Origin of the sequence: Flavobacterium cellulosilyticum (assembly GCF_004349355.1) — a bacterium.
Lineage (GTDB): Bacteria > Bacteroidota > Bacteroidia > Flavobacteriales > Flavobacteriaceae > Flavobacterium > Flavobacterium cellulosilyticum.
The window spans coordinates 346,029-461,371 of sequence record NZ_SMFK01000001.1; the positions used below are offsets into that span (position 1 = coordinate 346,029).

The window sequence follows — 115,343 nt, forward strand, 5'->3', positions numbered from 1 at the left end:
GATTGGATTTAGTCCAATCAATTAGCCAAGGGTAGGTATCTATTTTAAAAATTTCCTTCTCGAGTGTTTTTGAAAACCGTTGATTCCATCTTTCATTTAAAGACTGAATCTTACCTTGCTTATCATCATTATTGTCAAATTCCATATCTTTATTAAACCAAGTAGAAATTACAAATAATGGAGATACAGGTGATTTAAAGTTTTCACGTTCCGCAGAAGTTTTACCAATCATATTTCCAATCCAACTATTCAATTTTTCTGGCATAACACTCTGCCCTGATTGAGAATGTTTTTGGCAAAACAATAGTGTATTGATTCGCTCATAGCTTGAATATTTATTAAATAAATAATCAACTCTTCCTCTTCGTAACAAAGTAGTTAACGAAAGGTCAGTTATTTTATCTTCACTAGTATTTTCTGAACGGCGAAGCCCGGGAAAATCCAATAAATCTGTTTGAGCAAGAAACGGTTTATTCGTTTTTATTGTTTCGGGTAATACAAAAATGAGTTCTGCGGTTAATGCACATAAATAGGGTTTTGAAAATTCAGTCATTTGTTCATTACCATCTCTATCTTTGTAAAAAACATTAGATTTTGCAGAATACTCTGTCTCTTGTCCTTTAAAGGAATCGTAGATTTCATCAAGACGACTAACATCAAGTAAAGTTCCTTTACTTCTCAAAACAGCATCAATTGGAAGATAAATTGTATCTGCAAAATTCAATTGCTTGTACTGTTTTATTAAATCATCAAACAGTTTTGTTAGTTGAGGATTAAAATTCCAAAATAAAGAAAAGACATCTTTCCATTCATCAGGAGATATTTTAGTAACTAAAACAGATATTTTTTCGAAAAAGTTAGCATCTTTTATGTTGTTATAAACCAATTTTGAGAAATTGTTATTGAAATAATCTTCAATATCTAAAATATCATCCTCAATGATTAAGTTTTGACAGTCCTGTTTATTCTTATAAATACTTTCAAATGAACTTATTTTTTCTTTAAGTTCTTCGAAACTTAAAGGCTTATTCACTTTTAAATTGTTGTAATAAGCCTCACATATTACCAAAATTATATCCGTTGGTGAGAGTAATTTTGCTATAATAGGAAAATCTGGATTAATCCATTTGTATTTAGTAGAAAATCTTGTAACAACTGAAGTTGATTCCATTTCATTGCCTCTAGGATTGATTTGATTTTTGAAGTCAAATTCATTGCCTAAACCGTCAAGAACCATAAATGGTTTACCCGCTTCTGATAACAATGCGCTGACAAGATATGATTTGCCTGCTTGACTTTCTCCATACATAGCTGCTGCTGGATTTCCTTCTAAAGCGAATTTCTTTTTATTCAACTTACGACGGCAATCTACCATATTTCGGTAAGCATTTTTCTGCTTTTCTCCATCCAACGAATTTTTAATCCAAGCGTTAGATTTTTTTATTAGTTCGAGTTGAGTTTGTATCTTTTGTTCCATTATTTTGTCTCCTTAACTTAATTGTGTGCAGTATTAATATTCAATGAAAAAATCCCGGAATCAAGCCAGAAATTTTCAACTTCACTCATACTTTGAACCTGTAAAGTGAAAAAATTCGTGGGTTTAGAATTACCATCTTTATCTAAAACTTCTTCAAGACGTAATAATTCTATGTCTTCATTTATATCTCGAACTATAGTTATTTTTAGAGGCATACTCTTTAGAATCTTTGCCTTTTCATCGTCAATTCCAGTTTGAACTGCATTTCTATCGTTCTCGTTTTCTAATCTCCCTTTAATGCGGTCTTCAAGTTTAAATTCATCGAAATCAAAGATGTAAAATGGTCGCGAAGGGTATGAGGAAATATCTAATTGCCGGACACCAATTCTTAATGGCAAAGTGGAAATTTCTATTGTTGCTCTATTGTTATCAGGAGAAATAATAGTTTCATAAAATTCAAATTGTTCATTGAGTTTACCAAAGAAATTGGTTTTAGGAAGCAATTTTTCTTTCAGCTCCTTCAGGTTTAACGAAAAGCCATTCAAACCTCCATTTTCGGCAAGATATCCTATCATAGCACCCGTAGTGATAATTGATTTAGGATTTATAAATTTTCCATTCCCATCAATAAATTTATAGCGTTTATCTTGGGGATACCAACGACCAACTCTATAGTCGTTCATCGATTTCAGACGATTAGGGGAAATTGCATAATACTTCAAAAACAAATCAGTTAATGGCTTAAGCGATGTTGGTCGCCCCGAAAGCAGTACAATGTCACAATCATAATAGGAAAACAGTGCAGAAATTTTACCTATTAATGAATCAAAAGTCTTTTCTATAATAGCTGAAATAACTTTTCTTTCAAATTGCCATTGTAACGATTCTAATTCAAAACCAAAATGTTGTTTGAAATGATTCAGTACATTTTGTGTTGGTAGATTATTGCCAAAAATTTCATTGAACGACAAGATTTTACTTTCCAAATTATTTTGGTTTATCAATTCAAGATAATAAGATACAATAGGAACAGAAACCTGTAAATTAAAATCAGCACGCAATTGTTTATTGCGAAACGACATTCCAGTGTTGCCTCCAAAAAAATCGTTGTTTTTCTCAATAATTACGTTAGGCAATATATTTAATGATTTCATTTTCTTTTCTATTGGCGAATATTTACCTTCAACAATAAGTTGGTGGATAAGTTCTTTAAGTAAATCATCGCCAGCCTTATAAAAACTTTCCCAAAATAATGGAATTGGTGTTAAATTACATTGTTTTGCAGTGTCATCGTATTTATAAGAAGCAATCATTACATCCGTTGTTCCTGCACCAATATCTACTGATCCAATTGTGAGTGTTTTTTTATTATAATCTCCCAAATCCTTCCTTAATTTTCCATAGAAATCAAAATAATCTTTTACATTATTTAGATAACGTTCGCTAATTTCTGCATACAGAAAAACAAATTGCGCAGCAGTAGCTTCATCGTAAATCCATTCGGTTGGTACATCTGATGCCAAATGTTTTTTTGCTGAAGGAATTACTTTAATATCTGCACGGGCTTGTTTTTCATCAATTTCAGAATGATATGTATCCCCGTAGAAACGGTCAAGCATAATAGCTGCATCTTCAGCGCATTTACGCAAGGCAGTCTGCTCAACACGCGACATTGCAGTTGGGCAGGTGACAATTATTCTACCTATTTTTCGGGGAAGAGATTCATTACCCCAATGACTGCGTTGCTCAAAACTATTGATTTGCATATTTGCTTGTGCTACTATTTCCAGAAAAGCAAAAGTCATTAAAGCTTTTCGAGAATAATGCATTACAATACCACCGTTGCCTTCAGTATTTAAGGAACCATCTGAATTTAATTGTTCAGATATACCTTTAATGTAAATTGGTTTAGCTCTTTCGCCATCAAACTGCACAAAATCCCATTCCTGTTTCTGAGGTTTCGTATCCCATAAAAAACGTTTAGGGCTTGAAAAAGTACTTGTTTTTTCCGCACCAGTATTCATATTGACTGACTTATGTACGAGTTGATTTGCTTCTTTACCTAAACGAATCATACTAGGAAATACAAACTGCTGGCTATTTTCCAGTCCTAAATTACCTCCAAAATCAGCTTCACGGAAAGCCAATCGCATATCAAAAGATTCATTGCATTTGTTGAGTTTATTATTTGAGACTGGTTCGGTAAAATCTTGTAATTCTAGCGGGCTTGTTTTTGTAAAATCACTATTGTCAAATAATACGGCACAAGTGCGTGAATTACCTATATCTACCACCAAATCGACATTGCCATAAGCTACGTTTTTATTGGAAAACAAAGTGATTTTTGGTAAATTATTGAGTTGTTGAATATATCTGATTAAATATATGTATTGTGCCAGATAATCTAATTTTGGTTTTTGACCTCGAAAATCATTTATGTTTTCAACATTGTGAAAGTGCTTGAGTAAAAATTTATCTACCCAATCGCAGTTAAATGCTTCCGAACAATAGCCAACTAATTTGTACTCATTATTACATAAAGCATACTCTTTGGATGAGTCGTAATTACTAGTAAATACTGGAGTTTCATTCAAATCTTCCTCTTCAAATCCATCTTTTTCAAATGCACTTCTTGTATCGAAAGCCAGCAAAAGATTGTACTTTTTTAATTTTCCGGTTGATTCAACTGGTATTAGTTTGCACCGACACCAATTATTTGGGCCAGATTCTGACTTGTTGCCGTTAAGTAAAAAAAATGGTAAAGGCAACCAAGTGTTTTCAAATTTTTCCCAGTTTACCCTGCTGATGGATACCTGAAAACAACCTGAGTCTTTATCGTCATTTGTATCAATTGGAATTGGGCTTTTGCCTTCTGTAATAAAATCATCCTTTATATTTTCCCAGCTTTCGGTTACTTTTCCGTTCATTGCATAACCGAGTTCCGACAAGTCAGCTTTTTTTACCCATACTTCTTGGTCTGAAAATAAATGAGCTATTTCCAATTTTAATTGATTATCTTCAATATCGAACCATTCGTGAAAGTACATCTTAAAATTATCATTTGTGTCAATTTCGATTGGGAACGTCAAATATTGAATACCAGAATTAGCTATCAAATTCATATTTATTATTTTAAAGTAAAGTAATGGTGTAGGTTGTTTCTAGAAAAATCCAAATTTATTCTGAATCAAATTTATGATATTGAATACTTGAATTACAGATAAGTGAGATTCTTTTCATTAAACTTAAATTTATTGATAACTATAAAAACGTAAATTTAACATTTTCTTATAAATAACCTATTCAAATTTTAAACTGGCTATTTTTTTACAAAACTAACGATATTAAAAATATTCATTTTACGGGTTTCCACATTTGATAAAAAAATTTAATCACTTTGAATTCTGTGTGTCTATTACCATTTGAAGATCGTATAAGTAAATCATATCCGTATTGTTATCCGGCATTTGTGCCAGATGAATTAAATTGATATTTTGGCACAATGATTTTTCTCCTAAGAGATCTTGAAGAATGATAAAAACGGCTTGTTTTAATGTTTTGGTGTTACACTGTAAAGTATAGTTTTTCAGGAAAATTATAATATCCCATTTTTTAGTGTTTTCATCGAAATCTAAAGATTTAAACTTTAATTCACTGATTTTTAATGTTATTTCTTGGAACACGTAAGGAGTGTCTAGTCCAGCAATTATTTCATTTATTCGTTCGGTTGGCTGGATGAAAGCGGTGAATTTCCAGCTCTTCAATTGTGGTGCATTATCGACCAAAGTAATTACCTGTTTAAAGTATTTCGGGTTGCCGTTGGCGGTTATTATGAGTTCGGTTTTGCCAATGTCATTTTTTGGAAAGACAATTATAAAGTCAATTTCTCTGCAATAGTAGTTGAGGTTTTTGTTTATCCAAAAGCTTATGTTTTTTTGATTTTTAGGGGTTTCGTTTATAAGGTTTTTGATGGTTTGATTGTTGTCTTGGAACCAGTTCCAGAAGGTGTTGATTTTTTTCATTTGTTTTTTGTTTCAGGTTTAAAGTTTCAGGTTGCTTCTAGATACAATTTTTAAGTGAAAAACTTAAAAATCACTCGAAGTGACGAACTTGTTTCGTTCCTCACAATGACCCTTCGCCAAGCTCAGGGCAGGCAATTATCGTTTGTCTTTTGATGATGAGGTAAAGGCAATGAGGTTGAACATGTTTCTCATTCTCGAACGAACCCGGTTTCCGTATAGATCTTCGAGTTCGGAGGCAGATAGGTTTGTGGTGATGTGAGTAAAAGTGTTGTTATCCACAAACTGGTCGTAACGGCTGAGGATGATTTCGGCCATTACGTTACAATCGTTTCCGAAGTGTTTGATTTGTTTTTCACTTCCTAAGTCGTCAAAACAATAAGGATTTAGTCGCTTTTGCAAAGGAGACTTATTGGTGTATGGATTTAAACTTTCATAGCCATTGGCTCCAAATTCAAAGGCAATTTCCCGACAGGGTTTTATTTTAAATTCATATCCTTTACGGGAAAATAAATTACATAGATTCATCAATGTCGTTTTTCCGCAACCAACTGGACCAGAAATCAAAAGTCCTTTATTGAGATTGAGGTTTAGTTTTTTGGCATTTTCTTCATCTCTAATGCAATAAATTATCAATTTGTATATAATTTCCATGTCTTCCGGAAAAGTCCTGAAATTGACTCCGTAAAGCAATTGTCCTTGTGCTTCCAGAAATTGCACGCATTTCTTGAAATCATAGATTTTTACGTTTTTTTGTATTTGAAATGTTGACCGGATATCGTTACAATGGTTCTGCATAGTTTTTGTGAATTGTGGTTTGAAGATTGCCTGGCGTTGGGGTGCTGTTGTTTTGCATTTGTTTTGTTATGGGATTGAACTTTTGTGCATTGAGAATCCAATTACGCGCTGCCGCTTTCCAGTCTTTCATTTTCGATTTCCCTCCCACTAACCAACCGTTGCTTTGAAAATGATTGAAGAATTTTTCGGCTTCGATCTCGGAATTATTTTGCTCTTTGAAAAAAACTAAAACATCATTCCAATCTGGCGGGATTGTGTCTTTCGGGATTGTGTCTTTTTTTTCGCGCAACTTTTTTTTATTTTCTCCTTTTGGAATTAATTCTAATTCCTCCGTTTTTAAATTTTGTGTTTGTTCTCCCAAGTTTAAAATGTTTATACTGTTTGTATTGTTTATACTGTTTATAGAAGATACCAGCGCATGTTCAGTGCCTGTATCACTACTTGTCTGTTGCTTGTTTAGTGCTTGTTCAATCGTTTGTTCATTTTTTAACCCTTTGCGGTCTTTTTTTTGAACTGGTTTTAAGTCATCTGAAAAATTGATGAGGTGTACCAAACTACCTCGAAATGGATTGTAGGACGGCTCATATTTCAAATATCCTTTGTCGTGCATTTCCCTCATGCATTTATGGTAGGTTGCTTTAGAACATATTTTACTGATTCGCATTACCTCATCGCGGGTAATGCTAATTGGATTCTGAAATCGGTTGAGGTTCCAAAACTGGAAAATGGAAATATACAGACTGATATGTGTAGGATTGAGAGAGTTGTCCAGGACAACTTTATCAAAAAATCCCGTGAGGTGTTTGATGTAGTTCATTTTTGAGAAGTATTAAGATTAGAGTATTAAGAATTAAGATCCATAGTCTGGATTATGGGTTGAGTACTTTTAAGATGTCCTCATACTTGTAATAAATAATGCTGCCAATTTTGGTGAAGTGTAGGGTTCCGTTGATACGTAGATTCTGTAATGTACCGGGAGAGATTTTTAGCAGTTTTCGGACTTCGGATGATTTTAACCATTGAGCTGGCTGTTCTTGTTTACCGACTATTTCTTTGATTTCTGCAAGCATCACATTGCTAAAATTTAGGAGGTCTCTTTTCGTGATGGGTTGATGATTGAGTAGTTCTAAATTGTCTACTCCAGGGAATAATTTTTTGGGATGTAAGTTCATAATCAAAATCGTTTAATTGTTATGAGACAAATTAATTTCATTTGTTTGACATTTAAACCCAAGGTGAACCCAAGTTGGGTGTTATTTTGCCTCAAATTGCATTAAATCCCTTTGTTTATACGGGTATTTTTTTTTCAAAACATGAAAAACTCCGTTTTGGCAAAATTGGCAAATTGGACTGTTTTAGGTCAAAAATGGCGTTTTTGGGGTAAAAACCCAATACAACCCAAGGTTGGGTAATAAATTCTTACAAAATCAATGTTTGACCAAAAAAAAACCTAGCAATTGCTAGGTTTAATCAAATTCATCGTTGATATTTTCATCTAAATTTTCAGAAAGTCCGTTTAGAAACTTACCTTTTGGATCGGGTCTGTTTTTAATGTCGGTAAAGCATCGATAGATGCTATTGTCTAATTGTATATTGAACGCTCTACTAAACTCCTCTGCAATTTCTTTAATCCCGGTGTTCCCACCGTTAAACATTTTTTGGTAGTAGAGCGAATAAATCAACTCTACCATTTCAATTTTGGTACCCGTCCAAGTGAGTTTTGATTTTACGACAGGATGTTTTGTATTGCAGCTGTTCTTGATTTGCTCAATTTTTTCTTCCAAGTAAATTTCTAAAATATCATTTGCAATGATACTGGCCAATTTCAAATCATGGGAAGTACACAGTTTTTTATCGAAATTTATTAAAATTATATCCGAGTTGATTATCTCTTTATCTGAGTTTCTAATAAAATATAAATGATCATTGTAACTACTGCCAGAACGGAAGTATTTGTAAAACTCCTTGTCTTTTTTGGAAAATTGATAACAAATATCAAGTGCTTTTTCGTAATGCTTTATTTTAAGTTTTTTGCTATTGGAAGGGGATTTCAACTCGATTTCCAATATCTTCTTATATAAAATATACTTTGAGGTAATCTTAATTTTTAATTCTTTAAAAAAGTGTATCTCATCTTCAACAGAATTGAATATATACTTTTTCAACCATTTGAAAAGCTCTTTAAGTTTTATTTGAATATACTGAAGTACTAGTTTTGCCTGACTAATAGGATCGATGGTTGCCTTTTTAATTTTTTCAATTTCCAATTCAAATTCACAAAAGAAAGCCGAGCAATATATTTGCATAGATGAGTTTTAGTTTACAAAATATCAAACTAAAGTATGCTATTATTACAAAGTTAAATCTTACGTAAAAGTTAATTATTTTAAAATGACTTGCCAAATTTTTATTAATGTCTTGATTTAATTGGTCTTGTCAAGCTTCATTTGATTCGTGTTTTTAAACTTTTCTTTTAGTATCATCATATCATTGCTAATTTTTTTGTCTAAAATCTTAGCATAGTGTTGGGTTGTTTTTAAGTTGGTGTGCCCTAACATTTTACTTACGGTTTCAATTGGCACACCATTGGAAAGTGTTACGGTCGTCGCAAAAGTATGTCGAGCAATGTGAAACGTTAATTCCTTATTGATTTCACACAAATCAGCAATTTCTTTTAAGTACGCGTTCATTTTTTGATTGCTCAAGATAGGTAAGAGACGATTTTCATTAATACAGGTTGGATGATTTTTGTATTTATCGACAATTTCCATTGCCATGGGTAACAACGGAATTTTGGAAGTGGTATCCGTTTTTTGACGGTTCTTAAAAATCCATTTGTCACCATCTATACCCAAACTAATATGGTTTTTTGTTAGCTGTTTTACGTCAACATACGCCAACCCGGTAAAGCAGCTGAAAATAAAAATATCACGAACCATCGCTATTCTTTCTATTCTGAAATCCTTATTGATAATGTTTTGAATTTCTTCTTCTGTCAAATATACCCTCTCCACTTCTTTGACTTTAGATTTGTAATTAAAAAATGGATCCTTGTTCAACCATCCATTGGCCAAACATTGGTTGACTATTTTGTGGAAGTTTTTGATGTATTTTACTGCCGTATTATTCGCGCAATTCCGGACGCTTCGCAAATAGAATTCGTATTCTGTAATGAAGGCATGATCTATTTTGGAAATTTCGATATCAGACACGTTGTATTTCCATTGCAGAAAATCTTTAGTGTGACTGAGGGAGGTTTTGTATCGTTCTAGTGTGCCAGGTGCATATTCGATCCCAACAAGTTCTTCCATTTTTCGGTTGTGTTCTACAAATATAGGAATGAGCATTCGTCCACGTTCTTGGATTCCGAGAAGTTTATTTTTGAAGACTTCAATTGTTAGAATTTCATTTTGGTGTATCAATTCCATTTGGATGTTGAATATTTTCGCTTTCAGCAAATTTAGATATTCATTTAATGAACGAGCATCTTCTGAATTGCCCTTCATTTTAGACATTTCTGGAGACCATTTACTGGAATCAATAAATTTTTTGGTGCTGAACTCCATTCTCTTTCCGTCAACAGTTAATCTTACATAGATTGGTAATTGACCCGCTGCATTAGGTTTTGTGCTCTTCGCATAAAAGTGCAAGGTGATTTTTGTTTTCATAGTTGGTAACCTTTTAATTAGTATTCAATTTAAATTTCTAAGAGAAACCAAACAAGATGTTCAAAAGGAGAACGCATCAATAAACATGTTGCTGAACCCTTTGTTTACAAGACTTAAGGCGATTTAGCGAGACCCTAGATTTGAGATTTTCTAGGGTCTCGATTTTAACTCTTAAAAGATGAGATTTGATGACTAATTTGACTATGTAGTAAAAGTAAAAACCCCGTAAATCCTAAGATTTACGGGGTTTTGATACCATTTGTTTTTATACTGGCAGAGAGGATGGGATTCGAACCCACGATGCAGTTACCCACATACTAGCTTTCCAGGCTAGCTCCTTCAACCACTCGGACACCTCTCTATTTTATTGGTTTGCAAAGAACACGAAAAAAATTGATTTAATAAAATTATAAATCAATTTTTATGATAATTCTCCCCTTAATGAAGTTTCAAACATCGATTTAAAAATAGCTTGGGGAACATTTTGCCCTAATAGCCACATTAATTTAGTGATTGCAGCTTCGGTAGTGATGTCTTTACCAGAAATAATACCGATTTCTTTCATTTCGGAACTGGTTTCATATTTACCCATGATAACACTCCCAATGGAGCATTGCGTCACATTTACAACTTGAATTCCTCTAGCAACTGCCTTTTTTAAAAGTGCTAAAAACCAATCTTCTGTAGGTGCATTTCCAGCTCCATACGTTTCTAAAATAACTCCTTTGAGTTCAGGAATAGTAAAAATGGCCGCTAATACTGTTTCACTCATCCCCGGGAATATTTTGACAATGGCCACATTGTTTTCGAATTGTTTATGAATTTTTAAATTCTTTACTTCTCTCTTTGGTAAAAATAATTCGGGAAAAGTCTTCAAATTAACCCCCGATTCGATTAGCGTGGGATAATTAGGGGATATAAATGCATTGAAATTTTCGGAATTTATTTTTGTTGTTCTATTGCCTCGATATAATTTGTTCTCAAAATAGAGACATACTTCTGTTATTGCTGGGGAATTATCCATTTGCAAAGCAGCAATTTGAATAGCGGTAATTAGATTCTCTTTGGCATCCGTTCTTAAATCACCAATTGGCAATTGTGAGCCAGTAAAAACTACGGCTTTAGACAAATTTTCGAGCATAAAACTCAATGCTGAAGCCGAATATGACATCGTATCTGACCCATGTAAGACTACAAATCCATCAAATTGTACGTAATTATCGTCAATAATAGTTGCCATTTTTGTCCATTGCTCTGGACTCATATTCGAAGAATCAATCGGGGTTTCAAAAGAAATAGTTTCGATTGCACAATCCAATTGCTTTAATTCGGGTATTTTTTTAAGTAGCCTACTAAAATTAAATGCTTTCAAAGCACCAGTGTCAGAATCTTTCATCATACCTATGGTTCCACCAGTATAGATTAAAAGAATTTTGACTTTATTCGGCATTTCCGTATTTTAATTTATTGACCACTGGATTAGCATACATATCTAAAAAGCCTTGCTTAGCTACTTCATGCTCATGATCGATGCGCATTTCGAGTCTACGTTCAAATAGCAATTTTTCGTTTCCAGTGTACAAATGAGAATAAGTAGTGGAATTATTGACAATATCATAAGCGATATAATTTGTTGTCCACAATTTATAATTACTTAAAATAGAATTATCAATTACTTGTGCCAAAGCTTGTATTTGCTTGTTTGATGTGTCAAAATTAGATTTAATTTCATCGATTTCAGTATCGAGAACATCACCTATATGGATATGAATTCTTTTCTTTTGTCCAATTATTCCACTAAGTAAAGTCATGAAATCTTCATTTTTCTCTTTAATGTAAGTTTCATTATTTGCTTCGGCGATCAATTGAGGCATTTTTAATGCATCTGTTGGGTCATATTCATACGAAATTGAAACCGGAACGACTTTTATTTTCTTAAAATAATCCATTAAATTCGGTTCGTCAGATCCCATTCCAATCATTTTCAAAACCCCAGAATTGGTTTCATCATTACCATCTTTTGTGCGTCCTTCTCGTTGCGCAATCCAAACGGAACGGTTCTCATGCAATAACATTTGAGCCATATATTCTGCCAATAATTTAGAACTTAGCAGCATTTCTCTGGGAGTCAAACCGCGTTGCACCAAAAAATTCCTGTTTAGTTTAGCTAATATCTTTAAAAAAGGTTTCTTTACTAAATTATCTCCAATAGCAGAAGATGTCATATTTAAACCATGCTCAAACAAGCTGGCATTTAATAACGTAGTATCTAAAACAATATCTCTGTGATTTGAAATATAAAGATAAGCAGTGTTTTTTTCTAACTTTTCAAAACCAGAAGTAGTCAAGCCATCAGAACTTTTTCCTAAGACTTGCTTCACACCATAATAAATAAAGTTGCATTGAAAATCCCTTACGGAATACGTTTTTTTAAGCTGTGCTTTCCAAATTGCATCCTCTACCCCAGGAAAACAAAAACACATTAAAGCTTTCATCATTGGATGATCAATAACTTTTAAAATCCCTTCGTTTATCTCGGAATCATAAAAGGGACGAATAGCGTCAAATTTTTCCATTATAATTTTCAATTTAATACGACAAATGAACAAAAAAAATACTAAAGAATTGAAATATCAGCTTTAAATACCAAAAATATGTTTCGAATTTTCAGTTGTAACCTCCGCAATTTCTTGGGTTGTAGTAGTATAAATTTTGGATAGCTTATCAACAACATTCACTAAATAACTACTTTCATTGCGTTTCCCTCTATATGGAACCGGTGCCAAATAAGGCGAATCGGTTTCTAGAACGATATGTTTTAAATCGATTTGATTCAAGAATTGATCAATTTTTCCGTTTTTGAAAGTTACAACTCCTCCAATACCTAGCTTCATATTATACGAAATCGCTTGTATCGCCTGCTCGTAAGTCCCCGAAAAACAATGAAAAATTCCGAATAAATCCGCTGATTTTTCGGTTTCCAGAACTTCAAAAATTTCATCAAAAGCTTCACGACAATGGATTACAATTGGTAATTTGTATTGTTTTGCTAATTGTATTTGTTTTCTAAAAGCCTTTTTCTGTTCTTCTAAATGGGTTTTGTCCCAATACAAATCGATACCTATTTCACCAATAGCATAAAACTTTCGTTTCAATAATTCTTCTTCTACATGCTGCAATTCTTCCAGATAATTCTCCTTTACGTGAGTAGGATGCAATCCCATCATCAGGAAAATGTTTTCAGGGTATGCTTTCTCTAAATCGTACATCGATTGTGTATAGGCAGAATCTATGGCTGGTATAAAAAACCGAGAAACACCAACATCAATTGCACGTTGGATCATTTCATTGCGGTCTTCGTCGAATTCGTCGGAATATAAATGGGTGTGAGTATCTGTAATTATCATTATAAACTTTTAAGTTGCAAAGATACAATGTTCATTAAAAAACAAACCATATAAGGAATTTAAGGTCAGATAAGAATTTAGGGGGGTTCTTAAATAAAATTATTACCTTATATGGATCTAATTATATTAATCCAATTCATTCAGCAATTGCTGCACTTGATCGTAATCCTCAAAATCATCAGGAATAGTCAATAATATTTCTTTACATGATTTGTATTCTTTTTGTTTTAATTTTGAAAGTGCCAAATACCAATTCGCTTTGTTTTTATATACAGAAGTTCCTGATTTTATTTCCGCCAAATTAGTTTCTGCTTTTTGATATTGATTGTTTTCCAAAAGGGAAACCGCATAGAAATATTGAATTTCAGGCGATTTATTTTCCTTTAAAATAGTTTCAAAATAAGGAATGGCTTCTTTGTATTTCTTAGCGTTAAAGGCGACTTCGGCTAATTTTAAATTTTCGTTAACGGAACTTCTTTCGGTAAAATAAGCGTTTTCAGGATTGTTATAATCATCGAATGATGGATTTATATTTTGAAAAAAGAACATTCCCATCAGAATTGCCACCGAAGCCGCAATAGCATACTGCCAAGGTTTAAATGAAATTACTTTAGATTTTTTAACTTTGAAATGTTTCTTAGAAATTGATTTTATATTTTTCTTAAACGCATTTAATTCCTCTTTGTTTCCAAATTTATTTTCCAAATGCAAATTCAACTCTTTGAAAATCGCAAAAGAAGCAGCAAATTCTTGGTCTTGGGATAATTGTTTTTCAAAGTTAGCTTTTTCCTCGGCAGACAATTCGTTTGCAAGATACTGGTCGAATACGATGTAGTTTTCTTCGCTCATGGCTAAGTGATTTTTAATGATTTATAGCGATTTGTTTCTTGAATCCACTGGGTTAATTGACCCACACACAACGATTTTTTCTTTCGAACATAACCATAAGTTACATTAAGTTTTTCGGCAACTTCCTCCATCGATTTGATGGCGAAACTTAATTTCAATAACTCTTGGCATTTGTCACCCAATTTTTCGAACATCAAATCAAAAAGTTGTTGCTTTTCGTTGAACATTTCGGTTTCCGCAACCATTTGCTCAGTAGATTCATCTATAGATAGCTTTTCCTCATCAATTGTTACCCCTTTATTCGAAGATTTTTTAATCTCATTGAGCCATTTTCTTTTACACAATAAAAAAAAGTAAGCATCAAACGGACAAGTGAGTTGCAAGGTATTGGCTTTAGCCTGATTAAAAAGCAAAATCATAATTTCCTGAATCACATCTTGTGCCCTGTTTTCGTCTCCTGAATTGTTCTTTACATAATGAACCACTTTAGGCACAAACTTCTTATAAATAGTTTGAATTATCGCCGAATCATTTTTGGCAAGTCCATTTATATAAATCTGGTCGGGATGAATTTTAGTACTCATAAAAAAACTTTTTCCGAAAATAATAAAAAAAGGGGTAACAATTTTAAAACCGAGTTGATATATAGTCGTAATCGTTCTTTTAGCATTTTAAATTGAAACAAAGGGTAACAAAATATATCAGAAGTTGTTCTAAACTTGAGACTCGATTTATAGTAAATAAAAAAAACGAAAACAAGGGTAACAATATCAAACCCGAATTGATATAACAATATAAACTAAATAATAAATAACAATTAAACACTAGAAATTATGAAATCAACGATTCACGCACACCAAAAAAACAATTTTAAACATGTAAGTAAAAATCAAATTAAAAAAATCGGACTATTCGCTTTAGCAACAATCGTATTTGCAAGTTGTACTAACAATGACGAAACCACTCCAACGCCTCCAGCGGCAGCAGCTTTCAAAGGAATCAACGAAGCGGGAATCAAGAAAAACACCCAAAGTTTTACCGCCACAGCTGGAACAGGAACGATCACTTTGACATCTGCCAAAGGAGTAGTAATCTCACTAAACGGAAACGTACTTACCAAAAACGGAAACCCAGTAACTGGCGCAATCGACATTACTTTTATTGAATTATTCGACAAAGGAAATATGCTTATCACCAACAAACCTACCATGGGTATGATGCCCGACGGTAAAAAAAGTATGCTGAAATCTGGTGGAGAATTTTTTATAAAAGCTTCACAAGGCGGAGTTGATTTAGCAACAACAGGCGGAATCCAACTTCACGTTCCTGTAAATTTAACTGGAACACTCGATACTGGAATGACATTTTGGGCCGGTGACACCATAGACGCCGATAATCTAGCATGGGTACGACCTGGAACTGCAGGAGCAGCAGGAGGGCAAAAAGACGGAAATGTTGATTTTAAACAAAACAGTTACAATGTGTCTTTTGGTAACTTTGGATGGACAAATGTCGATAAATTCTATAGCGACCCACGACCAAGAACTACAATTCTAGCCGCCGTTCCAACTGGATACGACAATACCAACAGTGCCGTTTATTTGTCGTATGATGGCGAAGGTCAAAATGCTTTAGCCAAATTAGATACTTACAATTCTACTACAAAACAATTTAGCGAACATTATGGTCAAATTCCAATTGGATTAGCCTGTCACGTGATTTTTGCTACCGCAGATAACGGAAATTGGAGATACGCCATCAAAGCGGTTACCGTAGCAGCAGCAGACGTTTACACTTTTACATTGGCTGAAACAAAGGTAGTAACCGAAGCCCAAATGGTAGCCGCCATCAACGCAATACAATAGCACAAAAAACATAATATTTAACTAAAGTGGTGATTTGCTCACCACTTTTTTCTATTTTTAAAAATTATTAATGCATTTATCCAGCATGTCATTGCTTAAAGGAATCGAGGTGAGAATCAGGAGCTTTTTCCTGCTGTACGCTATATCTTTTCCTGGCTAAAGAAGCCAGAAAAAGGATGCCGCTTCCATCAGGGCTAAAACCGAATCGACTATGAAAAACCTATTATCTCTATTCGCTTTACTATTCTATTTTTGTCTTCCTCAGTTTGCCGAAGGACAAACCAAAGTAAAAGACACTGTTACAAGACGTGCTACGATTACCTACAATCAAAAAGGAAATGCAGTAACTTTCAAACCTGAAACTCCTCCATTAATACCCATTGCTGGCGCACCAAAACCATCCTATACTTATTTATGGGAATTGGGCGATGGCCATTACAGCAAAGAAGCCGAACCCAAACACGTCTACAAAAACAAAGGAACGTATAACGCACGACTTGCCGTAACCAACAATTATGATAACGGAAAACCACCCGCAACTCGACCAAAAGTTATCGCTGTAACAGACATTTCCAATGAAGTGTATACCGATATTGCTTCAATCGAAAACCAAAACGGACTGGCGATTCAAAAAAATTGCGACCCCATTCCTGACCAACAGATGGAAGTGATTGTTAGCTATCAGAATATGGATAATTATGTGACTGACGGAAAATTGTATCTCTTTTTTAACGAAACGCAATTCAAAAACAACAATTTTTATTTGGTCGATTTTAGGACGTATGCTGGCGAACGCGAAGTCAAAGAAAATCTTGTCGCTACTGTTGATGATGTAGACAATTCAGGTTCCTATTTGGCTTCCGATAATGCATTGGCTACACCCAAAAAATATCAAATCACCACAACCCAAGAAGACGTAGACTTTAGTTTAAAAGAGGCAAAAAACTCCTATAAAAACGCCACCCTTTTTGAATTCGACGGTGTCAATCCGGGAGAAACCAGAAACATCTTCCTTACTTTCAAAACAACTCCCGAAATGATTAAGGACACCAGCGCAACGGTGACTATGCGCAGCATTTTTGTTCCCAATCGAAGTTATAAAAACCATAAAGTCAAAAACCTCGAAATGGAAATCGTCACTTCTCACGATCCCAACAAAATGGGCTCCAACGGAAGTTTTATGAACTACAGATTGGTCCGATTCAAAAGAGTCAACTTCAAAACACGTTTCCAAAATAATGGCGTAGGTCCAGCTAGAATGATTCGGTTAGAAACAGACATTCCGGATATGTTCGACAAAAAAACATTCCAAATCGAGGACTTGTATCCCAAATGTCCTATTTGTCCAAAAGGCGAAGAACCTACAACGAGTTGTTTGGACACCATCATCAAGCAAAATCAAATTTTCTTTACGTTCAAAAACATCTATTTACCAGGAAGTTCTCAAAAAAATGTCAAAGAAATTGACAGCACAAAAGGCTTTGTAAAGTATTCCATGAAATTCAACAAAGACTTTCATAAAGTAAATACCAAAAGTAGAACCGCCATTATTTTTGACAAAAACGAACCTATCATAACTAATTATGCCACTACCCGATTCACTCCAGGAATATCAATTGGTGCAAAAGTCGGATACAATTACTATCCCGACCTAGAAAAATCCCGAAGTTATTTTGTGGGCGCCACAATTTCTCCTTTTAAATCGTATCGTTATTATTGGCAAGCAGAATTTGTGAATAGCTTGAATTCTTATAACAGCGCTACTACTACTGAAGATGCATTTGTCCAAAACTCAAATGGAGTTCGTCAATTGCAACGTACCACTACTACGTCAGAAATCAAAAATATCAATTGGGAAATACCCGTTTTGATGCAGTATAACATCAACAACTATATTGGAATAGGAGCAGGATTACAAGCTAATATCGATGTTGCTGCAAAACAAAATCAACAACAAACCATTGCTACCTATGAAGGAATAAGCGATAAATTAATAATAAACTCAACTGAAAAAACGAATACCATTTCCAATTCATTTACCAATATAAAAACTGGCATTTTATTCGATTTAACCCTTGGCGCCGCTAGAATTGGACCAAGTTTTGGAGCGCGTTACGTGATGAATTTCAAGGAGAATTTTAATTATGTGCAGTTGTATGGTATTTGGAAGTTTTAAATTAAACACAAAAGACACAAAAGAAAAAAAATCACAAAAGAAAAATTATGCTACTAACGAAAACTTATTTAAAGGATTTAACTTATAAAATAAATGGAGCTGCAATAGAAGTTCATAAAGAATTAGGACCTGGATTACTAGAAAGTGTTTATCATAAATGCATGAAAACTGAATTAACTCTAAGAGGAATTTCATTCAAATCTGAATTGAAAGTAAAAATTAATTTCAAAGGAAATGAACTTGAAACGGATTATAGATGTGATCTATTAGTTGAAGATTGCATAGTATTAGAATTAAAAGCACAAGACAATCTCCCTCCGATTCATCAAGCACAAATATTGACTTATATGAAATTATTAAAGAAACCAAAAGGAATATTATTTAATTTTCATTGTATTAACTTATACAATGAAGGTCAAAAAACGTTCGTAAACGAATACTTTAGCCTTTTAGATGACTAATGATTTTGTAGATTGCAGAAACCAATTCCCTTTTGTGACTTTTGTATTCAATCCTCTCGTCTTTTGTGCCTTTTGTGTTTTTAAATAAAGTAATGATAAAAATAGCGCATTGTTTTCTACTACTTTCAACTCTAATTATTTTTGGACAAAATCCACTTACCCAAGAAGATAAAATTTATAATGCTGTTGATGCCTTTACAGCAAAACCAACTATCGATGGTCTACAAAAACTTGACGCTACTGAAAAAGATTTTTGGAAAAATCCAAAACCAAAAACCAAAAACGAACTTCTGGCAATTGTAGTTTTAAATTGCAACAAAGCCTATTATGAAAATCAAATTGGGCAAACCAGTCAAGCGATTTCAACCTACGAAAAAGCATTGCAAGTATATCAAAAGAACACCCTTTCCAATTACGACATTAGCGAATATTGCCTGAAACCTTTAGGCAATCTTTACACCATTATTGGCGATTATGACAATGCCGAAAACACCATAAAACACTATTATTACCTTGCCACTATAGAGAAAAACCAACCTCAAAAAATTGCCGCCATTCTCAATTTATCGAATGTGTATCAAAATACAGGTCGAATAAATCAAGCCATCGATTTACTCGAAAAAACAATTGAAAACGAAAAATTAACTGCCGTTCAAAAAGGAACTTTATTGAACAACTTGGGCAATAATTATATGATAAGCGCCAAAGGGTTTCTAATAAATCCAGAACCATTTGCTAAAGCTGAAACATCCTTTAAAAATGCAATTGTCTTACTGAAAACCGAAAAAAATCAGTCACAAACAGTAGCAAATTGTTATCTTAATTTAGCTGCTTTCAACAGTCATTGGGAAAATTTCGACAAAGCCAATGCGTACTTTGCAATGGCAAAAAAACTCGTTTTAGAATCGAAAAACCAACCCTCAAGAAAATTAGCAAAACTGTATTATGAAGAAGCTAATTTGTTATTTCTACAAAAAAGATATTCCGAAGCGAGTCTGTTAATTACAACAGTATTCAAGACATTAATTCCAAATTATTCCAATGTAACGCAACAACTTCCAAATCAAAAATCACTTTATGCCGAAACGGTTTTACTTGACGCTTTAGATTTACAAGCAGCGCTATATTGGGAACAAAACCAACCCAAAAAAGCATTGAAAGCCTATGCCCTTTCCTTTCAAATTGAAGCGTTGTTCTCCAATTTATTGGTTTATGAAAATTCCAAAATCATCAATCAAATCCGTATTAGAAATCGTACCGAAAAATGCATTGCCATCTATGATGATCTCTATAAAATAGAAAATAAAATCACGTATTTAGAACTTGCTTTTCAACTTCAAGAACGAACCAAATCAGGGGTTTTGAAAAGTTATCTTTCGAATAGAAAAACAGCTTCCATTGAAGAAAAACAATACCTGAACCAACTTCAAAATTGGAATACTGAAATTATAAAAGAACAACAAAAAGGAAATTTAGCCAACATTTCAAAAATAAACGAAGCCATAAAAAAGCAAAATGAATTGATGCTTTCATTAAAGAAAACAAGGACTAAGAATCCAATTTTGATTGAAGAAAACATAGACTTAAAAGCCTTGTATGCTAAACTAGAAAAAGACAAAGCAATGATGGTGGCCTATTTTTCTGGATTTGATAAAATGTATATTTTCACCTTGGAAAATAAAAGTATCAAACTAGACTATTATTGGGACAATCATACCGCTACTCCACGAATAATTTCTTTTTTAAATTATTTTAGTGATGCCAATAAAATCACCGATAACATTTCAGGTTACAATCATAACGGAAATAATGTCTATAAAATGTTGAAATTACCAACGAATTCAACATACAAAAACCTCATAATTGTACCTGATGGATTATTGAATTTTCTTCCTTTTGAAGCTTTGATTACTCAAGAATCTACTACTACAAATTTTGCTAACATGCATTATTTGCTGAATGATTTTAACATTGCTTACAATAATTCGGCTAGCATTTATTTGAATGCAAAAACCCATACAAATCATAAGAAAACAGTGCTAGGAATTTTTCCTGTTTTCGAAAAGACAGCTTATGAATTGACTTTTTCAAAAGCCGAAATGCAATCTATAAAAAGTAATTTCGGAGGAAAGTTTTTTGACAATTCGAGTGCTACTTTGAATAATTTCAAGACCAACGCTGCCAATTATTCCATTTTACATTTGAGCACACACGCAGATTCTGGCGATACTGAAACTCCAGCAAGCCTCAAATTTTATGACCAAGAAATCCTGTATTCTGAATTGTACAATCTCAATATCAATCCCGATTTAGTGGTATTGAGTGCGTGCGAAACCGGAATAGGCAAACTCTACAAATCAGAAGGCGCGATGAGTGTAGCTAGAGGTTTTCAGTATGCTGGAGCTCAAAATTTATTGTTTTCGTTATGGAAAGTAAACGATTATACGACCTCGGTTTTTATGGATTATTTTTATAAAAATATCAAAAAAGGCTTACCCTATTTTGAAGCCAATGCTAAAGCGAAAAGAGATTTTCTAAACGACAAAACCATTTCAAATGCCAAGAAATCACCATATTATTGGAGTGCATTTGTTTATTATGGTGAAATAGAAACAGCTAATCCACCTAGCAATTATTATTTTTATATTCTAGCTTTATTAATTCTAATTGGATTATTTTTGGTTTTTAAACGCTACCAAAAATGAAAACCCTACCCGAAATTCTTAAAAAAGAACGTTACAAGAAAATTAAATTCAAAGTTACTAAAACCCAGCATTTACTACTAAAAGCGAGTATTAATGGGGTGAAAGGAAATTTTATTTTAGACACGGGCGCTTCCAGTAGTTGTGTAGGTTTTGAAAGTGTTGAATTATTTTTATTAGAAGCAAAAACATCAAAAACTATGGCTTCTGGTGCAGGAGCTAACGGAATGCGTACTCAAATGGCAGTTGGAAACAAACTCCAATTAGGCAGTTGGAAACATGCTGATTTTGATCTCGTCATCTTTGATTTATCCCATGTAAACGAGGCTTTGATTGAACACAAATCCAAACCAGTGCACGGAATTATTGGAGCAGATATTTTAATGAAAGGCAAAGCCATTGTAGACTATTATAATAATTACTTATATTTACAAGAATAAAGGCTACCTAAAAACAAACAAAAAATGAAAAATAGTTCCAAAATAGTACTATTAGTTTTAGGACTGTTATTGTTTTCCTGTACTGACGAAATTCTTATTGACAATGGGACGGCAACTAATCCTGACACTGACGTAATGAGATCTTCAAAGGCTAATGTGTCAAAATATACTCCTCCTCTATTTTGGGATTTTAATGATTTGACAGGCTGGGTAGATGCTACACAAGTAGGTGTTCCAAATTACTTTATTGATAACGGATATTTAAATATCTCCACTAATGCGAATACTTGGGATAGAACAAAAATAAAAACCGTTTCCACGTTCACTACCGGTACCTACAGTTGGAGAGTTTATGTTCCTGCAATGGGAATTGGCGATATGGCAAGCATAGGTGCTTTTTTATACAATGACGACACCCACGAACTTGATTTTGAAATTGGTTATGGCAATCAAGCCAGTAGACAAGAGTTAAATGCAGCTTCAGATGATCTAGTTGTTTATATGACATCGCAAGCGAATCCTTTTCAATCTATTAAAAATAAAATCAAAAGAGAACAATGGCATACCTTATCCATCATATTGACATTGGATTCGAAAAATAAATATATCGCCACTTGGAAAATTGATGGAGCTACTCAAGCCACAAGATCTTTAACTTATGGCACAAAATCTAAATTTAATATCTTTTGCAGCCTCGAAAATTTAACTTTTATAGGTGACCACATTCCTAATTCCAAAAATTACGCCTTGTTTGATTTTGTTGAATTTAGTAGTAACTAATACTAAAAAACCTGTTTAGAAGTTACTCTAAACAGGTTTTTAATATTTATGAAGATTGTTTTTCTTACTAATAAAGGCTACAATTCAAATGCTTTTTTAGGATTTCCATCACAAAGTAATTCAACTGGATTTTCAAGTGCTTCTTTAACCGCTACGAGGAAACCAACAGATTCACGTCCGTCAACAATTCTGTGGTCATAAGAAAGTGCCACATACATCATTGGGTGAATTTCAACTTTACCATTTACCGCAATTGGACGCTCGATAATATTGTGCATTCCAAGAATTCCAGATTGTGGAGGATTGATAATTGGAGTTGATAACATAGAACCAAAAACACCACCATTTGTAATAGTAAATGTTCCACCAGTCATATCGTCAACAGTAATTTGTCCGTCACGTGCTTTAATAGCTAATCTCTTAATGTCAGATTCCACTCCACGGAAAGTCAAGTTTTCAGCATTACGAACTACAGGCACCATTAATCCTTTTGGTCCAGAAACGGCAATAGAAATATCGCAGAAATCGTACGCTATTTTATAATCTCCGTCCATCATGGAGTTCACATCAGGATATAATGCTAAAGCTCTTGTAACTGCTTTGGTAAAGAAAGACATATATCCCAATCCAATTCCGCCATGTTTCGCTTTGAAAGCATCTTTGAATTCATTACGAAGTGTATTGATAGGTGTCATATTCACTTCGTTGAACGTCGTCAACATCGCTGTTTCGTTTTTAGCCGCAACTAATCTTTCAGCCACTTTACGACGCAACATGGATAATTTTGTACGTTCAGAACCACGGCTTCCACCTGTAGGAGTTCCCATTGAAGGTGTTGCATTTACAGCATCATCTTTAGTTATCCTTCCACCTTTACCCGTTCCTGAAACTGTAGCTGGAGTGATATTTTTTTCGTCTAATATTTTTTTAGCTGCTGGAGAAGGTGTTCCTGTTGCATACGTCGCTGCTGGTGCCGCTGCTACTGGAACAGGTGCTGCTTTTGGTGCTTCAACAACTGGCGCTGCTGCTGGTGCAGGAGTTGAACCAGATGGTTTAGCTGCAGAAGTATCGATAAGACAAACAACAGCTCCAACTGCTACTGCATCTCCTTCTTCCGCTTTTAGAGTAATTATTCCGCTAGCTTCAGCTGGTAATTCCAGTGTCGCTTTGTCAGAATCAACCTCAGCAATTGCTTGATCTTTTTCAACATAATCACCATCTTGAACTAACCAAGTTGCGATTTCTACTTCTTTGATAGATTCCCCTGGTGATGGGACTTTCATTTCTAAAATCATAATTTCTAATTTAAAGGTTCAGGTTTAAAGGGTTAAACCTGATATTGTGTGAATCGTTTTATCTGTATAAATTTTTATCAAATACCATTGCAATTGCATCTGCATGACGGCGTTTTGCTCTAGTATAACTTCCAGCAGCTGGTGCTGAATACGCTTTAAGTGAAGCTAATCTCCATTTTACTAAATCAAAATTCATTAACATAAAGCTATAAGCTCCCATGTTTTTTGGTTCTTCTTGTGCCCAAACATAATCATCGGCATTTGGATATTGTGCTATAATTGCTTTCAATTGCTCGACTGGCAAAGGAAATAATTGCTCTATTCTCACTACAGCTACATCCTTACGTCCGTTGTTCTCTCTTTCGGCAGTAATGTCATAATAGAATTTACCGGTACAGAAAACCAAAGTTTTAACATCCTTCTTGTTTACTGTAGTATCATCTATCGTTTCTTGGAAACTTCCATCTGTAAAATCTTCAATTGGCGAAGTACATCTAGGATCACGTAACAAACTCTTTGGTGTAAACACTACAAGTGGTTTACGGAAAGTAGTTTTCATCTGTCTTCTTAATAAGTGAAAGAAGTTAGCTGGCGTTGTACAATCAGCAACATACATATTATGTCTGGCACAAAGTTGCAAATAACGCTCCATTCTTGCCGAAGAATGTTCAGCACCTTGTCCTTCGTAACCGTGAGGCAATAACAAAACAATTCCATTTTGATTGTTCCATTTATCCTCTCCACAAGAGATGTATTGATCAATCATAATCTGGGCACCATTAGAGAAATCTCCAAATTGTGCTTCCCAGATAGTTAATGTATTTGGGTTGGCCAAGGCATATCCATAATCAAAACCTAAAACCCCATATTCAGATAAAAAAGAGTTGAAAGCATTAAATTTTCCTTTTGCATTTGGCACAGAATTTAACAAAACTACTTCTTCCTCAGAGTCTTCGACTTTCACTACAGCATGACGGTGAGAGAAAGTTCCACGTTCTACATCTTGTCCCGAAAGACGAACATTAAACCCTTCTTGTAGTAACGACCCATAAGCTAAATGCTCACCCATTGCCCAATCAAGGCTATTGTTCTCGAAAAACATTGTTTTTCTGTCGTTAATTAATTTTTGTATTTTATTGATGAATTTTTTATCCTCAGGTAAATTACAAACGGCATTCGCCACTTCGGTAAGTCCTTCTTTTGAATAAGAAGTATCATATTTTAGAAGCATCTTATCGTTCGAAACTTGCTCAAATCCTTTCCATTCATTTTGCATAAATGGAGTGATAATGGTTAAATTCTTTTTACGAGAAGCCTCTAAATTGTGATCTAAATCGTCTTTGTATTCTTTCTCTAGTGTTTTTACTAGATTAGCATCAATAATTCCTTCTGCAATTAATTTTTCTGCATAAATATCTCTAGGATTTTTATGCTTCGCAATAATTTTATACAAAAGTGGTTGAGTGAATCTTGGTTCATCCCCTTCATTATGTCCGTATTTTCTATAGCCTAATAAATCGATAAAAACATCACGACCAAAATGCATTCTAAAATCCAAAGCAAATGACATGGCATGTACTACAGCTTCGGCATCATCAGCATTCACGTGTAATACTGGTGATAAGGTTACCTTAGCAACATCGGTGCAATACGTAGAGGAACGTGCATCAAGATAGTTGGTTGTAAAACCTACCTGATTGTTGATTACTACGTGAATGGTTCCTCCAGTTTTATAACCGTCCAATTGTGCCATCTGGATGATTTCATACAATATCCCTTGACCAGCGATTGCGGCATCACCGTGAACAGCGATTGGCAATACTTTTGAAAAATCATTAGGAAAATACATGTCTTGTTTCGCTCTGGTAATCCCTTCAATTACTGCTCCTACCGTTTCAAGGTGAGAAGGGTTTGGCGCTAAATTGATATTTATTTTTTTTCCTGAGCTAGTTACTTTATCAGCGGTAAGACCTAAATGGTATTTTACGTCTCCATCAAAATATTCTTTGTCGTAATCTTTACCGTCAAATTCGCTAAAAATATCTTGAGTACATTTACCAAAGATGTTAGCCAGTACATTTAATCGACCACGGTGAGCCATTCCCATAACGAAATGCTCCACTCCTTTTTCAGCCGCCTGTTCAATTAAGGCGTCAAGTGCTGGAATAATTGTTTCTCCACCTTCTAGTGAAAAACGTTTTTGACCTACATATTTGGTATGCAAGAAATTTTCAAAAGAAACGGCTTCATTCAATTTACTCAAAATTTCTTTTTTCTGGTCAACAGAAAAATTAGGCTGATTATCGTTGTGGCCTATTTTATTTTGAATCCATTCAATATCATGAGGATTTCTAATATACATATATTCAACCCCAATTGATTGACAGTAAATTTTATCTAAATGTCCTAGAATCTCAGCAAGAGTACAAGGTTCTATTCCTAAAATTTTTGCTGCATCATATACAGTAGGCAAATCTGATTTTGAAAGTCCAAAATTTTCAAGGTCTAAAGTTGGCGAATAGGTTCTTCTTTTATGAACAGGGTTTGTTCTAGTAAACAAATGGCCTCTGTTTCTATAGGCATCTATTAATTTAACAACTTTAAATTCTTTGTGAATTTTTTCAGACATAGCTTCAGAATCACTGGAACTAACTGGAACATTAGTTATTTGCGATACTGGAGCTGCTGATAATTCTCCGTTATAAGTTTCCATTCCAAAGTCAAAACCTTGAAAAAAACTTCTCCAACTTGGTTCTACGCTATCTGGATTTTCTAGATATTGATCGTATAATTGTGCAAAAAATTCAGAATGCGCTGCGTTTAAAAATGAAAACCTATCCATAATTATAATAATCTTCTTTTGTTAAAATAGTTCGGCAAAAGTACAATAATACTAATAGTTTCTGAATTTTTTTAAATACTTTTATACCATAATTTGTTAAAAAATTAAACACTTATGAAAAAGCACAACTTCTTAATTGTTTCAAAATCAAATTTAATTGTCATTATCCTACTTTTTTCAGGAACTTTATTGGCCCAAAGCCAAGCAATGACTTCAAATCAACCCGATAATTTTTGGAGAAATGTTCAATTTGGTGGTGGAGTTGGTTTGAGTATTGGTAGTGGTTATACCGATATTTCAGTATCACCAAGCGCCATTTACAATATCAACCCAATTGTTGCTGTTGGGACTGCGTTTCAATTTGGATATGTTTCTTCAAAAAATTATTACACTTCCAATATTTATGGTGCAAGCTTAATAGGTTTAATTAATCCGATTCCTGAGATTCAACTTTCGACTGAGTTAGAAGAAATCAATGTCAATACGGATTACAAATCAATTGACGGTAATAATTCTAGTAGCTTCTGGAATACTTCCTTATATTTAGGAGCTGGATATCGATCTGGAAATGTTACAATTGGAGTTCGTTACAATGTATTATTCGACAAAAACAAAAGTTATTATAACGACCCATTTATGCCCTTTGTTAGGGTTTATTTTTAATATTTATTTCTGAACCACACTTTTTGCCATTCTCTTTTCAGAATCAAAAAGGAAACATTTTCAGCTAGAAGGACTAAATCTGAGCCATCCAGTTTTTTTATTTCGGCTTCAGAAACGTCAATGATATAAAGGAGATTCAGATATTCTGCAAATTTATATTGAATCAATCGGTATATTTTTTCGTGTAATTGAATTTTCAATTCCTCAGGCAAAATGCTCTTTGGAAAATCAATTCCTTCGTTGGCCAAATTAAAATCTTTATTTATTTGCTCAATTAAATTAAGATACAAAGATTCCTTCGCTGCTTCTTCAAATAATAAATCGGTATTTAAGGGACTGATGTACAAGGTGATTTTAGATTTTAGATTGACGGTTTTAGATTGCTGATATTTAGAGCAAAAAAGCGACTAATTGTTAAATAAACATTGCTATTGACATTGCTATTGACATTGCTATTGACATTGTAATTGATTTTTTTACACTTTTCTTTTCATTAAATTTTTTCCAAACTCCTTTAATATTACTTTTTTATCATCCGAAATATTTATTTTTTTTAAGGTTTTAAATGCTTTCAAAGTGTATTTTTTTATTGCTTCTTGAGTCGCTAGTGACGCACCTGTTGCATTAAAAATTTCCTTAACGGCATCTATTTTAATCGAATTTTCTTTTGATGAAGTCGAAAACCATTTTGTCAATTCTTCTTTTTGTTCAATAGATGAAAATTCAATTGCTTTGATATATAAATACGTTTTTTTATTTTCAATTATGTCTCCGCCCACTTGTTTTCCAAATTTTATTGGGTCTCCAAAAGCATCTAAATAATCATCCTGCAACTGGAAAGCCAACCCTAAGTTAAGCCCAAATTCATATATTAATTTTGCATTTTCTTTCGAAGTTTTAGCGACAATTGCACCCATTTTCATAGCAGCAGCAACGAGAACAGCCGTTTTGTATTCAATCATTTTAAGGTACTCCGGAATAGTAACGTCTACGCGAGTTTCAAAATCCACATCGTATTGTTGTCCTTCGCATACTTCTAGCGCCGTTTTACTAAATAATTTCGCTAATTTCCGAAAGGTAATAGGTTCGTATTTTTCAAAATATTGGTATGCCAAAATCAACATGGCATCACCAGAAAGAATCCCCGCATTTACATTCCATTTTTCATGAACAGTAGGTTTTCCTCTTCGTAGCGGAGCATCATCCATAATGTCATCGTGAATAAGTGAGAAATTATGAAAAACCTCAATTGCCAATGCAGCAGGCAATGCTTTTGAATATTCAGCATCAAAAATTTCAGCAGTCATTAATGTCAAGATGGGACGTATTCTTTTCCCACCTACTTGTAATATATAATCAATTGGTTGGTACAGATTTTTGGGTTCTTTTTCAATTTTGTTTTTTTCTAAATAGAGTAAGAAGTGTTCTTGATATTGATTTATAGAAAGCATTTTTTTTAGTTTTTTTAAGTTTAGAAAAGCTATAAGTTGACCCAAACAACCAATAACAGCTTTCAAACACAAAAATAGATTTTTTTATTCAGTACTCCTAAACTTATAAACGCCTAAACTTTTCGGTTTTTTTATTTTTATTTTTTTTAAAAATACTTTGGAAACTATTTTGGTATTCAAAGTTTCCGTTTTATATTTGCATCGAAATTTAACACCATAATTTCTTGACCCTAAAAATAACTTACTATGATAACAAAATGGAATATTAACGAGGAACAATCTGATGTTTTAATAAAATTGAAAGATGCTACAATTACCTATTTAGGAGGCACAACTAATCATTTTAAAGGGTTTGTGAATCTTGATGAAGATGAAATTGAAGATGCTTCAGTAGAATTTACTATTGACAACAATTCTGCAACATCGCAAAATAGAGGCAAATCATCGCATCAAAAAAACGAAATTGGAACAAATAAAAAACCTTTAATTCGGTTTAAATCAACTTCATTCCAGAAAATAAAAAATAACATTAATTTCTTTAAAGGCAGTTTGACTATAAAAGATATTACTCGAATAGTTGAACTCGATGCAGAATTTATTGGAATAAACAATTACAACGGCACTAAAAAAGCAGCTTTTGAAATTAAGGGCAATATTAATAGACAAGATTTTGGAATTGACGCCAATTTTTACAATTCAAACGAAAGCTATCATTTTGGAAAAGAATTAAAATTGATTGCCAATCTAGAATTTTCAATTTAAACAATATCCATCGCTAATCTAATTTAAAACGATTTATACTGTATACGCTATTTATTAAGGCATAAAAAATTAAAATGAAAGAAAAAATAATATCAAAAGCGGCAGAACTCTTCTTAAAACTAGGTTTTAAGAGTGTCACTATGGATGATATTGCTTGTGAAATGTGTATATCAAAAAAAACTATTTACAAATATTTTTGCAATAAAGAAGTCCTAATTGAGCAAGCAACCGTGATTGTTCATGAAAATCTCCATCAAATAATTAATACCATAATTTCAAAAAAGTACAATGCAATTGCTGAAAACTTTGAAATAAGAAAAATGTTTAAAGAGATGTTTCAATCCACGGACACTTCCCCACTTTACCAATTAAAAAAACATTATCCTGAAATTTATGAAAAAGTAATGTTGAGAGAGTTAAATGAATGCCATACAGTTTTCAAACTCAATGTCGAAAAAGGCGTTGAGGAAGGTCTTTATAGAAAAGAAATTAATATTGAAAATTGCATCAAATTTTATTACATTTTAATTTTTAGTATCAACGAAAATACTATGGAGAAAAATGTTGCAGTACAATTAGAAATACAAGCATTAGAATACCACACTAGAGCAATAGCAACAGCCAAAGGAATTATGGAACTCGAAAAACAATTAGAAATTTTTTCAAATAATTAAAAAATGAAACAAACCTTTTACCTCTTTCTTGCACTTTTAGCTTTTACTATAAATGCACAAGAAACCAAACAGCAGTATAGTTTTAGCTTAGAACAAGCTATAGATTACGCATTAAAATACAATCGAACAGTATTAAATTCTGGTCGTAATATTGAATCTGCTTTTCAAAAAAAATGGGAAACAACTGCCGCAGGTTTACCTCAAATAGCTGGAAACATCAGTTACCAAAACAATTTTTCATTTATGCAACAAGGAGTTACTGGTGGAGGTCCTTTTGGTGGTAGTGAAAATGAAATACAAACATTTGCTTTTGGGACGAAACACAACATGAATGCCGCGCTAACATTAAGTCAATTGCTTTTTGATGGTTCCTATATTGTAGCCTTACAAGCTTCAAAAACGTATTTGAAATATTATGAAAACGCCAAAATAAAAACAGATCTTGATGTCAAAGAAATGACAATCAATGCGTATGGAAATGTTTTGTTAGCGCAAGAAAGTATTGCTATACTCAATAAAAATAAAGTTGTTTTAGACAAAACTTTGGCTGATACTAAAGAAATTTTGAAAAACGGTTTAATCGAAGAGGAAAATGTAGAACAATTACAAATTACATTATCTTCTGTAAATAGTCAATTAAATAACACTACAAGATTACTGGATGTGACCTATAAAATGTTGAAAATAACTTTAGGATTAGACATAAATGATGACTTAACAGTAACGGACAAACTAGAAAATCTAACCCAATCCAATTTAGGTTCTGTTTTTACAAATACTGAATTCAACATTGAAAACAATATCAATTATCAAATTGCAACAAATTACCAACAACAAAGAGAGTTAGAATACAAACTACAAAAAAGCAAAGCATTACCTACGCTAGGTGCTAATGTGAATTTAGGATATAATTCATTTGCCAATGAATTCCGTTTTTTTAATCAAAATCAAAAATGGTTAAATTATTCTAATCTAGGTGTAGGCTTAAGTATTCCCATTTTTAGCAGTCTGGGACGTAGTGCCAAAACGCAACAAGCAAAAATAGCACTTGAACAAGCAAAAACAGACTTAGTAGAGGCCGATCAAAAATTAAAATTACTATACGCTAGCGCAAAAAGTGAATTTGAATTTAGTATTGAAGAATATGCAACTGCCAAAACTAATTTAGCTCTTGCCGAAAGAATTGAAAAAAAGAATCACATTAAATTTACTGAAGGAATTTCGACCAGTTTTGATTATACAGATGCACAAAGACAATTGTATACTGCACAGCAAAAATATTTACAAACAATGGTGGATGTTATCAATAAAAAAGCAGCTTTTGAAAAAGTAATTAACAAACAATAATACTATATAATACCTATAAATATGAAAAAAATATTCCTCCTTTCAACCCTTTCCCTATTACTTTTTTCTTGCGGGAAAAAAGAAGACAATCCAAATATCGATACTTTAATCGAATCAAAAAATGTAACTGCTCTTCAAGCCAAAAAAGCTCTGATTCAATCCGATTTAACAAAAATTGATGAAGCTTTGGCACTATTAGATGTAAGAAAAGAAGAAGCTTTGGTTTCTGTACTTACTGTAAAAGACACCACATTTAGTCATTATCTTGAAATCCAAGGAAACATAGACACTAAAGAAAACATTTTAGTTCAACCGGAAACTCAAGGAACTCTAGTTGCTTTGAATGTTAAAGCCGGACAAAGAGTTTCAAAAGGACAAATTCTTGGAAGAATTGACGATGCTGGATTGAGCCAACAAGTGGCGAGTTTAGAAAACCAATATGTTTTAGCAAAAACAACTTTTGAACGTCAAAAAAATCTTTGGGATCAAAAAATTGGTTCTGAAATTCAATATTTACAAGCTCAGACTCAAATGATTTCGGCCCAAAAAAGTGTTGCTCAAATAAAAGCACAACTTTCAAAAACTGTTGTTAGAGCTCCTTTTTCTGGAACTATTGATGAAGTTTTTGTAGAGAAAGGACAAGTTGTTGCTCCTACTGCACAAGGCTTAATGCGTATCGTAAATTTATCCAACATGTACGTTTCGACATCGGTACCTGAAACCTACATTGGTAAGTTAAAAGTAGGAACTAAAGTTGATGTATTATTGACTTCATTAGACAAAACATATCAAGGAAAAGTACGTCAAATAGGGAGTTTTGTGAATCCAAGCAACAGAAGTTTTGGAATAGAAGTAAGTGTTCCAAATCCTGAAAACTTATTGCGTCCTAATCAAGTCGCCAATCTAAAAATCACAGATTATTTAAGTAAAAATACTATTGTAGTTCCTACAAATGTGATTCAAGAAGATGGTAAAAAAAACAAATTTGTTTATACCGTTACCAATTCAAATGGAAAAACAGGAGTTGCTAAAAAAGTGATTGTAAAACTAGGACAATCCTCTAATAATGTTACCGAAATTTTAAGCGGCTTAGAGTCCGAAGATATTATTGTTACCGAAGGAATAAATGCTATTTCTGACGGAATGAAACTAAACTTCTAAAAATGTTTAATGATTTAAAAGTTTAAGATTGTTTAATTAAAACTGTCGCATTTTAAACTTTTCAAACAATTTTAAACAACTTTAAACAAAAATATATGAGTCACAAAAATAAAGAATTCGGAATATCAAGTTGGGCCGTCGACAATCGTGTTACGGTTTATATCTTGACTGCATTGATTGTAATTACTGGGGTGTATGCCTACATTACCATGCCACGTGAGGATTTCCCAGAAATCATCGAAAATAAAGTGTACATCTCTTCTGTATTTCCTGGGAATTCAGCCGAAGATGTAGAAAAACTGGTTATCAAGCCATTAGAAAAAGAAATCAAAAACATCAGCGGAGTTACAAAAGTAACTTCGAGTTCATTTCAAGATTATGGAATGATTATCGCAGAATTTGATGATGATGTTACTATTGATGCTGCCAAAGTAAAAATTAAAGATAAAGTTGATAATGCCAAAGCGGATACCGATTGGCCTAATCTAGACAACGGAAGCAAAGTTGAACCTAATGTTTTTGAATTAAACATTTCTGAAGAAGTGCCTATTCTAAATATCAATTTACAAGGAAATTATACTACCCAACAACTCAAAAAGTACGGAGAATTGTTGCAAGATGACATTGAAGAAATATCTGAAGTAAAAAAAGTAGATATTTTGGGTGTTGATGATAAAGAAGTCGAGATTGCAGTAGATATTTTCAAAATGACAGCTGCCCAAGTGACATTCGACGAAATCCAAAATGCGGTTAAATATGAAAATATGACGCTTTCGGGAGGAAACTTGGTTTCACAAGGTTCCAGAAACAACATTCGAATTGTGGGTGAAATCAAAGACCCGAAAGAACTCGAAAACATTATCGTGAAATCATACGGTGGAACGGTATATCTTAAAGATATTGCTGTTGTCAAATTCAAAGAAAAAGAAAAAACAACCTACGCTCGCGAAAAAGGCACTGAAGTGGTGATGCTAAGTGTAAAAAAACGTTCGGGTCAAAATATGATTTCGGCCATTGAACAAGTAAAAGAACGTGTCGAAAAAGCACAAGCTTCTTATTTGCCTAAAAACCTAAAAATCGAAATGACCAACGACCAATCTTCTCGTGTGGAACACCAGGTGGATGAATTGTCGAATCACATTATTTTCGGGATCATATTAGTAATGATTGTGTTGATGTTCACGATGGGATTGCGAAATTCCTTATTCGTAGGAGCTGCCATTCCTCTATCGATGATGATTGCATTTGCCATTTTATCGGCTTTAGGTTTAACCTTGAACACGATGGTGTTGTTTGGATTGGTAATGGGATTAGGAATGTTAGTCGATGATGGTATTGTGGTCGTCGATAATGTATTTGCCAATATGAAAAAAGGATTACCTCGAATTGAAGCTTCGAAAGTGGGAATTGGCGAAATCGCTTGGCCCGTAATTTCATCAACTGCAACAACCTTGATGGCGTTCCTGCCTTTTGCATTATGGCCAGGAACTATGGGAAAATTTATGAAATATTTCCCAATGACATTGACTGTGACATTGACTGCCTCTTTATTTGTAGCAATGGTTGTCAACGCTGCAATGACAGGAGGTTCGATGGATATTGAAGACAAAAATATATCTAAAAAGAACTTAAAGTTCTACACTATTTTATTTTTAGCATTCGGAATATTCTTGGCGTTTATTGGTTCAAAATATACGTATGACAGTAAACTATTAAGAGGAATTGGGCATTTGTTGCTGATTTCAACAGCCTTGATGTGGATGTATTTCTTAAAGATTTATCAATGGACTCAAGATTTTCAACACAGTTTCTTTCCAAAATTAGAAGATAAATACAAAGCGTTTTTAGCAAAAATTCTGACCAAAAATAAATCTTGGTATGCCTTAATTGGAATTATTGGTTTATTGTTTTTCTCCTTTGTATTACTAGGTATTTTTCCAAGAAAAGTATTGTTTTTTCCTGACAATATTCCAAATCAGGTGATTGCTTATATCGAATATCCTCAAGGAACTACGATCGAAAAAACAAATAAAGCTACTTTGTTTGTAGAAAATCAAGTGATTGCCATATTACAAAAATATGTAGATCCTAAAACTGACAAAAACTTCCTAGCTGAATCTATTGTTTCACAAGTAGGAATTGGAGCTGGAAATCCAAATGTTGATGCAGGATCCGCTTCAGAAACACCTTTTAAAGGTAAAGTTACGGTGAGTTTTTCGGAATTTAAATTCCGCAAAGGCATTAATACTTCGGATATTTTAGAAGAAATTCGTTCCAATGTAAAAGCCATTGCTGGAGCCACGATAACTGTTGAAAAAGATGCCAATGGTCCGCCTGCAGGTTATCCGATTAGTATTGAATTGAAAGGTACAGATTATGATTTGATGTTGATAGAAGCCGATAAAATGATTGCTTTTGTCAATTCAAAAAATATTCCTGGAATCGAGAAATTAAGTATTGACATCAATAAAGGCAGTCCAGAACTGGAAGTAAAAGTCGATAGAGTAAATGCAGGAAGCATGGGTGTTTCTACAGGACAACTGGGTTTTGCTTTACGTCGTTCCGTTTATGGTCAAGAAATTTCGACGTTTAAAGAAGGAGATGACGATTACAATATTGTCATGCGCATGCAGGATGATCAGCGTAAAAATGAAAATATTCTTTTCAATCAATCGTTGACGTTTAGAAACCAGAATAACGGACAAATAGTACAAGTTCCTATTTCTGCCGTTTCTAGCACTGAAAAAACAAAGACTTACAATCAGATTAAGAGAAAGAATCACAAGCGAATCATGACTATTTATTCTAATGTCTTGACAGGTTTTAATGGTGATGAGATTACCAAACAAATTAAGACTGAATTGCAACACTATGAGTTGCCAAAAGACGTGAGTTATTCCTTCTCTGGAGTGCAAGAAGAACAAGGCAAAAACCAAAGTTTCTTGATGTATGCGTTGTTCTTGGCCTTAGCAGGAATTACCTTAATCATTGTATTGCAATTTAATTCAGTATCGAAAACTTTAGTGATATTATTCACAGTAATATTGAGTTTCAGTGGCGTTTTCTACGGTTATGTCATAGCCAATATGGATTTCGTGATTCTGATGACCATGATGGGAATCATTTCGCTGGCGGGTATTGTGGTGAAAAACGGAATTGTATTAATGGATTTCTTCGTCTTGCTGATGGATAAAAAAGTCTACGACAAAGGCGTGGAATCGCACGATGATTTAACTCTTGAAGAAATCAAAGAAGTCATCATTGATTCTGGAAAATCACGTTTGCGTCCGGTATTATTGACCGCTTTAACAGCAGTTTTAGGATTGATCCCTTTAGCAATAGGCTTGAACTTTGACTTCTTTACTTTAATTACCGATTTCAATCCACACTTTTTCATGGGTGGAGATAACGTAATTTTCTGGGGACCTTTGGCTTGGACCATTATCTTCGGTTTGACGTATGCTACCGCATTGACTTTGGTTATGGTTCCCGTGATGTTCTATTTAGTAAAAAGAACCAAGTATTGGTTAAGAGATAGAAGACTGGCGAGAGCTGCAGAATAATACTTTTTAATTTTATTTGTTGAAACCTACCCAAGATTTGATTTTGGGTGGGTTTTTGTTTTTTGTAGGGCTGGAATGACTACATTTGAAACCTATTACGCAATAAATCAGTACAGAAAAAGTCCCAACATTTTCTCAAACAAATGGAACTTTGCTATGTATTTTTTTTTAAAACTTACTATATACAAGTCATTACATGAAACTTAATGGCAAGAAATTGTAAGTATAAATTTGGTTTAATAAATAATTGTTCTAATGATTGTCAAAAAAAATAGCTAGAAAACGTATCAAAAAATATGCATGAAAACAAAAATTTACTCAATCATTCGACTATTGTCGTTGTAAATTTGCAAGACAAAGATTCCTGGAATAAATATATCAAAAGGTTTCCAATTGCGCAACAGGACATCTATTTTACCTCAGATTATTATCAACTATATGAACATGGAGAGGAATATTCTGCCTTTTGCTTCATTTTTGAAAAGAACGAAAATCTAGCAGTATTCCCATTTATAAAAAAAGAAATTAATGTTTTAGGTTACAATTTAGACAAGAAATATTATGACATAAAAGGAGCTTATGGTTATAATGGGATTTTATCAAACATTACTGATAAAGAAATTTTATTAGAATTTCATAATTCATTTACGAATTACTGTGTAGATAATAATGTAATTGCGAGTTTCATCCGTCTTCACCCTTTACTTAAAAATGAGAACCTCTCGAGTACTTTTAATGAATTAATAAAAAACCGTGATGTAGTTGCTATAGATTTAACAAAAACATATTTAGAGATTTGGAATTCTGAATATTCTACCAAAAATAGAAATATGATTCGCAAAGCATATAAACTTGGTCATAAAATTCAAGTGCTAAGCGATCCTTCAATTAAAGATATAGACAAATTTATTGAGGTTTACCATCATAGTATGGATCTCGCAAATGCAGAAAAATTTTATTATTTTAATAAATCTTATTTTATAAATACTTTTAAGTACCTAAAGGATTATACTTATCTATTTAATGTACTTGATGAAAATGAAACTGTAGTTTGTTCGTCGATTTTCTATCATTATGGCGATTATTTTCATTACCATTTGTCTGGCAGAAACTGTTTAGTCGACAACTCTGTAAATAATTTTATGATAGACAAAGCCGTTGAATTTGCTCAACAAAAAGGAGCAAAGATTTTGCATTTAGGAGGAGGAAGAACATCTTCACCTGATGACTCACTTTTCTTATTCAAAAAGAACTTTTCGAAGCTATTATTACCCTTTTATTATGAAAAAAAAATATACAACAATGCTGTATATGTGGACATAATAAATCAATGGGAGAAAAATCATCCTAAAAAAAAGGAAATTTATAATCGCTTCTTGTTGAAATACAGAATGTAAATAAAACCACAATTTGGCGTTCAATGCTTTTACCCATAGGAGCCACATATGGAACCCAATGAGAAATTTACCGATATCCGTTGGCTCGAAAATGCAGTAATTAACTCTTCAACAGATAACGCATTCTACATTGGCAACAAAATGAGATTCTGGGGTCTTTGGCATTGACTCCTCCTGTTGGACTCGAAAATAGTATCGCTATATTTGTTTGAAATAAAAAGGAACATTTTATAAACAATTTACAATTCCAATACTAATCCAGAATGCCAAAAAAGAATACATTCCCGTTTGACGAAATTGCAATTGAAAGATTTGACAATTATCCCGACAGACCTACGCTAGTTTTCTTGCACGACTCCTTAGGTTGTACAGCACTGTGGCGTGACTTCCCTCAAAAACTCGGAAATCTAACGAAATGTAATGTACTCGTCTACGACCGCCAAGGTTATGGAAAATCTTGTTCATTCTCCTATTCCAAACGTGGCAATTATTACATGGAACAGGAAGCAGATGTACTGAATGTATTGTTGGACCATTGGAAAATAGACAAAGCAATACTTTTCGGGCACAGTGATGGTGGTTCAATTGCATTGATAGCCGCTGCAAAGTATCCCCAAAAAATAATGAGCATAATCACAGAAGGTGCACATATTTTTGTGGAAGACCTTACTGTCAAAGGAATCAAAGAAGCAATTCACGCTTATCAAACAACCAATTTAAAGACCAAATTAGAAAAACACCACGGCAATAAAACAGACGAAATGTTTTGGGCTTGGGCATCAACCTGGACAACATCTGAATTTAGGTCTTGGAACATCGAAAGCTTTTTGCCTTCTATCCAATGTCCCGCACTTATTATTCAAGGGGAAGCAGATGAATACGGAACACTAAAACAAGTACAAAACACGATTAGACAAGTACAAAAAGCAGAGAAATACTGTATTCCAAGCGTTGGTCATTCCCCTCATAAAGAATGCCCTGAAATTGTATTAGAAAAAGCTTCTGAATTTATCAATCAACTGACAGAAATTTAATTACCTCTTTTGATTTTCTGGAGCCTGTTGCTCCTCTTAATTAAAACCAAGATGGTTTCGGTAATGTTCTCTCTGGCAAAAAGAACCAAATAAACTTTACGCGACAGAAGACTGGCTATAACTGGCAAAATATAGTTTTTTAAACTTTTAAAAAGAAACCATCCAAGATTTGTTTTTGGGTGGTTTTTTGTATTGCAAGCACACTCAAATAAAAATTGTAGTACCTTGCCTTTTTATTATTCGTTAAAGCATATTACATTAAAATTAAAGAACTAGATCACACTATGAAACGAGAAAATTACATTCCGTTTAACAAGGAATTCTTACTCGAATTACAAATAGAAGCATTCTCTGAAGACCAAAAAAAGGTCGAGGATTTCAAAAAACTATTCGACATCATCGAACATTATTTTCATTACGAAGCTTTCAATCTTATCCGTAATTTAAAAAAGAATTATGCTTCGTTTGATCCCGATTTAAGTCTAAAAGAACGTTTAGAACATAAGACTACAAGTGATTTCACAAATTTTAGAGAAACACTTCTCCATGTTCTTGAACGAGGAAATTATTGCCGAGTGGGTCAAGACACTTTGGAAAAAGCTTTAAAAGATTCAGATTTGATAGGTTTGGATCTCGCCATTGATTTTAATGTTTATAAAGAGTATGAGCTGTACGTTCGAGGCCAGCATACTACTATAGAAAAAGTAAGCAACTATTTTTTTTGGAAGAAAGAAATTGAGATCGAATACTATGATCGTGTAATGGTTTATCTTAATTATAAGGACACTTCTTATTTTAAAGAAAAAAAAGTCAATATTGAAAAACTACCTATTGATCCCGGATGTATTGTAGTAAAAGTTTTTAAACGTGTACCAAAAAACGATTTAGAAACCGTATTCCCAAATGCAATCCCTAAGATGTCCACAAAGGATAAGCTACTGTTATGGGTTCCTGGAATTGTAGGGGGATTTTCATTATTGAGTACTAAAGTAATTCCTGCATTATTAGCAATGAATGAAGCATACGAATCAGGTGAAACTATTGATTTGTTAAATAGCAAAACTTCATTGAATCAAGGTCTAATTGCACTTGGAATATTAGGTGCTTACTTATTTCGACAATACAATAACTTTGTAAATAAGAGGATAAAATATTCAAAAATGCTTTCGGATAGCCTATACTTTAAAAATCTAGGGAATAATAGCGGTGCATTTTATTCATTGTCAAACGCATCGGAGGAAGAAGCAATTAAAGAAACCCTATTAGCTTATGCCTTTTTAAATCGAAGTGAAAATCCATTAACAGCCGTAGAACTTGACAACCAAATTGAATCTTGGTTTCAAGCAAAGTTAAATACTGACCTTGATTTTGATGTAATGGATGCCTTATTGAAATTAAAAACCATTGGACTTGGCATCGAAACAGATGGAAAATGGATCGTTATCCCTATAAACAAAGCTCTCATTAAAATAGATGAAATATGGGATGGCGTTTTTGACTATAATCAAAAATAGTTTTTAATTGCTCCAATTCTCATTAGACAGTTAGTTCAAAAACTAAAATCATAATACATGTACCATCTAAAATTAAATTTTGGGTGGTTTTTGTGTTTTAGCTCTAAATTGTTTAGTAAAACTAGTACCAGAAAAAGTAGCTATAAAAGTATCCAATTGCGGGATGTGTCATTCTGATATAAATACGTTTTAAAAATGAATGGGGAATGAAGCAATATCCCATTGTTCTTGGTTACGAAATTATTGGAAAGAGAAAGTGATTATCCCTAAAATTAAAATTGGCTAATTCATTAATTAGAAACGACCGGCTATTTAAGGCCTATTTTAAAGTTTTTTAAAGCTAAAAAGACAAAAATATCATTTTTAAATTTAGGTTTTTTTAAAAGATAATGGAAAATGAATTAACTTTGAAGTATGTGATTTTCAGTATGTTAATAATTATTTAACATCGCAATTCGGAGTTATTGCCTACACACTATTCAGGCAAAGTTTTCTAAAAACTACAAAAATTGAAAATTTGTAAAACTAAATTGAAATCAAAATGGAACATCAACTTGAAGAAATTCGCGAACAGCAAAAAGCATCCTGGAATAAATTTTCTAGTGGATGGAAAAAATGGAATGACATAACGATGGAATTTTTAAACCCAGTGGGGGATGAAATTATTAGATTAATACATCCGAATGACTCCGATTATGTTTTGGATATTGCCGGTGGAACTGGAGAACCGGGATTGACTATTGCAACTATGTTAAAAGGAGGAAAGGTAATTATAACTGACCTTTCAGAGAAAATGCTTGAAATTGCTACCGAAAAAGCAAAAGAAAGAGGAATTAACAATATTGAAACCCTAGCTTGTGATGTAAGCGAACTTCCATTTGCTGACAATACATTTGATGCCATCAGTTGTCGTTTTGGTTTTATGTTTTTTCCTGACCTATTTTTAGCTTCTAAAGAAATGGCTCGAGTTCTAAAACCTGGAGGGAGAATTGCAGTGTCGGTTTGGAACGGTCCAGAAAAAAATTTCTGGGTAACTGCAATTGGAGGTACAATCAATAGAAACATGCAAATACCTCCACCACTTCCCGAAGCTCCAGGAATGTTTCGATGTGCCAAGGAAGGACTGATTCAAGAGTTATTTCAACAAGCAGGATTAAAGAACACTTCAGAAAAAGAAGTACTTGGAAAATTAAATGCAGGTACAACGGATGCATATTGGAATATGATGACCGAGGTAGCAGCACCTTTTGTTGCCGCACTTAGCAATGCCGATGAGGCAATGAAAGATAAAATCAAAAGAGAAGTCTATGATACTCTAATCCAAAAATATCCCGATGGTACTATTATTATTGACTCCAGTGCAAAAATAATTTATGGAGAAAAATAAATTGATTCCTCTAAAAGTTAAAAATCGGCTGTCACAATATATTGTTACAGTCGATTCTATTTTGTGTTAATATTTAGTTCTTACTAGTATGAATTGATTACTTTAGCGCGGAATTATTATGATTGTCTGACTTATATCATAAAATACCCCAATCGTATGAGTTTACCAAATCTGAAGCATTTTCCATGCATTAGCAAATGAAATGACAATACATAAATAATATAAAAAAATAGCATGGAAGATAGTAATCCAAAAATCCTTAAACCTAAGTATATCCCTACTACTGAATTTTACAGTCAAATAATTAACAGCTTACAAGATTATTGTGTTTTAACATTAGACAATGATTACAAAATTAACAGTTGGAGTTCGGGTTCGACAACAATATTTGGTTACGAAACAGAAGAAGTCATTGGACAACATTTTGATTTAATATTTACGGAGGAAGATAAAAAAAATGGTATTCCACAAAAAGAAATCGAAAAATCTTTAAAGGAAGGCAGGGCAACAGATAATAGATGGCACATTGCCAAGGACAAAAGTTTATTTTATGCTTATGGTTTGGTTTTTCCTATAATTGGCAAAGATGGAAAAATGTTGGGCTATGTTAAAATACTGCGAGACTTAACCCAAAGAAAGAAATCAGAAGATGCAATAAAAAAATATATAAAAGAACTGGAAGAACTTAACACACACAAAGAAAGTGTTCTCGCAATACTTTCGCATGATTTAAGAAGTCCTCTTGCAGCTATCATCGGAACAACCGATTATTTAAAAACAAATTTCCATAAAATGAAACCTAGTATGGTTCAGGAAATGTTGGAACTTGTTCATAAATCAACAAAGGATGAGTTAGACATGTTGGATTATTTAGTAGAATGGGCAAGAATAAAATACGCATCAGATGTGTTTTCCCCGAAAAAAATTAAATTGACCCAATACATTGAGAAAGTTTTTGACACTTTAAATGAAACCGCATCAATAAATGCCTTAAATCTTCATCATGATGTCGAAGAAAACACTTCTGTATTTGCTGATGGAAAAATGCTACTTTCCATCATTCAAAACATTGTCTCTAATGCCATAAAACACACTCAAAAAGGAGGTGAAATAACAATTTCGGCAAAAAGGAAAGTCGACAAAATTATAATTCAAGTAAAAGATACCGGAGTTGGAATGTCTAAAGAAATAGTGAAACAACTTTTTAAACCACAAATAAAAACCCTGTCTGTAGCAAGGAAGGAAAATAAAGGAGCCGGAATAGGCTTGTTATTAGTAAAAGGCTTTTTAGAAAAAAACGATGGCGAAATATGGGTAGAAAGTATTGAAAATGAAGGTTCTTCTTTTTATTTCACGCTACCAATAGACAAACCATTATTCAAGATAGGCTGCTCAGACGATATTGTGTTTGATGAAAGTGTTTAATATTACCCCCCCGACTTATTAAAATTATCTTATTTTAAATTTTGACTTAGCAAAATTATTTTGAAAACAGTAATAACACACTGCCCCCAAAAAGTTAGACATTATTTGGGGGTATTTTTATGGAAAGAAAAACGAAATATGACTATTCATTTTAACTAGAATGTTTTCAACTCCATTTCAATTGAATACCGTGAACATAAATAAGGTTCTCAGTCTAATGAAGGAAACCGGCTCAAAACTGAGACGGTTTTTTGTTTTATAAGATTCAAGTATAAAATCTAAATGTCGTGAAGAAAACATTACAACATTTCTAAAATAAACAGATTTAAAATCAAAATCGGCTGTTACAATAAATTGTGACAGCCGATTTTTTTATAGGACGCTATATTAACAATTTAATACGCAGAATAAGATTTATAATCAATCTATAATTCCGACTTCCTTGAGCGTCTTTCTGTTTAGTAAATATATGAAATTAATTTAAACTAGAAAAACATTTTTGAAAAAACATTAAAATTTTCACGCAATCCGATTGCTCAATTTAATAATTGATCCAACACTTTTCGCAATTCTGGGTCAGATGGTCGAGCTGCATTTTCATTTACTACTTTCCCCATCGGATCAATCAAAATAAATCTTGGAATACCACTTATCCCATAACTAACTATAAAATCTGAATTCCAATCTTTATCCGCAAGTAGTTGGATACCTCCCAAGTTTTTATCAGTTACAAAGGTTTTCCATTTTTCGAAATCCTTGGCCACATCAATAGAAATACTTACAAACGCAATATTTTTATCATGATACTCCTCTTCTATTTTTTGCAAATAAGGGATTTCAACACGACAAGGTCCACACCAAGTCGCCCAAACATCGATATACACATATTTACCTATTAAATCTGCCAATTTAGTTTTCCCCCCTTTGTGATTTATATAATCAAAGGATGGCGACATGGTATTTTTCAACTTATTTTTCGCTGCAATAGCTTCATTCATTTTTTTGTAATAGTCAACTATATAATTGTAAGACGCGTCGATACTTTGTTTTTGAAAACTCACAAAAGCAGGATCCATTTTTTTGCTTTCTAAAAACTTCAAATGAGCTACTTTTATCTTGTTCAAACCAATAAAAAAGTCGGTTTCATCAGCATTTAATAAACTTTCAATTTTTACTTCTTGTCCTACCAAAGCATCTTGTATCAGAAAATCATTCTCAACAGCTCCTTGTCCGGCATAAACAATCGATTCTTTCCCTTTTTGGTTATCCATTTTTAACTTCAAATCGAAACCGTTTTTCAGATACAAAACAATATTTTCGTTTCCTTCTGCAAGACGATATCTGCCTGTAACCACATTTAATGTGTCTTTAAAAAAACCGTCTTTATTGACTTGAATTTTTTTAACCAATTTGTTTTCTGTATTATAAAAAGAGATTTCGTCCCCAAATCGATTCGCTATTTCAGCCTGAAAGCTCATGTATTTTTTATTCTGAGCATTCGTATTCAAGCAATTGAGTAACACAATTGCAATTAAAAACATTTTTTTCATAAGTCCTGTATTTTCAATTTACATATCCAAATATACCTTTTTCTAAATAAACTTAAACCTTAAACGGTAAACTTCAAACAAAACTGTATTTTTGCAGTCTAAAAATAATTCAATGTAAAGAAGGTCATAACTGTGGTATTTGAAATTAAAAGGAGGAAGCTTAGCGGGCTTCAGGAATTTTGCGTTAATAAAAACAGCATATAAAAAATAAAATAAAATGTATAGAAGTCATAACTGTGGCGAACTCAACGCCTCTCATATCAATACTGAAGTTACCCTTGCGGGCTGGGTTCAAAAATCACGTGACAAAGGATTTATGAATTGGGTCGATTTACGCGATCGTTATGGAGTTACCCAATTAATTTTCGACGAAAGTCGTAGTCAAAAAGAGGTTTTCGAGTTGGCCAAAACACTAGGTCGTGAATTTGTAATTCAAGCCAAAGGAACCGTAATTGAACGAGAAGCCAAAAATGCAAATATGCCAACAGGTGATGTGGAAATTTTGGTCACAGAACTTACAATATTGAATGCTGCTTTAACTCCTCCTTTCACAATTGAAGATGAAACGGATGGTGGAGAAGACATCAGAATGAAATACCGATACTTGGATATTCGTAGAAATCCAGTAAAAAACAACCTTCTTTTTCGTCATAAAGTAGCAATGGAAGTGCGTAAATACCTTTCGGATTTGGATTTTTGCGAAGTTGAAACTCCTTACTTAATCAAATCGACTCCAGAAGGCGCCAGAGATTTTGTGGTTCCAAGTAGAATGAATGAAGGACAATTTTATGCTTTACCTCAATCACCCCAAACCTTCAAACAATTGTTGATGGTGGGTGGTATGGATAAATACTTCCAAATTGTAAAATGTTTCCGTGATGAAGATTTACGTGCCGATCGTCAGCCGGAATTTACACAAATCGATTGCGAAATGGCATTTGTAGATCAAGAAGATATTATGAATGTTTTCGAAGGATTGACTCGTCATTTATTGAAAGAAATAAAAGGTGTCGAGGTGGATAAATTCCCTCGAATTACTTATGATTACGCTATGAAAACATATGGAAATGACAAACCGGACATTCGTTTCGGGATGGAATTTGGCGAGTTGAATGAATTTGCACAACACAAAGAGTTTCCTGTTTTCAATGCAGCGGAATTAGTAGTTGGAATTGCCGTTCCTGGAGCTGGGAATTATACCCGTAAAGAAATTGACGGTTTAATTGATTGGATGAAACGCCCACAAATTGGCGCTACCGGAATGATTTATGCTAAATGCAACGAAGATGGTACTTTTAAATCATCTGTAGATAAATTTTATGACCAGGAAGATATAGCCAATTGGGCAAAAACAACTGGCGCAATAGCCGGCGATATGATATTTGTTCTTTCCGGTCCAGCTGATAAAACAAGAACACAACTTTCTGCTTTAAGAATGGAATTAGCAACTCGTTTGGGTTTAAGAAAACCGGCTGAATTTGCTCCACTATGGGTAGTTGATTTCCCATTGTTAGAATTTGAAGAAGAAACAGGACGTTATCACGCGATGCATCATCCCTTTACTTCTCCAAAACCTGAAGATATGGACTTATTAGAAACCAATCCGAAAGCGGTTCGTGCCAATGCCTATGATATGGTTTTGAACGGAAACGAAATCGGAGGAGGTTCTATCCGTATTCATGACAAAGCAACTCAGCAATTGATGTTTAAGTATCTTGGATTTACACCAGAACAAGCTGAAGATCAATTTGGGTTCTTGATGAATGCTTTTCAATACGGCGCACCACCACATGGAGGATTGGCTTTTGGATTAGATCGATTAGTTTCAATATTAGGTGGCCAAGAAACCATACGTGATTTTATCGCATTTCCAAAGAATAATTCAGGTCGAGATGTAATGATTGATGCACCATCAAAAATTGATGAATTACAGTTAAATGAATTGCATATAAAATTAAACAACTAGTATTTAGTCGATTAAATATGCTGTAAAACGTTGAAAATCAATTTTTTTATAAAAAATTATACAATACTAACTTTCGTATTATATTAAATATTACATTTGCCTCATTATAAATTATTATTACTATTACAATGCGTACAGGTACAGTTAAATTTTTCAATGAATCAAAAGGTTACGGATTCATTACAGACGAAGAAACAGGAAAAGACATTTTTGTTCATGCATCAGGAATCAACGCGGAAGAGCTTCGTGAAGGTGACAGAGTTAGTTATGAAGAAGAAGAAGGAAGAAAAGGAAAAGTTGCTGCGAAAGTAGCAGTTATCTAAGCAAAGAATTTTTTTTTTGTTTAAGAATGTTAAAAAACGTTTCGATGGATATCGAAGCGTTTTTTTGTATAAAAGTGTTTCTATTTTTTTTATATCCTAACACTTATATCGATTTCGTTCCTATTTCAACGAAATTTGCCTATAAACTTGTGTTTTAATTCCTTGAAAGCTATCTTTGCGTTTTTAAATAGACTAAATCAAAATACATTATGCAATCAAGTCAATTAGATTACATCCCAATACTAATGCAGGCTTTATTAGCTATTGGATTTGTTGCTGGAACTATCCTGATTTCAGGCAAATTAGGACCTAAACGATCTTCTAAAATAAAAGACAGTAATTTTGAATGTGGAATTGAATCTTTAGGAAATGCACGTATTCCTTTTTCAGTGAAATATTTCTTGGTTGCCATTTTATTTGTCTTATTCGATGTTGAAGTAATATTTCTTTATCCATGGGCAATTAATTTCAAAGAATTGGGAATGGAAGGAATGGTGAAAATGGTCATTTTTATGCTTTTGTTGTTGATTGGATTTTTCTACATTATCAAAAAGAAAGCATTAGACTGGGAATAATAAGGAATTTTAGATTTTAGATTTAGGATTTTAGATTTAGGAAGACTAAAGATAAATTTAGATTTAAAACATAAAATTCTCAGATTAAAATATTGATTTAAAAAAATGATTTTACCTTTTAAGATTAACAAAAATCTAAAATCTAAAATCTAAAATCTAAAATTAAAATGAGTACTTCAAATATAAAAATGGTTGAGCCACCAGAAGGTGTTTCTGGTGAAGGATTCTTCGCAACAACACTAAACGATGTTGTGGGTCTCGCTCGTGCTAATTCACTTTGGCCATTGCCTTTTGCAACTTCATGTTGTGGAATTGAATTTATGGCAACAATGGCTTCTCATTATGACTTAGCTCGATTTGGTATGGAACGGGTGAGTTTTTCACCACGTCAAGCTGACATGTTACTAGTTATGGGAACTATTTCAAAAAAAATGGGCCCTATTTTACGTCAAGTTTACGAACAAATGGCAGAGCCTCGTTGGGTAATCGCTGTTGGAGCTTGTGCTTCATCTGGTGGTGTTTTTGACACCTATTCTGTTTTACAAGGAATTGACAAAGTAATTCCAGTAGATGTTTATGTTCCCGGTTGTCCTCCAAGGCCAGAACAAATTGTTGATGGTGTAATGCGTTTGCAAGATTTGGTAAAAAGTGAATCTGTAAGAAGAAGAAGCTCTCCTGAATATCAAGAATTATTAGCTTCATATAATATCAAATAATAAAAATGGCATTAGAAACAGCTCAAATTCAAGACAAATTATCAGCTACTTTTAGCGATGTAACTTTTCTTTTTAAACTTGAAAAAGATATTCTTTCGATAGAAGTTCCTGCAGATAAAATTACTGCTATAATCCTCTACTTGAAAAATGATTCTGAATTGCGTTTTCATTTCTTAACTGATTTATGCGGCGTTCACTATCCGGATAACGAATTAGAAAGACAATTTGCTATTGTATATCACATGCACAATTGGTATGAAAACAAACGCATTAGAATCAAAACTTATATTAGTGGTGAAAATCCTTCATTAAAAAGTTTGACTACTATTTTTCCAAGCGCCAACTGGATGGAAAGAGAAACTTACGATTTTTACGGAATTGATTTCATAGGTCATCCACAATTAAAGCGGATTTTAAACATGGATGAAATGGTTTCTTTTCCAATGCGAAAAGAATTCCCTTTAGAAGACGGAGGAAGAACGGACAAAGACGACCGTTTTTTCGGAAGAACACAATCAAACAAATAACAAATATAATTTTTCACATTCAATAAATGTCAGAACTATTATTACCACCAGAGCATCGATATGCTAACTTAATAAAAAACAACCTAAACGATGACGGAAGCGAGCTTTCGGTTCTTAATTTAGGTCCAACACACCCTGCAACTCACGGTATTTTTCAGAACGTCTTATTAATGGATGGTGAAAGAATCGTAGAAGCAGAACCAACTATTGGTTACATCCACAGAGCTTTCGAAAAAATTGCCGAAAATCGACCTTTTTACCAAATCACTCCACTTACTGACAGAATGAACTATTGTTCTTCTCCTATCAATAATATGGGTTGGTGGTTGACTTTGGAAAAATTACTGGATATTGAAGTTCCTAAAAGAGTACAATATCTCCGTGTTATCATCATGGAATTGGCTCGTATTTCAGACCATTTAATATGCAACTCGATTCTTGGAGTTGACACTGGCGCTTATACGGGATTCTTATATGTGTTTCAGTTTAGAGAGAAAATTTACGAAATCTACGAAGAAATTTGTGGGGCTCGTTTAACAACAAATATGGGAAGAATTGGTGGTTTCGAAAGAGATTGGACACCAGAAGCTTTCCGCAAACTTGAAGTGTTTTTAAATGATTTCCCAGTAGCTTGGAAAGAATTTGAAAACTTGTTCGAAAGAAACAGAATCTTTATTGACAGAACTGTAAATGTAGGCCCTATCTCAGCCGAAATGGCAATGGCTTATGGATTTACAGGTCCAAATTTAAGAGCTGCAGGAGTTGATTACGACGTTCGTGTCGCTCATCCTTATTCTTCTTATGAAGATTTCGATTTCATCGTTCCAGTTGGAAAATCAGGCGATACCTACGATCGTTTCTGTGTTCGTAATGCCGAAGTATGGGAAAGTTTAAGCATCATTCGTCAGGCATTAGATAAAATGCCAGAAGGAAATGCATTTCATGCTGATGTTCCTGAATATTACTTACCTCCAAAAGAAGATGTTTATACTGATATGGAATCTTTGATTTACCATTTCAAAATTGTAATGGGTGAAATTCCTGTTCCTGTTGCCGAAATATATCACGCAGTTGAAGGTGGAAATGGTGAATTAGGTTTTTACTTGATTACTGACGGAAGTAGAACTCCTTACAGATTGCACTTCCGTAGACCTTGTTTTATTTATTACCAGGCCTATCCCGAAATGATAAAAGGAGCCATGCTTTCGGATGCGATTGTTATTTTATCAAGTCTTAATGTTATTGCTGGAGAATTAGACGCTTAAAAAAGATTGCAGCATCCAGATTTCGGAATGCAGATTGAAAAAATCTGAATCTGAAATCTAAAATCTAAAATATAGAATGGAAAGAACACATTACAAACAAGAAATAAACATAACTGAATCATTGATGATACGCATCAATGAATTAATCAGTCATTATCCAGAAGACAAAATAAAATCGGCTCTATTGCCCGTTTTACATGAAGTTCAGGATGCACACGACAATTGGTTGAGTTTTGAATTAATGAACAAAGTGGCCGAAATACTTCTTATCAAACCCATCGAGGTTTATGAAGTGGTTTCCTTCTACTCTATGTTTAACCAAAGACCAATTGGCAAATACATGTTCGAATTTTGCAGAACTTCTCCTTGTTGTTTGAATGGCGTCGAGGATTTAATGGATTATACCTGCGAAAAATTAGGCGTTGGAATTGCAGAAACTACCCCTGACGGCTTATTTGAAGTAAGAGGTGTAGAATGTTTGGGTGCTTGCGGTTATGCTCCGATGATGCAATTAGGAGATTTTTACAAAGAACACTTGACTAAAGAAAAAGTAGATCAGATTATAGCTGATTGCAGAGATAATAAAATTACATTACACGATAAATAATATGTCACAAAAAATATTATTAGACAAAGTAAACATTCCAGGAATTAAAACCTATGAAGTCTATCGTCAGCATGGCGGATATGCTTCAGTGGAAAAAGCTTTGAAAAAACTAACACCTGACGAAATTGTCGAAGAAGTGAAAACTTCTGGTTTAAGAGGTCGTGGTGGAGCAGGTTTTCCAGCTGGAATGAAATGGAGTTTTATTGATAAAAAATCAGGAAAACCAAGACATTTGGTTTGCAACGCTGATGAATCAGAGCCTGGAACTTTCAAAGACCGTTATTTGATGGAATTTATTCCTCATTTATTGATCGAAGGAATGATAACTTCCAGTTATGCATTGGGTGCTAACCTATCTTACATTTATATTCGTGGTGAATACATGTGGGTTTATAAAATATTAGAAAGAGCCATCGCAGAAGCAAAAGCTGCAGGTTGGTTAGGAAAAAATATTTTAGGATCTGGTTTTGATTTAGAATTGTATGTGCAGATTGGTGGAGGAGCTTACATTTGTGGTGAAGAAACTGCATTAATCGAATCATTGGAAGGAAAAAGAGGAAATCCTCGTATCAAACCACCATTTCCAGCAGTTTCTGGACTTTGGGCGAATCCTACAGTGGTTAATAATGTTGAAACTATTGCTGCAGTGCCTTGGATTGTGAATAATTCAGGTGCTGAATATGCTAAAATTGGAGTTGGAAGATCTACTGGAACCAAATTAATTTCAGCTTCTGGACATATTAAAAATCCAGGCGTTTACGAAATTGAAATGGGTTTAAGTGTTTACGAATTCATGAATTCTGACGAATATCTGGGAGGAATGAGTTCTGACAGACCTTTGAAGGCTTTTGTGCCTGGAGGATCATCAGTGCCAATTTTACCAGCACATTTAATCTACAAAACTGCCAATGGCGACGATCGTTTGATGACTTACGAAAGTTTGAGCGATGGTGGTTTTGCAACAGGTTCCATGTTAGGTTCAGGAGGATTTATTGTTTACAATGACACTTCATGCATCGTAAGAAACACATGGAATTTTTCAAGATTTTACCACCACGAAAGTTGTGGACAATGTTCACCATGCCGTGAAGGTACTGGTTGGATGGAAAAGGTATTAAACCGAATTGAAAACGGTTTTGGCCGTGAGGAAGATATTGATTTGCTATTGAGCATTCAAAGTAAAATAGAAGGAAACACGATATGCCCTTTAGGTGATGCAGCAGCTTGGCCTGTGGCAGCAGCGATTCGACACTTTAGAGAAGAATTTGAATATCACATTCGTTTCCCAGAAAAAATAAAAAATAGAGACCATTTTGTTGCTGAGCCTTTTTCTAAAGTCATAATGTCGAAAGTCTAAAAGTCATAAAGCATTATAATGGGAAAATTTAATTCGTTTGAAGAAATTAATTCTTGGCAGAAATCTAGATTATTTAATAAACGAATTTATGAAATAACCGAAAATTCAGCTTTTAAAAAAGATTACGATTTAGTTAGACAAATTAGAAGAGCTTCCGTTTCAATTTCTTCAAATATCGCAGAAGGATTTGAAAGAAATACAGATAAAGAGTTTGTTTATTATTTATATGTTTCGAAAGCTTCGGCTGGAGAAGTTAGGTCGCAGTTGTATTTGGCATTAGATTTAAATTATATTTCGAAGATAGAATTCGATGATTTATATTTAAATGTTTCAGATATATCAAAATTGTTAAGTGGATTTATTAAATATTTAGAAAATAGTCATAAAGTCTAAAGTCACACAACTTTAAGACATTTGACATTAAGATGTTAAGACTTAAAAAAATGAAAGTAACCATAGACGGTCAAGAGATTGAAGTACAACCAGGAACAACTATCCTGCAAGCAGCCCGAATGATTGGTGGAGATATAGTTCCACCGGCCATGTGCTACCATTCTAAATTAGAAGGAAGCGGCGGAAAATGTCGTTGTTGTTTGTCGGAAGTTTCCAAAGGAAGTGAAGCCGATCCAAGACCAATGCCCAAATTAATGGCTTCCTGCGTAACAGGATGTCAGGACGGAATGGAAGTGAAAACCAAATCGTCACCTAGAGTACAAGAAGCTCAGAAAGCAGTGACAGAATTTTTGCTGATTAATCACCCTTTGGATTGCCCAGTTTGTGATCAAGCAGGAGAATGCGATTTGCAGAATTTAAGCTTTGAACACGGAAAATCGGAGAGTCGTTTTATTGAAGAAAAAAGAACGTTTGAACCAGAAGATATCGGTCCGAATATTCAATTACACATGAATCGTTGTATTCTTTGTTATCGTTGTGTAATGGTGGCAGACCAAATCACCGATGACCGAGTTCATGGAGTTATGGATCGTGGTGATCATTCGAATATTTCGACTTGTGTTTCTCACGCCATTGATAATGAGTTTTCAGGAAATATGATTGATGTATGTCCAGTAGGGGCTTTGACAGACAAAACTTTTAGATTCAAATCGAGAGTTTGGTTCAACAAGCCTTATAATGCACATAGAGATTGCCCTACTTGTTCCGGAAAAACTACGGTTTGGATGTTTGGTGACGAAATTCAAAGAGTTACAGGTAGAAAAGATGAATACCACGAGATCGATGAATTCATTTGCAACGGATGTCGTTTTGACCATAAAGAAGTTTCGGATTGGGTTATTGAAGGACCAAGAGAATTTGAAAAAGATTCTGTTATCAATCAAAATAATTACACTAAAAAATTAGATACTGTAGTTATTGAAACTGAAGAAACTATTCTAAAAGGAAGAGCAATTGACAGAAAAAAAATAAGTATGTCTGAGATTGATTTTAACGAAAAAATTGATGGCAACCCATTAAATTCAACCATAAATGGATAGTACTTTTATAATAGAAAAAAGTGTTGTAATCCTTGTTGTATTTGCATTTACTATGCTTATGGCAATGTATTCTACATGGGCAGAACGAAAAGTAGCTGCATACCTTCAGGATAGAGTGGGTCCAAACCGTGCGGGTTGGGGAGGATTATTACAACCACTTGCCGATGGTTTAAAATTATTTTCCAAAGAGGAATTTGAACCTAATACACCTAATCGATTTTTGTTTTTTACCGGCCCGGCAATTGCCATGTCAACAGCATTAATCACAAGTGCTGTTATTCCTTGGGGAGATCGTTTTCATCTTTTTGGAAGAGATATTTTGCTTCAAGCTACCGATATTGACGTAGCCATGTTGTATATATTTGGTGTCCTTTCTATAGGAGTCTACGGAATAATGATAGGTGGTTGGGCTTCTAACAATAAGTTCTCTTTGATTGGAGCGATACGAGCAGCTTCACAAATGGTTTCTTATGAAGTAGCGATGGGATTGTCGATAATAGCCTTATTGATGATGACTGGCACTTTGAGTTTAAGGGAAATTTCGGCACAACAAGCAGGGATGAATTGGAATGTTTTTTACCAACCTTTATCTTTCCTAATCTTTTTGATTTGTGCTTTTGCAGAAACGAATAGAACTCCATTTGATTTAGCGGAATGCGAAACAGAATTAATTGGAGGCTATCATACCGAATATTCATCCATGAAAATGGGTTTCTATTTATTTGCTGAATATGCCAATATGTTTATTTCTTCGACAATACTTGCGGTATTATTCTTTGGAGGATATAATTATCCAGGAATGAGTTGGGTAGTTGAACATTGGGGAGTAAATATTGCCAACGTTTTTGGAATTGGAGCTTTATTTATAAAATTATGTGGATTTATATTCTTTTATATGTGGGTTCGATGGACTATTCCAAGATTTAGATACGATCAATTGATGCATTTGGGATGGAGAATATTGATTCCACTTTCAATTTTCAATATCATCATCACAGGAATTGTTCTTTTGAGAGTAGAAATTATGGCTTATTTAGGATTTTAATTAGAACACCAATACCTTAGCCCTGATAGTAGTGAAAATCCTTTTATGCCGGGGTTCGGCATAAAAGATTGAAACGGATAGCAGGAGTAAGCTTCAAAAAAATATAAAAAATGTCAATACAAGAAATATCACTTTCCGGAAGAAAAAAGGTAGTCTCAAACAAAGAGATGACTTTTTTTGAAAGTATGTATCTAATAGCCATCGTAAAGGGGTTATTGATTACTATCAAACACTTTTTTAGAAAAAAAGCAACCATTCACTATCCTGAACAAGTACGTGAATTTAGTCCAGTTTATCGTGGTCAACACATGTTGAAACGCGATGAGCAAGGTCGCGAAAATTGTACGGCTTGTGGATTATGTGCACTTTCATGTCCCGCTGAAGCGATCACGATGAAGGCGGAAGAACGCAAACCAGACGAGAAGCATTTGTATCGGGAAGAGAAATATGCTTCGATTTATGAAATCAATATGTTGCGTTGTATTTTTTGTGGATTGTGTGAGGAAGCTTGTCCAAAAGACGCTATATACTTGACTATTTCAAAAGAATTAGTTCCAGCAAATTATACCAGAGAAGATTTTATTTTTGGAAAAGATAAATTGGTTATGCCATTGGATATCGCAATGAAAAATGCTCAACTTAAAAACGCCAACTAATGTCGATAATTTTAATTCTATTTTGTGTTCTATCTTTTATCACTTTAGCCACCGCTTTTTTGACAATTTATAGCCGAAATCCAATTCACAGTGCCATTTATTTGGTGATTTGTTTTTTCTCGATTGCAGGTCATTATTTATTATTAAACGCTCAATTTCTAGCCATAGTCCATGTGATAGTTTATTCAGGTGCTATTATGATATTAATGTTGTTTACAATAATGTTAATGAATTTGAATAATAGAAATGATGTGCACAAACCCCGAATTACTCGACTAGGAGCCATTGTTTTGTTTATATTAATGTGTGTCGTATTAATCGGCATATTTATTAACTCGAAACCTATTGTTGGTGAATATATAAGTACTGGTGAAGATTACCAATCCATAAAGGTTTTGGGAAAAATATTGCTTAACGAATATATGGTGCCTTTTGAATTTGCCTCAATTCTGCTTTTAGTTGCAATGATTGGAGCTGTTTTATTATCTAAAAAAGAAAAAATCACAAAATAATATGAACAATATTTTAAATCAAATTGGTATAGAAAATTACATATTCCTTTGCGTAATACTTTTTTGTATTGGAGTTTTTGGAGTATTGTACAGACGTAATGCAATAATTGTGTTTATGTCAATCGAAATAATGCTAAATGCTGTAAATCTATTGTTTGTGGCGTTTTCGACCTATCATCAAGATGCACAAGGACAGATATTTGTATTTTTCTCAATGGCTGTAGCTGCTGCCGAAGTTGCTGTAGGTCTCGCTATTTTAGTTTCAATATTCAAAAATATGAATACAATTGATGTTGGAAAATTAAAAAATTTAAAAGGATAATCTTCAATGGATACAAGTTTAATTTTAGTCTTATTACTTTCTCCTTTTATAGGGTTTTTGTTTAATGTTTTTCTGGGTAAAAAAGCGGGAAAAACTATCGTTGGTATTGTTGGAACACTTTCTGTGTTTATATCGTTTGCAGTTACTTTGTCTTTCTTTTTACAAATAACACAAACAAAACAAGCCATAACAGTTGATTTATTCGAATGGATTTCAACACAACATTTCAAAGTAAATTTCGGTTTTCTTTTAGATCAATTATCAATACTTTGGTTGTTATTTGTAACTGGAATTGGATCTTTGATTCATTTGTATTCCATCAGTTATATGCACGATGATGAGAAGATGCATTCATTCTTTGCATATCTAAACTTATTTATCTTCTTTATGATCACCTTGGTAATTGGAAGCAATTTACTAATGATGTTCATTGGTTGGGAAGGTGTTGGGCTTTGCTCCTATTTATTAATTGGTTTTTGGTATAAAAATCAAGATTTCAATGATGCGGCTAAAAAAGCTTTCATTATGAATAGAATCGGAGATTTAGGATTCCTGATAGGTATTTTTATTCTAGGTTCTATGTTCACTACTATAGATTTTACTAGTCTTAAAACTGCCATTTCTTCAGCTAGTGATACTAATGATTTATGGATGGCAATTGCTGCTCTCTGTTTATTTATTGGTGCTTGTGGTAAATCGGCACAAATTCCATTATATACTTGGTTGCCTGATGCGATGGCTGGACCAACGCCTGTTTCGGCATTGATTCACGCAGCAACAATGGTAACTGCAGGTATTTTTATGATTACACGAATGAGTTTCTTATTTGATATGGTTCCAAGTGTTCAAAATATCATAGCTATAATTGGTGCTGTAACCTCATTAGTTGCCGCCACAATAGCTTTGACTCAAACAGACATCAAAAAAGTATTGGCTTATTCTACCGTTTCTCAATTGGGATTAATGTTCTTGGCTTTAGGTTTTGGTGCGTATGAAGTAGCTGTTTTTCATGTCATCACTCACGCCTTCTTTAAAGCTTGTTTGTTCTTAGGTTCTGGTTCAGTAATTCACGGATTGCACGGAGAACAAGATATGCGAAAAATGGGTGGATTGAAAAAAGCCATGCCGATTACTTTTATAACCATGCTTATTGCTTCCTTAGCTATTTCTGGAGTTTTTCCATTGGCAGGATTTTGGTCTAAAGATGAAATTTTAATGACTGCTTTTCATCATAATATTGCATTATGGGTAATAGGTTCAATTGCTTCTATTATGACTGCCTTTTATATGTTTAGACTAATGTATCTTACTTTTTTCAATGAATTTAGAGGTACTGAAGAACAAAAACATCATTTACATGAAAGTCCAAGTTTAATTACTATTCCTTTAATTGTTTTGGCAATATTATCTTTCATTGGCGGAATTATTAGTTTACCAGGAAATAGTTGGTTGAACGATTATTTAGCACCATTATTTTCGAAAGTTACTCAAGAAGAACATTCTTTTGGAACTACTGAGTACACTTTGATGGCAATTGCAACAATAGGTGCTCTTGCAGGTATTGGACTTGCTTATAAAAAATACTTGAAAGAAAATACAATTCCAAGTGAAGATGAAAACATCACTGGTCTAACAAAAGTTTTGTATAACAAATATTATGTTGACGAGGTTTACGATGCTGTTTTTGTAAAACCAATTAATGTGCTTTCTAATTTCTTTAGAGACAGTGTTGAAACAACATTATCGGCACTAGTTTTTGGTTTAGGAAAAGCGACTTTCCAATTAGCTTCATTTGGGAGAAGATTTCATCACGGTAGCGTTGGATTCTATCTTTCAATGTTCACCCTAGGCATTTGTGCACTATTAACTTATCTATACTATTGCAATAATTTTTAAATAATGGATGTAACTACACTTTTAATTATTCTTTTTGTTGGCGCATTTGCAACCTATTTTTCTGGTGATAAATGGGCTCCAAAAGTAGCTTTATTAATTTCATTGGCCGCTTTTGCAGGTACGATTTGTTTACTTAGCCAATACAATTCAGGACAAGAAATCAGTTATTTTAAAATTTGGATTTCTAAACCTGCTGTATTTATATCCTTTTATGCAGACGGCCTTACATTAGCGATGCTTTTGTTAACAACCGCATTGATACCAATTATTATTTATTCCTCCTTTGGAAATAATTATAAAAATGCAAAAGCATTCTATGCATTAATTTTGTTTATGACCTTCGCAATGACAGGAACTTTTCTTGCCACTGATGGTCTATTATATTATGTTTTCTGGGAATTATCATTAATCCCAATTTACTTTATTGCTTTAATTTGGGGTAATGGCGATGCTGAAAAACGTAAAAAAGCAGTTGTTAAATTCTTTATTTATACTCTTGCTGGTTCCTTATTTATGTTAATTGCTTTTGTTTATTTGTACCAAAAAGCAAATAGTTTTTTAATTGGTGATTTAGTAAAAGCGAATTTATCCTCTACAGAACAGTTCTGGATATTCTTGGCTTTCTTTTTAGCGTATGCCATCAAAATTCCATTAATTCCTTTTCATACTTGGCAGGCAAAAGTGTACCAAAAAGCACCAACAGTAGGAACAATGCTCCTTTCTGGAATCATGTTAAAGATGGGATTGTATAGTGTAATTCGTTGGCAATTACCTATTGCTCCATTGGCAGCAAAAGAATTTATGTCATTATTTATCGGTCTTGGATTAGTTGGTGTAATTTACGGTTCGATCGTAGCATTGAGACAAAAAGATTTGAAAAAGCTATTGGCTTACTCTTCTTTGGCACACGTTGGTTTAATTGCTGCAGGCTGTTATACTTTAACACTTGACGGATTACGTGGTGCTGTATTGCAAATGATCGCTCACGGATTTGTAGTTGTTGGCTTATTCTTAGTTGCTGAAATTATTTACAGAAGATATGAAACAAGAACTATCTCAGAAATGGGTGGAATTCGTAGTCAGTCCCCTAAATTGACTTCTATGTTCATGCTTTTGGTTTTAGCATCTGTTGCTTTGCCATCCACCTTTAACTTCGTAGGAGAATTTACAGTTTTATACAGCTTATCACAAATAAATATTTGGTTTGCTCTTCTTGGTGGAACTACTATAATATTAGGAGCTTATTATATGTTGAAAATGTTTCAACACGTGATGTTGGGTGAAACCAATGTTAAAATATTTAATGATGTGACCTTTAACGAAGGATTATCTTTGGTACTCATCATTGCCGTTTTATTCTTTTTTGGATTGTATCCAAAACCAATTATGGATTTGATTTCACCAAGTCTAGAAAACATTATAACTCTAATAAACAGAATTAATTAATAAAATAGGATTAAGGATTTAAGAATTAGGATTTTTGTTGGATGGGTAAATTGGAATATTTAATAATTATTAAAATATGACGAAAGAAGAACTTAAGAATCGTACAAAATAATTTGCATTGGATGTATTTAAGTTTTTAATGTTAATAGATAAGGATAAAGCTGTTGATGTCGTTTCCTTTCAACTTTTTAAATCCTCATCATCAGTTGCTGCTAATTACAGAGCAGTTTGTAGAGGCAAATCAAGTGCTGATTTTTTAAACAAATTAAAAATCGTAGATGAAGAGGCAGATGAAAGTTTATTTTGGTTAGAGTTTATCAAAGGATTAGAAATAGTATGTGACAAAGTTGAGCTTGAAAAGTTAATAAAAGAAGCGAATGAATTGGTTGCTATTTTTTCATCAGGAATAAAAACAATAAAAGAGAAAAATAATATAAAACAATAAAAAGATTTAGAAATTAGGAAATAATAATTAGGATTTTCGAGTAGTTGCGAACGTTCCTTTTTCAATTTTAAATCCTAAATCAAAAATCCTAAATCAAAAAATCAAAAAATGAATACATTAATAGCTATAACAGGATTAGGTGTTTTATGCCTTTTATTTGAAATTTTAAATTTTAGAAAAGCCATTATTCCAATAACCATTATTGGATTATTAGCAGTCCTTGGATTTATAACAATGTCCGAATACAATACTCCAATGAGTTATTACAATAATATGATTGTGGTGACCCAATTTTCATCTTCATTTTCTGCCTTGTTTATTATACTTACAGTTTTCTTGATTGCTTTAAGTCATGATTTCTACGAAGAACATCAAACTAAAATTTCCGATTTTATTGCCATAAAAATATTTATGTTGGCTGGTGGAGTTGCCATGGTTTCTTTTGGAAACTTAGCCATGTTTTTTCTAGGAATCGAAATCTTGTCTATTTCTTTATATATTCTTGCTGCAAGTGACCGATTAAATATAAAAAGTAACGAAGCTGGAATGAAATATTTCTTGATGGGATCTTTTGCTTCAGGGATAATCTTGTTTGGAATTTGCTTAATTTACGGTGCAATGGGAACATTTGACATTGCCGAAATTACAGATTGGTCTCAATCAGCTGAATTGCCTTCTTGGTTTCCTATTGGGGTTACATTAGTTACTATAGGAATGTTATTTAAAATCGCAGCTGTTCCTTTCCATTTTTGGGCTCCTGATGTCTATGAAGGTTCACCAACTATGACAACTGCTACGATGAGTACATTGGTAAAAGTGATTGCAATTGCTACTTTATTTAAAATTATGACAGCAATGAATGCTGAACTTTCGGATGCTTTTATCAATATTATAATTGTAATTTCGATTGCTTCGATGACTGTTGGAAATATTATGGCATTAAGACAAAACAACGTTAAACGTATGCTAGCCTTCTCAGGAATCTCTCATGCTGGTTTTATGTTGATGACTCTATTAACAATGAGTTCTTCATCAGCTAGTTTACTGTATTATGCTGCTGCTTATTCACTGGCTGGAATTGCTGCTTTTGCAGTAATTTTATATGCATGTAAAAACAAGAATAACGAAGATATCACCAACTTCAACGGATTAGGAAAAACGAGTCCTATACTTGCAGCAACTCTTACAGCAGCGTTACTTTCGATGGCTGGAATTCCAATCTTTGCTGGTTTTTTTGCCAAACTATTTTTGTTCAATCAAACCATCCAAGCTGGTTATTTGATCATCGTAATAGCGGCAGTAATCAACTCGATTATAAGTGTTGGTTACTATTTCAAGTTAATTTTAGCCATGTATACTAAAGAGCCAAATGAAGAAGTGACTAAAATACCATTTGTGATTCATGCAGTAGCACTAGTTTCAATTGTATTGAATATTGCAATTGGTTTATTCCCTTCGGCGGTTTTGGATTTATTGGGATAAAATATACATCTGTTTATATATAATTTTACCGCAGATTCGCAGATTTTCAACTATTTTAATCTGTAAATCTGCGGTATTTTTTTTAAAATTAAAAACACTAAACCATCCCCTTCTAATTCTGAGATGGTTTTTGTCTCCATTACAAAACACATTAGACTGTAAAACTATGTTTTTTAACTCACTGACATTTGCTATTTTCTTACCCATAGTTTTCGTACTCTATTGGTTTGTATTTAGTAAATCGAAGAGTTCACAAAACGCTTTTCTAGTTGTAGTAAGTTACTATTTTTATTCCTGTTGGGATTTTCGATTCCTATTTTTATTACTGTTTTCCACCCTTCTATGTTATTTTACAGCAATTCAAATTGAAAAAAACACCCAAGATCATAAGAGAAAGTTTTGGTTTTGGTTGAGTATCATTTTCAATCTGGGTTTTTTAGCCATATTCAAATACTACAACTTTTTTGCCGCGTCCTTTTCAGATGCATTAAATGATATTGGTATAGAATCCAGTCCACTTTTGTTGAATGTGATTCTTCCTGTTGGAATTTCATTCTACACTTTTCATGGATTATCGTACGTGATTGATATTTACTATAAAAGAATTCATTCTGAGAAAAACATCATTGATTACGCGCTGTTTGTGAGTTATTTTCCGCTATTAGTAGCTGGTCCAATTGAGCGAGCCACCCATTTATTACCTCAAGTAAAACTGAAAAGAAATTTCGATTATGAAAAAGCAAAAGAAGGAGTTTACCAAATTATTTGGGGATTGGTCAAAAAGGTAGTGATTGCCGATACTTGTGCTACCTATGCTAATGCCATTTTTGATAATTATACTTCAATGAATTCTTTGTCATTAATTTTAGGAGCCGTTTATTTTGCATTCCAAATTTATGGTGATTTCTCAGGTTATTCGGATATGGCTCTGGGAATGTCCAAATTATTTGGATTGGATTTGTTACGGAATTTCAACTACCCCTATTTCTCCAGAGATATTGCCGAGTTTTGGCGGCGTTGGCACATTTCATTATCCTCTTGGTTTCGGGATTATTTATACATTCCTCTTGGCGGAAGCCGAGGAAACAAACTCAAACAGGTGCGCAATGTGTTTATTATTTTTGTGGTTAGTGGTTTTTGGCATGGCGCGAATTGGACTTTCCTAGCTTGGGGATTCATCAATGCACTTTACTTTTTGCCTTCCTTATTATTAGGAACTAATCGGAATAATATGGAAACAGCCGAATTGCACTGGGATATAAACTCCATAAAAACATTCTTTGATATTCTTGCTACCTTTATGTTATCCTGTCTTGCTTGGATCTTTTTTAGGGCAAATACCATCAGCATTGCTTTCGATTATATTAGAAGAATTTTTACAGATCACACTTTTTCATTCCAATATTTAGTAAATGAAAGATATTCAAATGAATTGCTTTTGATGGTGTTGGCTTTTGTAATAGTCGAATGGAATAGCAGATACCAAATAGAACCCATTTCAGGAAAATATAGCGGACTAAAATTAACAGTGTGTTTGTTGGCAATTATCGCTTTGGGAACTTACTCGGATTATAAAGAATTTATATATTTTCAATTTTAATGCAAAAATTTATACTTTTTTCAGCTAAAATTCTACTTGTCCTACTAGTACTTATGATAGTACTGGACTGGTCGTACACGACTGTATATTTGCATTCTTCGAATAGAGGAAAAGTAGAAAACGTCTATAATTCCAAGGCCAAAAATTATGATGTAGTTATTTTAGGATCTTCACGTTCCAACAATCATTTTGTACCTGAACTTTTTGAGAAAAAAGGATTAAAAACCTTTAACTACGGTATGAGTGGTGCGCATTTATTCGAAGCTTCCTTGATGTTAAAACTAATGGTCGAACGGCAATACAGTATTAAAAACCTTATTATTGATGCCGATTTGGGTCTTTCTAACGATAAAGAATCCGAAGCTATAGCTGCTAAGTTTTTGCCTTACATTCATCATTCCCAAATCATCAAAGACCATTTTTCAGGACAGAAAGATTTTAATGCATTGTACTATATTCCTTTTTACCGTTACGTTGATTTTGATGCATTGATTGGCTTCAGAGAAATGTACAACACTTTGACCAACAAGCCAACCAATATTTTAGACCAGCAAGGCTACCATCCATTGGGTCATAAAACTGGGAATATGAAGAATGATATTCGCAATTTGAAACCCATTCGCAATAAATACTACGAAGAAATCAAAGAAACCTGCAGGAAAAACAACATCAATCTCATCGCTATAATGACACCCATGTGTACCAATGTAAAAGGATTGAATTATTTTGAAAAGGCTAATAAAATCTATCCTGAAATTCATAATTTAGAAAATGCAGTTGAGGGTGACCAGTATTTTTCTTCCTGTGGTCACATGAATGATACAGGAGCACGAATGTTCACGAAAATTGTTATTGAAAGGTTTTTTGAGACTAAATAATAAATTCCAGCCGATATAAAAATCAACATCAAATTATTTTGAATTTTTAATTTAAATAAGATGACTTCACTACTATTTTTTAATTTAAAAATTCAAAATACCTCATTAATACTTTTCACGCCCAAATAGTAAACTAATACTACTTTATTACTATAATTGAATAGTTTGGCAATATTTATTTTGAATTCAATACCATTTATTCCTACTGTAATCTTTATTCAACTGAAATTAATGGAAAGACAAGTATCTTCTTTATCAAGTACAAGTAATCCGAATATCTTCAAAAAAGTGTAGGTTTGCTTTTGGTTTTCTAATTAATAGAACAAAAAAAATGTGGAATTAAACGAATTTAATTCCACATTTTTAAAAATTTAATAGTTTATAACTTTTACCAGAACTTAGCGTACAAAGCAAAAATAATTAACAATGTAACTACTATCAATACAGTAGTTTGAGGTTTTATCTTAAACATTTCAGTATCCAATTCGAAAGCTTTAGGATTTACTTTTGGTCCTGCAAAACTCACAACAATCATTAAAAACATGGTAAAGAAGAAAGATAATCCCATGCATATAAGGAAAGGGATTTCGTATCCACCATGACCATTTGAATAGGCAGTGTATAAGAAAGTTTCATTTCCAAACAATCCTGGAGCAAATTCGTTGAATAATACAGAAAGTACGAACCCTGAGATAACACCAACTAAAGCAGCAGTACCAGTTGTACGTTTCCAGAACATACCAAGGAAGAACATTGCAAAAATACCAGGACTAATAAAACCGGTATACTTTTGAATGTAGGTAAATCCACCCACACCACCAATTCCTAATAAATCCTCCCAAGTAAATATAACAGCTAAAAGCATCGCTCCAAAAACTGCAATTCTTCCTATGTTTACTTGTTGTCTATCAGTAGCTTCTTTTTGTATGTATTTTTTATGTATGTCTAAAGTATATATAGTAGAAATACTATTTATTTTTCCTGCTAAAGAAGCAACAATAGCTGCTGTTAATGCCGCAACTGAAAGTCCTTTTAAACCTGTTGGTAAAAATGTTAATACCGCTGAATAAGCTCCATCTTTTCCACCTACCAATTGTGGTAAATATCCTTTAGAATATAAAACATACGCTGCGATACCAGGCAACATCACGATAAGTGGCATAAATAATTTTAATATACCTGCAAAAAGAATACCTGTACGAGCGGTTTGTAAATCTGCACCCAAAGCTCTTTGAGTAATATACTGATTACAACCCCAATAATTTAAGTTCACAATCCAAATACCCGCCAAATAAGCCATTACACCTGGGAAAGTAAGGTATTTATTAATATCCAATTGTGATGATTCAGCAGTAGGCTTAGGAATAATCATTTTAAAATGCTCTGGTGCTTCGCGCATCAACACTTTAAATCCTTCAATAGCATTTTCTCCAACACCAAAATACATTCCAACGGTAGTCAAAGCGATATAAGTGGTAACCAATCCACCAATGATCAAAACAGCTACTTGAATAACGTCTGTATAGGCTACAACTTTCATCCCTCCTAAAGAGATAAGTAAAGCAAAAACTGATAATCCAATCATGATAGCGTGTAAATATCCACCACCAGCCAAACCATTAATAGCAATAGCTCCTAAATATAAAATAGAAGTCAAATTCACAAAAACATATAAAAACAACCAAAAAACAGCCATAATTAATGCAGTAGATTCATTGTATCTTGTTTTTAAAAATTGAGGCATGGTATAAATCTTGTTCTTCAAATAAACAGGAATAAACCATACAGCTACAATAATTAATGCAATTGCAGCAATCCATTCGTAAGCAGCAACAGCAATTCCTAAAAAGAATCCTTCTCCACTCATTCCAATAAATTGCTCCGCAGATATATTAGAGGCAATTAATGAGGCTCCAATGGCCCACCAAGTAAGTGTTCCTTCTGCCAAGAAATAAGCTTTGGCATCGTGTTCGTTTTTCTCCCGTTTTCGATATATGACATATCCATAGGTAGATACGACTATAAAATAGATAATAAATACTGCGTAATCAGCAAAAGCAAGGTTCTGGTTCATTGGTGAATTCTTTTTTAGAAGTTAATATAAATGTATGCGGTTTTTTCGGGTGTAATTTATTCTTTTTTTTTAAACTATTTAATATTTATATATTATTATATCATTTTCTAATAAATACAGAATTTCGTTATAGAATTAATTATAAAATATAGTATGTGTTTTAATTCTATAGTTATTTTATGAATTTATGAAAGTCAAAAGTAAAATAAAAATAGTTATTTACATAGCTTATAAATGTGTTTTTTACATTTATAACGAATATTTACATAGCATAATTCTATATATATTTTTAAAAAATTCATTTTCAGTTCTTTAAGTCCGTTGTGAAATTGACAATCCTTATAGTAAAATAAGAATAAATCATTTTAACATCTTTCATTTCTATTTATAGAAGTACATCACTCCTGTTTTTAACAGATTATTTTATTAATTAACCCATTTTATTCGTCTTAAAATCATAGAACAAACCTTATACCTTCATTAGAATTAAAACTTCTGAATCCAAATCAAGTTTATTAGAAGTCTATTTTAGAAGACACATTTGAGTTGCCTATACATTTATGAGTAATTAATTCAATTAAAACATAATTGTATACCGACGCAAAGTTCTAATCTCGATTATTTGAAGAAAACACAAAATGACATTTTAAGACTGATGTCTTATAATTAAATAGCTTCAATAAATTAGCTACATCTAAAAAAAGAAAAAAAATATTTTTTTTGTTTATGTTTAATAAATTTCTATATATTTGTAAATGTAAATTTTACACTTATTATTTATTTTATACCATTAGTTCTACATCCCAACTTATTTAGAGGAGTTTAATTTCAAATAATACGTTAATAAAAAATATCCATTTGACTTTAAGTTACTATTAAAACAAAAAAACCAATCGACTATTTAGCGCAATATTATTTTGTTTATTGAATCCCAAGACAAATCGAAACTTTGCCTTTTCACTAGTAAAATCAAAAACAACAACTACAATTATGAACCAAAAAATTGATCAATTAGCTGCAGATAATATAAGAACACTCGCCATTTCAATGGTTGAAAAAGCAAATTCTGGACATCCTGGAGGAGCTATGGGCGGTGCTGATTTTATGCATATTTTGTATACAGAATACCTCAACTTTGACCCCACAGAGATGGATTGGCCGTTTAGGGATCGTTTCTTTATGGATGCTGGACATTTATCTGCATTGATGTATTCTCAGTATTATTTATTAGGCAATTACAAAAAAGAAGACCTACAACAATTTAGACAATGGGGTTCTGTAACACCTGGACACCCAGAAATTGATGTATTAAGAGGTATTGAAAACACTTCTGGACCACTAGGACAAGGTCATGCTATGGGTGTAGGAGCTGCTATTGCTGCCAAATTTCTTGATGCACGATTCAAAGGACTTTTTGAACATAAAATATATGGATATATCACTGATGGTGGAGTTCAAGAAGAAATTTCACAAGGTGCAGGAAGAATAGCTGGACATTTAGGATTGAATAATTTTATTATGTTTTATGATTCTAATGATGTTCAACTATCTTCAATGACAGATGAAGTAACATCTGAAAATACAGCTATGAAATATGAAGCTTGGGGTTGGAAAGTTATCACAATTGATGGCCATGATCACACACAAATAAGAAAAGCATTAACGGAAGCTAACGAAGAATCCGAAAGACCTACTTTAATAATTGGAAAAACAATTATGGGAAAAGGTTGTGTGACTGCAACTGGTGCTATGTATGAAGGGGAATGTGAATTACATGGAAAACCTATTGGCGACACTAAAGCAGATTACATAAAAACATTGATTAATCTAAAGGCAAATCCTGAAGATCCATTTGCTATTTTTGAAGAAGTAGCAACACAATATACTAAAATACTTGCTCAGAAAACAGCAGCAATAGCCAATAGAAAAGTGCAAATTGCATCTTGGAAAAAAGAAAACCCAGCCCTTTCCTTAAAACTAGAATCGTTTTTATCTGGTGAAATTCCTGACTTAGATTTAAGTAGTGTTGTTCAAAAACCAAATATAGCTACAAGAGAAGCATCCTCGATTGTTCTTGCTTATTTAGCAGAAAACGTAGAAAACATGATTGTTTCTTCGGCAGATTTATCAAACAGTGATAAAACAGATGGATTTCTTAAAAAATCTTCTGTTTTGAAAAAAAATGATTTTAGTGGCGCCTTTTTACAAGCTGGAGTTGCTGAATTGACAATGACTTCAATCGCGAATGGAATAGCCCTTCATGGAGGTGTTATCCCAGTTGTAGCGACCTTTTTTGTTTTTTCGGATTATATGAAACCAGCCATACGATTAGCGGCAATTCAAGAATTGCCTGTAAAATACGTTTGGACTCACGACTCATTTCGCGTGGGTGAAGATGGACCAACGCATCAACCTATCGAACAAGAAGCACAAATTCGTTTGATGGAAAAGATTAAAAACCATTCAGGGAATCGAAGTTTATTGGCTTTACGCCCAGCAGACGCAATAGAAACATCGGTAGCTTGGGACATGGCGTTAAGAAACTCTAAAACACCAACAGCTTTAATTCTTTCGAGACAAAATATTCAAGACATTCCAGCACATGGAACTTCAAGATACGAAGAGGCAACTTCATCTTCAAAAGGAGGCTATTTAGTAAAGTCAACACAAAATCCAGATATCACATTAATTGCCAACGGATCAGAAGTGGCAACCCTTTTAGCAGCTGCAACACTATTGGAAAAAGAGAAAAATTTAAAAATAAATGTAGCCTCCATAATTTCTGAAGGTTTACTCAAAGAACAATCCAAATCATACCAAGAAAGTGTTATCCCAAAAGGAAAATTAGTTTTCGGTCTTACGGCTGGACTTCCTGTAAATCTTGAAGGTTTGATTGGCGATGTTGGAAAAGTGATTGGTCTGGACCATTTTGGGTATTCAGCACCGGCAAGTGTATTAGATGAAAAATTTGGATTTACCAGTACGCAAGTAAGTAAAGAAATCCTTAAATATATTGAAGAAACTAAATAAACAACAAATAATTAAATAATAAAGAAATGAAATTTTTTATAGACACCGCAAATTTAAAAGACATCAAAGATGCAAATGATTTAGGAATTCTTGATGGAGTAACCACTAATCCATCTTTAATGGCAAAAGAAGGGATAACAGGAGTAGCTAATATAATAGCTCATTATATAAAAATATGTGAGTTGGTCGATGGTGATGTCAGTGCTGAAGTTATTTCAACAGATTTTGAAGGAATGATTGCCGAAGGCGAAAAATTAGCCGCTTTGCATCCTCAAATCGTAGTAAAAATTCCAATGATTAAAGACGGGATAAAAGCAATAAAATACTTTTCGAATAAAGGAATTAGAACGAACTGTACATTAATATTTTCAGCAGGTCAAGCATTACTTGCTGCCAAAGCAGGAGCAACTTATGTTTCCCCTTTTATTGGAAGATTAGATGACATCTCTACTGACGGACTGGCATTAATTGAGGAAATCAGATTGATTTATGATAATTACGGTTATGAAACCCAAATTTTGGCAGCATCAGTGCGCCACGTGATGCATATTTTGAATTGTGCTAAAATTGGTGCCGATGTAATTACAGGGCCATTAAGTGCAATAGAAGGATTAATGAAACATCCACTTACTGATAGTGGTTTGGCGACTTTCTTGGCCGATTATCAAAAAGGGAATAATTAAAAAACCCTTTTTCTACTAAGAAAGCACCTTTTAAAATATAAAAGGTGCTTTTTTTATAATAGAAATACAAAAAATAAATTATTTATTTTACTATAATTTTTTTAGAAACGATTCCGTTTTCAGTATTAATCTGAACTAAATAAATTCCCGCAGACAATTTATTTTTAGTAGAAATAGTATACGAATCTGAATCTGCTTTAATAGTCTGGCTTTCAATAATCGTTTCTCCAATTAAGTTAACAACCGAAACTTTCAAATCTTTTCCAAAATTCACTTTACTCATAATATGAATGTCATTTTTAACAGGATTTGGGTAAATTACAAATGAGTTTTCTAACTCTTTGTTGAAATTAGCAACTCCTAAACTTGTAGCTGTAACAGTTGTCAATACTCCATTATAAGTTACAGATATACTTTTCCCAGCTATAGGAGCGATTTGCCCATTGGTAACATAAGTATTTATTGCTGAAGTATAATCTACTCCAGTTCTTTTTATAACTAAACTTCCAGCATCAATAACTACTTTAGAATTAGCATGTAAACTAAAATTTATTCCTCCTGAATCATTTTGATTTACATTAACAGTTCCTGAGTTAATATTTAATTTTCCAACAATCGATCCTATAGTTCCCGCATTTCCCGCATTATCAAGAAATAAATCACCAACTTTAAATGTCTCTCCTGTGTTTAATGTTCCTCCGTTAACATTTATAGTTCCGTTTGGTCCAATTAGAGTAGCCCAATATGCTCCTGCTATTCCTCCAGTATTTACATTCAATAGTCCTGTAGGATAGAAATCTCTTGTCCCGATTTCCAATTGATATCCTCCATCTATAACACCACCTGTATTAATGTTTGCAGTTCCATTTCCACCTTTGTTAGCACCGATAAAAACCCCTTGCCAAGTGTCAACATTACTGCTTCTAAAAGTACCACCGTTTACATTTACTGTTCCCGAACCTCCACTACCAACACGAAATATGTTGCGGCAAGTGAATATTGCTCCAGTATTTACAGTAACTATTCCGTTTAAGACATCATTATAAAACACGTTAAAATTAGCATTTATAGTTAGGAGACCACTTGTATTGTCAAAAACTCCAGGTTGCCAAGCTATAAATTGATTTATGACAGCTGAATTTCCTGTAGCATTAGTTCTAACAAATTTAAAGGATGAATTATCAAAAACAACTGATCCAGAAGTACTGGTCCAATTTGAAGCTGTATAAAAATCGCTTGTTGTTCCTACCCAATTATAGTTTTGAGCATGAATATTAGTTGCAATAATTAGAAAGAAAACAGTAAAGAGTGATAATAAGTTTTTTGAAAATAATTTTTTGTTCATAGCGGGTTGATTTTAGTTAAATATAATAAAGTGTTCAAAACACACTTGTAAATGTACTTTAATTTTATTGAATAAAACAAAATCTAATTAAATATAATATTTATGTTAAAAAATTATTTTATTTGTATTTATTTCAAAATCTGATGCAAAATGTTTTTAAATGGGATCATTGGATTAGTAATTTATTATATTTATTAAATATAGAAAGTAATACAATCCTAATCATTTGGGAATGCCAGATATTCAATTGAAGGTGTCTTTTAAAAAATAATAATTTAGATAGTTTTTTTAGGATATGCCAGATTTATCAAAAAAAAGGAAGACTTTCAATCAATGAGAGTCTTCCTTTTATATATTCGAAAAGTGCTTTATCAATTATAGATTCAAAACAAAATCATTCAATAATTTTGCATCGTATTTTTCTTTATCAAAAGCATAGAGATAAGATCCTTTTCTGGAGGACATCATGTCTTTTTCATCTAATTTTATCAAAATATCCAATGAATTTATTTTACTGATAAAATTTCTTTTATCCAGCTCTTTACTCAAAATAGCTTCATATAGTTCTAATAATTGACGCATCGTGAATTTTTCTGGTAAGAGTTCAAAACCAACTGGCTTAGTAGAGGTTCTATATCTCAATCTTCTAATGGCATGCCTAAGCATAGAATTGTGGTCAAAAATTAATTTTGGAGCATTCGCAACGCTAAACCATTGCGCTTCATAATTTTGAATTAATTCCGCATTATGGTTTTCAATATTAATTAATGCAAAATAAGCTACTGAAATTGTTCTTTCAACTGGGTCACGATCAATATCACTATAGGCGTGTAACTGTTCCATATAAATATCATGAATCCCAGTATATCGATCTAAAATTCGAATTGCTGCAGAATCGAGTTTTTCATCTTTTTTAAGAAATCCACCTATTAAAGACCACTTCCCTTTTTCGGGTTCAAAATCCCTTTTTATTAAAAGTATTTTTAATCCTTCCTTATCAAAACCAAAAATGATACAATCTACAGCAAGTAATACTTTATCTGCCGAACTATAACTATTTAACATTATTTTATTTTTTTTCACGGTAAATATAACAACTTCCGTAAAAGTTTCATAATATATCAATGTAGTTTTTACACTTAATAAAAGTTGCAACTCAAAATATAAACAAAAAATCACCTGAAAAGGAGATTCTAAAGAGTGCTAACAAAATGCCATATCTCTTAATCTTATCAAATAAAAGATTAATAATACAAACCAAAGGTTCAAATAAATCAATTAAGCCCTTTTTTGTAAATCGCAAACGATTGTTCTTTACGAAAACGTTTGAAACTAAGAAATATAACAGCTTTTATACTACAAAAAAAATCATTTTTAAGATTATTTACAGGCTTATTAGAATAATTTTGAGGTAAAAAATCAAAAAAACAACCCATTTATGAAATTATTTTAAAAATAAATATTTTGCCGATAAATGGATATATTTTATCAATTACTAACATTAAATCAAATAAAAGGCAAAAAAACTGATGTTTTTAAATAAAAACAAAATTTTTAAATGTACTTTCTACACTTATATTATAAAATGCGCACTTTTTTATCTTTATTTTTATAGTATTAATTTGTTTTTATTGTTTTTTTTTAATTATATTTACAAATGTAAAAAACACACTTATAATTAACCAAAACAAAAATCAGTATGCTAACAATCAAACAATTCCTTTTTTATTGCCATTTTTTATTACCAAAAAGAGAATGGCTCTTAGCTATAGTAGTGATGCTATTTTCATCTTATACTATTTCAGCTCAAAATGACAAAACAATTTCCGGAGTTGTAACTTCTGAAGATTCAATGCCTATTCCAGGGGTAAATGTAATCGTTAAAGGCTCTAAAACTGTTGCCGTAACCGGGTTTAACGGAGAGTATGAAATAAAAGCATCCCCAACAGACATCCTAGTTTTTTCCTATATTGGATCCGTCAATAAGGAAATAACTGTTGGTAATCAAACTAAAATTAACATTTCATTAAAAGAAGACGTTAATAAACTAGACGAAGTAGTAGTTATTGGATATGGAACACAGAGAAAATCAGACCTTTCTGGATCTGTAGGAGTGGTAAACATGGAATCTGCTAAAAAAATAGTAACCTATGATTCAGCAAAAATGCTTCAAGGACAAGTTGCCGGCGTAACAGTGCAATCATCTGGTGAGCCCGGAGGATTTGTTAACGTAAAAATTCGAGGACTTTCTTCCTTTACAAACAACAATCCACTTTTTGTAATTGATGGAATGATTGTAGATAATCCTTACGATTTTGCTCCCGGTGATATTGAGTCTATTCAAGTTTTGAAAGACGCTTCATCTGCTGCCATATATGGAGTTCGTGGTGCCAATGGTGTTGTAATTATCACAACCAAAAAAGGAAAAACAGGAAAACTAAGTGTTAAATACAAATCACTTGTAGGTTTTCAAAATGTGGCTAGAACTTGGGATGTAACTGACAGAGTTGGTTATCAAACGATTACTAGTGCTGCCGAAAAAAATGCAGGATTATCTGTAGCACCTGGAAATGATCCAACAAATCCACTTTACATTAAAAATGTGGATACCAATTGGCAAGATGCTGCTTATGAAACTGGAGTAATAGAAAATCACTCCTTAGCGTTTAATGGTGGTGCTGAAGAATTAGCCTATAATTTGAATATGGATTATTTCAAAAACAGCAGTTATATCAAATCACCTCAAGAGTACGAAAGAATGTCTATGAATTTGAATTTAAATGGTAAAAAAGGAGATTTCAAATACGGTACTAAAATAGGTTTTACTCAATCTGGTAAAGAAATTTTTAATAGTTATGTTGGAGAATCAGCAATTGCCGCTTTGGTGGGCGCTATTCCTACAATGCCTGTTTATGATGCTAATAGATTAGGTGGTTACGGTGGTACTGACAATTTAACTCAAAGAGCCATTTCACTTAATGTTATTGGATTTAATAATTTAATAACAAACACAGGAAAAAGAGACCGTTTTATTGGAGATGTTTGGGGAGAATATGAAATCGTAAAAGGATTAAAATATAAAATTGATGCTAGTTTTGACCGATTGGATTATCAAAACAGAAAGTACGTTCCCCAAAGTGATTTAGGATGGTATTACATTACTACAAAAGAAGAAGCTTCTTTAGACGTTTCAACTGGTAACGTTACAAAAACTTTTTTCAATAATATTCTTACCTATTCATTAGATATCGATAAACATAAATTTGATGTTTTGGGAGGTTTAGTTCAAGAACGTAGTGATTCATATGATCACTGGTCAAGAGGAGTAGGATATGATTATGGTGAAATAAGCAAACTACAATATGCAGATAACACTAGTACTGGTGAAAGTAATGTAACGATAACGGGTAAATCTTACATAAGCCGGATCAATTATTCTTTTGATGATCGTTATTTGTTGCAAGCTAACTTTAGACAAGACAAAACATCACTATTTAGCGAAAAATTCAATACTGCTAATAACTACTCTTTCTCTGGAGCTTGGAAATTAAGCAACGAAAAATTCATTCACTTGCCAGAATGGGTAAGCAATGTTAAATTGAGAGGAAGTTATGGTAAATTAGGTAATAATACCATTCCTCCTTATTTCTTCGCTACAACAATCAATAGTTTTGCAGGCTATGATTTCAATAACGCATTGGCTCCCGGCACAACAGTAGTCGCTTCTTTAGATCCAAATGTAAGATGGGAAGATGTAAAAACATCAGATGTTGCAGTAGAAATTGGTATGTTCAACAATGATTTACAATTTACTGCAGAGTATTTTGTAAAAAACTCTACTAATCTTTTAGTTGATGTTCCGTTACCTTATTCAACTGGGGCTTTTCCAGCAAGTATCAGAACAAATGCAGGTGCAATGAGAAATAAAGGTTTTGAATTTTCTACCACTTATAACAATAATAAAAATGCTTTCAAATACAGCATATCTGCCAATATAGGTACGTTGAAAAATGAAGTACTTCAAATAGGTCTAAATGGAAATCCAATTTATGGCGCTGCGTCTAAAACAATTGTAGGAAGATCTATTGGTGAAATTTTTGCTTATGAAACCGATGGAATTTTTCAAAATGCTGGAGAAATAGCTTCATCACCAACACAAACAAACGCTGGTGTGGGTGATCTTAAATTCAAAGACATTAATGGTGATGGGAAAATAAGTGATCTTGACAGAACATTTCAAGGAGTTTCTATCCCAAAATACAGTTATGGTATGAACCTTAGTGGTTCTTATAAAAACTGGGATTTCTCTATGTTTTGGCAAGGAAGTGGTGGAAACAAAGTTTTCAACAGCCTTTACCGTAATTTAATGGCTGGACAATATGGCAATCATAGTACTGATATGCTAAATTATTGGACACCTACAAATACCAACACAAATGTACCTCGTCCAATAATAGGTGACCCAAATGCAAACGGAAGAGATTCTAATCGATTTATTCAAAACGGAGACTATTTAAAACTTCAGACAATGGAAATTGGATATCAAATTCCGGTTCCTGCCAATAGTTTAATTCAAAAAGCAAAAGTATATGTAAATGGACAAAACCTATTGACTATAAGTAAATATGACACCGGTGATCCCGATTTTAATAGCAACGACGGATCTTTTTCTAGAGGATATGATGGAGGTTCTTTCCCTAACCCTAGAACCATATCTTTAGGATTAGAAGTAAATTTTTAAAATTAGCAAACCATTAAAAACGAATCAAAATGAAATATAAAATATATAATTATTTAGCTGGTTTCTTTTCACTAGCTATTATATCGACAAGTTGTGTTAATGATGCAGACTTAATTCAATTAGACCCAAATAATGATGCTGTAGATTCCTTCTGGAAAACAGATCAAGACGCCATTAAAGGTGTTAATGCTGCTTACGGAAGTTTATTAACAGATGGAACTTATATGAGAAGCACTCCTTTATTATTAGATTTAAAAGGAGACGACACTAGAAGTAACAGTCCATGGGATGCAATGTATAATGTGGGACGATTCAACTCCAATGCATCAAATGCTGCTATTTATGGATGGGCTTATGAAACCTACTATCAAGGTATTTATCGTGCGAATCAAGTGCTTGAAAATGTATCTAAAATCGACATGGCTGATGCTGGACTTAAAAACAGAATCATAGGACAAGCTTATTTTTTAAGAGGATTGTATTTGTTTCATGCAGTAAACTTGTTCAAAAACGTACCGCTTCCAACAGAAATTGCTGCTTTCTATCCACAAAAAACAAATGAGGAAGGTTGGAAACAAGTCATAGCGGATTTCAAAGCTGCTGCTGATTTACTACCCAATTCATACACAAGTGTTACTGGTTTAGATGCAGGTCAAAAAGGACGTGCCACAAAAGGAGCTGCTTTAGGATATTTAGGTAAAGCCTATTTGTTTACCAAAGATTTCGCCAATGCCAAAACTACTTTTAAACAAGTTATTGATTTAGGTGTTTATTCATTAGTTACTAATTATCGTGATAACTTTACGGACACTAACGAAAACAATTCCGAATCCCTATTCGAAGTTCAATTCAGCAGAAGTGCTGGTGGTGTTGACTTGGGTTGGGGTGGAGCTCCGGCAACAGGTTGGGGAAAAACATCAGCAAGAGCCATTACTTATGCTCCAAGAGCTTTTGGATGGACTGATGTACAACCAACTAGGACCTTGTTCAATGAATATCAACAAGAAAAAACAACAGCAAATACTGTAGATCCACGATTAGATGCAACAATATTCTATAACAAACCAGGAGGAATGCAATTGTATGGAAAAGATTTCGCCACTTTTTATGCAGCTAATCCAGGAGATTTGAACGATTTATTTTGTAGAAAATATCAAAATTCTGATGGTAATTATGCTAACGAGTACGATTGGCGTTCTGGAATCAACGAGCGTTTATTGCGTTATGCGGATGTATTATTAATGTACGCAGAAAGTTTGAATGAAACTGGTGATACTCCAGGTGCTTATACCTACATTAAAATGGTTAGAGATAGAGCTGGATTACCTAATTTAGCTATTACAAAACCAGGTTTAACACAAGCCACGATGAGAGAGCAAATTGGACATGAACGATTCTTAGAGTTCCCACTTGAAGGGCACCGTTTTGATGATATTCGTCGTTGGGGATGGTTACAAGATCCTGTTAAATTAGCATGGTTAAAATCAAGAGACGTTGAGTTTAATTCGTATGCAACGGGTAGAGAATATTTCCCTATCCCACAATTAGATATCGATAATAACCCTGGAACCGTACAAAATCCAAGTTATTAAAAATTAGTTAGAGTTAGTTAGTTAGTTTGAATTGTTAGTATCATTTGGTAAGGTTTAATAATCTTACCATTTGATATTATAACTTAAAATCATCATGAAAAAAACCTTATTATTAGTATTCGTTTTTATTTTTTGTAACCAAAGCGTTTTTTCACAGAAAGAAACCACCGTAATTACAATAAAAAACAGTGAAAATGCACCAATTATAAATAGAAATATCTACGGACATTTTGCCGAGCATTTAGGGAGATCTATTTATGGAGGGTTTTTTGTTGGAGACACCTCAAAAATCCCCAATACAAATGGGGTGCGTAATGATGTTGTTGCAGCATTAAAAGCATTAAAAATACCAAATTTACGCTGGCCTGGTGGTTGTTTTGCCGATACCTACCATTGGAAAGATGGAATTGGACCAAAGGAAGAACGACCAACAATAGTAAACCAATGGTGGGGAGGCGTAACCGAAGACAATAGTTTTGGAACCCACGATTTCTTAAATTTATGCGAACTACTTGGAACCGAACCTTATTTAGCTGGAAACATGGGAAGTGGAACAGTTCAAGAATTAGCAGATTGGGTACAATACGTTAATTTTGGAGGCAAAAGCCCTATGAGTGATTTGCGTGTTAAAAACGGTAGAAAGGAACCTTGGAAAGTAAAAATTTGGGGAGTTGGCAACGAAGCTTGGGGTTGTGGTGGTAACATGACAGCCGATTATTATTCCGGTGAATACCGCAAATATGCCACCTTTATGTCAGATTGGGATAATACTGGAGGATTGATGCGTGTGGCTTCTGGAGCAAACAGTGCCGACTATAATTGGACTGAAACTTTAATGAAAAATATCCCAGGAAACATGCTGGGTGGAGTAGCTTTACATCATTATTCCGTAATTGATTGGAATAAAAAAGGAAGTGATGTCGATTTTACCGAAGACTTGTATTTCAAAACGATGACACAAGCATTAAAAATGGAGGAATTGGTTACTAAACATTCTGCCATTATGGACAAATATGATCCAAAGAAAAAAATCGCTTTGGTTGTAGACGAATGGGGTGGTTGGTATGATGTAGAAAAAGGAACAAATCCTGGATTCCTATACCAACAAAATACAATGAGAGATGCTGTTCTTGCCGGAGCAACTCTTAATATTTTTAATAATCATGCTGATCGTGTCCGTATGGCGAACCTTGCACAATGCGTAAATGTTTTGCAAGCTGTTATTCTAACAGATAAAACCAAAATGCTTTTGACACCTACTTATCATCTGATGCAAATGTACAATGTACATCAAGATGCAAAACTATTACCAATTACTATAAATTCTCCATTATATACTTATAATGGCGAAACGCTTCCTGCCATTTCAGCTTCAGCATCAAAAGATAAAAATGGATCTGTTCATATTTCATTAGTAAATGTAGATGCGAAAAAAGCAAATAAAATTGAAATTGATCTCACTGAACTTGGAATCAAAACGGTTTCTGGGACAATACTTGCCTCTTCAAAATTGCAAGATCACAACTCATTCGAAAATCCAACAAAAATTCAGCCTGCTGTATTTAAAGGATTTGAAAACAAAAAAGGAAAATTAGAAATAACAATACCTCCTTTTTCAGTACTAATGTTAGAAGGAAAATAATATCATGAAAAAATCAGATTCCATTTTTAAATTAGTTGCCTATTTAGCACTTATTTTATTAATCGTAACCTTTAGTAGTTGCTCCAGTAGCGATAGCCCATCGCCTACTCCGACGCCTACACCTACACCTACACCTGATCCAACGCCAACGCCAACGCCTTTTGCAGGCCCAACATACTTAGATAATTATAGTTCTATGGCTTCTTGGGGTGCTAATTCTCAATGGAATTTAGCCAATGTGCATGATCCAACAGTTGAAAAAAGTGGTGATTATTATTATATGTATCAAACTGATGCTTCCTACGGAAATAGTACTGACGGACACGGACATTTCTTTTATAGACGTTCCAAAGACCTTGTTAAATGGGATTTTATGGGTTCATCAATGACTACTGCTCCTGCTTGGGTTAAAGATTCTTTAAACAATAAGAGAGCACGAATGAGTCCAGCATTGCCTCCTATAACAAATCCTAATTATGGATATTGGGCACCATGTGTTCGTAAAGTGGGTAATAAATACAGAATGTATTATAGTATTGTAGTCGATAATCCAATAACAGGAACAGATTTTACAAATTCATGGTCAGAAAGAGCCTTTATTGGTTTAGCTGAAACAGATGATTTAGCCTCAAATGTATGGACAGACAAAGGAATGGTAGTTTGTTCTGAACCTGACGGATTAAAACCCTATTCTTTTACAGGTAGCAGAAATTGGGAAAATGCTTATTTTAAATTTAACGCTATTGATCCAAGTTTTATCGAAACTCCTGCAGGGGAACAATACTTGATATATGGTTCTTGGCATTCTGGTATTGCAATATTAAAATTGAATCCAACAACAGGTAAACCAGACCAATTAAAAACATTGAGTGATTATGGTACTCGCATCGCTTCTCGAAATGCTACTAGTCGTTGGCAAGGTTCAGAAGGTCCGGAAATCATATACAACCCAGACACACAATATTATTACCTTTTTATAGCTTATGATGGTCTAGATGTTCCTTACAACACCAGAGTTTGCCGTTCCAGAAGCGTTACAGGTCCTTATTTAGGTATCAACGGTGCTAATGTTACCAATGGTGCTGAATGTTGGCCAATGCTTACTCACCCTTATTCATTCAATAATCATACAGGTTGGGTTGGGTTTTCTCATTGTGCTGTATTTCAAAACCCAGATACTAAACAATGGTTTTACTCTTCACAAGCACGTTTACCAGTAGGTGTTCCAGGTATTGCTGTTTCCAATGCAATTATGATGGGACATGTAAGAGCCATTAATTGGACAGATGACGGCTGGCCAGTTGTAGATCCAGAGCGTTATGCTGCAGTACCTGCAACAACAATTACTGAGGCTTCGTTCATAGGAAGTTGGGAACAAATTACCATGAACTATCAATACGCAACCATTCAAAAATCAACAACCATTTACCTTACGGCTGATAAAAAGGTAAGCGGAGGCATTACTGGAACTTGGTCATATGACAGCGCCATCAAAACACTTACTGTAAACGGAATAAAATGCAAAGTAAACGACGCATGGGATTGGGAAGCAGCTACAAGAGCTGTTACTTTAACCTATTCTGGACTTAATACTGCTGGAGTACCCGTTTGGGGCAAAAAAATAAATTGATTAATTTCTTTTTAATTTTAGATTAGTTAGTTAAAAATGCGCTTCCTATCAAAAGGAAGCGCTTTAGTTAAAATCAAACTAAGCATACCTAGTTTTATAATTTTAAACATGAAAAATATATTCTTGATTCTATTGCTTTCTATACTTGTTTCCTCTTGTAAAACAGGACAAAAAAATGAGGATACGGCTTCCGCCAATAGTAGAAATACAAATCAAACCACACAAATTAATAATCCTATCATCAAAGATAAATACACTGCTGATCCAGCAGCTTTAGTTTACAAAGACAAAGTATATCTATATGCGGGACACGATGAGGCTCCAAATGATGTCAATACCTATAGAATGAATGAATGGTTGGTGTATTCCTCATCAGATATGGCGAATTGGCAAGAACATCCTGTTCCACTAAAAGCAACTGATTTTGCTTGGGCAAAAGGAGACGCTTGGGCTTCTCAAGTCATTGAACGCAATGGAAAATTTTATTGGTATGTAGCAGTTTCTCATGGAACAATTCATGGAAAAGCAATTGGAATTGCCGTTTCTGACAGTCCAACAGGTCCTTTCAAAGATGCTTTAGGAAAAGCAATAATAACAAACGATATGACGACCCAAACTAAAATCAGTTGGGATGATATTGACCCTTCTGTAATAATTGATGATGATGGTCAAGCTTATTTATTTTGGGGAAATACTGTTTGTAATTATGTGAAATTAAAAGAAAACATGATAGAAATGGATGGCCCGATACAAACTATCGATTTTCCAAAATTTACCGAAGCTCCTTGGATTCATAAACACAACAAGTGGTATTATTTATCATACGCAACCGAATTTCCTGAAAAAATTGCCTACGCAAGGAGTAAATCTATTAATGGCCCATGGGAATATAAAGGAATTTTGAATGAACTAGCTGGTAATTCAAATACCAATCATCAAGCTATAATTGATTTCAAAGGGAAATCTTATTTTATTTATCATACGGGTGGCATTCAGCCTAACGGCGGTAGTTTTAGACGATCCGTTTGCGTAGATCGTTTGTATTACAATAAAGATGGAACGATGAAACGAGTAATTATGACTACTGAAGGTATTCAAAAATAAAACAAGAAAATGAAAACATACAATCACATACAAAAGACTTTCTTATACCTACTATTATTGATGTCTATTTATACATCGGCTCAGGATATTACAGTTCATGATCCTGTGATGATTAAACAAAAAGACACGTACTATTTGTATTGTACTGGAAAAGGAATCAGCGTTTTTAGTTCCAAAGATTTAAAAAATTGGAATCCAGAACCTGCCATATTCAAAGAAAAACCAGTTTGGGTTGATTCCGTGGTTCCAAATTTCGAGAATCACATTTGGGCTCCTGATATTTCCTTTCATAACAATAAGTATTATTTGTATTATTCCGTTTCTGCTTTCGCAAAAAACACTTCGGCAATTGGAGTAACAACCAATACAACATTAGACCCAAAAGACCCTGCCTACAAATGGGAAGATCAAGGAATTGTCATTCAATCTATACCTAACCGCGATCTTTGGAATGCAATTGATCCTAATTTGACTTTAGACGAAAACAACATCCCTTGGTTAGCATTCGGTTCATTTTGGGAAGGATTAAAAATGGTCAAATTAAATCCCGATTTAAAGTCTATTGCACAACCACAAGAATGGTATACGATTGCCAAACGTAAAAGAACATTCGAACTAGCCGACGCTGATCCAGGTGATGGCGCTTTGGAAGCTCCTTTTATATTCAAAAAAAACGGTTACTATTATGAGTTCCTCTCATGGGATTTGTGTTGCCGTGGTGAAAAAAGCACTTATAAAGTGGTAATTGGAAGATCTAAAAGTATAACAGGTCCTTATATTGACAAAGCAGGCAAACCATTAAATGAAGGTGGCGGTACTTTGCTCATTCAAGGTGATGAAAACTGGTACGGAGCCGGACACAATAGTACCTATACATTTGATGGGAAAGACTATTTCATATATCACGCCTATGATGCCAAACAAAAGGGAAGACCGGTATTGCAAATAAAACAATTAAAATGGGACGCAGAGTTTTGGCCTACTTTAGAACCCATGAAATAATATAGAATTTGACTATATAAAATAACCTTAATAAAAACAGTATTAATTTATTTGTAGTTGTTACTAATCGTTAATTGACATTGTCAATAACGCTCAAAAAAATCAAATGAGCCTCAAAAGTTGGTATACACCTTCCTACCTGTAAACATTCAAAATGTTAAGTTGGCAGATAATTTTTGGTTACCAATTTAAAAAAAAGTTCAAGAAAAACCTGTTGAATATACATTCAGAAATGTGAAGAATAAGGCCGTTTGAATAATTTTCTTATTGCTAGAGGAAAAATAAACATTTGGATAAATTACGAAGACAAAAAACAATCAAAAAGTATACAAAAAAATGAAAAACAACTTAATTACAAAAATCACTCTTTGTGGCCTCTTGATTTCTGGCTTTTTTGCCAATGCCCAAAAGACAACTTTAGAAGTTGATGTTACCAAAACAATTACTAAAATTCAACCTACGATGTATGGTGTGTTTTTTGAAGACATCAATTTCGCAGCTGACGGAGGATTATATGCTGAAATGGTAAAAAACCGTTCCTTTGAATTTGAAGCGCCAATGATGGGTTGGTCGCAACCCAATAGTGATCGTCACTCATTGAATACACGATCGGGTTTTGCAAAAACAATTAATGTATCGGAAAATAAAACTAATCCTAATTTTTGTAGCGTTCTTGTAAATGACGACAAAGGATACAGTCTGATTAATGAAGGCTTCAGAGGCATGGGAGTCAAAAAAGATTCAAAATACAATCTTTCTATAAAAGCAGCTAATCACAACGGAGCGATTAAAAAAATCGTTTTTCAATTTATTGATAAAAACAAAAAAGTGCTTGGTGAAACCGCTATTGTGCCAACATCCAATGATTGGCAAACCTATACATCACAATTTGTAGCAACTGAAACCGAAGCAAAAGCACAATTAAAAATCACTTTCGTAGGTTCAGGAACAATTGATTTAGATATGATTTCTTTATTCCCAGAAGACACTTGGAACCATAGAAAAAATGGCTTACGGAAAGATATTGTACAACTTTTGTATGATCTGAAGCCTGGATTTTTACGCTTTCCAGGAGGTTGTATTGTCGAAGGAAGAACTTTGGCACAACGTTACCAATGGAAAAAAACAATTGGTGATGTTGACAAAAGAGAAACTTTAATTAATCGTTGGAATACTGAATTTGACCATAAACTAGCTCCAGATTACTTTCAAACTTTTGGTTTGGGATTTTTTGAATATTTTCAACTTTCCGAAGATATTGGAGCAGCGCCATTACCAATTTTGAGTTGTGGAATGGCTTGTCAGTTTAATTCTGGTGAATTGGTGCCAATGGACGAATTGAATCCTTATGTTCAAGATGCTTTAGACTTAATCGAATTTGCCAATGGTTCAGTAGATACTCCTTGGGGAAGAATAAGATCAGAAATGGGACATCGAAAGCCATTTAATTTAAAATATATAGGTGTTGGAAACGAACAATGGGGACCAGAATACATCGAAAGATACAAAGTTTTTGTGAAAGCTATAAAATCAAAATATCCCGCAATGACAATCGTTTCAGGTTCTGGCCCGTTTCCTGAAGGAGACTATTTTGAATATGGAACAACGGAACTTAAAAAATTAAATGCCGAAATCGTGGACGAACATTATTATAAAAACCCAAAATGGTTTCGAGATAATGCCACTCGTTATGATAATTACGATAGAAAAGGGCCTAAAGTTTTTGCTGGAGAATATGCTGCACAAAGTGTAGCCATTGCGAGTCCTGATAATAAAAACAACTGGGAATGTGCTTTTTCAGAAGCGGCTTTTATGACGGGATTGGAACGAAATGCCGAGGTGGTTCACTTAACTTCATATGCGCCTTTAATGGCTCATGCAGAAGCTTGGCAATGGACACCAGATATGATATGGTTCAATAATTTAGAGGCTTATGGTTCTGCCAATTATTATGTGCAAAAATTATTTTCGACCAATAAAGGAACCGATTTATTAGCCATCACTAAAGACGGAAAACCGGTTACAGGGCAAAATGATCTGTTTGCTTCAGCAGTGAAAGACATAAATACCAAAGAAGTAATTGTAAAATTAGTGAATGCATCAGCGAATCCTCAAGACGTCTCCATTGATTTAAAAGGCAGTAATTTACAATCCAAAGGAATTGTTGAAACACTAACAAGTGCGAAACTAGATGATGTAAATTCCTTTGAATTTCCTAAAAAAATTAGTCCAACAGAAAGTGAATTTAAATTAAAAAATAAAAACGCACAATTGAGTTTACCAGCCCATTCTGTGATTGTTTTGAAATTAAAGATGAAATAATCGTAATGAAAAGGAATCAATTCTTTTTTATTGCTTTTCATTAGTGTCAATTTTAGTTATTTTGTTGATGAATTAGTAAAAATAACTATGCTTAAACTAAATTAAGTGTTTATTGTACACTTGTAAATTTATATTTGGTATATTTGTAATTGAAATTAAAAAAATCAAGAATGAAAAATTATGTAATAGGATTAGATTATGGCTCAGACTCTGTTCGTGCAGTATTGATAGATACGGAGAATGGTCATGAATTGGCTTCTGAAGTATGCAATTATAAAAGATGGAAAAAAAATGAATATTGCAATGCAACCATAAATCAATTTCGTCAACATCCTTTAGATCATATCGAAGGATTAGAAATTACAATAAAATCAGTCGTTGCTAAAGGGAATATTCCTGCTTCTCAAATACGAAGTATTTGTATCGACACAACGGGGTCATCCCCTATTCCAGTCACATCAGATGGAACGCCGCTGGCTATGACAAAAGGATTCGAACACAATCCGAATGCCATGATGGTTTTATGGAAAGACCATACTGCTATAAATGAAGCCAATGAAATCAATGAACTAGCAGCCACTTGGGGTGGAGAAAATTTTACCAAATACGAAGGTGGAATTTATTCATCAGAATGGTTTTGGGCCAAGATTTTGCACGTAGCTCGTGAAGACGAAGCCGTTAAAAACGCTGCTTACACTTGGATGGAACATTGCGATTTAATGACTTATTTATTAATCGATGATAAAGATTTAAAAACATTCAAAAGAAGTCGTTGCGCCGCGGGTCATAAAGCCATGTGGCACGAAGACTGGAATGGGTTACCACCAGAGGAATTCCTAGAAAAACTAGATCCATATTTGGCACAACTTAGAGGTAATTTATATAATGAAACCTATACTTCTGACAAGGTAGCTGGAACTTTAAACCAAGAATGGGCTACTAAATTAGGATTAACAACAGATACTATTATTGCAGTAGGTACTTTTGACGCACACTCAGGAGCAGTGGGAGCCAAAATTGACGAGCATACTTTGGTTCGTGTAATGGGAACATCAACCTGTGATATTATAATTGCATCAAACGAAACCGTTGGTAGTAAAACAGTAAAAGGAATTTGCGGACAAGTCGATGGTTCTGTAATTCCAGGTTATATTGGGCTTGAAGCAGGGCAATCCGCTTTTGGAGACGTTTTGGCTTGGTTCAAAGATACCTTGTCTTGGCCTTTGGATAATTTAGTGTACAATTCGGCTATTTTATCAGAAAATCAAAAAGCACAGTTAAAAGAAGAAGTGGAATCTAATTTCATCAAAAAATTAACGGAGCAAGCAGAAACGATTCCTTTGTCAGAGAGCATTCCAACCGCTTTGGATTGGGTAAATGGCCGTAGAACTCCAGATGCCAATCAAGGATTAAAAAGTGCTATTTCAAATATTTCATTGGGTACAAAAGCACCGCATCTTTTCAAAGCTTTAATCAATTCGATTTGTTTTGGATCTAAGAAAATTGTAGACCGTTTTGAAGAAGAAGGCGTTCGCATTGATAGCGTTATCGGAATTGGTGGTGTGGCAAGAAAATCGCCATTTATCATGCAAACTTTGGCAAACGTATTAAACAAACCCATCAAAGTAGCGGCATCGGATCAAGCACCTGCTTTGGGAGCGGCTATTTATGCTGCAGTTGCTGCCGGAATTTATCCAAACGTCATTGAAGCAAGCAAAAAAATGGGAAGTGATTTTGAAAGTGAATATTTTCCCCAAGCGGATAAAATTGAAAAATACCATGAATTGATGGATTCCTATTCGGACTTGGCTCAATTTGTCGAAAGTATAACGAAGTAAATAATATAGAATGAGTTCAAAACACGAAGCTTTAAAACAAGAATGTTACGAGGCAAACATGCAATTAAACGAATTAAAATTGGTAGTTTATACTTTTGGGAATGTAAGCGCAGTAGATAGAGAAAATGGTGTTTTTGCCATCAAACCGAGCGGAGTGGCCTATGAAGTATTAAAACCGGAAGATATTGTAATTGTTGATTTTGATAACAACATTATCGAAGGAAGTATGCGTCCGTCATCTGACACAAAAACGCATGCTTATTTGTACAAAAACTGGCCCAACATTGGCGGAGTTGCTCATACGCACGCTACTTATTCAGTAGCTTGGGCTCAAGCACAAAGAGACATTCCTATTTTTGGAACTACGCATGCCGACCATTTGACTAAAGATATTCCATGTGCTCCGCCAATGGACGACACATTGATCGAAGGAAATTACGAACACAATACCGGAATTCAAATTCTAGATTGTTTCAAAGAAAAAAATCTTTCTTACGAAGAAGTAGAAATGATTTTGATCGGAAATCACGGCCCTTTTGCTTGGGGAAAAACAGCTGCAAAAGCAGTTTACAACTCTAAAGTTTTAGAAGTAGTGGCTGAAATGGCACATTTAACTTTGCTAATAAATCCGAATGCACCAAGATTGAAAGATTCACTAATCAAAAAACATTACGACCGAAAACACGGAAAAGATTCGTATTACGGACAGTAAATTTTAAATTGCAGATTAACGATTTTTGATTACAGATCTCGTTGCTGTTTCAAATGAAAAGTAAACAAATAAAAAATAAAAAAATGATTGATATTTCTCAAAAAGAAGTTTGGTTTGTAGTAGGAAGCCAAGAATTATACGGTGAAGAAACCCTTAGACAAGTAGCGGTACATTCACAGCATATTGCAAAAGGATTAGATGGATCTTCACATATTCCTGTGAAAATTATTTTTAAAGAAGTGGTAAAATCACCTGAGGAAATTCTAAATATATGTTTGCAAGCTAACTCAACACGAAACTGTATTGGAATTATTGCTTGGATGCACACCTTCTCTCCAGCTAAAATGTGGATTGGTGGACTACGAATTCTTAAAAAACCATTGTGTCATTTACACACACAGTACAATGCTGAAATTCCATGGAGTTCTATCGATATGGACTTTATGAATTTAAATCAATCGGCTCACGGCGATAGAGAGTTTGGGTTTATGATGTCTAGAATGCGCAAAAAACGTAAAATTGTTGTTGGACATTGGGAAGACGATAAAGTTTTAAGAAAATTAGGGATCTGGACAAGAGTAGCTTTAGGTTGGGATGAATTGCAGAACTTAAAAGTAGCCCGTATTGGTGACAATATGCGCGAAGTTGCAGTTACTGAAGGAGACAAAGTAGAAGCGCAAATACGTTTTGGAATGTCAGTTAACGCATACGATTCTTCTGATGTTACCAAACACATGGATAAAGTTACGGATGCACAAATAAACGATTTATTGGCTGTTTATGAAGCTTCTTATAATTTGACGCCCTCCTTAAAAGAAGGTGGAGCGCAAAGACAATCTTTAGCTGATGCAGCTAAAATCGAATTAGGATTAAGAGCTTTCTTAGAAGAAGGAGGATTTGGAGCTTACACTGATACTTTCGAAAATTTAGGCGCTTGGAAACAATTACCTGGAATTCCATCGCAGCGTTTAATGGCTGATGGATACGGTTTTGGAGGCGAAGGCGACTGGAAAACAGCGGCCATGGTGCGTGCTTTAAAAGTCATGAATGTAGGTCTTGAGGGAGGAACTTCTTTCATGGAAGATTATACCTATCACTTTACACCCGAGAAATCATATGTATTAGGTTCTCACATGCTAGAAATTTGTCCGTCTATTTCGGATGGAAATACATCTTGCGAAATCCATCCATTAGGAATTGGAGGAAAAGAAGATCCAGTTCGTTTGGTCTTTAATTCTCCAGCAGGAGAAGCGATCAATGTATCTTTGATAGACATGGGAACGCGTTTCCGTTTGATTGTAAACGAAGTTGTAGCGGTTAAACCAATGCAAGAATTACCGAAACTACCAGTAGCACGTGTATTATGGGATTGTAAACCAAACCTTGAAATCGCGGCTACAGCATGGATTTTATCTGGTGGAGCACACCATTCTGTTTATAGCCAAGCGATAACAACAGAATATATGGAGGATTTTGCCGATATGGCTGGAATCGAATTGGTAGTGATTGACAACGACACCAAAATCCGCAATTTCAAAGATACTTTGAATGCCAATGAAGCGTATTATCACTTGTTTCAACACGGATTATAATAATTAAATCTCGAAAGTCTAAAAGTTTATTTAAATTTGAACTCTTAGGCTTTTGTTTTTACATAAAATTTAACCAAAAACCATTAATCATGAATCTATTAAAACGTTGCATTTATGGATTTTCCATATTAAGTTTAGCCAGTATGAATATACAATGTAAAGGTGATAAAAAATCACAGGAGGCTCCAGCAGTTGCCGAAACAGTAACCATCGAAAAATCGGCTTATGGAGTGACTCCAAAAGGAGACTCTATTGAAAGTTACAAACTAAAAAACCAAAACGGAATGGAAGTGGACATCATGACATATGGTGGCATCATTAGATCGTTGAAAGTCCCTAACAAAGACAAAGTTTCAGAAGAAGTGGTAATTGGTTTTAATAATTTAGAACAATATACTAAAGACAATCCTTATTTTGGAGCACTTATCGGAAGATACGGAAACCGCATTGCTAAAGGCAAGTTTACTTTAGACGGAAAAGAATACCAATTGGCAAAAAACAATGGTGTAAATGCACTACATGGTGGACCAGAAGGTTTTCATAGAGCAATTTGGACCGCCGAAGAAGCTAAAGGTGGAGATACTGCCACATTAAAATTGAAATATGTAAGCAAAGACATGGAAGAAGGCTACCCAGGTAACCTGACTGTTTATGTTACCTACACTTTGAATAATGACAATGCTTTGGATGTTTTGTATGAGGCGACAACAGACAAGAAAACGGTATTGAACTTGACGCAACACTCTTATTTTAACCTTTCTGGCGATTTTACAAAACCTATTTTAAATGATGAAGTAGTTATTGATGCCGATAAATTAGTACCTGTCGATGCAGACTTAATCCCAACAGGGGAATTAACAGATGTAACGAACACGCCTTTTGATTTCAGAAAACCAAAAGTAATCGGAAAAGATATTGAAGTTAAAGACGATCAATTAAAAAAAGGATTAGGATACGACCATTGCTGGGTGTTGAACAATCAAGACAAAGGCTTCCGTTTTGCAGCCTCTGCTTATGATCCAACAAGCGGAAGATTCCTTGAAGTATACACAGACCAGCCAGGAATTCAATTGTACACAGGTAACTTCTTAGATGGAACTTTGCCAACTAGAACCACCGGTACTTATGCATACAGAACAGGTTTATGTCTAGAAACACAACATTATCCAGATTCTCCAAACCAAAAAGAGTTTCCAACTACGGTATTGAATCCAGGGGAAAATTATAAAACAAAAACAACGTTTAAATTTTCTGTGAAATAATAAAAATCGCATACAGCAACAAACCTCGAAGCATCACTTCGAGGTTTTTTTTATATTATAGTAAATTATCAAGGTTGTATACTCCAATTATTATAAAATATTGAATGAAATAAAAAAATTCCGCCAATACGAATACCAGCGGAATTTTAATGAAATAACAATTTTCAACTAAGCTATCTATTTAATCTTATATCTAAACTCGCAACCACTTTATTGGGCCTTGGACTATTATTAATATAGTTGTTGTCTTGCATATTCATATTACAATTATCTCCATAATCATTATCATTATGGTTATTATCATAATAGCCAACTTGATTTCTACTGCTATTATTTACATCTCCAAACACATCAACTATTTGACTATGGTGGTTATAAACGATATGCAATCCACCTACTTGAGTCAATCCGTAACGGTTATAATCCATATCAACTGAACCAATACTACTAACTCTATTTCTAGAATCATAGTTTATAATTACATTTCCAACACGTCTTACTTTACCACTCCGATCTTGCTTTACTGCTACTCCATAATTCCATTTCGAACCATTTCCATGCTTTCCATAGGATCTATTAGGCTCATTTCTTCTATTTGACTTATTATACAGATCGGCATCCGTATTGAAGTCAAATTGTCCGTCAGCAAATACATAAAAGTCTATTCCTCTCTCTGTAAATGCAATTGGATCTGCATTTCTAAAATCTACAGGAGATCTTCTCTGATTTCTATCTGCTGCATTGGCTACAACACCTCCAAAAAGGAAGATACTAGCTACTAAAAGGGTAATTTTTTTCATAATTAATATATTTTGAATTTTGCCTACTCTTGAGCTTTTCGGCTATCGCTTTTTTTTAACTAATTTGATTAGCTATATCCAAGTAGCGTGCCAAAAAATTATTCAATCATTTCGTGCAGTCCAACTAGTAAGCTATTTCACAGATACAAACAACTGTTTTTCATTCAGTTAAGCTTTGAAAAAAAATATATAAAAAATAACACTTTCCTTAGAATCAATGTTAAAGTAATATGTTAAAAACAAAAACCGATATCATTTCAAAGGAAACAACATAATTCATTTATACTAAAAACTATTAAATTTTGTCCAAAATAAAGTATTCTACCATAATTCAACTGGGGACAAATAAGCATTCGATTGGAATTATCTTTAGATTAGCTGGTATTTTATTTCTAATTTTTTTATCCAGAGTTCATTAAATTTACTTCGCATTCACATCTCAATAATTCAATATTCAGTATTTTTACAAAAAAAATCAAATGGCTAATTCAAATATAGTTCGTTGGGGAATCTTGGGATGTGGTGATGTTACTGAAGTAAAAAGTGGTCCGGCTTATCAAAAAACTACAGGATTTAAAATTGAAGCTGTGATGCGAAGAAACGCCGAAAAAGCGGCCGATTATGCCAAAAGACATCACATCAGTAAATATTATTCGGATGCAGATGCTTTAATAAATGACCCAGAAATTGATGCAATTTACATTGCTACTCCACCAGATACGCATCATTTTTATGGTCTAAAAGTAGCCTTGGCTGGAAAAATTTGCTGTATCGAAAAACCATTGGCACCAAGTTATAAGGAAAGTTTCGAAATTAATGAAGCTTTTTCCGCTAAAAACATTCCGTTGTTTACGGCCTATTATAGACGCACTTTACCCCGCTTTGAGCAGATTAAAAAATGGCTCGACACCAATACAATTGGTACTGTTCGATCGATTCGCTGGAATTTGACTAAGCCAGTATCAGCCCAAGATTTATCAGGAGAATACAATTGGCGCACCGATGCCAAAGTGGCTCCTGGTGGGTATTTTGATGATTTGGCAAGTCATGGTTTGGATTTATTTAATTTTCTATTGGGAGACATTAAGGAAGTGTCGGGTTATAGTTTGAACCAACAAGGTTTGTATTCGGCTACAGATGCTACAACTGCCTGTTGGATACATGAAAATGGGATAACTGGTAATGGAAACTGGAATTTTGGATCAAATAAACGAGAAGATAAGGTGGAAATCACAGGAACTCATGGAGTAATTTATTTTTCCATATTTGAAAATGATCCCATCATCCTATTAAATGACGAAGGCGAAACGGAACTTTATATAGAACATCCAGAAAACGTTCAATTGCATCATGTAGAAAGAATCCGAGATCAGCTTTTGAATAATATAAAACATCCTTCCAATGGTTTGACCGCTGTTCATACTAGTTGGGTTATGGATAGGATTTTAGGAAAAATTGAAAAATAAAGGAACTAAATAATTTACTCTTTCCTAAACGAACTTTTTATAAAATGGCATATTTACAAACAGAAAATGCCTAAAACCAAAAAAACCGCTTCTTTCGAAGCGGTTTTTGTACCCGGAGCCGGAGTCGAACCGGCACGGTTTCCCACAGGTGTTTGAGACCAGCGCGTCTACCAATTCCGCCATCCGGGCTTAGCAGACATGAAATAACGACAGTTATTTCAACGCAATAAAAGAGGAGATTGTTATAAATCAACCATCGATTCCTTTAACACGGTGCAAATGTAAAAAATAAAATTAAAAATCAATTAAAAATACTTAAAATTTTCCTTTCAGAGTTGAAATTTATTCCTAAATTTGCACCTCGGTAAAAGGAAACACACTAACTAACTACATTCGAGGCGTATACAAAAATCTGGTTTGATCGAAAAACAAAACCCAATTGACTGTAGCGTATCGGAATAAAAACAACAATTTAAATGTCAAATTTAGAGCCAGAAGCTAAAATTTTTGCGTGTTCACAGAGTGAATACCTTGCAGAGAAGATAGCTAAGGAATATGGAATTCCTTTAGGTAAAATGACAATGTCACATTATAGTGATGGAGAATTTCAGCCATCATACGAAGAGTCAATAAGAGGTTTACGCGTATTTATTGTTTGTTCAACTTTTCCAAATGCTGACAATTTAATGGAATTATTGTTAATGATAGATGCTGCAAAACGCGCTTCTGCCAGACACATTACTGCTGTTATGCCGTATTTTGGATGGGCCAGACAAGACCGTAAAGACAAACCAAGAGTTCCGATTGGAGCTAAATTAGTGGCTAAATTATTAGAAACTGCTGGAGCAACAAGAGTAATGACAATGGATTTGCACGCCGATCAAATTCAAGGATTCTTTGAAAAACCAGTAGACCATCTTTTTGCTTCTACTATCTTTTTACCTTATGTAGAAAGTTTAGGTTTAGATAATTTAACCATTGCTTCGCCAGATATGGGAGGTTCTAAAAGAGCTTATGCCTATTCAAAATTTTTAGAATCGGACGTGGTAATTTGTTACAAACAAAGAAAAGAAGCCAACATTATCGACACCATGGAATTAATTGGTGACGTAGTTGGAAAAAACGTGATTTTGGTAGACGACATGATTGATACAGGAGGAACATTGGCGAAAGCCGCTGATCTAATGATGGATAAAGGAGCATTGAGCGTTAGAGCAATATGTACACATGCCATTTTATCAGGAGGTGCCTACGAAAAAATAGAGCAATCGAAATTATTAGAATTGATCGTTACCGATTCTATCCCATTAAAGAGAGAATCAAACAAAATAAGAGTGTTGAGTTGTGCCCCACTTTTTGCTGAAGTTATGCACATGGTACATCATAACAATTCCATTAGTGGAAAGTTTATAATGTAAAACACTAGTAATTAGCTTTGAGTAATTTGTGAATAGCCAAAATTAAACACTAAAAAATTACTAAATGCAATTACAAAACAAAAAAGCGATTAGAAAATAGGAATTAGTTTTTAGCATCTGCCAATCACTAAAAGCCAATCACTAATCACTAAAAAAAGAGTTTAATTAATAACTATATAAAATTTACAATGAAATCAATTACAATTAAAGGATCAGAAAGAGAAAGCGTGGGAAAAGTTGCGACTAAAGCCTTACGTAATGCTGGAGCGGTTCCTTGCGTGTTATACGGAGGAGATCAACCAGTACATTTTTCAGCAGAAGAAAAAGCATTCAAAAGCTTGGTGTACACTCCAAACGCACACACAGTTGCGATTGAACTTGAAGGAAAATCATTCAATGCAATTTTACAAGACATTCAGGTTCACCCTGTGTCTGACAAAATTTTACACATTGACTTCTTTCAATTATTTGATGACAAAGAAATCACAATGGAAGTTCCAGTTAAACTTTCTGGTGTATCTCCAGGTGTACTTTTAGGAGGTGATTTACGTTTGAACACACGTAGATTGAAAGTTAAAGCATTGCCAGCAAATCTTCCTGATTATATTGAAGCTAACATTTCTTCACTTGAAATGGGAAACAAATTGTATGTAACGAAACTTGTTTCTGACAAATACAAATTATTACACCCAGACAACACTGTTGTTTGCCAAGTTAGAATCTCTCGTGCAGCTATGAAAGCAGCACAAGAAGCAGCAAAAGCAGCGAAAGCTCCTGCAGCAAAAAAGAAAAAATAATATTTTTCAAAATATTCTCAAGAAAGCATCAATCGAAAGATTGGTGCTTTTTTTGTTTTATGGAGCACAGCAACTCTTTTTTATAACACCCTAAACTCCTGCTGTCCGTTTTATCTTTTGTTCTGAACCCCAGAACAAAAGGATGCCACTTCCATCAGGGCTCATGAAGAAAAACTCTTTTTCAAAATACCTATTCCTAAAATCTGGGCCAAACCTAATTTTTCATTCCTCAAGACCTTTTACTAAAGCATTTCCTTAATTACTATATCATTAGAATAAAACCCCATAGTGGCTTTAAATTTAAAATTACAATTCAATCTAGATTGTCGTCGCATTTCCAAAAAACATCATTTTAACATTCGTCTTACTAGAATGACTCCATAGGAATGAAATAAATTGTTGCATCGTAATCTTAAACATTAAACGAAGAAAAATAGAGCGAATATCTTACTTAGAAACAATGAATCAGAAATGACAAAATAAAGTCGTGAATGCGAGCGCAGTTTTGAAAACTGTCCCCAATAAATAGAACAACAATTAGAAATGCATTGTTCCTCTCAAAAATTACGATTGTGTATTCAATGTAGTTTCTCTAAAAATCAGGATACTATTTTTAAACTATATCGGTTTTCTGCCATAGCTTTATTTGAACTCTAAAATTAATAATATTCGTTAAAATAAATAAATAATAAAACAATAGCACCTTTTAAAATTGTTTTATATCTTTATATCAGCACTTTACAATAAAAATAAAGTAGTTCAAAATTACATTCTTAATGTGTCTACAAAAATTACAATAAATAATAAAGTTGAATCTTATGTGAATTAAAAAGTAACTGATAATAATTAAAAACCTAATAGTCATGAAAAAAATCACACTATTGATGCTAATCGCATGTACGATAACAATGCAAGGACAAAACAAATTATTATCCAGTACTCAAGAATACTACGATGGTTCAAATTGGCAAAAAATTAATGCTACTAATTATGAATACAACACTAATAACAACCTTACAGTAGAAACTAATTACTCATGGGATTTTTTAAATAATAAATGGAAAAACAGCTACAAATACAGTTATACGTACAATCTTAGCAATAAAGCTGTCGAAGAACTGGATCAAAATTGGAATGAAACTACAAATCAATTCGAGAATTCTTGGAAAACAACACACACCTATACTAATGGAATGATCACAGAACAATTGTATTCAAAATGGACCAATTCACAATGGGTAAATGACGAGAAATTTACTATTTCATATACTAATAATTTACCAAGCTCATCTACAACTTACAACTGGGCTGGCTCACAATGGGTACTTAAAGATCGTTCTACAGTAATCTATAACGCCAATAACAGGATTATTGGGTTTTTGACAGAAGATTGGATCAATTCACAATGGGTTAATTCATCACGAAGTTCGTATACTTATAACTCCAATAATAAAATGATAACCGAAATCTATGAGGAATGGATGGTAAACTTATGGAATCAAGTTGACAAAATTGAAAATGAATTTGATGTCACAGGCAATCGCGTACGTCAAATACTTACATATGGGAATTCTATTTCCAAAGATGAATACGTGTACAATACATCTAATCTTATGTCTAATTATGTACATCCTTTTAATGACAAAACCGGATTAGATAATATTACAGCGGATTTTCCTTATGTAAACCAGATAATACGAGTAAATTCATTTAATTATAACGTTACAACTAGTAGTTTTGAAAATAGTTCCAGAATCACCTATGATTATAACAATGCCATTATTTTAGACAAAGAAGTTTTTGAAATTAGTACTAAAAATTTATCTATTTCCCCAAATCCATCCAACAATTATATTCAAGTTTCAGGCATAGAGACATCAGAAAATTATAAAATGTATTCTGCTTCAGGTGTAGAAGTATTTAAAGGAACTATTTCTGATAATGAAAAAATTGATATTAAAAACCTTGCCAATGGATTATACTTTCTACAATTTAACAAAGGGAGAGCAGCTAAAATTATTAAACAATAATAAAAAAGCATCAGGATAAAACAGCTTCACTTTGTATATATTGAAATAAAACTGAACTAATCAGGGATACAATTGTACTACAGTATATGAGTATTAACCATTTCACTTATTTACTAGATTGGAACGAAAATCCCTATAATTATACCAAAAAAAATTCCCAAGTGAGAACTTGGGAATTTTTTGTATGCATTTTCACTACCAGATTTTCACTCTTTTCTCTGGAGCAACATACATTCCATCACCTGATTTAATATTGAAAGCTTGATAGAATGCATCAATATTCAACAAAGGAACATACCCACGATAAATACCTGGTGAATGTGGATCTGTTTTGACTAATGTTTTTATGGCATCATCCCTCATTTTTGTTCTCCAAACGGTAGACCACGAAATAAAGAAACGCTGTTCTGGAGTGTACCCATCGATTAATCCTGGATTTCCATTTTCTTTTAAAAATAGTTGTAATCCATCATAAGCCGCATTTATACCGCCTAAATCCCCTATATTTTCGCCCAAAGTGAATTTTCCGTCAACATGAATTCCGGGTAGCGGTTCTAATGCGCTGAATTGGTCGGCAAGCGATCCTGTTAATGATGCAAATTGCTTTTGATCCACTTCTGACCACCAATCATTTAGATTTCCATTTGCGTCATAACGAGATCCAGAATCGTCAAATCCATGAGAAATTTCATGACCTATAACAGCTCCAATTCCTCCATAATTTACTGCTTCGTCTGCTTGGTAATTGTAAAACGGGGGTTGCAAAATAGCTGCTGGAAATACAATTTCATTATAAGCAGAATTATAATAAGCATTGACCGTTTGTGGCGACATATGCCATTCTGTTTTATCTACTGGTTTGTATAATTTATCTAAATCATCTTGAAAACTCCAACGAGAAAGATTTTTTGAATTCTCAAAATAGCTTCCACCTTCTGTTGGACTTTTTATAGCTAAAGTAGAATAATCTTTCCATTTGTCGGGATACCCAATTTTGATAGTGATTTTGTTTAACTTTTCAACAGCTTTAGCTTTGGTTTCTGCAGTCATCCAAGTCAAATCGTTGATTCGATTTTCGAAAGCTTTTATAATATTATCAATCATTTTTCTAGCTTTTACTTTCGCTTCAGCTGGAAACATTTTCTCTACATATAATTTCCCCAATGCTTCTCCAATACCGCCATTTACCACTTGCAACGCTTTTTCGTCACGAGGTCTTTGTTGGATTGCTCCCGTTAACGTTTTTCCGTAAAAATCAAAATTTGCATTTTCAATTGCTGTGGATAATTTTCCCGTTGAGTTGTTTAATAATGTCCAGCGCAAAAATGCTTTCCACTCCTCAACTTTGTTTTCTTTGAAAATAGTTTCTAAGGCTGCCATATACTTAGGTTGCATCACTATCAAAGTGTCCACTTTTTTCATACCAATCTTAGCCAAATATTCTTTCCAATGAATAGATGGTGTTAACTTTTGCAAATCGGCCACTGTCATCGGATTATACGATTTCCTTCTATCTCTCCTTTCTACTCTGTCAAATCTTGGCTGGGACATGGCAATTTCTAAGGACAGGATTGTTCCGGCGTGAGCCTTTGCTAATTCTGGTTTTTCTCCCAAAAAGCCCAACATTCTGGCAACATGTTTTACGTACTTTTCTCTTTTCTCTTTAGAGTCTTTATCATCTGAAACATAATAATCTCTGTCTGGCAATCCTAGACCTCCAGGACTAATATAGATTACGTTTTTATTACTGTCTTTTGCATCAGCACTAATCCCAACACCTAAAAAGCCTATACTTCCAATAGGTTCCATTTCGTTTAATAACGCCTCTAAATCGGTAACATTTTTAATGGCATTAATTTTAGCCAAATAAGGTTTCAATGGCGACAAACCCTTTTTATTTCTACCAACGGTATCCATAATCGTATTGTATAAAGCTACTGCTTTACCTTGGTCTGTATTCGATTTGTATATTGGATTATTTGCTGCTGCTTTTAAAATTATCAAAGCATCTTTATCAGTATTTTGACGCAATTCATTAAAACTTCCCCAAGTTGTTTTATCCGCAGGTATTTCGGTATTATCAAGCCATGATCCATTTACGAATCTAAAAAAATCGTCATTTGGTTTTACTTTCAAATCCATATTGGAAATAGTAATGCCTGGCACTTGTTTATCAATAGCATTTTGAGAATAGATTGAGGTAAAAGCGAATAGTGCTGGAATGACATTTACAAGTTGTTTTTTTAAAACTATTTTCATTTAGTATAATTGTTAGATATATCACAAAACTATTCAAAAAATTTAAAAAAAAATGTTAATTTTTCGAAAACCTAATTTAGGTAAATTAAAACACATTTCCTTTTCGTATTTTTGACACAAATTATTTTTATGAAAGCTGTTTTTTATAAGTATCGAAAATTTATTGTTGGTTTTTTAGTCTTTTCCGCCATTGTACTTTACTTCTTCTATATGGCGTTGAAACCTAAAAAAACCTTGCCTATCTATAATCCAGCAGATGTAAATCCAGAATTGGTCGATAGTACGGTTCAATACGTAAGTAAATACCACAAGATTTCCGATTTCTCGTTTACCAATCAAAACGGCAAAACTATTACACAAAAGGATTATGAAGGCAAGGTGTATGTTGCTGATTTTTTCTTCACTACTTGCAAATCTATTTGTCCAAAAATGACTACCAATTTAGTCGATGTGCAAAAAGCTTTTCTTGATAATCCAAAGGTAAAATTGCTTTCATTCACCGTCATGCCAGATATTGACAATGTTCCTGTACTTAAAGAATATGCTGAAATAAATGGTGTTGTTGACAGCAAATGGAACTTGGTTACTGGCGACAAAAAAGCCATTTATATTATGGCCAGAAAATCCTATTTGGCCGTAAAACAAGGAAAACCGGACGAACTGTATGACATGGTACACACCGAAAATTTCGTACTTGTTGATTCTAAAAAACGAGTTCGTGGTTTTTATGATGGGACTAAAAAAGAGGAAATTCAAAGGTTAATCTTAGATATTCAGTGGCTTTGCGAGAACTAAAACCAGCTAAATGATATTTATCACACGATATTCTTTTTTAATCTGTACTTTTGTAATCTAAAATCAATCTAAATAAGCGTTTGAAAACTACGATTGCCAGTTTAAAAAAAGGAGAAAGTGCCATTATCAAGGATTTTGATGCAGACATTATACCTTTAAAATTACTTGAAATGGGTTGTTTGCCAGGAAACTTGGTCAAATTACTTCAAATTGCCCCTTTTGGTGACCCTTTGTATCTAGATATAAATGGTTCACATCTTGCCATTCGAATTGAAACTGCTCGAGAAATTGAGATTGAAAGTATTATAAAATAATTCGAATGAGCAAACAAAATATCAATGTAGCATTAATTGGAAATCCTAATACAGGAAAAACTTCGGTATTTAATGCTCTAACGGGATTGAAACAACAAGTTGGAAATTATCCTGGAATTACAGTTGAAAAAAAAATGGGTTTTTGTAAATTATCAAATACCATTGACGCCAATATTCTTGATTTGCCAGGAACCTACAGTTTGAATGCCAGTTCTGCAGATGAAAATGTAGTGATTGAACTTTTGTTGAATAAGAACGACAAACTCTATCCAGATGTAATTGTTGTGGTTTCCGAAGTTGAAAACTTGAAACGTAATTTATTGCTTTTTACTCAAATAAAAGATTTAGAGATCCCAACAATTCTGGTGATCAACATGATTGACAGAATGGATTATAAAGGAATTTCACTCGATATTCCGTATTTAGAAAGTCACCTAAACACTAAAATTGCATTAGTAAGTTCTCGAAAAAACATTGGAATTGACTCGTTTAAAAAATTAATCACAACTTATAAAACCTTATCTACAGCTCCTTGTTTGAATGCCTCTTCCATTGATGAAGACTATTTTGACACGCTAAGAAAAACATTCCCAAACCAGTCTTTATATAAACTTTGGTTGGTCATCACTCAGGATGTAAATTTCGTTGATTTACATAGAAAATCCCTTAAAAACAATTCGTTTACAAAAACCGATTCAGAGTTAAAACGGTTGCAACAAAAAGAAACCATCAAAAGATATCAATTCATAAATGAAATCTTGAAAGTAGGTCAAAAAGTAAATTCGGCAACAGCCAAAGATTTTAGGAGTAAACTAGACCGAATTCTAACACATAAAGTTTGGGGTTATCTTATATTCTTTTTTATCTTATTTGGCATTTTTCAATCTATTTTTGAATGGTCAAAAATTCCAATGGATTATATTGACCGTACTTTTGCAAACTTGAGTTCATTAGCAAACAATACCTTACCGCCAGGAGCATTTACGAATTTAATCGCACAAGGAATTATTCCGGGAATAGGCGGAATTTTGATCTTTATACCTCAAATTACTTTTTTATTTTTATTCATATCGATACTCGAAGAAAGTGGTTATATGAGTCGAGTAGTGTTTTTGATGGATAAAATTATGCGTAAATTTGGTCTTTCCGGAAAAAGCATTGTGCCTTTAATCTCAGGAACTGCCTGTGCTATTCCGGCGATTATGGCAACACGAAATATTGAAAACTGGAAGGAAAGACTAATCACAATATTGGTGACCCCATTTACCACTTGTTCAGCCAGATTACCTGTTTATGCCATTATTATTGGACTCGTAATACCAGATCAATTTGTTTTTGGTTTTCTTAACCTACAAGGTTTGACATTGATGTTTTTGTATCTTCTTGGATTCGCAATGGCTATCTTTTCAGCCTACATTCTGCATAAAGTACTTAAACTGAATTGCAAAACTTTCTTTGTGGTCGAAATGCCCAATTATAAGTTGCCATTGCTTAAAAATGTGGTAATTAATGTTATCGAAAAAACCAAAGCTTTTGTGTTTGGAGCAGGGAAAATTATCCTATCTATTGCAGTAATATTATGGTTTTTGGCTACCAATGGTCCTACTCATAAATTTAGTGATGCCGATACAATTATCACATCAAAAAACGAAAATTTTGGATTGAATAAAACAGATCTTAATAGCAAAATAGCTTCCTATAAATTAGAAAATTCCTATATTGGAATAATGGGAAAATCAATTGAGCCTGCCATTTCTCCTTTGGGTTATGATTGGAAAATTGGTATTGCAATTATCAGTTCTTTTGCTGCTAGAGAAGTATTTGTGGGTACTTTAGCTACAATATATAGTGTTGGCGGAAGCGATAATGAAGACACAATAAAAAATAAAATGGCATCTGAAGTTCATCCAGAAACAGGAAAAAAAATATTTAATTTTGCCTCTGGAATTTCACTTTTATTATTTTATGCGTTTGCAATGCAATGCGCAAGCACACTTGCCGTTACTAAGAAAGAAACTAATAGTTGGAAATGGCCTCTAGGTCAATTGGTGTTTATGAGTGGCTTTGCCTATATTGTAGCGCTTTTAGCCTATCAAATTTTAAAATAAATAGTATGTTACAAGAAATATTAGCTTTTATCACTCTAGGTATTGCAGTTGTGTTTTTGTTTAAAAAATTCTTTTTTAAAAGAAAAAAAAGCGATAAAAACTGTGGTGATGATTGCAATTGTCATTAGTGTTTCACTAAATTAAAAAGCCACAATGAAATACTATTTCATTGTGGCTTTTTAAAATTTTACTGTTTAAAATGTAGTTTTATTTTTGAATACTTACTAATAATTTTTTTGTTAGCTAATAAATTACAAAAAAAATGGCTAAAAACCAATTAAATTTATAATTAGTTGCATACTTTCATGATAATTCCAAAATATAATTGTTTATTTATAAAATTAACAGTTAAACAAAATTTATGAATTATTGTAATCGATTACGCCTTGTGGCTTTTACCTTTTTAATTCTAATAGAATTTTCTATTCAGGCACAAAATGAAACTTTTACTATGACCCAAATAGGTAATAATAATTTGTTAACAGTGCCTTGGGACCTAAATTATGGGCCAGATAATTATTTATGGGTTACTGAAAAAACGGCTGGTAATGTAGTTAGGGTAAATGCTACAACTGGACAACGAGATGAATTGATTCATATATCAGATGCCTACTCTACAGGAGGTCAAGATGGACTGCTTGGTATGGCATTTGATGAAAGCTTCCTTACGGGAAGTCCTTATGTGTATCTATCTTATACTTATGGCTCAAGTTTAACGAATGAAAAACGAAGATTGGTTCGATATACTTATAGTTTGAACGGAAATGATGGCTCTTTATCTAATCCTGTAATTCTTATTGACAACCTTCCAGCTTTCAATGACCACCAATCTGGCAGGTTGGTTTTTGGGCCAGATAAAAAACTATATTACACCATTGGAGACCAAGCAAATAAAGTATGTAGTACTAATTTAGCTCAGTTTTTACCTAGCCAACAAGAAATAGATGCAAAAAATTGGTCAAATTATCTTGGAAAAGTATTACGATTCAATACCGATGGATCCATCCCAAATGATAATCCAATATTTGGAGGAGTACAAAGCCATATTTTTTCTTATGGTCATCGTAACCCACAAGGCCTCGTTTTTGGAACTAATGGAATACTATATTCAGACGAACATGGTCCAAGTTCAGATGATGAAGTTAATATTATAAATTCTGGAAAAAATTATGGATGGCCCTTTGTGGCTGGCATTAAAGATAATTTACAGTATGATGCCGATGGATGTCTTGCAGGTAATGAGACATCATTTGTTGCTGCAAATTACCAAGATCCTATTCTTACAATGTTTGCTCCGGATGCCTATAAATCACCTAATTGCACAGATGCTTGGATGTGTCGACCAAATGTAGCTCCTTCTAGTATTGCTATTTATGAAAGTAATGCTATTCCTGCATGGAAAAATTCTTTATTAGTAACTAGTTTAAAAAAGGGTCGGGTATATCGATTAAAACTCAATGCAGCGGGAACGGCAGTTGAACAAAATGAGATTACACAAATTTTCTATACACAAAACCGTTATAGAGATATAGTAGCAAGTCCAGACGGCAAATCTTTTTATATAATTACAGACTCATCTGGAAAAACTTCTAACTCAACTGGCATGACCACAGTTACTACAATGTCTAATCCTGGTGCAATATTAAAATTCACTTTAAATGAAAATCTTTCCGTAAAAAGTCAAGAAATTAATAATTATTTTAGAATATGGACCAATCCAGCCTCACTAAAATTATTTATAGAATTAAAAGAAAATGGAGAAAAAGATATTAAAGCCCAAATATTCAACACTTTAGGACAAAAGGTTAAAGAAGTTTCTGAATTGAAAATAGGCTTAAATGAAACTATAATCGATAATTTACCAGCTGGGGTATATATATTAAAGATTTACTCTAAAACACATTCTTGGCATAAGAATTTGGTTTTAAATTAGTTATACATTTAATGGGGTTGATATATATAGGATTATTGAACTAAATTATACAAATCACTTTTGATATAAATCGTTTTGTACTACTTCAAAATATATTGTCAATAAAAGTGTTTTTATTTTGGGCAAAAGAGCAAAAATCAGATAACCTTAACATATATATTTCCAGCAATTTTATTCGAAATGGATAATTCGTTAGCACCCACTTTTATTCTAAGGGATAAATCGAAGATTTCTTTTGCTAAAATTTCAATTGTGAAGCCCAAAGCAATTTCTTGTTTGTCTAAGTATTTCAAGAATTCGGCAGAAGAATCCTTGACACCAACACAAATTCCTTTTTGATTTTCTGCTAATTCAGAGAGCAAGTGTTTTTCGATAGTAATAATTTGACCCTTGGCATTAGGAATTGGATCTCCGTGAGGATCTTCGGTTGGATTTCCAAGAAAATCATCAAGTTTATTAATTAATTTTTCAGATTTAATATGCTCCAATTGTTCTGCGATATCGTGAACCTCATCCCAAGAAAAATCTAATTTTTCGACTAAAAAAACTTCCCATAATCGGTGTTTCCGAACGATCATTTTAGCGGACAATTTCCCTTTTTCGGTCAGGGAAACGCCCTGGTATTTTTTATAATTCACCATGCTTTTTTCACATAACTTTCTAAGCATATCGGTTACTGATGATGCTTTAGTCTCCATCATTTCAGCAATGGCATTCGTGCTCACGTCCGAGTCAGAAATACCGGCAAGGTGATATATAGTTTTAAGATAATTTTCCTCTGAAAATGTCATTTTATTTTAGATTTTAGAATTCAGATTGCAGAATTCAGATTGGTATTTTAGATTATTATTACAGATTGCAGACTTTTGACTTTTTACAAAAACCTTACTTCTTAGGTCTAGACACTTAATTCTGTAATCTTAATACTATTTTTAATTTTTAACTATAAACAAAGGTATAGAAATTTTATGTCTCAACTTATCAACAGTAGTCCCAAATAGCAAATCCTTGAATCCAGTATGTCCATGAGTTCCCATAACCAAAACATCAAAATTACCTTTATTAATAATTTCGGGTATCACTTTGACTGGGGTACCAAAACCCAATTCTGTTTTCACTTTAAATCCTTTTTCAGATAGCATTTTTTCATACTCTTTCAATAATTTGGCATCAATAAGTGTTTCATGATCTTCAATGTTTTTTCCGTACACCATTGCTCCTACTGTTTCCACCACGTGAATTAAGGTGTAATTGGCATCAGCACCTCCTAATTCAAATGCACTGTTAATTGCCCCTTCGTCTGAGGATGTAAAATCAACAGTGACTGCGATATTCTTCTTGTCATAACCTCCTTTATTAGTAAACTGTAGTTTTAAATTGTGAGGCGAGTGGTTATGAATATCGATTTTTTCTCGAGTAATAACAGGTTTAAAAACGATATAAAGGAGTAAAATTAAAAAAGCAAATGAAAGCGGAATGACAGTAAGCCATAAAACAACAGGGTTTTCAGAAGTCGCTAACCAACCTTCGATTTCATTATACACCAATTTTATGTTTAACGAAACAATGATCAAAGCTACAACCCATGAAACGATTTGGGTTGTTTTACTAATTTGAAAACCTTTCATTTTTGATTTATCACTTACAAAATGAATCAGCGGAATGATAGCGAAACCCAATTGCAAACTCAATATCACCTGACTCAAAATCAGCAGCTTTCCAGTGACACTTTCACCAAAAATTGTGATGACGATTACCGCAGGAATGATGGCAATTAATCGGGTAATAATTCTTCGAACCCAAGGCTGAATCCTTAAATTCAAATAACCTTCCATAACGATTTGCCCCGCCAATGTTCCAGTAATTGTAGAACTTTGACCTGCAGCTATTAATGCCACTGCAAATAATATTGGCGCCCATTTTGTCCCTAAAATGGGTTCCATGATTTTATGTGCATCTTGTATTTCTGCAATATCGAACATTCCATTTTTGTGAAATGTGGCTGCTGCCAAAATTAAAATGGCGGCATTTACAAAAAAGGCTAAATTTAATGCTATCGTGCTATCGATGAAATTATACTTTAAAGCTTGTTTAATTCCTGCTGGAGTTCGGTCGAATTTTCGAGTTTGAACTAAAGAGGAATGAAGGTAGAGGTTGTGAGGCATTACCGTGGCACCAATAATTCCAATAGCAATATAAAGTGCTGCCGAATTAGGCATTGAAGGAATTAAGCCTCGCATGACATCTCCCATTACGGGTTGAGCAAAAAACATTTCGAAAACAAAAGACATCCCTATTACTACAACTAATGCAATAATAAATGCTTCCATTTTACGAATCCCTTTATTGATTAAAAACAACAATAAAAAAGTATCTAAAACTGTTATTAAAACGGCATCAATAAGCGGAATATCAAACAATAAGTTAATACCAATTGCCATTCCTAATACTTCGGCCAAATCACAGGCTGCGATAGCAATTTCGGCCAAGAAATAAAGAATATAATTGATAAATGGCGAATAGGTTTCTCGAGAAGCTTGTGCTAAATCCCGTTGGGTTACAATCCCTAAACGAGCACTTAAACTTTGTAAAAGTAAAGCCATTAAATTACTCATTAATAAAACCCATAGTAAGGCATAACCAAACTGACTTCCTCCTGCAATATCAGTTGCCCAGTTTCCTGGATCCATATAACCCACACTTATTAAATAGGCTGGCCCAAAAAAAGCAAGCAATTTTCTTAAACCTGTTTTTTTGTTTTGAGTCGAAACGGATTCGTTTACTTCTTCGAGTGATTTTCCCATTTTTAAAAAAATATTTTTACAAATGTAATTAAAAATTCAAATTTTAAAAATATTTTTTTTAGTTTTGTCTAAAAATATATTAATCTTACTCTAAAATGGAAAAAATATTACTCACTACTTTTATAATGTTAAGTGTCCAATTGGACGGTTTTGCTCAAGTTATACCTTCAATACAAACAGATCGTCCTGACCAAACCGAATGTCCATTTATTACGCCTCGTCATTATTTTCAATTTGAAAATGGGTTTTCATACGAACAAAACAACAAAAATTCGTATACTATCGTAGCGCCAACTATTCTAACCCGATACGGAATAAACAACTTTATTGAACTGAGATTAATTACAGAATATATTCAATTAAAAGAAAACGCTATTACTATTTCAGGAATTAGTCCTATTTTAATTGGATTTAAAACAAAGCTATTCGAAGAAAAAGGAATATTTCCAACTACTGCATTTATTGCCCATCTTGGATTTCCTAAAGTGGCTTCGCCAGCGTATAGGTTGAATTATTTTTATCCCGAATTCCGATTCACCATGCAACATACAATCAACCAAAGACAATCTTTGAGTTATAATTTAGGGGCAGAGTGGGAAGGAGAAACAAACAAGCCAACTTTTATTTACACCCTAACTTCAGGATATTCACTCACAGAAAAAATTGGGGTCTACTTTGAATTGTTTGGATATATTCCTCAAACTGGAGTTCCTGATAATCGCTCTGATTTAGGCATGACCTATTTATTTAATGACAATCATCAATTAGATATATCTGGTGGATTTGGATTGTCTTCAACTTCTCCCGATTACTATTTTTCAGTAGGATATTCGTTCCGATTTAAGACTTAATTAGAATCATTCTATTAAACTATAACAAAACTTTATTATTGAAAATTAAATCTTGCTTTTAATCTTTGTAACTTTGCAGCATTAAAATAACAATATTTAAAATATAAAAATATGTATCCAGAAGAAATGGTATTACCAATGCAAGCTGAATTAACAATTGCTGGTTTTCAAGATTTACATACCGCTGAAGCAGTTGAAAATGCAATGAAAGCGACCGGAACTACTCTTGTAGTTGTTAACTCTGTTTGTGGATGTGCTGCTAGAAATGCACGTCCAGGTTCAAAAATGAGTTTAGATAATGCAAAAAAACCAGATCAATTAATCACTGTTTTTGCTGGTGTTGATAAAGATGCTGTTGATGCTGCTAGAGGATTTATGTTTCCCTTTCCTCCATCTTCACCAAGTATTGCTTTGTTCAAAGATGGTGAATTAGTGCATATGTTAGAGCGTCATCACATTGAAGGTCGTGCTGCTGAATTAATAGCTGATAACTTGAAAGATGCTTTCAACGAATATTGCTAATTAATTAAAGCATAAATACAATAAAAGCACTATTAATTTAGTGCTTTTTTGTTTTTAATAATTAGATGAATCTTAACTATTTGTTAGCAAATGTTTTTTTAACTTTACGGTAGCATAAACAACACTTAAGGTTATAATTATGAAGTGGTTTTTTAAAATTTTAGTGCTTTCATTAATGCTTCAAAGTTTTCAGTGTACTGACACGAATGATTCATCAGACACTATAACTGCAGCACAATTAGAAACCAAAAAACAGGAAATTCAAAATTATATCAATAGCTTTTCTTGTTCAGATAGTGTTGGCTGTGGTTATATTGCTTTTGGTTCAAAACCTTGTGGCGGACCTTGGTCGTATTTGGTTTTTTCAAATAGTATAGATTTGGCAAAATTGCAAAAAATGGTGAAAAACTACAATGAAATGAATAAACTATATAATAGTCAAGCGGGGATTTTTTCTGATTGTATGATTGTCATGCCTCCAAAAGAAGTCAAGTGTATCAACGGGGTTTGTACAGCGATAAATTAAAAAATACAATTTCTTATAAAATTGAATTTAAAATCGCATTCCTATTTTAAGACCCGCCCAAGGAATAAAACCATTATCCGAATTATAATCATTTGAATCTTTAATAAACATTCGATAACTAGGCCCAACGTCTAACCCAAAATTAAAACCCTTTATCCCATAATAACTTATCCCAATTGGCACATATAGTTGTACTCGTTTACCATTTGCCAAAAAGCCATCTTTATAATCCGCATAGATCGTCGATAAACCAGTAGTAAACATCATAGTGCTTTCTTTAATTTTAAAGGGCATTATTTTCACTCCCACTCCCACTCCTGGTATACCAACACCTAGTTCTAAACTCATATACTGAGACACAATTCTTTCGTAGGTTATTCCAATAACAGGAGTCGTTCCCAAAAGATTAAAAGAGATTGCATTCTTTTTCATGCCCTCTATTCCCTCTTTATTCGATTGGGAAAACGCTAGTGTTGAACATAAAAAGATGGTAGAAATGAAAGTAATTTTTTTCATCGATTCTTGGTTTATAGCGTTAAAATATGATTAAATGGACTCCTATTTGGAGTTGAGATAGAATGATTGACAAATAAGACTTATTCATCAACACAAACAAATAAAGACTATTTTATCTTTAAAAACTAATTTCAAAAATGTCTTTATCATTTCAACAAAGTACAACGCAAATTTGGATTTCTATTTGAATTCAGGAAAGAATTAACATTAAAGGATTTGAAAATCTAGCATAATCATAACCTATCCACGATATTAAAATATGATTTTAAACCCTTTTTGGAATCGAAACTATTATGATTCGTATTTTAAATTTAGCAGTTTAACCAACAATTCAATAATTACTCTTTTTTATTTTTACCCGATTTAAATCCAATCAATTTTCTGTATTTTAATTCGGCTTCTTTGAGTTCTTGCTATAACTGTTTGTATTTGCTAATGTCTTTTATCGTTACTACAGCTGCCACAACAATTTCGTCTTGATCTATTGAAAGTCTTCCGCTAAGAAGAACACGTTTTTTTCAAGTTTAATAGGGTTCCATAGCAACACTGCTATATCATCTGTAGGTTCTCCGTTAAATGCACGTTCCATTAGCAGGTTTTGAGAGGGGAAAACGGTTTTTTCATCAGGAAAGAAAACCTGAAAATATTTGACAAAGTTTGAAGATATTTTATCGTCTTCATTAATCCCAAAAAAGTCATTGGCCATATCACTGGCCAATATTATTTTTTTATCAGCATCAGCAGCAATAACAACTTCTCCAATATTTTCGACAATTAATCTTAATTTTTCCTCGTCTTGATAAAGTTCATTTGTGGCTATTTCTCTCGATTTCATATTGAACTATGTCAGAAACATCCCGACCAACAGAATAAAATATTCCTAGTTTTTTATCAATGTTACTGCTCCATTCTATCCAGCTACAGGATTTATCTTTATAGAGAAAACGCGCTCTAAAAATTACAATTGGAATGCCTTGACAGTGTTTTTCTAAAACTTCTTTAGCATACTCTAAATCGTTGGGATGTATTAATTCCATAAATTTAATTTTCTTAATATCTTTCTCGTCATAGCCAAGTGTTCGTGTGAAAGCAGGATTGATTTTGATGAAATAATTGTCTTTGGCAACGGATAGGATATCGAATGACATTTTAAAAAACATCTCGGCAATTTTTAGAGATTATTCATTTTCTTTTTGCTCTGCAATATCTCTAGCAAAAGCATATAAAAATACCGTTGAAGGATCGAGATGTATACCATAAAATCCATTTTAACGAACCATCTTTCCAGATGTATCTGTATACGAAATTGACAGTCGAAATACCTTATTGAAGTTTTTTAACTTCATTTAAAGTAATTTCATTGTCTTCAGGGTAAACAAAATCGAGAAAAGGTTTGCTTAACAATTCCATTTCAGAATAACCCAGAATTTTGGTAACTGAAGGGTTGATTTTAATAAATTTATTTTTAGAGGCTATTAACAACATGTCTAATGAGACATTGAAAAATTTATTGGCTGCATGTAGTAATTCTTCGGGTTTTTTTCTATCTGATATATCAGTTGAAATACCTCCAATAGCACCTATTCTACCTTCTGTATCATACGATGGGAATTTTACAGCTAAATAAGTATGCAAACCCTTTGGGTGTAATTTAAAAATTTTGATTTTTAACAATCAATTTTTACTAATTGCACTTACGTTTTTTAAAAAAATAGAGAAAAATTATAAAAATATCATGATAAATCAAATCATTAGTAAAACCTCATAAAACAAGAGATAATGTAATATTTTACCATATAAATTTTTGATTTTGGAAAAAAATATTTCACACAACCGATTGCGCTTTATTGTTTTTTATATATATTTGTGAATTCAATTTTTTAGTTATTGTTTTTTGCGGCACCCCAAAAGCTAACAATAAATAGAAAATTTCACACTTAACTAACCAATTAAATCGATTAACTATGACGAACTTTTTAATCAAAAGCAAATCAAAACATTTCAAACATCTGGCTTACCTACTCCTCATGTTTATTATCACTTCAGGGGTTAATGCCCAATCCACAATTACGGGAACAGTATCCGATGCATCTGGACCAATTCCAGGAGCCAATGTTATTCTTAAAGGTACAAATAATGGAATAACCACAACCATTGATGGAACTTATTCCATCAATAATATACCTACAGGTGGAACACTAGTTTTTACCTTTGTAGGTTTAAAAAACAAAGAAGTTACTGTAAAAGGACAAACCCGAATTAATGTAATCCTCGAACAGGAATTAAGTACATTAAGTGAGGTCGTAGTTATCGGATATGGAACACAAAGAAAAGAAGCAGTAACTGGTTCTGTAGTTTCTATGAATGCTGAAGAATTAAGAGAAATACCAGCTGCTAATATTTCACAAGCACTTCAAGGGCGTTTGACAGGAGTTGATATTTCTCAAACTTCTACAAAACCTGGTGCTAATATGCAAATTAGAATTCGTGGAACTCGTTCATTGAGTGCTGATAATAATCCATTGGTAGTATTAGATGGTGTTCCGTTTTCTGGTAATATTTCAGATATTAATCCAAATAATATTAAGAGTATTGACATTTTGAAAGACGCTTCTGCTACTGCTATTTATGGTTCGAGAGGAGCAAATGGTGTAATTTTAGTAACTTCAATTGGCGGTAAAAAAGGACAAAAAGCACAATTTACGTATAATCAATATTATGGTACAAAGCGTGTTTTTGGAGAATATCCATTAATGAATGGAGCTGAATTTGTGAAATTACGAAAATTAGCAAATAGGTATTCAAATGGTACAGATGAATTTGATAATGTAGATACGAATTGGCAAAAATTATTATATACAACAGGCACAGTTACGAGTCATGACATGGGTGTTTCAGGTGGTTCTGAATATGGCGCATATAATTATGGTTTAGGATATTATAAAGATGAAGCTGTTATTCCAGGTCAGAATTATGAGCGTATCACAATGAATGGTTCCCTAAATCAAGAAATTGGAGCTTTTAAATTCGGTTTCTCAACAAACAATAATTATTCAGTAAATAATGGAAATGGTTTGGGTGTTGGAGGAGTATTGAGTATGTCGCCAATTACAGATCCCTACAACGCTGATGGAAGTTTGAAAAGAGTTGTGCATATGGGGGCTGATGATGCTTTTGTTACCACAAAAGATGTTTTAAAAGGTTTAGGAGATAAATATATTGATCAAACTAGAGCATTTGGTTCTTATAATAATATTTTTGGAGAGGTTAAAATTCCTGGAGTTGAAGGTTTAAAATACCGTATTAATTTAGGTTTAAATTTTCGTGCAAATTTTGGCGGAAGTTATACTGGAGAAGGTGTGTTTAATGTGAATCCAACAACTATTTCTTCTGCAAATGTTAACAGTTCGATCTCTACAAATCTACTACTTGAAAATTTAATTACTTATGATAGAACATTTGCTGAAAAACATAAAGTTAATTTTGTAGGATTGTATTCTAACGAGACTAACAACTATAACAGCTCCAGTTTTTCTGCAAAAGATATTGCATCAGATGATTTTCAGTTTTATAATTTAAGAAATGCTAATGGAGAAATTGTAGCAAATGATGGAAATTATACTCAAGGTGGATTAAGGTCATATATGGCTAGAGGTATGTATACCTATGATAACAAATATATGATAACTGCTACTGTGCGTTCAGATGGATCTTCAAGACTAGCGCCAGGTCATAAATGGCATACTTATCCCGCAGTTTCTGCAGGATGGAATATTATGAATGAGTCATTTATGAAAAATGTTAAGGCTATTGATGCTTTAAAAATTCGTGTAGGTTATGGTGAAACTTCTAATCAGGCTGTAAGTCCTTATCAAACTTTAGGGAGTTTAGCGCCTGTAAAATACAATTTTGGCAATACTAATTATGCTACAGGTTATTATGTAAATAGATTGCCAAGTCCAGATTTAGGATGGGAGTTTTCTCAGACTTGGAATTATGGTTTAGATTTTGCTATTCTGAAAAATAGATTAACGGGTACAGTTGAGTATTATAATACTCAAACAAAAGACCTATTATTAGGAGTAAGTTTGCCTTCAACTGCTGGTGTAGGTTCGTACACTGCTAATATTGGTGCAACTGAAAATAAAGGTTTTGAAGTGGCTTTAAACGGAATAATATTAGATAATCCTAATGGCTTGACTTGGGAATTAGGTGTAAATATTTCTGCAAATAAAAATAAAATTGTTTCACTTGCTTCAGGACAAGATAGAGATGAAGGAAACTGGTGGTTTGTAGGTCACTCTATTAATTCAATTTTTGATTATGAAAAAATTGGATTGTGGCAAAAAGATGATGCAAATCTAACTAAGTATGAACCAGGAGGAAATGTTGGTATGATTAAAGTAAAATATACTGGAGATTTAAATGCAGATGGTACGCCAACAAGGCAGATAGGCGCAGCAGATCGTCAGATATTGAATGTTGATCCTGATTTTGTTGGGGGTTTAAATACTCGTTTCACTTATAAAGGATTTGATTTGAGTGCTGTTGGTGTTTTTAGAAGTGGAGGTTTAATCAATAGTACTTTATATGGTTCTGGAGGTTATCTTAATTTACTTTCAGGACGTAGAGCTAATGTTAAAGTTGATTATTATACTGCAGATAATACAGATGCTACATATCCAGCACCAGGAGGAATTCAAAGTGGAGATAATCCAAAATATGGTTCGACATTAGGATATTTTGACGGTACCTATTTAAAAATAAGAACTATAACTTTAGGGTATAACTTCAAAAAACAAATGTTAGAAGGGTTAGGACTCCAAAAATTGCGTTTATACTGTACTGTCCAAAATCCATTCGTGTTTTTCTCTGATTATAATAAAGAATCAGGAATGGATCCAGAGTCCAACTCTTTAGGAAACGAAAATGCAGCAGTAAATCTTAGTAATAATTTAAGCCGTATATTAACGATTGGTGCTAATACACCATCCACAAAAAATGTAGTGTTCGGTCTTAATTTAACATTTTAAAAATCAAAACAATGAAAAAGATACAAATAAAAACTTTTATTACAGCAACAGTCTTTATGTCTTTGCTTGTAACTAGCTGCTCCGATGTTTTGAATGAAAAGCCAAGAGCTACTTTTACACCTGAATATTTTAAAACAGAAAAAGGAGTAAATGGAGGATTAACTTCTCTATATTATAATTTGAGAAACATGTACGGTCAAGCTTATTATTACAATTCTTGTGTAACAGGTACCGATGAAGCTACTTATGCACAAAGTGCAGATGGAAACTTTAAAGATATGGATTTATCTGGAGTTGGTTCATTGACTCCTACAAGTTATCCAACAGGAATAGTTTGGGGGAATGTTTATTCTAATATTAATACTGCAAGTGGTATTATTGAAAATGGAGCGTTAGTAGGTGTTGCAGAATCACTTATTGCTGAAGCGAGATTCTTTCGTGCTTTTGATTATTTCTTGTTAGTTCAGACTTATGGAGGAGTCCCTTTAGATTTAGGTTCTGGAGATCTTAAATTCAATATTACTCCTTCACGGTCATCTGTTAGAAACACAGTTCCACAAGTTTATACAAAAGCTATTTTTCCTGATTTAAAAAATGCGGTTACTAATTTGCCTGCCACTGGTCGTGTAACAGGTGCTTTGACAAAAACAGCAGCTAGAATTTATTTATCTAAGGCATATTTAACTTATGCTTGGTGGTTACAAAACCCAAATAATATCCCTACTTATCCTGAAACACCTCGTGTTGACCCTGATGGACATGATGCAGCTTGGTATTTTCAACA

At 33.4% G+C, this 115,343-nt stretch carries 92 protein-coding genes and 2 tRNA genes (2 of these 94 cut by a window edge); 63 read left to right on the forward strand and 31 right to left on the reverse strand.

Annotation, left to right across the window (positions count from 1 at the left end):
- The 14 genes from E0F76_RS01325 to E0F76_RS01390 form a co-directional block, all read right to left on the reverse strand.
- Window positions 1-1,477: the 5' portion of a virulence factor SrfC family protein gene (locus E0F76_RS01325; protein WP_132000535.1), read on the reverse strand. 1,361 nt of this gene lie to the left of the window's left edge; 1,477 of the gene's 2,838 nt are visible here — the first part of the coding sequence; it begins with the start codon at window positions 1,475-1,477; its stop codon lies off the left edge, out of view.
- A 17-nt stretch (window positions 1,478-1,494) separates the two neighbouring features.
- Window positions 1,495-4,599 carry a virulence factor SrfB gene (locus tag E0F76_RS01330; RefSeq protein WP_132000536.1) on the reverse strand — a complete coding sequence of 1,035 codons (3,105 nt, stop codon included), beginning with the start codon at window positions 4,597-4,599 and terminating at the stop codon, window positions 1,495-1,497.
- Window positions 4,600-4,869: 270 nt separating this feature from the next.
- Window positions 4,870-5,499, reverse strand: a complete 630-nt coding sequence (locus E0F76_RS01335; protein WP_132000537.1) for a hypothetical protein — start codon at window positions 5,497-5,499, stop codon at window positions 4,870-4,872.
- A 135-nt stretch (window positions 5,500-5,634) separates the two neighbouring features.
- Entirely contained in the window at window positions 5,635-6,294 is a 660-nt protein-coding gene (locus E0F76_RS01340) for an ATP-binding protein (RefSeq protein ID WP_132000538.1), read from the reverse strand.
- On the reverse strand, window positions 6,278-7,111 hold the full coding sequence (locus E0F76_RS01345) for a transcriptional regulator (protein ID WP_132000539.1): 834 nt from the start codon (window positions 7,109-7,111) through the stop codon (window positions 6,278-6,280). Before E0F76_RS01345 ends, E0F76_RS01340 begins: the two co-directional genes overlap by 17 nt.
- Before the next feature lie 52 nt (window positions 7,112-7,163).
- Window positions 7,164-7,466: a helix-turn-helix domain-containing protein gene (locus E0F76_RS01350; protein ID WP_132000540.1), complete on the reverse strand. Its 303-nt coding sequence runs from the start codon at window positions 7,464-7,466 to the stop codon at window positions 7,164-7,166.
- Window positions 7,467-7,760: 294 nt separating this feature from the next.
- Window positions 7,761-8,600 (reverse strand): RteC domain-containing protein, encoded by an 840-nt coding sequence (locus E0F76_RS01355; protein ID WP_132000541.1) that lies wholly within the window; start codon window positions 8,598-8,600, stop codon window positions 7,761-7,763.
- Between the two features lie 117 nt (window positions 8,601-8,717).
- On the reverse strand, window positions 8,718-9,962 hold the full coding sequence (locus tag E0F76_RS01360) for a site-specific integrase (RefSeq protein WP_132000542.1): 1,245 nt from the start codon (window positions 9,960-9,962) through the stop codon (window positions 8,718-8,720).
- A 271-nt stretch (window positions 9,963-10,233) separates the two neighbouring features.
- A tRNA-Ser gene (locus E0F76_RS01365) sits at window positions 10,234-10,323 on the reverse strand.
- 60 nt (window positions 10,324-10,383) lie between these two features.
- Window positions 10,384-11,412 (reverse strand): asparaginase, encoded by a 1,029-nt coding sequence (locus E0F76_RS01370; RefSeq protein ID WP_132000543.1) that lies wholly within the window; start codon window positions 11,410-11,412, stop codon window positions 10,384-10,386.
- Window positions 11,402-12,538, reverse strand: coding sequence for a 1-acyl-sn-glycerol-3-phosphate acyltransferase (locus E0F76_RS01375; protein WP_132000544.1), 1,137 nt, complete (start codon window positions 12,536-12,538; stop codon window positions 11,402-11,404). Before E0F76_RS01375 ends, E0F76_RS01370 begins: the two co-directional genes overlap by 11 nt.
- A 63-nt stretch (window positions 12,539-12,601) precedes the next feature.
- A complete protein-coding gene (locus E0F76_RS01380) occupies window positions 12,602-13,369 on the reverse strand; it encodes a TatD family hydrolase (protein WP_132000545.1) in 768 nt (255 codons plus the stop codon).
- A 126-nt stretch (window positions 13,370-13,495) separates the two neighbouring features.
- Entirely contained in the window at window positions 13,496-14,218 is a 723-nt protein-coding gene (locus E0F76_RS01385; protein WP_132000546.1) for a tetratricopeptide repeat protein, read from the reverse strand.
- A gap of 2 nt (window positions 14,219-14,220) precedes the next feature.
- Window positions 14,221-14,802 (reverse strand): RNA polymerase sigma factor, encoded by a 582-nt coding sequence (locus E0F76_RS01390; RefSeq protein ID WP_132000547.1) that lies wholly within the window; start codon window positions 14,800-14,802, stop codon window positions 14,221-14,223.
- A 249-nt stretch (window positions 14,803-15,051) separates the two neighbouring features.
- Between E0F76_RS01390 and E0F76_RS01395 the strand changes: the two genes are divergently transcribed.
- From E0F76_RS01395 to E0F76_RS01420, 6 genes are all read left to right on the forward strand, one after another.
- Complete coding sequence (locus E0F76_RS01395) at window positions 15,052-16,083, forward strand: hypothetical protein (RefSeq protein ID WP_246021950.1); 1,032 nt, start codon at window positions 15,052-15,054, stop codon at window positions 16,081-16,083.
- A 211-nt stretch (window positions 16,084-16,294) separates the two neighbouring features.
- Window positions 16,295-18,259, forward strand: coding sequence for a PKD domain-containing protein (locus E0F76_RS01400; protein WP_132000548.1), 1,965 nt, complete (start codon window positions 16,295-16,297; stop codon window positions 18,257-18,259).
- A 47-nt stretch (window positions 18,260-18,306) separates the two neighbouring features.
- Window positions 18,307-18,720, forward strand: coding sequence for a GxxExxY protein (locus E0F76_RS01405; protein ID WP_132000549.1), 414 nt, complete (start codon window positions 18,307-18,309; stop codon window positions 18,718-18,720).
- Window positions 18,721-18,812: 92 nt separating this feature from the next.
- Entirely contained in the window at window positions 18,813-21,425 is a 2,613-nt protein-coding gene (locus E0F76_RS01410; protein WP_132000550.1) for a CHAT domain-containing protein, read from the forward strand.
- Entirely contained in the window at window positions 21,422-21,862 is a 441-nt protein-coding gene (locus tag E0F76_RS01415) for a retropepsin-like aspartic protease (protein ID WP_132000551.1), read from the forward strand. Before E0F76_RS01410 ends, E0F76_RS01415 begins: the two co-directional genes overlap by 4 nt.
- 24 nt (window positions 21,863-21,886) lie before the next feature.
- On the forward strand, window positions 21,887-22,642 hold the full coding sequence (locus tag E0F76_RS01420) for a hypothetical protein (protein ID WP_246021951.1): 756 nt from the start codon (window positions 21,887-21,889) through the stop codon (window positions 22,640-22,642).
- A 77-nt stretch (window positions 22,643-22,719) separates the two neighbouring features.
- Here the strand turns inward: E0F76_RS01420 and odhB are convergent, their stop codons facing one another.
- Both odhB and E0F76_RS01430 read right to left on the reverse strand, forming a co-directional pair.
- Complete coding sequence (odhB, locus tag E0F76_RS01425) at window positions 22,720-23,937, reverse strand: 2-oxoglutarate dehydrogenase complex dihydrolipoyllysine-residue succinyltransferase (RefSeq protein ID WP_132000552.1); 1,218 nt, start codon at window positions 23,935-23,937, stop codon at window positions 22,720-22,722.
- A gap of 58 nt (window positions 23,938-23,995) precedes the next feature.
- On the reverse strand, window positions 23,996-26,779 hold the full coding sequence (locus E0F76_RS01430) for a 2-oxoglutarate dehydrogenase E1 component (protein ID WP_132000553.1): 2,784 nt from the start codon (window positions 26,777-26,779) through the stop codon (window positions 23,996-23,998).
- A gap of 114 nt (window positions 26,780-26,893) precedes the next feature.
- Between E0F76_RS01430 and E0F76_RS01435 the strand changes: the two genes are divergently transcribed.
- On the forward strand, window positions 26,894-27,442 hold the full coding sequence (locus E0F76_RS01435) for a hypothetical protein (protein ID WP_132000554.1): 549 nt from the start codon (window positions 26,894-26,896) through the stop codon (window positions 27,440-27,442).
- Here the strand turns inward: E0F76_RS01435 and E0F76_RS01440 are convergent.
- Both E0F76_RS01440 and E0F76_RS01445 read right to left on the reverse strand, forming a co-directional pair.
- Window positions 27,439-27,789 carry a hypothetical protein gene (locus E0F76_RS01440; protein ID WP_132000555.1) on the reverse strand — a complete coding sequence of 117 codons (351 nt, stop codon included), beginning with the start codon at window positions 27,787-27,789 and terminating at the stop codon, window positions 27,439-27,441. The genes E0F76_RS01435 and E0F76_RS01440 overlap by 4 nt on opposite strands.
- A 129-nt stretch (window positions 27,790-27,918) precedes the next feature.
- Window positions 27,919-28,893, reverse strand: a complete 975-nt coding sequence (locus E0F76_RS01445; RefSeq protein WP_132000556.1) for a polyprenyl synthetase family protein — start codon at window positions 28,891-28,893, stop codon at window positions 27,919-27,921.
- Window positions 28,894-29,139: 246 nt separating this feature from the next.
- Here E0F76_RS01445 and E0F76_RS01450 point away from each other — a divergent pair, with 246 nt between their 5' ends.
- From E0F76_RS01450 to E0F76_RS01495, 10 genes are all read left to right on the forward strand, one after another.
- Window positions 29,140-29,655: a YceI family protein gene (locus E0F76_RS01450; protein ID WP_132000557.1), complete on the forward strand. Its 516-nt coding sequence runs from the start codon at window positions 29,140-29,142 to the stop codon at window positions 29,653-29,655.
- 74 nt (window positions 29,656-29,729) lie between these two features.
- Window positions 29,730-30,329, forward strand: a complete 600-nt coding sequence (locus E0F76_RS01455) for a TetR/AcrR family transcriptional regulator (RefSeq protein ID WP_132000558.1) — start codon at window positions 29,730-29,732, stop codon at window positions 30,327-30,329.
- Between the two features lie 3 nt (window positions 30,330-30,332).
- Complete coding sequence (locus tag E0F76_RS01460) at window positions 30,333-31,676, forward strand: TolC family protein (RefSeq protein WP_132000559.1); 1,344 nt, start codon at window positions 30,333-30,335, stop codon at window positions 31,674-31,676.
- Window positions 31,677-31,697: 21 nt separating this feature from the next.
- Complete coding sequence (locus E0F76_RS01465; RefSeq protein WP_132000560.1) at window positions 31,698-32,837, forward strand: efflux RND transporter periplasmic adaptor subunit; 1,140 nt, start codon at window positions 31,698-31,700, stop codon at window positions 32,835-32,837.
- 95 nt (window positions 32,838-32,932) lie between these two features.
- The gene (locus E0F76_RS01470; protein WP_132000561.1) at window positions 32,933-36,400 is read left to right on the forward strand and encodes an efflux RND transporter permease subunit; all 3,468 of its coding nucleotides are present in this window, start codon (window positions 32,933-32,935) and stop codon (window positions 36,398-36,400) included.
- Window positions 36,401-36,696: 296 nt separating this feature from the next.
- Window positions 36,697-37,797, forward strand: a complete 1,101-nt coding sequence (locus tag E0F76_RS01475; protein WP_132000562.1) for an HAD family hydrolase — start codon at window positions 36,697-36,699, stop codon at window positions 37,795-37,797.
- 263 nt (window positions 37,798-38,060) lie between these two features.
- Window positions 38,061-38,831, forward strand: a complete 771-nt coding sequence (locus E0F76_RS01480; RefSeq protein ID WP_132000563.1) for an alpha/beta fold hydrolase — start codon at window positions 38,061-38,063, stop codon at window positions 38,829-38,831.
- A gap of 284 nt (window positions 38,832-39,115) precedes the next feature.
- The gene (locus E0F76_RS01485) at window positions 39,116-40,345 is read left to right on the forward strand and encodes a TMEM143 family protein (protein ID WP_132000564.1); all 1,230 of its coding nucleotides are present in this window, start codon (window positions 39,116-39,118) and stop codon (window positions 40,343-40,345) included.
- A 541-nt stretch (window positions 40,346-40,886) separates the two neighbouring features.
- Window positions 40,887-41,732, forward strand: coding sequence for a class I SAM-dependent methyltransferase (locus E0F76_RS01490; protein WP_132000565.1), 846 nt, complete (start codon window positions 40,887-40,889; stop codon window positions 41,730-41,732).
- 234 nt (window positions 41,733-41,966) lie between these two features.
- On the forward strand, window positions 41,967-43,157 hold the full coding sequence (locus E0F76_RS01495) for a PAS domain-containing sensor histidine kinase (RefSeq protein WP_132000566.1): 1,191 nt from the start codon (window positions 41,967-41,969) through the stop codon (window positions 43,155-43,157).
- A 536-nt stretch (window positions 43,158-43,693) separates the two neighbouring features.
- Here E0F76_RS01495 and E0F76_RS01500 read toward each other — a convergent pair.
- Window positions 43,694-44,707 carry a TlpA family protein disulfide reductase gene (locus tag E0F76_RS01500; RefSeq protein ID WP_132000567.1) on the reverse strand — a complete coding sequence of 338 codons (1,014 nt, stop codon included), beginning with the start codon at window positions 44,705-44,707 and terminating at the stop codon, window positions 43,694-43,696.
- A 217-nt stretch (window positions 44,708-44,924) separates the two neighbouring features.
- Here E0F76_RS01500 and aspS point away from each other — a divergent pair, with 217 nt between their 5' ends.
- The 20 genes from aspS to E0F76_RS01600 all read left to right on the forward strand — a co-directional run bounded on the left by aspS (window position 44,925) and on the right by E0F76_RS01600 (window position 63,818).
- Window positions 44,925-46,673 (forward strand): aspartate--tRNA ligase, encoded by a 1,749-nt coding sequence (gene aspS, locus E0F76_RS01505; RefSeq protein ID WP_132000568.1) that lies wholly within the window; start codon window positions 44,925-44,927, stop codon window positions 46,671-46,673.
- 128 nt (window positions 46,674-46,801) lie between these two features.
- A complete protein-coding gene (locus E0F76_RS01510) occupies window positions 46,802-46,996 on the forward strand; it encodes a cold-shock protein (protein WP_007137066.1) in 195 nt (64 codons plus the stop codon).
- Window positions 46,997-47,205: 209 nt separating this feature from the next.
- A complete protein-coding gene (locus E0F76_RS01515; RefSeq protein ID WP_132000569.1) occupies window positions 47,206-47,571 on the forward strand; it encodes an NADH-quinone oxidoreductase subunit A in 366 nt (121 codons plus the stop codon).
- Between the two features lie 167 nt (window positions 47,572-47,738).
- Entirely contained in the window at window positions 47,739-48,287 is a 549-nt protein-coding gene (locus E0F76_RS01520) for an NADH-quinone oxidoreductase subunit B (RefSeq protein WP_132000570.1), read from the forward strand.
- Window positions 48,288-48,292: 5 nt separating this feature from the next.
- Window positions 48,293-48,814 carry an NADH-quinone oxidoreductase subunit C gene (locus tag E0F76_RS01525; RefSeq protein WP_132000571.1) on the forward strand — a complete coding sequence of 174 codons (522 nt, stop codon included), beginning with the start codon at window positions 48,293-48,295 and terminating at the stop codon, window positions 48,812-48,814.
- A gap of 26 nt (window positions 48,815-48,840) precedes the next feature.
- Window positions 48,841-50,079: an NADH-quinone oxidoreductase subunit D gene (locus E0F76_RS01530; RefSeq protein WP_132000572.1), complete on the forward strand. Its 1,239-nt coding sequence runs from the start codon at window positions 48,841-48,843 to the stop codon at window positions 50,077-50,079.
- A gap of 76 nt (window positions 50,080-50,155) precedes the next feature.
- Window positions 50,156-50,686 (forward strand): complex I 24 kDa subunit family protein, encoded by a 531-nt coding sequence (locus E0F76_RS01535; protein ID WP_132000573.1) that lies wholly within the window; start codon window positions 50,156-50,158, stop codon window positions 50,684-50,686.
- 1 nt (window position 50,687) lies between these two features.
- Complete coding sequence (gene nuoF, locus E0F76_RS01540; protein WP_132000574.1) at window positions 50,688-52,043, forward strand: NADH-quinone oxidoreductase subunit NuoF; 1,356 nt, start codon at window positions 50,688-50,690, stop codon at window positions 52,041-52,043.
- A gap of 18 nt (window positions 52,044-52,061) precedes the next feature.
- On the forward strand, window positions 52,062-52,436 hold the full coding sequence (locus E0F76_RS01545) for a four helix bundle protein (protein ID WP_132000575.1): 375 nt from the start codon (window positions 52,062-52,064) through the stop codon (window positions 52,434-52,436).
- A 50-nt stretch (window positions 52,437-52,486) separates the two neighbouring features.
- Complete coding sequence (locus tag E0F76_RS01550; RefSeq protein WP_132000576.1) at window positions 52,487-53,536, forward strand: 2Fe-2S iron-sulfur cluster-binding protein; 1,050 nt, start codon at window positions 52,487-52,489, stop codon at window positions 53,534-53,536.
- The gene (gene nuoH / locus E0F76_RS01555; protein WP_132000577.1) at window positions 53,529-54,581 is read left to right on the forward strand and encodes an NADH-quinone oxidoreductase subunit NuoH; all 1,053 of its coding nucleotides are present in this window, start codon (window positions 53,529-53,531) and stop codon (window positions 54,579-54,581) included. Before E0F76_RS01550 ends, nuoH begins: the two co-directional genes overlap by 8 nt.
- A 110-nt stretch (window positions 54,582-54,691) precedes the next feature.
- Window positions 54,692-55,237 (forward strand): NuoI/complex I 23 kDa subunit family protein, encoded by a 546-nt coding sequence (locus tag E0F76_RS01560; protein WP_132000578.1) that lies wholly within the window; start codon window positions 54,692-54,694, stop codon window positions 55,235-55,237.
- Window positions 55,237-55,749 (forward strand): NADH-quinone oxidoreductase subunit J family protein, encoded by a 513-nt coding sequence (locus E0F76_RS01565; RefSeq protein ID WP_132000579.1) that lies wholly within the window; start codon window positions 55,237-55,239, stop codon window positions 55,747-55,749. The genes E0F76_RS01560 and E0F76_RS01565 overlap by 1 nt, the downstream gene beginning before the upstream one ends.
- A 1-nt stretch (window position 55,750) precedes the next feature.
- A complete protein-coding gene (nuoK, locus tag E0F76_RS01570) occupies window positions 55,751-56,071 on the forward strand; it encodes an NADH-quinone oxidoreductase subunit NuoK (protein ID WP_132000581.1) in 321 nt (106 codons plus the stop codon).
- Window positions 56,072-56,077: 6 nt separating this feature from the next.
- Window positions 56,078-57,967, forward strand: coding sequence for an NADH-quinone oxidoreductase subunit L (gene nuoL, locus E0F76_RS01575; protein WP_132000583.1), 1,890 nt, complete (start codon window positions 56,078-56,080; stop codon window positions 57,965-57,967).
- 3 nt (window positions 57,968-57,970) lie between these two features.
- Window positions 57,971-59,413 carry a complex I subunit 4 family protein gene (locus E0F76_RS01580; protein ID WP_132000585.1) on the forward strand — a complete coding sequence of 481 codons (1,443 nt, stop codon included), beginning with the start codon at window positions 57,971-57,973 and terminating at the stop codon, window positions 59,411-59,413.
- A 118-nt stretch (window positions 59,414-59,531) separates the two neighbouring features.
- Window positions 59,532-59,858 (forward strand): four helix bundle protein, encoded by a 327-nt coding sequence (locus tag E0F76_RS01585; protein ID WP_246021952.1) that lies wholly within the window; start codon window positions 59,532-59,534, stop codon window positions 59,856-59,858.
- A 108-nt stretch (window positions 59,859-59,966) separates the two neighbouring features.
- Window positions 59,967-61,340, forward strand: coding sequence for an NADH-quinone oxidoreductase subunit N (locus E0F76_RS01590; protein ID WP_132000587.1), 1,374 nt, complete (start codon window positions 59,967-59,969; stop codon window positions 61,338-61,340).
- 166 nt (window positions 61,341-61,506) lie between these two features.
- Window positions 61,507-62,940, forward strand: coding sequence for an MBOAT family O-acyltransferase (locus E0F76_RS01595; protein WP_132000589.1), 1,434 nt, complete (start codon window positions 61,507-61,509; stop codon window positions 62,938-62,940).
- 53 nt (window positions 62,941-62,993) lie between these two features.
- Entirely contained in the window at window positions 62,994-63,818 is an 825-nt protein-coding gene (locus tag E0F76_RS01600; RefSeq protein WP_342773044.1) for a hypothetical protein, read from the forward strand.
- A 388-nt stretch (window positions 63,819-64,206) separates the two neighbouring features.
- Here the strand turns inward: E0F76_RS01600 and E0F76_RS01605 are convergent, their stop codons facing one another.
- Window positions 64,207-65,892, reverse strand: coding sequence for a sodium/sugar symporter (locus E0F76_RS01605; protein ID WP_132000592.1), 1,686 nt, complete (start codon window positions 65,890-65,892; stop codon window positions 64,207-64,209).
- A 990-nt stretch (window positions 65,893-66,882) separates the two neighbouring features.
- On the opposite strand from E0F76_RS01605, the gene E0F76_RS01610 reads away from it, so the two are divergent.
- Together E0F76_RS01610 and fsa are read left to right on the forward strand one after the other, a co-directional pair.
- Window positions 66,883-68,922 (forward strand): transketolase family protein, encoded by a 2,040-nt coding sequence (locus E0F76_RS01610; protein ID WP_132000594.1) that lies wholly within the window; start codon window positions 66,883-66,885, stop codon window positions 68,920-68,922.
- Between the two features lie 26 nt (window positions 68,923-68,948).
- Window positions 68,949-69,605 (forward strand): fructose-6-phosphate aldolase, encoded by a 657-nt coding sequence (gene fsa, locus E0F76_RS01615; RefSeq protein WP_132000596.1) that lies wholly within the window; start codon window positions 68,949-68,951, stop codon window positions 69,603-69,605.
- Window positions 69,606-69,687: 82 nt separating this feature from the next.
- On the opposite strand, the gene E0F76_RS01620 is transcribed toward fsa, so the two are convergent.
- Entirely contained in the window at window positions 69,688-70,950 is a 1,263-nt protein-coding gene (locus tag E0F76_RS01620; protein WP_132000598.1) for a T9SS type A sorting domain-containing protein, read from the reverse strand.
- 375 nt (window positions 70,951-71,325) lie between these two features.
- Entirely contained in the window at window positions 71,326-72,015 is a 690-nt protein-coding gene (locus E0F76_RS01625) for an NUDIX hydrolase (protein ID WP_132000600.1), read from the reverse strand.
- A 634-nt stretch (window positions 72,016-72,649) separates the two neighbouring features.
- Here E0F76_RS01625 and E0F76_RS01630 point away from each other — a divergent pair.
- The 11 genes from E0F76_RS01630 (at window position 72,650) to E0F76_RS01680 (ending at window position 90,387) form a co-directional block, all read left to right on the forward strand.
- Window positions 72,650-75,691: a SusC/RagA family TonB-linked outer membrane protein gene (locus E0F76_RS01630; RefSeq protein WP_132000602.1), complete on the forward strand. Its 3,042-nt coding sequence runs from the start codon at window positions 72,650-72,652 to the stop codon at window positions 75,689-75,691.
- A gap of 29 nt (window positions 75,692-75,720) precedes the next feature.
- A complete protein-coding gene (locus E0F76_RS01635) occupies window positions 75,721-77,283 on the forward strand; it encodes a RagB/SusD family nutrient uptake outer membrane protein (protein ID WP_132000604.1) in 1,563 nt (520 codons plus the stop codon).
- A gap of 94 nt (window positions 77,284-77,377) precedes the next feature.
- Entirely contained in the window at window positions 77,378-78,925 is a 1,548-nt protein-coding gene (locus tag E0F76_RS01640; protein ID WP_132000606.1) for an alpha-N-arabinofuranosidase, read from the forward strand.
- Between the two features lie 4 nt (window positions 78,926-78,929).
- Window positions 78,930-80,555 (forward strand): arabinan endo-1,5-alpha-L-arabinosidase, encoded by a 1,626-nt coding sequence (locus E0F76_RS01645; RefSeq protein ID WP_132000608.1) that lies wholly within the window; start codon window positions 78,930-78,932, stop codon window positions 80,553-80,555.
- A gap of 108 nt (window positions 80,556-80,663) precedes the next feature.
- Window positions 80,664-81,659 (forward strand): glycoside hydrolase family 43 protein, encoded by a 996-nt coding sequence (locus E0F76_RS01650; RefSeq protein WP_132000610.1) that lies wholly within the window; start codon window positions 80,664-80,666, stop codon window positions 81,657-81,659.
- 9 nt (window positions 81,660-81,668) lie between these two features.
- Window positions 81,669-82,661: an arabinan endo-1,5-alpha-L-arabinosidase gene (locus tag E0F76_RS01655; RefSeq protein WP_132000612.1), complete on the forward strand. Its 993-nt coding sequence runs from the start codon at window positions 81,669-81,671 to the stop codon at window positions 82,659-82,661.
- 336 nt (window positions 82,662-82,997) lie between these two features.
- A complete protein-coding gene (locus E0F76_RS01660) occupies window positions 82,998-84,983 on the forward strand; it encodes an alpha-L-arabinofuranosidase C-terminal domain-containing protein (RefSeq protein ID WP_132000614.1) in 1,986 nt (661 codons plus the stop codon).
- A 170-nt stretch (window positions 84,984-85,153) separates the two neighbouring features.
- The gene (locus E0F76_RS01665; RefSeq protein WP_132000616.1) at window positions 85,154-86,821 is read left to right on the forward strand and encodes a ribulokinase; all 1,668 of its coding nucleotides are present in this window, start codon (window positions 85,154-85,156) and stop codon (window positions 86,819-86,821) included.
- A 10-nt stretch (window positions 86,822-86,831) separates the two neighbouring features.
- Entirely contained in the window at window positions 86,832-87,533 is a 702-nt protein-coding gene (locus E0F76_RS01670; protein WP_132000618.1) for an L-ribulose-5-phosphate 4-epimerase, read from the forward strand.
- Between the two features lie 83 nt (window positions 87,534-87,616).
- Complete coding sequence (gene araA / locus E0F76_RS01675; RefSeq protein WP_132001620.1) at window positions 87,617-89,125, forward strand: L-arabinose isomerase; 1,509 nt, start codon at window positions 87,617-87,619, stop codon at window positions 89,123-89,125.
- Window positions 89,126-89,214: 89 nt separating this feature from the next.
- Entirely contained in the window at window positions 89,215-90,387 is a 1,173-nt protein-coding gene (locus E0F76_RS01680) for an aldose epimerase family protein (protein WP_132000620.1), read from the forward strand.
- 173 nt (window positions 90,388-90,560) lie between these two features.
- Here the strand turns inward: E0F76_RS01680 and E0F76_RS01685 are convergent, their stop codons facing one another.
- Window positions 90,561-91,187: a hypothetical protein gene (locus tag E0F76_RS01685; RefSeq protein ID WP_132000622.1), complete on the reverse strand. Its 627-nt coding sequence runs from the start codon at window positions 91,185-91,187 to the stop codon at window positions 90,561-90,563.
- Window positions 91,188-91,666: 479 nt separating this feature from the next.
- Here E0F76_RS01685 and E0F76_RS01690 point away from each other — a divergent pair, with 479 nt between their 5' ends.
- Complete coding sequence (locus tag E0F76_RS01690; RefSeq protein ID WP_132000624.1) at window positions 91,667-92,653, forward strand: Gfo/Idh/MocA family protein; 987 nt, start codon at window positions 91,667-91,669, stop codon at window positions 92,651-92,653.
- A 109-nt stretch (window positions 92,654-92,762) separates the two neighbouring features.
- On the opposite strand, the gene E0F76_RS01695 is transcribed toward E0F76_RS01690, so the two are convergent.
- Window positions 92,763-92,842 (reverse strand) — tRNA-Leu (locus E0F76_RS01695).
- A 287-nt stretch (window positions 92,843-93,129) separates the two neighbouring features.
- Between E0F76_RS01695 and E0F76_RS01700 the strand changes: the two genes are divergently transcribed.
- From E0F76_RS01700 to E0F76_RS01710, 3 genes are all read left to right on the forward strand, one after another.
- Window positions 93,130-94,071, forward strand: a complete 942-nt coding sequence (locus tag E0F76_RS01700) for a ribose-phosphate pyrophosphokinase (protein WP_132000626.1) — start codon at window positions 93,130-93,132, stop codon at window positions 94,069-94,071.
- 188 nt (window positions 94,072-94,259) lie between these two features.
- Window positions 94,260-94,868: a 50S ribosomal protein L25/general stress protein Ctc gene (locus tag E0F76_RS01705; protein WP_132000628.1), complete on the forward strand. Its 609-nt coding sequence runs from the start codon at window positions 94,260-94,262 to the stop codon at window positions 94,866-94,868.
- A gap of 863 nt (window positions 94,869-95,731) precedes the next feature.
- Window positions 95,732-96,898, forward strand: coding sequence for a T9SS type A sorting domain-containing protein (locus tag E0F76_RS01710; RefSeq protein ID WP_132000630.1), 1,167 nt, complete (start codon window positions 95,732-95,734; stop codon window positions 96,896-96,898).
- A 195-nt stretch (window positions 96,899-97,093) separates the two neighbouring features.
- Here the strand turns inward: E0F76_RS01710 and E0F76_RS01715 are convergent, their stop codons facing one another.
- On the reverse strand, window positions 97,094-99,157 hold the full coding sequence (locus tag E0F76_RS01715; protein WP_132000632.1) for a M13 family metallopeptidase: 2,064 nt from the start codon (window positions 99,155-99,157) through the stop codon (window positions 97,094-97,096).
- Between the two features lie 129 nt (window positions 99,158-99,286).
- Here E0F76_RS01715 and E0F76_RS01720 point away from each other — a divergent pair, with 129 nt between their 5' ends.
- The 4 genes from E0F76_RS01720 (at window position 99,287) to E0F76_RS01740 (ending at window position 104,307) form a co-directional block, all read left to right on the forward strand.
- Complete coding sequence (locus E0F76_RS01720; RefSeq protein WP_132000634.1) at window positions 99,287-99,952, forward strand: SCO family protein; 666 nt, start codon at window positions 99,287-99,289, stop codon at window positions 99,950-99,952.
- A gap of 80 nt (window positions 99,953-100,032) precedes the next feature.
- A complete protein-coding gene (locus tag E0F76_RS01725; protein ID WP_132000636.1) occupies window positions 100,033-100,266 on the forward strand; it encodes a FeoA family protein in 234 nt (77 codons plus the stop codon).
- A 5-nt stretch (window positions 100,267-100,271) separates the two neighbouring features.
- Window positions 100,272-102,374, forward strand: a complete 2,103-nt coding sequence (feoB, locus tag E0F76_RS01730) for a ferrous iron transport protein B (RefSeq protein ID WP_132000638.1) — start codon at window positions 100,272-100,274, stop codon at window positions 102,372-102,374.
- Window positions 102,375-102,735: 361 nt separating this feature from the next.
- Window positions 102,736-104,307: a PQQ-dependent sugar dehydrogenase gene (locus tag E0F76_RS01740; RefSeq protein ID WP_132000642.1), complete on the forward strand. Its 1,572-nt coding sequence runs from the start codon at window positions 102,736-102,738 to the stop codon at window positions 104,305-104,307.
- A gap of 137 nt (window positions 104,308-104,444) precedes the next feature.
- Here the strand turns inward: E0F76_RS01740 and E0F76_RS01745 are convergent, their stop codons facing one another.
- Both E0F76_RS01745 and E0F76_RS01750 read right to left on the reverse strand, forming a co-directional pair.
- Entirely contained in the window at window positions 104,445-105,098 is a 654-nt protein-coding gene (locus E0F76_RS01745) for a metal-dependent transcriptional regulator (protein ID WP_132000644.1), read from the reverse strand.
- Window positions 105,099-105,239: 141 nt separating this feature from the next.
- Window positions 105,240-107,111 (reverse strand): Nramp family divalent metal transporter, encoded by a 1,872-nt coding sequence (locus E0F76_RS01750; protein WP_132000646.1) that lies wholly within the window; start codon window positions 107,109-107,111, stop codon window positions 105,240-105,242.
- 95 nt (window positions 107,112-107,206) lie between these two features.
- Between E0F76_RS01750 and E0F76_RS01755 the strand changes: the two genes are divergently transcribed.
- From E0F76_RS01755 to E0F76_RS01765, 3 genes are all read left to right on the forward strand, one after another.
- Complete coding sequence (locus E0F76_RS01755) at window positions 107,207-107,962, forward strand: transporter (RefSeq protein WP_132000648.1); 756 nt, start codon at window positions 107,207-107,209, stop codon at window positions 107,960-107,962.
- A gap of 111 nt (window positions 107,963-108,073) precedes the next feature.
- On the forward strand, window positions 108,074-108,484 hold the full coding sequence (locus E0F76_RS01760; RefSeq protein ID WP_132000650.1) for a BrxA/BrxB family bacilliredoxin: 411 nt from the start codon (window positions 108,074-108,076) through the stop codon (window positions 108,482-108,484).
- 139 nt (window positions 108,485-108,623) lie between these two features.
- Window positions 108,624-109,010, forward strand: coding sequence for a hypothetical protein (locus tag E0F76_RS01765; RefSeq protein ID WP_132000652.1), 387 nt, complete (start codon window positions 108,624-108,626; stop codon window positions 109,008-109,010).
- A 27-nt stretch (window positions 109,011-109,037) separates the two neighbouring features.
- Here E0F76_RS01765 and E0F76_RS01770 read toward each other — a convergent pair whose 3' ends face one another.
- The 4 genes from E0F76_RS01770 to E0F76_RS01785 all read right to left on the reverse strand — a co-directional run bounded on the left by E0F76_RS01770 (window position 109,038) and on the right by E0F76_RS01785 (window position 111,200).
- Window positions 109,038-109,526 (reverse strand): hypothetical protein, encoded by a 489-nt coding sequence (locus E0F76_RS01770; RefSeq protein WP_132000654.1) that lies wholly within the window; start codon window positions 109,524-109,526, stop codon window positions 109,038-109,040.
- Window positions 109,527-110,007: 481 nt separating this feature from the next.
- Window positions 110,008-110,361: a PAS domain-containing protein gene (locus E0F76_RS01775; protein ID WP_132000656.1), complete on the reverse strand. Its 354-nt coding sequence runs from the start codon at window positions 110,359-110,361 to the stop codon at window positions 110,008-110,010.
- The gene (locus tag E0F76_RS01780; RefSeq protein WP_165932615.1) at window positions 110,333-110,674 is read right to left on the reverse strand and encodes a PAS domain-containing protein; all 342 of its coding nucleotides are present in this window, start codon (window positions 110,672-110,674) and stop codon (window positions 110,333-110,335) included. Before E0F76_RS01780 ends, E0F76_RS01775 begins: the two co-directional genes overlap by 29 nt.
- A 175-nt stretch (window positions 110,675-110,849) precedes the next feature.
- On the reverse strand, window positions 110,850-111,200 hold the full coding sequence (locus E0F76_RS01785; protein ID WP_132000660.1) for a PAS domain-containing protein: 351 nt from the start codon (window positions 111,198-111,200) through the stop codon (window positions 110,850-110,852).
- Window positions 111,201-111,490: 290 nt separating this feature from the next.
- Between E0F76_RS01785 and E0F76_RS01790 the strand changes: the two genes are divergently transcribed.
- Both E0F76_RS01790 and E0F76_RS01795 read left to right on the forward strand, forming a co-directional pair.
- On the forward strand, window positions 111,491-114,559 hold the full coding sequence (locus E0F76_RS01790; RefSeq protein ID WP_132000662.1) for a SusC/RagA family TonB-linked outer membrane protein: 3,069 nt from the start codon (window positions 111,491-111,493) through the stop codon (window positions 114,557-114,559).
- An 11-nt stretch (window positions 114,560-114,570) separates the two neighbouring features.
- Window positions 114,571-115,343: the 5' end (the start) of a RagB/SusD family nutrient uptake outer membrane protein gene (locus E0F76_RS01795; protein ID WP_132000664.1), read on the forward strand. The gene runs 1,159 nt beyond the window's last position; 773 of the gene's 1,932 nt are visible here — the first part of the coding sequence; it begins with the start codon at window positions 114,571-114,573; its stop codon lies off the right edge, out of view.

What these genes read in the sequence shown, in the direction of transcription:
- E0F76_RS01330 (WP_132000536.1), bottom strand. Translation starts at nt 4,599, where the DNA reads ATGAATTTGATAGCTAATTCTGGTATTCAATATTTGACGTTCCCAATC.
- E0F76_RS01335 (WP_132000537.1), bottom strand. Translation starts at nt 5,499, where the DNA reads ATGAAAAAAATCAACACCTTCTGGAACTGGTTCCAAGACAACAATCAA.
- E0F76_RS01340 (WP_132000538.1), bottom strand. Translation starts at nt 6,294, where the DNA reads ATGCAGAACCATTGTAACGATATCCGGTCAACATTTCAAATACAAAAA.
- E0F76_RS01345 (WP_132000539.1), bottom strand. Translation starts at nt 7,111, where the DNA reads ATGAACTACATCAAACACCTCACGGGATTTTTTGATAAAGTTGTCCTG.
- E0F76_RS01350 (WP_132000540.1), bottom strand. Translation starts at nt 7,466, where the DNA reads ATGAACTTACATCCCAAAAAATTATTCCCTGGAGTAGACAATTTAGAA.
- E0F76_RS01355 (WP_132000541.1), bottom strand. Translation starts at nt 8,600, where the DNA reads ATGCAAATATATTGCTCGGCTTTCTTTTGTGAATTTGAATTGGAAATT.
- E0F76_RS01360 (WP_132000542.1), bottom strand. Translation starts at nt 9,962, where the DNA reads ATGAAAACAAAAATCACCTTGCACTTTTATGCGAAGAGCACAAAACCT.
- E0F76_RS01370 (WP_132000543.1), bottom strand. Translation starts at nt 11,412, where the DNA reads ATGCCGAATAAAGTCAAAATTCTTTTAATCTATACTGGTGGAACCATA.
- E0F76_RS01375 (WP_132000544.1), bottom strand. Translation starts at nt 12,538, where the DNA reads ATGGAAAAATTTGACGCTATTCGTCCCTTTTATGATTCCGAGATAAAC.
- E0F76_RS01380 (WP_132000545.1), bottom strand. Translation starts at nt 13,369, where the DNA reads ATGATAATTACAGATACTCACACCCATTTATATTCCGACGAATTCGAC.
- E0F76_RS01385 (WP_132000546.1), bottom strand. Translation starts at nt 14,218, where the DNA reads ATGAGCGAAGAAAACTACATCGTATTCGACCAGTATCTTGCAAACGAA.
- E0F76_RS01390 (WP_132000547.1), bottom strand. Translation starts at nt 14,802, where the DNA reads ATGAGTACTAAAATTCATCCCGACCAGATTTATATAAATGGACTTGCC.
- E0F76_RS01395 (WP_246021950.1), top strand. Translation starts at nt 15,052, where the DNA reads ATGAAATCAACGATTCACGCACACCAAAAAAACAATTTTAAACATGTA.
- E0F76_RS01400 (WP_132000548.1), top strand. Translation starts at nt 16,295, where the DNA reads ATGAAAAACCTATTATCTCTATTCGCTTTACTATTCTATTTTTGTCTT.
- E0F76_RS01405 (WP_132000549.1), top strand. Translation starts at nt 18,307, where the DNA reads ATGCTACTAACGAAAACTTATTTAAAGGATTTAACTTATAAAATAAAT.
- E0F76_RS01410 (WP_132000550.1), top strand. Translation starts at nt 18,813, where the DNA reads ATGATAAAAATAGCGCATTGTTTTCTACTACTTTCAACTCTAATTATT.
- E0F76_RS01415 (WP_132000551.1), top strand. Translation starts at nt 21,422, where the DNA reads ATGAAAACCCTACCCGAAATTCTTAAAAAAGAACGTTACAAGAAAATT.
- E0F76_RS01420 (WP_246021951.1), top strand. Translation starts at nt 21,887, where the DNA reads ATGAAAAATAGTTCCAAAATAGTACTATTAGTTTTAGGACTGTTATTG.
- odhB (WP_132000552.1), bottom strand. Translation starts at nt 23,937, where the DNA reads ATGATTTTAGAAATGAAAGTCCCATCACCAGGGGAATCTATCAAAGAA.
- E0F76_RS01430 (WP_132000553.1), bottom strand. Translation starts at nt 26,779, where the DNA reads ATGGATAGGTTTTCATTTTTAAACGCAGCGCATTCTGAATTTTTTGCA.
- E0F76_RS01435 (WP_132000554.1), top strand. Translation starts at nt 26,894, where the DNA reads ATGAAAAAGCACAACTTCTTAATTGTTTCAAAATCAAATTTAATTGTC.
- E0F76_RS01445 (WP_132000556.1), bottom strand. Translation starts at nt 28,893, where the DNA reads ATGCTTTCTATAAATCAATATCAAGAACACTTCTTACTCTATTTAGAA.
- E0F76_RS01450 (WP_132000557.1), top strand. Translation starts at nt 29,140, where the DNA reads ATGATAACAAAATGGAATATTAACGAGGAACAATCTGATGTTTTAATA.
- E0F76_RS01455 (WP_132000558.1), top strand. Translation starts at nt 29,730, where the DNA reads ATGAAAGAAAAAATAATATCAAAAGCGGCAGAACTCTTCTTAAAACTA.
- E0F76_RS01460 (WP_132000559.1), top strand. Translation starts at nt 30,333, where the DNA reads ATGAAACAAACCTTTTACCTCTTTCTTGCACTTTTAGCTTTTACTATA.
- E0F76_RS01465 (WP_132000560.1), top strand. Translation starts at nt 31,698, where the DNA reads ATGAAAAAAATATTCCTCCTTTCAACCCTTTCCCTATTACTTTTTTCT.
- E0F76_RS01470 (WP_132000561.1), top strand. Translation starts at nt 32,933, where the DNA reads ATGAGTCACAAAAATAAAGAATTCGGAATATCAAGTTGGGCCGTCGAC.
- E0F76_RS01475 (WP_132000562.1), top strand. Translation starts at nt 36,697, where the DNA reads ATGCATGAAAACAAAAATTTACTCAATCATTCGACTATTGTCGTTGTA.
- E0F76_RS01480 (WP_132000563.1), top strand. Translation starts at nt 38,061, where the DNA reads ATGCCAAAAAAGAATACATTCCCGTTTGACGAAATTGCAATTGAAAGA.
- E0F76_RS01485 (WP_132000564.1), top strand. Translation starts at nt 39,116, where the DNA reads ATGAAACGAGAAAATTACATTCCGTTTAACAAGGAATTCTTACTCGAA.
- E0F76_RS01490 (WP_132000565.1), top strand. Translation starts at nt 40,887, where the DNA reads ATGGAACATCAACTTGAAGAAATTCGCGAACAGCAAAAAGCATCCTGG.
- E0F76_RS01495 (WP_132000566.1), top strand. Translation starts at nt 41,967, where the DNA reads ATGGAAGATAGTAATCCAAAAATCCTTAAACCTAAGTATATCCCTACT.
- E0F76_RS01500 (WP_132000567.1), bottom strand. Translation starts at nt 44,707, where the DNA reads ATGAAAAAAATGTTTTTAATTGCAATTGTGTTACTCAATTGCTTGAAT.
- aspS (WP_132000568.1), top strand. Translation starts at nt 44,925, where the DNA reads ATGTATAGAAGTCATAACTGTGGCGAACTCAACGCCTCTCATATCAAT.
- E0F76_RS01510 (WP_007137066.1), top strand. Translation starts at nt 46,802, where the DNA reads ATGCGTACAGGTACAGTTAAATTTTTCAATGAATCAAAAGGTTACGGA.
- E0F76_RS01515 (WP_132000569.1), top strand. Translation starts at nt 47,206, where the DNA reads ATGCAATCAAGTCAATTAGATTACATCCCAATACTAATGCAGGCTTTA.
- E0F76_RS01520 (WP_132000570.1), top strand. Translation starts at nt 47,739, where the DNA reads ATGAGTACTTCAAATATAAAAATGGTTGAGCCACCAGAAGGTGTTTCT.
- E0F76_RS01525 (WP_132000571.1), top strand. Translation starts at nt 48,293, where the DNA reads ATGGCATTAGAAACAGCTCAAATTCAAGACAAATTATCAGCTACTTTT.
- E0F76_RS01530 (WP_132000572.1), top strand. Translation starts at nt 48,841, where the DNA reads ATGTCAGAACTATTATTACCACCAGAGCATCGATATGCTAACTTAATA.
- E0F76_RS01535 (WP_132000573.1), top strand. Translation starts at nt 50,156, where the DNA reads ATGGAAAGAACACATTACAAACAAGAAATAAACATAACTGAATCATTG.
- nuoF (WP_132000574.1), top strand. Translation starts at nt 50,688, where the DNA reads ATGTCACAAAAAATATTATTAGACAAAGTAAACATTCCAGGAATTAAA.
- E0F76_RS01545 (WP_132000575.1), top strand. Translation starts at nt 52,062, where the DNA reads ATGGGAAAATTTAATTCGTTTGAAGAAATTAATTCTTGGCAGAAATCT.
- E0F76_RS01550 (WP_132000576.1), top strand. Translation starts at nt 52,487, where the DNA reads ATGAAAGTAACCATAGACGGTCAAGAGATTGAAGTACAACCAGGAACA.
- nuoH (WP_132000577.1), top strand. Translation starts at nt 53,529, where the DNA reads ATGGATAGTACTTTTATAATAGAAAAAAGTGTTGTAATCCTTGTTGTA.
- E0F76_RS01560 (WP_132000578.1), top strand. Translation starts at nt 54,692, where the DNA reads ATGTCAATACAAGAAATATCACTTTCCGGAAGAAAAAAGGTAGTCTCA.
- E0F76_RS01565 (WP_132000579.1), top strand. Translation starts at nt 55,237, where the DNA reads ATGTCGATAATTTTAATTCTATTTTGTGTTCTATCTTTTATCACTTTA.
- nuoK (WP_132000581.1), top strand. Translation starts at nt 55,751, where the DNA reads ATGAACAATATTTTAAATCAAATTGGTATAGAAAATTACATATTCCTT.
- nuoL (WP_132000583.1), top strand. Translation starts at nt 56,078, where the DNA reads ATGGATACAAGTTTAATTTTAGTCTTATTACTTTCTCCTTTTATAGGG.
- E0F76_RS01580 (WP_132000585.1), top strand. Translation starts at nt 57,971, where the DNA reads ATGGATGTAACTACACTTTTAATTATTCTTTTTGTTGGCGCATTTGCA.
- E0F76_RS01590 (WP_132000587.1), top strand. Translation starts at nt 59,967, where the DNA reads ATGAATACATTAATAGCTATAACAGGATTAGGTGTTTTATGCCTTTTA.
- E0F76_RS01595 (WP_132000589.1), top strand. Translation starts at nt 61,507, where the DNA reads ATGTTTTTTAACTCACTGACATTTGCTATTTTCTTACCCATAGTTTTC.
- E0F76_RS01600 (WP_342773044.1), top strand. Translation starts at nt 62,994, where the DNA reads ATGATAGTACTGGACTGGTCGTACACGACTGTATATTTGCATTCTTCG.
- E0F76_RS01605 (WP_132000592.1), bottom strand. Translation starts at nt 65,892, where the DNA reads ATGAACCAGAACCTTGCTTTTGCTGATTACGCAGTATTTATTATCTAT.
- E0F76_RS01610 (WP_132000594.1), top strand. Translation starts at nt 66,883, where the DNA reads ATGAACCAAAAAATTGATCAATTAGCTGCAGATAATATAAGAACACTC.
- fsa (WP_132000596.1), top strand. Translation starts at nt 68,949, where the DNA reads ATGAAATTTTTTATAGACACCGCAAATTTAAAAGACATCAAAGATGCA.
- E0F76_RS01620 (WP_132000598.1), bottom strand. Translation starts at nt 70,950, where the DNA reads ATGAACAAAAAATTATTTTCAAAAAACTTATTATCACTCTTTACTGTT.
- E0F76_RS01625 (WP_132000600.1), bottom strand. Translation starts at nt 72,015, where the DNA reads ATGTTAAATAGTTATAGTTCGGCAGATAAAGTATTACTTGCTGTAGAT.
- E0F76_RS01630 (WP_132000602.1), top strand. Translation starts at nt 72,650, where the DNA reads ATGCTAACAATCAAACAATTCCTTTTTTATTGCCATTTTTTATTACCA.
- E0F76_RS01635 (WP_132000604.1), top strand. Translation starts at nt 75,721, where the DNA reads ATGAAATATAAAATATATAATTATTTAGCTGGTTTCTTTTCACTAGCT.
- E0F76_RS01640 (WP_132000606.1), top strand. Translation starts at nt 77,378, where the DNA reads ATGAAAAAAACCTTATTATTAGTATTCGTTTTTATTTTTTGTAACCAA.
- E0F76_RS01645 (WP_132000608.1), top strand. Translation starts at nt 78,930, where the DNA reads ATGAAAAAATCAGATTCCATTTTTAAATTAGTTGCCTATTTAGCACTT.
- E0F76_RS01650 (WP_132000610.1), top strand. Translation starts at nt 80,664, where the DNA reads ATGAAAAATATATTCTTGATTCTATTGCTTTCTATACTTGTTTCCTCT.
- E0F76_RS01655 (WP_132000612.1), top strand. Translation starts at nt 81,669, where the DNA reads ATGAAAACATACAATCACATACAAAAGACTTTCTTATACCTACTATTA.
- E0F76_RS01660 (WP_132000614.1), top strand. Translation starts at nt 82,998, where the DNA reads ATGAAAAACAACTTAATTACAAAAATCACTCTTTGTGGCCTCTTGATT.
- E0F76_RS01665 (WP_132000616.1), top strand. Translation starts at nt 85,154, where the DNA reads ATGAAAAATTATGTAATAGGATTAGATTATGGCTCAGACTCTGTTCGT.
- E0F76_RS01670 (WP_132000618.1), top strand. Translation starts at nt 86,832, where the DNA reads ATGAGTTCAAAACACGAAGCTTTAAAACAAGAATGTTACGAGGCAAAC.
- araA (WP_132001620.1), top strand. Translation starts at nt 87,617, where the DNA reads ATGATTGATATTTCTCAAAAAGAAGTTTGGTTTGTAGTAGGAAGCCAA.
- E0F76_RS01680 (WP_132000620.1), top strand. Translation starts at nt 89,215, where the DNA reads ATGAATCTATTAAAACGTTGCATTTATGGATTTTCCATATTAAGTTTA.
- E0F76_RS01685 (WP_132000622.1), bottom strand. Translation starts at nt 91,187, where the DNA reads ATGAAAAAAATTACCCTTTTAGTAGCTAGTATCTTCCTTTTTGGAGGT.
- E0F76_RS01690 (WP_132000624.1), top strand. Translation starts at nt 91,667, where the DNA reads ATGGCTAATTCAAATATAGTTCGTTGGGGAATCTTGGGATGTGGTGAT.
- E0F76_RS01700 (WP_132000626.1), top strand. Translation starts at nt 93,130, where the DNA reads ATGTCAAATTTAGAGCCAGAAGCTAAAATTTTTGCGTGTTCACAGAGT.
- E0F76_RS01705 (WP_132000628.1), top strand. Translation starts at nt 94,260, where the DNA reads ATGAAATCAATTACAATTAAAGGATCAGAAAGAGAAAGCGTGGGAAAA.
- E0F76_RS01710 (WP_132000630.1), top strand. Translation starts at nt 95,732, where the DNA reads ATGAAAAAAATCACACTATTGATGCTAATCGCATGTACGATAACAATG.
- E0F76_RS01715 (WP_132000632.1), bottom strand. Translation starts at nt 99,157, where the DNA reads ATGAAAATAGTTTTAAAAAAACAACTTGTAAATGTCATTCCAGCACTA.
- E0F76_RS01720 (WP_132000634.1), top strand. Translation starts at nt 99,287, where the DNA reads ATGAAAGCTGTTTTTTATAAGTATCGAAAATTTATTGTTGGTTTTTTA.
- feoB (WP_132000638.1), top strand. Translation starts at nt 100,272, where the DNA reads ATGAGCAAACAAAATATCAATGTAGCATTAATTGGAAATCCTAATACA.
- E0F76_RS01740 (WP_132000642.1), top strand. Translation starts at nt 102,736, where the DNA reads ATGAATTATTGTAATCGATTACGCCTTGTGGCTTTTACCTTTTTAATT.
- E0F76_RS01745 (WP_132000644.1), bottom strand. Translation starts at nt 105,098, where the DNA reads ATGACATTTTCAGAGGAAAATTATCTTAAAACTATATATCACCTTGCC.
- E0F76_RS01750 (WP_132000646.1), bottom strand. Translation starts at nt 107,111, where the DNA reads ATGGGAAAATCACTCGAAGAAGTAAACGAATCCGTTTCGACTCAAAAC.
- E0F76_RS01755 (WP_132000648.1), top strand. Translation starts at nt 107,207, where the DNA reads ATGGAAAAAATATTACTCACTACTTTTATAATGTTAAGTGTCCAATTG.
- E0F76_RS01760 (WP_132000650.1), top strand. Translation starts at nt 108,074, where the DNA reads ATGTATCCAGAAGAAATGGTATTACCAATGCAAGCTGAATTAACAATT.
- E0F76_RS01765 (WP_132000652.1), top strand. Translation starts at nt 108,624, where the DNA reads ATGAAGTGGTTTTTTAAAATTTTAGTGCTTTCATTAATGCTTCAAAGT.
- E0F76_RS01770 (WP_132000654.1), bottom strand. Translation starts at nt 109,526, where the DNA reads ATGAAAAAAATTACTTTCATTTCTACCATCTTTTTATGTTCAACACTA.
- E0F76_RS01775 (WP_132000656.1), bottom strand. Translation starts at nt 110,361, where the DNA reads ATGAAATCGAGAGAAATAGCCACAAATGAACTTTATCAAGACGAGGAA.
- E0F76_RS01780 (WP_165932615.1), bottom strand. Translation starts at nt 110,674, where the DNA reads ATGTCATTCGATATCCTATCCGTTGCCAAAGACAATTATTTCATCAAA.
- E0F76_RS01790 (WP_132000662.1), top strand. Translation starts at nt 111,491, where the DNA reads ATGACGAACTTTTTAATCAAAAGCAAATCAAAACATTTCAAACATCTG.